General features: G+C 65.5%; 107 protein-coding genes and 5 pseudogenes (2 of these 112 only partly in view). 59 read left to right on the top strand and 53 right to left on the bottom strand.

Annotation, left to right across the window (positions count from 1 at the left end):
• Positions 1-1352, top strand: partial view of a thiamine pyrophosphate-binding protein gene (locus BLV94_RS43935; RefSeq protein ID WP_072941341.1) — the 3' portion only. The gene continues 265 nt to the left of window position 1, outside the view; only the last 1352 of its 1617 coding nucleotides appear in the window; its start codon lies off the left edge, out of view; it ends in the stop codon at positions 1350-1352.
• Between the two features lie 187 nt (positions 1353-1539).
• Here BLV94_RS43935 and BLV94_RS43930 read toward each other — a convergent pair whose 3' ends face one another.
• From BLV94_RS43930 to BLV94_RS43870, 12 genes are all read right to left on the bottom strand, one after another.
• Positions 1540-2532 (bottom strand): alpha/beta hydrolase, encoded by a 993-nt coding sequence (locus BLV94_RS43930; protein ID WP_072941344.1) that lies wholly within the window; start codon positions 2530-2532, stop codon positions 1540-1542.
• A 3-nt stretch (positions 2533-2535) separates the two neighbouring features.
• Complete coding sequence (locus BLV94_RS43925; RefSeq protein ID WP_072941347.1) at positions 2536-3375, bottom strand: IclR family transcriptional regulator; 840 nt, start codon at positions 3373-3375, stop codon at positions 2536-2538.
• Entirely contained in the window at positions 3372-4547 is a 1176-nt protein-coding gene (locus tag BLV94_RS43920; RefSeq protein WP_072941349.1) for a CaiB/BaiF CoA transferase family protein, read from the bottom strand. Before BLV94_RS43920 ends, BLV94_RS43925 begins: the two co-directional genes overlap by 4 nt.
• Positions 4548-4648: 101 nt before the next feature.
• Positions 4649-5413, bottom strand: a complete 765-nt coding sequence (locus BLV94_RS43915; RefSeq protein WP_072941352.1) for an SDR family NAD(P)-dependent oxidoreductase — start codon at positions 5411-5413, stop codon at positions 4649-4651.
• Positions 5410-7356 carry a flavin-containing monooxygenase gene (locus BLV94_RS43910; RefSeq protein WP_244163782.1) on the bottom strand — a complete coding sequence of 649 codons (1947 nt, stop codon included), beginning with the start codon at positions 7354-7356 and terminating at the stop codon, positions 5410-5412. The genes BLV94_RS43915 and BLV94_RS43910 overlap by 4 nt, the downstream gene beginning before the upstream one ends.
• Positions 7353-8996, bottom strand: a complete 1644-nt coding sequence (locus BLV94_RS43905) for a class I adenylate-forming enzyme family protein (protein WP_072941354.1) — start codon at positions 8994-8996, stop codon at positions 7353-7355. The genes BLV94_RS43910 and BLV94_RS43905 overlap by 4 nt, the downstream gene beginning before the upstream one ends.
• A complete protein-coding gene (gene lpdA / locus BLV94_RS43900) occupies positions 8993-10384 on the bottom strand; it encodes a dihydrolipoyl dehydrogenase (RefSeq protein WP_072941357.1) in 1392 nt (463 codons plus the stop codon). Before lpdA ends, BLV94_RS43905 begins: the two co-directional genes overlap by 4 nt.
• A 1-nt stretch (position 10385) precedes the next feature.
• A complete protein-coding gene (locus BLV94_RS43895; protein WP_167372221.1) occupies positions 10386-11645 on the bottom strand; it encodes a dihydrolipoamide acetyltransferase family protein in 1260 nt (419 codons plus the stop codon).
• Between the two features lie 28 nt (positions 11646-11673).
• Complete coding sequence (locus BLV94_RS43890; protein ID WP_072941363.1) at positions 11674-12651, bottom strand: alpha-ketoacid dehydrogenase subunit beta; 978 nt, start codon at positions 12649-12651, stop codon at positions 11674-11676.
• Complete coding sequence (locus BLV94_RS43885; RefSeq protein ID WP_167372220.1) at positions 12648-13664, bottom strand: thiamine pyrophosphate-dependent enzyme; 1017 nt, start codon at positions 13662-13664, stop codon at positions 12648-12650. The genes BLV94_RS43890 and BLV94_RS43885 overlap by 4 nt, the downstream gene beginning before the upstream one ends.
• A 611-nt stretch (positions 13665-14275) precedes the next feature.
• Positions 14276-15142: a sugar phosphate isomerase/epimerase family protein gene (locus tag BLV94_RS43875; protein ID WP_072941371.1), complete on the bottom strand. Its 867-nt coding sequence runs from the start codon at positions 15140-15142 to the stop codon at positions 14276-14278.
• Between the two features lie 10 nt (positions 15143-15152).
• Complete coding sequence (locus BLV94_RS43870) at positions 15153-16472, bottom strand: metal-dependent hydrolase family protein (protein WP_143051468.1); 1320 nt, start codon at positions 16470-16472, stop codon at positions 15153-15155.
• A 696-nt stretch (positions 16473-17168) separates the two neighbouring features.
• On the opposite strand from BLV94_RS43870, the gene BLV94_RS43865 reads away from it, so the two are divergent.
• The 13 genes from BLV94_RS43865 (at position 17169) to BLV94_RS43805 (ending at position 29651) form a co-directional block, all read left to right on the top strand.
• Entirely contained in the window at positions 17169-18044 is an 876-nt protein-coding gene (locus BLV94_RS43865) for a cyclase family protein (protein WP_072941374.1), read from the top strand.
• Positions 18041-19258 (top strand): acetyl-CoA hydrolase/transferase family protein, encoded by a 1218-nt coding sequence (locus BLV94_RS43860; protein WP_072941377.1) that lies wholly within the window; start codon positions 18041-18043, stop codon positions 19256-19258. Before BLV94_RS43865 ends, BLV94_RS43860 begins: the two co-directional genes overlap by 4 nt.
• Positions 19259-19377: 119 nt before the next feature.
• Positions 19378-20262 (top strand): phosphotransferase family protein, encoded by an 885-nt coding sequence (locus tag BLV94_RS43855; protein WP_244163781.1) that lies wholly within the window; start codon positions 19378-19380, stop codon positions 20260-20262.
• Positions 20259-20636 (top strand): hypothetical protein, encoded by a 378-nt coding sequence (locus tag BLV94_RS43850; protein WP_072941382.1) that lies wholly within the window; start codon positions 20259-20261, stop codon positions 20634-20636. Before BLV94_RS43855 ends, BLV94_RS43850 begins: the two co-directional genes overlap by 4 nt.
• Before the next feature lie 20 nt (positions 20637-20656).
• Positions 20657-21802: an Rv3169 family protein gene (locus tag BLV94_RS43845; protein ID WP_244163780.1), complete on the top strand. Its 1146-nt coding sequence runs from the start codon at positions 20657-20659 to the stop codon at positions 21800-21802.
• A gap of 305 nt (positions 21803-22107) precedes the next feature.
• On the top strand, positions 22108-23235 hold the full coding sequence (locus BLV94_RS43840) for a substrate-binding domain-containing protein (RefSeq protein WP_072941384.1): 1128 nt from the start codon (positions 22108-22110) through the stop codon (positions 23233-23235).
• Positions 23232-24041, top strand: a complete 810-nt coding sequence (locus BLV94_RS43835) for an ABC transporter ATP-binding protein (protein ID WP_083395847.1) — start codon at positions 23232-23234, stop codon at positions 24039-24041. The genes BLV94_RS43840 and BLV94_RS43835 overlap by 4 nt, the downstream gene beginning before the upstream one ends.
• Positions 24041-24793 carry an ABC transporter ATP-binding protein gene (locus BLV94_RS43830; protein ID WP_072941386.1) on the top strand — a complete coding sequence of 251 codons (753 nt, stop codon included), beginning with the start codon at positions 24041-24043 and terminating at the stop codon, positions 24791-24793. Before BLV94_RS43835 ends, BLV94_RS43830 begins: the two co-directional genes overlap by 1 nt.
• The gene (locus BLV94_RS43825) at positions 24790-25680 is read left to right on the top strand and encodes a branched-chain amino acid ABC transporter permease (RefSeq protein WP_072941388.1); all 891 of its coding nucleotides are present in this window, start codon (positions 24790-24792) and stop codon (positions 25678-25680) included. The genes BLV94_RS43830 and BLV94_RS43825 overlap by 4 nt, the downstream gene beginning before the upstream one ends.
• 86 nt (positions 25681-25766) lie before the next feature.
• Entirely contained in the window at positions 25767-26852 is a 1086-nt protein-coding gene (locus BLV94_RS43820) for a branched-chain amino acid ABC transporter permease (RefSeq protein ID WP_072941391.1), read from the top strand.
• A 65-nt stretch (positions 26853-26917) separates the two neighbouring features.
• Positions 26918-27400 (top strand): VOC family protein, encoded by a 483-nt coding sequence (locus tag BLV94_RS43815; protein WP_072941394.1) that lies wholly within the window; start codon positions 26918-26920, stop codon positions 27398-27400.
• A gap of 781 nt (positions 27401-28181) precedes the next feature.
• Positions 28182-28940 carry an SDR family oxidoreductase gene (locus BLV94_RS43810; protein WP_072941524.1) on the top strand — a complete coding sequence of 253 codons (759 nt, stop codon included), beginning with the start codon at positions 28182-28184 and terminating at the stop codon, positions 28938-28940.
• Between the two features lie 75 nt (positions 28941-29015).
• On the top strand, positions 29016-29651 hold the full coding sequence (locus BLV94_RS43805; protein WP_072941396.1) for a VOC family protein: 636 nt from the start codon (positions 29016-29018) through the stop codon (positions 29649-29651).
• A 29-nt stretch (positions 29652-29680) separates the two neighbouring features.
• Here the strand turns inward: BLV94_RS43805 and BLV94_RS43800 are convergent, their stop codons facing one another.
• Positions 29681-30319: a carboxymuconolactone decarboxylase family protein gene (locus tag BLV94_RS43800; RefSeq protein WP_072941399.1), complete on the bottom strand. Its 639-nt coding sequence runs from the start codon at positions 30317-30319 to the stop codon at positions 29681-29683.
• A gap of 25 nt (positions 30320-30344) precedes the next feature.
• Positions 30345-30911: a VOC family protein gene (locus BLV94_RS43795; RefSeq protein WP_072941402.1), complete on the bottom strand. Its 567-nt coding sequence runs from the start codon at positions 30909-30911 to the stop codon at positions 30345-30347.
• Positions 30912-30997: 86 nt separating this feature from the next.
• Here BLV94_RS43795 and BLV94_RS43790 point away from each other — a divergent pair, with 86 nt between their 5' ends.
• The 6 genes from BLV94_RS43790 to BLV94_RS43765 all read left to right on the top strand — a co-directional run bounded on the left by BLV94_RS43790 (position 30998) and on the right by BLV94_RS43765 (position 36981).
• Positions 30998-31633: a TetR/AcrR family transcriptional regulator gene (locus tag BLV94_RS43790; RefSeq protein ID WP_072941404.1), complete on the top strand. Its 636-nt coding sequence runs from the start codon at positions 30998-31000 to the stop codon at positions 31631-31633.
• Positions 31634-31781: 148 nt separating this feature from the next.
• Positions 31782-33047, top strand: coding sequence for a CaiB/BaiF CoA transferase family protein (locus BLV94_RS43785; RefSeq protein WP_072941527.1), 1266 nt, complete (start codon positions 31782-31784; stop codon positions 33045-33047).
• Positions 33044-33967: a hydroxymethylglutaryl-CoA lyase gene (locus tag BLV94_RS43780; RefSeq protein ID WP_072941406.1), complete on the top strand. Its 924-nt coding sequence runs from the start codon at positions 33044-33046 to the stop codon at positions 33965-33967. Before BLV94_RS43785 ends, BLV94_RS43780 begins: the two co-directional genes overlap by 4 nt.
• Positions 33968-34044: 77 nt before the next feature.
• The gene (locus tag BLV94_RS43775) at positions 34045-34431 is read left to right on the top strand and encodes a nuclear transport factor 2 family protein (RefSeq protein ID WP_072941407.1); all 387 of its coding nucleotides are present in this window, start codon (positions 34045-34047) and stop codon (positions 34429-34431) included.
• Between the two features lies 1 nt (position 34432).
• The gene (locus BLV94_RS43770) at positions 34433-35617 is read left to right on the top strand and encodes an acyl-CoA dehydrogenase family protein (protein WP_072941408.1); all 1185 of its coding nucleotides are present in this window, start codon (positions 34433-34435) and stop codon (positions 35615-35617) included.
• Positions 35608-36981 (top strand): phosphotransferase family protein, encoded by a 1374-nt coding sequence (locus tag BLV94_RS43765; protein ID WP_307718311.1) that lies wholly within the window; start codon positions 35608-35610, stop codon positions 36979-36981. Before BLV94_RS43770 ends, BLV94_RS43765 begins: the two co-directional genes overlap by 10 nt.
• A gap of 71 nt (positions 36982-37052) precedes the next feature.
• On the opposite strand, the gene BLV94_RS43760 is transcribed toward BLV94_RS43765, so the two are convergent.
• The 7 genes and pseudogenes from BLV94_RS43760 to BLV94_RS43730 all read right to left on the bottom strand — a co-directional run bounded on the left by BLV94_RS43760 (position 37053) and on the right by BLV94_RS43730 (position 44347).
• Complete coding sequence (locus tag BLV94_RS43760) at positions 37053-38117, bottom strand: branched-chain amino acid ABC transporter permease (RefSeq protein ID WP_072941410.1); 1065 nt, start codon at positions 38115-38117, stop codon at positions 37053-37055.
• Positions 38114-38952, bottom strand: a pseudogene (locus BLV94_RS43755) (branched-chain amino acid ABC transporter permease). The gene BLV94_RS43760 and the pseudogene BLV94_RS43755 overlap by 4 nt, the downstream one beginning before the upstream one ends.
• A 52-nt stretch (positions 38953-39004) precedes the next feature.
• The gene (locus BLV94_RS43750; protein ID WP_072941411.1) at positions 39005-39712 is read right to left on the bottom strand and encodes an ABC transporter ATP-binding protein; all 708 of its coding nucleotides are present in this window, start codon (positions 39710-39712) and stop codon (positions 39005-39007) included.
• Positions 39709-40494, bottom strand: a complete 786-nt coding sequence (locus BLV94_RS43745) for an ABC transporter ATP-binding protein (protein ID WP_072941413.1) — start codon at positions 40492-40494, stop codon at positions 39709-39711. Before BLV94_RS43745 ends, BLV94_RS43750 begins: the two co-directional genes overlap by 4 nt.
• Positions 40491-41729, bottom strand: coding sequence for an ABC transporter substrate-binding protein (locus BLV94_RS43740; RefSeq protein ID WP_072941414.1), 1239 nt, complete (start codon positions 41727-41729; stop codon positions 40491-40493). The genes BLV94_RS43745 and BLV94_RS43740 overlap by 4 nt, the downstream gene beginning before the upstream one ends.
• 114 nt (positions 41730-41843) lie before the next feature.
• Positions 41844-43376 (bottom strand): long-chain-fatty-acid--CoA ligase, encoded by a 1533-nt coding sequence (locus BLV94_RS43735; protein WP_072941416.1) that lies wholly within the window; start codon positions 43374-43376, stop codon positions 41844-41846.
• A 44-nt stretch (positions 43377-43420) separates the two neighbouring features.
• Positions 43421-44347: a cyclase family protein gene (locus BLV94_RS43730; protein ID WP_072941417.1), complete on the bottom strand. Its 927-nt coding sequence runs from the start codon at positions 44345-44347 to the stop codon at positions 43421-43423.
• Between the two features lie 152 nt (positions 44348-44499).
• Here BLV94_RS43730 and BLV94_RS43725 point away from each other — a divergent pair.
• A pseudogene (locus BLV94_RS43725) lies at positions 44500-45415 on the top strand (GlxA family transcriptional regulator).
• A gap of 134 nt (positions 45416-45549) precedes the next feature.
• Complete coding sequence (locus tag BLV94_RS43720; protein ID WP_072941419.1) at positions 45550-46008, top strand: HD domain-containing protein; 459 nt, start codon at positions 45550-45552, stop codon at positions 46006-46008.
• A 16-nt stretch (positions 46009-46024) separates the two neighbouring features.
• On the opposite strand, the gene BLV94_RS43715 is transcribed toward BLV94_RS43720, so the two are convergent.
• Positions 46025-47248: an MmgE/PrpD family protein gene (locus BLV94_RS43715; protein ID WP_072941422.1), complete on the bottom strand. Its 1224-nt coding sequence runs from the start codon at positions 47246-47248 to the stop codon at positions 46025-46027.
• A gap of 457 nt (positions 47249-47705) precedes the next feature.
• Here BLV94_RS43715 and BLV94_RS43710 point away from each other — a divergent pair, with 457 nt between their 5' ends.
• The gene (locus BLV94_RS43710; RefSeq protein ID WP_072941425.1) at positions 47706-49010 is read left to right on the top strand and encodes an MFS transporter; all 1305 of its coding nucleotides are present in this window, start codon (positions 47706-47708) and stop codon (positions 49008-49010) included.
• Between the two features lie 68 nt (positions 49011-49078).
• Here the strand turns inward: BLV94_RS43710 and BLV94_RS43705 are convergent, their stop codons facing one another.
• Positions 49079-49819 (bottom strand): GntR family transcriptional regulator, encoded by a 741-nt coding sequence (locus BLV94_RS43705; protein WP_072941427.1) that lies wholly within the window; start codon positions 49817-49819, stop codon positions 49079-49081.
• A gap of 372 nt (positions 49820-50191) precedes the next feature.
• On the opposite strand from BLV94_RS43705, the gene BLV94_RS43700 reads away from it, so the two are divergent.
• The 8 genes and pseudogenes from BLV94_RS43700 (at position 50192) to BLV94_RS51200 (ending at position 57683) form a co-directional block, all read left to right on the top strand.
• Entirely contained in the window at positions 50192-51382 is a 1191-nt protein-coding gene (locus BLV94_RS43700) for an acyl-CoA dehydrogenase family protein (protein WP_072941429.1), read from the top strand.
• Positions 51379-52590: a CaiB/BaiF CoA transferase family protein gene (locus tag BLV94_RS43695; protein WP_072941431.1), complete on the top strand. Its 1212-nt coding sequence runs from the start codon at positions 51379-51381 to the stop codon at positions 52588-52590. Before BLV94_RS43700 ends, BLV94_RS43695 begins: the two co-directional genes overlap by 4 nt.
• Before the next feature lie 7 nt (positions 52591-52597).
• Positions 52598-53575 (top strand): HpcH/HpaI aldolase/citrate lyase family protein, encoded by a 978-nt coding sequence (locus BLV94_RS43690; RefSeq protein WP_072941433.1) that lies wholly within the window; start codon positions 52598-52600, stop codon positions 53573-53575.
• A gap of 2 nt (positions 53576-53577) precedes the next feature.
• Positions 53578-54108, top strand: coding sequence for a MaoC family dehydratase (locus BLV94_RS43685; RefSeq protein ID WP_072941436.1), 531 nt, complete (start codon positions 53578-53580; stop codon positions 54106-54108).
• A gap of 328 nt (positions 54109-54436) precedes the next feature.
• Positions 54437-55873 carry an aldehyde dehydrogenase family protein gene (locus BLV94_RS43680; protein WP_072941439.1) on the top strand — a complete coding sequence of 479 codons (1437 nt, stop codon included), beginning with the start codon at positions 54437-54439 and terminating at the stop codon, positions 55871-55873.
• A 112-nt stretch (positions 55874-55985) separates the two neighbouring features.
• A complete protein-coding gene (locus tag BLV94_RS43675; protein ID WP_072941441.1) occupies positions 55986-56342 on the top strand; it encodes a GNAT family N-acetyltransferase in 357 nt (118 codons plus the stop codon).
• A 73-nt stretch (positions 56343-56415) separates the two neighbouring features.
• Positions 56416-56624, top strand: a pseudogene (locus tag BLV94_RS51210) (ABC transporter substrate-binding protein); the annotation flags it as partial.
• Between the two features lie 549 nt (positions 56625-57173).
• On the top strand, positions 57174-57683 hold the full coding sequence (locus BLV94_RS51200) for a helix-turn-helix transcriptional regulator (RefSeq protein WP_072941444.1): 510 nt from the start codon (positions 57174-57176) through the stop codon (positions 57681-57683).
• 6 nt (positions 57684-57689) lie between these two features.
• Here BLV94_RS51200 and BLV94_RS43665 read toward each other — a convergent pair whose 3' ends face one another.
• A complete protein-coding gene (locus tag BLV94_RS43665) occupies positions 57690-58817 on the bottom strand; it encodes an MFS transporter (RefSeq protein WP_244163779.1) in 1128 nt (375 codons plus the stop codon).
• A gap of 512 nt (positions 58818-59329) precedes the next feature.
• Positions 59330-59563, bottom strand: coding sequence for a hypothetical protein (locus BLV94_RS48975; RefSeq protein ID WP_143051466.1), 234 nt, complete (start codon positions 59561-59563; stop codon positions 59330-59332).
• Between the two features lie 228 nt (positions 59564-59791).
• On the opposite strand from BLV94_RS48975, the gene BLV94_RS43660 reads away from it, so the two are divergent.
• Genes BLV94_RS43660 through BLV94_RS43625 form a run of 8 tightly spaced genes read left to right on the top strand, consistent with a single transcriptional unit; the run spans position 59792 to position 67256 of the window.
• Complete coding sequence (locus BLV94_RS43660) at positions 59792-60316, top strand: MSMEG_0572/Sll0783 family nitrogen starvation response protein (protein WP_072941449.1); 525 nt, start codon at positions 59792-59794, stop codon at positions 60314-60316.
• A gap of 11 nt (positions 60317-60327) precedes the next feature.
• On the top strand, positions 60328-61389 hold the full coding sequence (locus BLV94_RS43655) for an MSMEG_0568 family radical SAM protein (protein WP_072941452.1): 1062 nt from the start codon (positions 60328-60330) through the stop codon (positions 61387-61389).
• Position 61390: 1 nt separating this feature from the next.
• The gene (locus tag BLV94_RS43650) at positions 61391-62839 is read left to right on the top strand and encodes an MSMEG_0567/sll0787 family protein (RefSeq protein ID WP_244163778.1); all 1449 of its coding nucleotides are present in this window, start codon (positions 61391-61393) and stop codon (positions 62837-62839) included.
• Positions 62836-63777, top strand: a complete 942-nt coding sequence (locus tag BLV94_RS43645) for a carbon-nitrogen hydrolase family protein (RefSeq protein ID WP_072941458.1) — start codon at positions 62836-62838, stop codon at positions 63775-63777. The genes BLV94_RS43650 and BLV94_RS43645 overlap by 4 nt, the downstream gene beginning before the upstream one ends.
• A complete protein-coding gene (locus BLV94_RS43640; RefSeq protein ID WP_072941461.1) occupies positions 63770-64075 on the top strand; it encodes an MSMEG_0570 family nitrogen starvation response protein in 306 nt (101 codons plus the stop codon). The genes BLV94_RS43645 and BLV94_RS43640 overlap by 8 nt, the downstream gene beginning before the upstream one ends.
• Positions 64072-65328: an MSMEG_0569 family flavin-dependent oxidoreductase gene (locus BLV94_RS43635; protein ID WP_072941463.1), complete on the top strand. Its 1257-nt coding sequence runs from the start codon at positions 64072-64074 to the stop codon at positions 65326-65328. The genes BLV94_RS43640 and BLV94_RS43635 overlap by 4 nt, the downstream gene beginning before the upstream one ends.
• A gap of 4 nt (positions 65329-65332) precedes the next feature.
• Entirely contained in the window at positions 65333-66181 is an 849-nt protein-coding gene (locus tag BLV94_RS43630; RefSeq protein ID WP_072941465.1) for a carbon-nitrogen hydrolase family protein, read from the top strand.
• Between the two features lies 1 nt (position 66182).
• A complete protein-coding gene (locus BLV94_RS43625) occupies positions 66183-67256 on the top strand; it encodes an MSMEG_0565 family glycosyltransferase (protein WP_072941468.1) in 1074 nt (357 codons plus the stop codon).
• On the opposite strand, the pseudogene BLV94_RS51195 reads toward BLV94_RS43625, so the two are convergent.
• Positions 67244-67493: pseudogene (locus BLV94_RS51195) on the bottom strand (MFS transporter); the annotation flags it as partial. The gene BLV94_RS43625 and the pseudogene BLV94_RS51195 overlap by 13 nt on opposite strands.
• Positions 67490-67939 (bottom strand): hypothetical protein, encoded by a 450-nt coding sequence (locus tag BLV94_RS43620; protein WP_072941470.1) that lies wholly within the window; start codon positions 67937-67939, stop codon positions 67490-67492. The pseudogene BLV94_RS51195 and the gene BLV94_RS43620, both read right to left, overlap by 4 nt.
• 284 nt (positions 67940-68223) lie before the next feature.
• On the opposite strand from BLV94_RS43620, the gene BLV94_RS43615 reads away from it, so the two are divergent.
• Positions 68224-68598, top strand: coding sequence for an ArsR/SmtB family transcription factor (locus tag BLV94_RS43615; protein WP_072941472.1), 375 nt, complete (start codon positions 68224-68226; stop codon positions 68596-68598).
• Positions 68574-68939: pseudogene (locus BLV94_RS51890) on the top strand (aldehyde dehydrogenase family protein); the annotation flags it as partial. The gene BLV94_RS43615 and the pseudogene BLV94_RS51890, both read left to right, overlap by 25 nt.
• A gap of 299 nt (positions 68940-69238) precedes the next feature.
• Here the strand turns inward: BLV94_RS51890 and BLV94_RS43605 are convergent.
• The 4 genes from BLV94_RS43605 to BLV94_RS43590 all read right to left on the bottom strand — a co-directional run bounded on the left by BLV94_RS43605 (position 69239) and on the right by BLV94_RS43590 (position 72011).
• Positions 69239-69976, bottom strand: coding sequence for an IclR family transcriptional regulator (locus BLV94_RS43605; RefSeq protein ID WP_072941478.1), 738 nt, complete (start codon positions 69974-69976; stop codon positions 69239-69241).
• A 110-nt stretch (positions 69977-70086) separates the two neighbouring features.
• Positions 70087-70533 carry a PaaI family thioesterase gene (locus BLV94_RS43600; RefSeq protein ID WP_244163777.1) on the bottom strand — a complete coding sequence of 149 codons (447 nt, stop codon included), beginning with the start codon at positions 70531-70533 and terminating at the stop codon, positions 70087-70089.
• Between the two features lie 189 nt (positions 70534-70722).
• Positions 70723-71607, bottom strand: coding sequence for an alpha/beta fold hydrolase (locus tag BLV94_RS43595; protein WP_072941532.1), 885 nt, complete (start codon positions 71605-71607; stop codon positions 70723-70725).
• Positions 71604-72011, bottom strand: a complete 408-nt coding sequence (locus BLV94_RS43590) for a hypothetical protein (protein WP_009472885.1) — start codon at positions 72009-72011, stop codon at positions 71604-71606. Before BLV94_RS43590 ends, BLV94_RS43595 begins: the two co-directional genes overlap by 4 nt.
• Before the next feature lie 418 nt (positions 72012-72429).
• Here BLV94_RS43590 and BLV94_RS43585 point away from each other — a divergent pair, with 418 nt between their 5' ends.
• Positions 72430-73446, top strand: a complete 1017-nt coding sequence (locus BLV94_RS43585) for a 3-isopropylmalate dehydrogenase (protein ID WP_072941535.1) — start codon at positions 72430-72432, stop codon at positions 73444-73446.
• Positions 73447-73450: 4 nt separating this feature from the next.
• On the opposite strand, the gene BLV94_RS43580 is transcribed toward BLV94_RS43585, so the two are convergent.
• Entirely contained in the window at positions 73451-73834 is a 384-nt protein-coding gene (locus BLV94_RS43580; RefSeq protein ID WP_009472887.1) for an ArsR/SmtB family transcription factor, read from the bottom strand.
• A gap of 103 nt (positions 73835-73937) precedes the next feature.
• Here BLV94_RS43580 and BLV94_RS43575 point away from each other — a divergent pair, with 103 nt between their 5' ends.
• Together BLV94_RS43575 and BLV94_RS43570 are read left to right on the top strand one after the other, a co-directional pair.
• The gene (locus BLV94_RS43575) at positions 73938-75224 is read left to right on the top strand and encodes an MFS transporter (RefSeq protein WP_072941538.1); all 1287 of its coding nucleotides are present in this window, start codon (positions 73938-73940) and stop codon (positions 75222-75224) included.
• Between the two features lie 144 nt (positions 75225-75368).
• A complete protein-coding gene (locus tag BLV94_RS43570) occupies positions 75369-76382 on the top strand; it encodes an alcohol dehydrogenase catalytic domain-containing protein (RefSeq protein WP_072941910.1) in 1014 nt (337 codons plus the stop codon).
• A gap of 25 nt (positions 76383-76407) precedes the next feature.
• On the opposite strand, the gene BLV94_RS43565 is transcribed toward BLV94_RS43570, so the two are convergent.
• The 4 genes from BLV94_RS43565 to BLV94_RS43550 all read right to left on the bottom strand — a co-directional run bounded on the left by BLV94_RS43565 (position 76408) and on the right by BLV94_RS43550 (position 78966).
• On the bottom strand, positions 76408-76839 hold the full coding sequence (locus BLV94_RS43565; protein WP_072941541.1) for a DUF5313 family protein: 432 nt from the start codon (positions 76837-76839) through the stop codon (positions 76408-76410).
• 50 nt (positions 76840-76889) lie between these two features.
• Entirely contained in the window at positions 76890-77366 is a 477-nt protein-coding gene (locus tag BLV94_RS43560; RefSeq protein ID WP_072941543.1) for a MarR family winged helix-turn-helix transcriptional regulator, read from the bottom strand.
• Positions 77367-77439: 73 nt separating this feature from the next.
• Positions 77440-78087 (bottom strand): hydrogen peroxide-dependent heme synthase, encoded by a 648-nt coding sequence (gene hemQ / locus BLV94_RS43555; protein ID WP_072941912.1) that lies wholly within the window; start codon positions 78085-78087, stop codon positions 77440-77442.
• Between the two features lie 51 nt (positions 78088-78138).
• The gene (locus BLV94_RS43550; RefSeq protein ID WP_072941546.1) at positions 78139-78966 is read right to left on the bottom strand and encodes a sulfurtransferase; all 828 of its coding nucleotides are present in this window, start codon (positions 78964-78966) and stop codon (positions 78139-78141) included.
• A gap of 107 nt (positions 78967-79073) precedes the next feature.
• Here BLV94_RS43550 and BLV94_RS43545 point away from each other — a divergent pair, with 107 nt between their 5' ends.
• Together BLV94_RS43545 and BLV94_RS43540 are read left to right on the top strand one after the other, a co-directional pair.
• Entirely contained in the window at positions 79074-80756 is a 1683-nt protein-coding gene (locus BLV94_RS43545; RefSeq protein ID WP_072941548.1) for a nitrite/sulfite reductase, read from the top strand.
• Positions 80753-81856 (top strand): aminotransferase class I/II-fold pyridoxal phosphate-dependent enzyme, encoded by a 1104-nt coding sequence (locus BLV94_RS43540; RefSeq protein ID WP_072941551.1) that lies wholly within the window; start codon positions 80753-80755, stop codon positions 81854-81856. Before BLV94_RS43545 ends, BLV94_RS43540 begins: the two co-directional genes overlap by 4 nt.
• An 8-nt stretch (positions 81857-81864) precedes the next feature.
• On the opposite strand, the gene BLV94_RS43535 is transcribed toward BLV94_RS43540, so the two are convergent.
• The 9 genes from BLV94_RS43535 to hglS form a co-directional block, all read right to left on the bottom strand.
• Entirely contained in the window at positions 81865-82542 is a 678-nt protein-coding gene (locus tag BLV94_RS43535) for a hypothetical protein (RefSeq protein ID WP_083395845.1), read from the bottom strand.
• A 65-nt stretch (positions 82543-82607) separates the two neighbouring features.
• Positions 82608-82844: a hypothetical protein gene (locus tag BLV94_RS43530; protein ID WP_244163776.1), complete on the bottom strand. Its 237-nt coding sequence runs from the start codon at positions 82842-82844 to the stop codon at positions 82608-82610.
• Entirely contained in the window at positions 82841-83170 is a 330-nt protein-coding gene (locus tag BLV94_RS43525; protein WP_072941556.1) for an ANTAR domain-containing protein, read from the bottom strand. Before BLV94_RS43525 ends, BLV94_RS43530 begins: the two co-directional genes overlap by 4 nt.
• A 328-nt stretch (positions 83171-83498) precedes the next feature.
• On the bottom strand, positions 83499-84362 hold the full coding sequence (locus BLV94_RS43520; protein WP_072941558.1) for a class I SAM-dependent methyltransferase: 864 nt from the start codon (positions 84360-84362) through the stop codon (positions 83499-83501).
• Positions 84363-85010: 648 nt separating this feature from the next.
• Positions 85011-87554, bottom strand: coding sequence for an excinuclease ABC subunit UvrA (locus tag BLV94_RS43515; RefSeq protein ID WP_072941561.1), 2544 nt, complete (start codon positions 87552-87554; stop codon positions 85011-85013).
• Positions 87555-87642: 88 nt separating this feature from the next.
• Complete coding sequence (locus tag BLV94_RS43510) at positions 87643-88809, bottom strand: NAD(P)/FAD-dependent oxidoreductase (RefSeq protein WP_072941564.1); 1167 nt, start codon at positions 88807-88809, stop codon at positions 87643-87645.
• A 48-nt stretch (positions 88810-88857) separates the two neighbouring features.
• Positions 88858-90006, bottom strand: a complete 1149-nt coding sequence (locus tag BLV94_RS43505) for a Glu/Leu/Phe/Val family dehydrogenase (protein WP_072941567.1) — start codon at positions 90004-90006, stop codon at positions 88858-88860.
• A 32-nt stretch (positions 90007-90038) separates the two neighbouring features.
• Positions 90039-91595 (bottom strand): L-piperidine-6-carboxylate dehydrogenase, encoded by a 1557-nt coding sequence (amaB, locus tag BLV94_RS43500; RefSeq protein ID WP_072941569.1) that lies wholly within the window; start codon positions 91593-91595, stop codon positions 90039-90041.
• The gene (gene hglS / locus BLV94_RS43495) at positions 91596-93059 is read right to left on the bottom strand and encodes a 2-oxoadipate dioxygenase/decarboxylase (RefSeq protein ID WP_072941572.1); all 1464 of its coding nucleotides are present in this window, start codon (positions 93057-93059) and stop codon (positions 91596-91598) included.
• A 168-nt stretch (positions 93060-93227) separates the two neighbouring features.
• Here hglS and BLV94_RS43490 point away from each other — a divergent pair, with 168 nt between their 5' ends.
• A complete protein-coding gene (locus tag BLV94_RS43490; RefSeq protein WP_072941575.1) occupies positions 93228-94145 on the top strand; it encodes a LysR family transcriptional regulator in 918 nt (305 codons plus the stop codon).
• 19 nt (positions 94146-94164) lie between these two features.
• On the opposite strand, the gene BLV94_RS43485 is transcribed toward BLV94_RS43490, so the two are convergent.
• A complete protein-coding gene (locus BLV94_RS43485; protein ID WP_072941578.1) occupies positions 94165-95295 on the bottom strand; it encodes a PucR family transcriptional regulator in 1131 nt (376 codons plus the stop codon).
• 271 nt (positions 95296-95566) lie between these two features.
• Here BLV94_RS43485 and BLV94_RS43480 point away from each other — a divergent pair, with 271 nt between their 5' ends.
• Entirely contained in the window at positions 95567-96958 is a 1392-nt protein-coding gene (locus tag BLV94_RS43480) for an amino acid permease (RefSeq protein ID WP_072941580.1), read from the top strand.
• 69 nt (positions 96959-97027) lie between these two features.
• On the opposite strand, the gene BLV94_RS43475 is transcribed toward BLV94_RS43480, so the two are convergent.
• Positions 97028-99877, bottom strand: a complete 2850-nt coding sequence (locus tag BLV94_RS43475; protein WP_083395844.1) for an FAD-binding and (Fe-S)-binding domain-containing protein — start codon at positions 99875-99877, stop codon at positions 97028-97030.
• A gap of 52 nt (positions 99878-99929) precedes the next feature.
• Between BLV94_RS43475 and BLV94_RS43470 the strand changes: the two genes are divergently transcribed.
• Positions 99930-100655 carry a GntR family transcriptional regulator gene (locus BLV94_RS43470; RefSeq protein WP_072941586.1) on the top strand — a complete coding sequence of 242 codons (726 nt, stop codon included), beginning with the start codon at positions 99930-99932 and terminating at the stop codon, positions 100653-100655.
• A 63-nt stretch (positions 100656-100718) separates the two neighbouring features.
• On the opposite strand, the gene BLV94_RS43465 is transcribed toward BLV94_RS43470, so the two are convergent.
• Positions 100719-100907, bottom strand: a complete 189-nt coding sequence (locus tag BLV94_RS43465; RefSeq protein ID WP_072941588.1) for a ChaB family protein — start codon at positions 100905-100907, stop codon at positions 100719-100721.
• A gap of 271 nt (positions 100908-101178) precedes the next feature.
• Here BLV94_RS43465 and BLV94_RS43460 point away from each other — a divergent pair, with 271 nt between their 5' ends.
• Positions 101179-101433 carry a hypothetical protein gene (locus BLV94_RS43460; protein ID WP_174705489.1) on the top strand — a complete coding sequence of 85 codons (255 nt, stop codon included), beginning with the start codon at positions 101179-101181 and terminating at the stop codon, positions 101431-101433.
• Positions 101430-101636, top strand: a complete 207-nt coding sequence (locus BLV94_RS43455) for a hypothetical protein (protein ID WP_072941917.1) — start codon at positions 101430-101432, stop codon at positions 101634-101636. Before BLV94_RS43460 ends, BLV94_RS43455 begins: the two co-directional genes overlap by 4 nt.
• A gap of 274 nt (positions 101637-101910) precedes the next feature.
• Here BLV94_RS43455 and BLV94_RS51650 read toward each other — a convergent pair whose 3' ends face one another.
• The gene (locus BLV94_RS51650) at positions 101911-102036 is read right to left on the bottom strand and encodes a hypothetical protein (RefSeq protein WP_255314973.1); all 126 of its coding nucleotides are present in this window, start codon (positions 102034-102036) and stop codon (positions 101911-101913) included.
• A 235-nt stretch (positions 102037-102271) separates the two neighbouring features.
• On the opposite strand from BLV94_RS51650, the gene BLV94_RS43445 reads away from it, so the two are divergent.
• On the top strand, positions 102272-103708 hold the full coding sequence (locus BLV94_RS43445) for a 3' terminal RNA ribose 2'-O-methyltransferase Hen1 (RefSeq protein WP_072941590.1): 1437 nt from the start codon (positions 102272-102274) through the stop codon (positions 103706-103708).
• The gene (locus tag BLV94_RS43440) at positions 103701-106238 is read left to right on the top strand and encodes a polynucleotide kinase-phosphatase (protein ID WP_072941922.1); all 2538 of its coding nucleotides are present in this window, start codon (positions 103701-103703) and stop codon (positions 106236-106238) included. The genes BLV94_RS43445 and BLV94_RS43440 overlap by 8 nt, the downstream gene beginning before the upstream one ends.
• Positions 106239-106241: 3 nt before the next feature.
• On the opposite strand, the gene BLV94_RS43435 is transcribed toward BLV94_RS43440, so the two are convergent.
• On the bottom strand, positions 106242-106868 hold the full coding sequence (locus tag BLV94_RS43435; RefSeq protein ID WP_143051465.1) for a class I SAM-dependent methyltransferase: 627 nt from the start codon (positions 106866-106868) through the stop codon (positions 106242-106244).
• 199 nt (positions 106869-107067) lie between these two features.
• Between BLV94_RS43435 and BLV94_RS43430 the strand changes: the two genes are divergently transcribed.
• Together BLV94_RS43430 and BLV94_RS43425 are read left to right on the top strand one after the other, a co-directional pair.
• Positions 107068-107658, top strand: coding sequence for a dihydrofolate reductase family protein (locus tag BLV94_RS43430; RefSeq protein ID WP_072941926.1), 591 nt, complete (start codon positions 107068-107070; stop codon positions 107656-107658).
• Between the two features lie 41 nt (positions 107659-107699).
• Complete coding sequence (locus BLV94_RS43425; protein WP_072941929.1) at positions 107700-108170, top strand: MTB12 C-terminal domain-containing protein; 471 nt, start codon at positions 107700-107702, stop codon at positions 108168-108170.
• 41 nt (positions 108171-108211) lie between these two features.
• Here BLV94_RS43425 and BLV94_RS43420 read toward each other — a convergent pair whose 3' ends face one another.
• Positions 108212-108739, bottom strand: coding sequence for an Rv2253 family sensor-like surface protein (locus BLV94_RS43420; protein WP_072941593.1), 528 nt, complete (start codon positions 108737-108739; stop codon positions 108212-108214).
• A 410-nt stretch (positions 108740-109149) separates the two neighbouring features.
• On the opposite strand from BLV94_RS43420, the gene BLV94_RS43410 reads away from it, so the two are divergent.
• The 4 genes from BLV94_RS43410 (at position 109150) to BLV94_RS43395 (ending at position 112192) form a co-directional block, all read left to right on the top strand.
• On the top strand, positions 109150-109728 hold the full coding sequence (locus tag BLV94_RS43410; protein ID WP_072941597.1) for a dihydrofolate reductase family protein: 579 nt from the start codon (positions 109150-109152) through the stop codon (positions 109726-109728).
• 78 nt (positions 109729-109806) lie between these two features.
• Positions 109807-110802 (top strand): SMI1/KNR4 family protein, encoded by a 996-nt coding sequence (locus tag BLV94_RS43405; RefSeq protein WP_072941599.1) that lies wholly within the window; start codon positions 109807-109809, stop codon positions 110800-110802.
• A gap of 123 nt (positions 110803-110925) precedes the next feature.
• Positions 110926-111366 (top strand): VOC family protein, encoded by a 441-nt coding sequence (locus BLV94_RS43400; protein ID WP_072941602.1) that lies wholly within the window; start codon positions 110926-110928, stop codon positions 111364-111366.
• Positions 111367-111430: 64 nt separating this feature from the next.
• On the top strand, positions 111431-112192 hold the full coding sequence (locus BLV94_RS43395; RefSeq protein ID WP_072941603.1) for a class I SAM-dependent methyltransferase: 762 nt from the start codon (positions 111431-111433) through the stop codon (positions 112190-112192).
• A 1-nt stretch (position 112193) separates the two neighbouring features.
• Here BLV94_RS43395 and BLV94_RS43390 read toward each other — a convergent pair whose 3' ends face one another.
• Both BLV94_RS43390 and BLV94_RS43385 read right to left on the bottom strand, forming a co-directional pair.
• Positions 112194-113699 (bottom strand): aminobutyraldehyde dehydrogenase, encoded by a 1506-nt coding sequence (locus BLV94_RS43390; RefSeq protein WP_072941932.1) that lies wholly within the window; start codon positions 113697-113699, stop codon positions 112194-112196.
• A gap of 163 nt (positions 113700-113862) precedes the next feature.
• Positions 113863-114415: the 3' portion of an alanine/glycine:cation symporter family protein gene (locus BLV94_RS43385; RefSeq protein WP_072941933.1), read on the bottom strand. It continues 881 nt past the right edge of the window; 553 of the gene's 1434 nt are visible here — the last part of the coding sequence; its start codon lies beyond the right edge, outside the window; the stop codon is at positions 113863-113865.

The following is a 114415-nucleotide window of genomic DNA, read 5'->3' as shown; positions in this document are numbered from 1 at the left end:
GCCGGATGCCGATAGTGTTGATCTGCGGCGACACCGCAGACGGTGACCGAAACACCTTGCAGGACATCGCACAAAGAGAACTGGTTCTTCCGACAGGCGCCGGTTTCGAACAGGTACGGCGCCCCGAGACCGCTGTTCAGGATTTGCGCGAGGCACTGTGGCGGGCGACCGCAGAACGCAGACCGATCGTACTCAACGTGCCGGTCGATTACATGTGGAAAGAGGTTGAGTACCAACATGACCCTCTGCCGCCTGCGGACCGGAACACGACACTGGACCCTGACGCGATGGACCGAGCGGTCGGCATTGTTGCTGCCGCCGAGCGACCGATCGTCCTGGCCGGCCGCGGGGCAGCGACGCCGAGCGCTCGGGCAGCCATCTGCCGGCTCGCCGAGCGTCTCGGCGCGCCGGTCGCAACCACCTTGCGAGGAATGTCGCTGTTCTCGGCGGACCCAGGGGCGATGGGAGTATTCGGCACACTCTCCACCTCCGCCGCTCTGGACCAGATCGGCAAGAGCGATTGCGTCATCGCGTTCGGTGCGAGCCTGAATTCCTGGACCACGGATTCAGGGGCCCTCCTGGACGGCAAACGCGTCGTGCAGTGCGATACCGATCCACAGGCGATCAGGCGACACATCGATGTCGATGCTGCCGTACTGGGCGACGCTGCGACGATCGCGGACGCGATCCTCGGGTATCTCGACGAGGCAGAGGTCCCTGCCCGCCGGTTTCGGGAAGACTGGATCGAGAAGTCAGTTGATCGCGAGGACTACGAGATCCCACCGGCTTCCACTTCTCTCGTGGGCAGTATCCCATTCCGTGAGACCGTGCGAGCAATCGACCGGTTGATTCCCGAAGACCGAGTGGTCGTAGTCGATGCCGGTCGCTTCATGTTTGCAGGCTATAAGCTGCTCCACGTTCCTGACCCCCATTCACTCGTGCATACCTGCAACTTCGGCGCGATCGGCCTCGGCATGGGGAACGCGATCGGAGCCGCGCTCGCCGCGCACGGCAGGCCCGTATTCCTGGTCTGCGGAGACGGCGGCTTCATGCTCGGTGGAATCACTGAATTCGTCAGCGCCGTGCAAAACGGGATCGACTTGATTGTCATGGTCCTGAACGACTCGTCGTATGGCGCCGAGCACATTCAGTTTCGTAACCGGGACATGGACCCCGCCCGGACACTGTTCCGGTGGCCGGATCTTTCGGCGCTTGCAATTGCCCTCGGGGGCGAGGGAGTCACAATGCGAGTTCCGGACGATCTCACAACGGTGGAGAAAGCTATCGTCAATCGCGCACGACCGCTCCTGATCGAGGTCGAGCTCGACCCCGACGACGTGCCCATCGAGTGATCGGAGTCATGAGCCGGTCGATGCTCGACTCATTGGGAATGACCTACCCGAAGTGCCCAGTGCTGCTGTTGTTCTGAGACTCGGCCGTCGGCGCCCGCGTCGGCATCGGCGCCACGGACGGTGGCGGATTCGATCTCGCGGTCACCCTCGCGAGGTCGCGAGGGTCTGATGCGGACCCGGGGCGATGTCAGGGCGAGGCCGGATCGCTCTGAAGGGCGCGGCGCAGCGCCTCGATTCGTTGCGCCCATGCCTGACGGGTGCGCTCCGCCCCGGGCGCCAGCTGGTCGAATCCGTGGTAGGCGCCGGGGTGGACGTGCAGCTCCAGGGATACCCCCGCTGTCGCCAATGCCTGTGCGAAACGCAGATTTTCGGAGAGGAAGAGATCGAGCGAGCCGACGTCGAGGAAGGTCGGCGGCATGCCTGTCAGATCCGTCGCGCGGCCCGCGGCGGCGTCGGCGGGGACGTCGGTCCCTCCTGCCCTGTCACCGAGGATGTGACACCACGCTTCGATGTTGTGTTCGCTGTCCCAGACGCCGAGTGCCGGCTGAGCGCCTTGCTCACCGGTGCGGTCGTCGAGCATGGGCGCCGCCAGTGCGAGGAGTGCGATGCGCGGGTCTCTGCGGTGGCGCCAACGCAGGGCGAGCGCCGCTGCAAGCCCTCCGCCGCCGCTGACGCCGTAGACGGCAACTCTGGCAGGGTCGATCCCCAGTGTGTGGCCCGAATTCATCATCCAGGTCAGTGCTGCCGTGCAATCGTCGATTGCAGCCGGGTAGGGGTGCTCGGGGGCCAACCGGTAGTCGATGGAGACCGTGGTGGCCCCAGTGCCCGCGGCGAGTTGCGCCGCATATGCGTCCTCGGCCTCGATGCTGCCCATGACCATTCCTCCGCCATGGATGTAGAGCAGTCCGCCGTCGCAGCGATCTTCGGCAGGTTGGTAGATCCGCGCCCGAACCGTTGAACCGGCCTCCAGAACGACGTCGCTCCGGACGACTGCAGGCTGCTCGCCAGGGGCTGTGACGCTCATGCCCAGCCGGTCGTACAGTCGACGCCTTTCTTTCAGGTCGGCGACGCTGAGGAAACCGCGTGGTCCGAGAGAATCACGCAGCGTCGCCAGCTGTCGACGCATCTGCGGGTCTATCCGGTGTGCCTCCGGGATGTCGGTGTCGCTGAGTGCCCTCATGTTTCAGCGCCGCGCCGCTCGTGCAGCAGACTTCGTGGCAGTCGCGCCGGCCGCCCCGCTACCGGGGGCCGCGGTGCCAGGCGCAACCAGCTTGGTGAGGTCGTTGACGCCGAGATCGTCTTGGATGTCCGCCGCGGTCCGCTGGCTCTGCTCGATCAGCTCGTCTTCCCGGGCGGTGTCGAGGCCTGCACTGAGCGCAGAAACGTGGATCGCAGCCACCATCGTCCCCGCGGCGTCGCGAACCGGAACAGCGATTCCAAAGATTCCCGGATAGCCCTCCTCTCGGCTGACGGACAGACCACTCTGCCGGATCCGATCGAACTCGGCTTCCAGCAATTCCGGTTCGGTGATCGTCGTGGACGTCAACCGGCGTTGCGGACGCGCAAGCACCCGTTCGCGCAAGTCGTCCTCAAATGCGGCATACAGTTTTCCGACCGCGGTGGCATGCAGCGCCAGGGAATCGCCGATCCTGATGTTGACCGACACGGGCTGCGTCCCGCGAAATCGATCCACGTACACGATCCGGTCGCCGACCCGTACCGCCAGGTACACGTCGTTGCCCAGCGTCTTGGCAAGTTGCTCGAGATGCCGCCGCCCGAGCGTACGCACTTCGAGCGAATTCATGATCTTGATGCCGACTCGAACAGCTCGCGGGCCGACCGTGTAGTGGAGATCATCTGTCGCCGCGACAATTTCGGCGGCGAGCATCGTCTGCAGCAGGTTGTGGGTGCTGCTGACCGGCGCACCGACCGCCTGGCTGATCTCGGTGAGCCGCAACCCGTCAGGTGCATCGGCGAGTGCGTCGAGGACATCGAATGTCCTCAAGAATCGATCCGGGTTCATGCCGTGACCTCCTGATCCGTTGATGCGATCGAGCCGGATGCGAGCAGCGCGTCGATCCTTGCTTCATCCATACCCGCTTCGCGGAGCACCTCCACCGAGTGCTGTCCCGGTACCGCCACGCCGCGTCGCACCTGTGTGGGCGTGCGACTGAATCGGGGAGCCGGTGCCGGCTGGGTGATGTCGTCAACCGTGATGAACGCATTCCTCGATACGTTGTGACGATGACTGGGCGCTTCCAGCATGGACAGGACCGGAGTGACGCACGAGTCGGTGTTCTCCAGCAGCGCCGTCCACGCGTCGCGGGTCCGCGTCCGGAAGACCTCTGCGAACACTTCGCGTAGCGCCGGCCATTGACTACGGTCCCACTGATCGGGAAGATCGCGCCCCTCGAGCCCGAGCGCCGAGAGTAGGTTTGCGTAGAACTTCGGTTCCATGGCGGCCACGGCGACATACTTGTCGTCGGCGGTGGCGTACACGCTGTAGAAGTGGGCGCCGCCGTCGTTCATGTTCGACTCCCTGTCGTGGTCCCACATGCCACGCCCGGACAGCTCGTACATCATGGTCATCAGCAGCGCCGAGCCCTCGGCCATCGACGCATCCACCACCTGGCCCCGACCCGAGTTCTTTGCTTCGAGCATCGCTGCGACCATGCCGAACGCGAGGAGCAGGCCTCCACCGCCGAAGTCGCCGATGAGGTTCAACGGCACCGTGGGCGCCTGATCCCGGCCGCCGATGTGGTGCAGCACGCCGGCGACCGCAATGTAGTTCAGGTCGTGACCGGCACTCTGGGCCAGGTCGCCATCCTGGCCCCATCCGGTCATTCTCCCGAAGACCAGGCGCGGGTTTCGAGCCAGACACACCTCCGGCCCCAAGCCCAGGCGTTCCATGACTCCGGGCCGGTATCCCTCGATCAGTCCGTCCGCGTTCTTCAGCAGTTCGAGCACCGTATCGATCCCACCGGGGGACTTGAGGTCGACTGCCACGGAGCGGCGCCCCCGGCCGAGCCCCCCGGTGGTCATTCTGACCAAGTCGTCTGGTGTACCGCCATCCGCGGAAGGTACCCGGTCGATGGTGATCACATCGGCTCCCAGGTCACTCAGTAGGAGAGCGACGAAGGGTGTCGGTCCGATGCCTGCAAACTCGACCACATTGATCCCCGCCAACGGACCCATACTTGTACTCCCATCATTCAATTCTTCATTTTACTACACAAAAACGGATTCGAATTCGATATCTCGAAAGGATGGATCCTCGGGGCGATCTCGAGGCAGGCTCACCGCGGCCCCATCCTGATCGCGCCGTCGAGCCGGATCACCTCACCATTGAGCATCGAATTCTCGATCACGTGCTGCACGAGACCTGCATACTCATCGGGATTGCCGAGCCGACTCGGGTGCGGAACCTGCGCCCCCACCGAGGCGCGCACCTCATCCGCGACTCCCGCGAACATCGGAGTTTCGAACAAACCGGGGGCAATGGTGACGACGCGGATCTGGTGCCGGGCGAGTTCCCTCGCAGCCGGCAGCGTCATTCCTGCGACTCCGCTCTTGGAGGCCGCGTACGCCACCTGCCCGACCTGCCCCTCGTATGCAGCGATCGAAGCAGTGCAGACCACCACTCCTCTCTCTCCGTCGGTCTGCGCCTGCTCACTCATCGCGGAAGCAGCTTGCGCGATGAGGGCATAGGTTCCGCCGAGATTCACAGCCACCGTCTTCGCGAACAGCGCCCCCCTGTCACTGCGCGGACCCACAAGACTCCCGCTGGTCGCAATTCCAGCGGCGGCCACCGCGATCCGCAGCGGAGCAAGCTCCCGTGCCGTCTGCATGGCAACGCCCACGTCATCCCAGTTCGTCACATCCCCGGGCACGAAAACGGCGCCGCCGCCCAACTCTGCGGCGAGTGCCGCGCCTGCGTCCTCCGCCCGGGGGAGGTCGAGTAGCACTACGCTCGCGCCGGCTCGGGCCAACCGGCGAGCGGCAGCCGCGCCGAGCCCCGACGCTCCCCCGCTGATCACTGCGGAGCAACCTGCAATCTTCATTCCATGTCTCCTGAGGTACGTTCGGTGGTCCGGAAGTCGCCCAGATCGGCTCGGCGGATCATGTCCCAGAAGTCGACCACCTTGAATGGGTTGTTGACCACGACCCGTCCCTTGGAGTTGCGGTAGTAGACGTCCATCCCGGGGTGGGACCACACCATCCGAGAGTGCGCGTCGTCCACTTTGCGGTTGTAGTCGTCATAGACGTCCTGGCTGCACTCCACGGAGTCCAAGTCCTTGGTGATCATCTGGTTCATCAGATCGGCGATGTAATTCATCTGGAGCTCCATCATGGAGATGAGACTTCCACCGTGTCCGAACTGGGTGTTGGGACCGTACAGACAAAAGAAGTTGGGGAAGTCCGGAACCGCGACGCCGAGATAGGCACGCGCGTCGTCACCGTCCCAGGCCGCTTCGAGTGTGCGGCCGCTGCGCCCCGTGATCCGCATAGGAGCGAGGAATCTGACGACATCGAAACCCGTTGCGAACACCAGAACATCGACCGGATGGGTGAGGCCGTCCGTGGTGAGGACGCACTGATCCTGGATCTCGGCAACCGGTGTCGTCTGCAAGTGGACGTCGTCGCGGGCCAGCGTGGCGAACCAGCGGTTGTCGAGCAGCATTCGCTTTCCGAAGGGCGGATAGGTCGGCAACACATCGCCGAGCATCTCCAACCGCCCGTCGAGCTCCTTGACCAGGTATCGGGTGAGGAAACGCCGGTGGCCGTCGTTCATCGCATTGATCGACCGATGCTGGTGCGGCCATTGAACATCTCTCTGCAATCCGTCGTGGCCGCGGTCGTTGAAGATCCAGGTCAGCCGGAGCCGATACCACGACCGGTACAGCGGGACCTCGGCCATGAGGTAGCGGATCGGCTCTGGAACATCGACCTTGAATTTTTCGAACGGGGCGGCCCACTGTGGCGACCGCTGGAATACCGTGACCGACTCGGCGGCATCGGCGATCGCGGGAACCAGCTGCATCGCGCTCGCTCCATTGCCGATCACTCCTACTCGCCGGCCTGCGATGTCCAGGTCCTCGGGCCACCGTGCTGTGTGGACCACCGGCCCGGTGAACGAATCGGTGCCCGTGATCGTGGGGATCTTCGGCTTGTTGAAGGCGCCGACTGCGCTGATCACGATCGCGGCAGTGGTGGTCGATCGGTGACCGTCCTGGTCGATCAGATCCAGTGTCCACCGCCGGGTGTCGTCATCCCAGGTGGCGCCCTCGACCTCGATGCCGAACCTGATGTTCGGGCGAATTCCGAACCGGTCGGCAATCTGTTGGAAGTAGCCGTGCAACTCGTCCCGCGAGGCGAACCAGCGGGACCAGTCGTGCCGCGCGAACGAGAACGAGTACAGGTGACTCGGTGTGTCGACACCGCATCCCGGGTAGCGGTTCTCCAGCCATGTTCCGCCGACTTCGTCGTTCCGCTCGAGCACGGTGTAGGAAATGCCCATCTCGCCCAGCCGGAATGCGGCACAGAGGCCCGACGCGCCGGCACCGATGACGACGGTGTCGAAGCCCGGCGGCGGGACCATCGGGGGAGCCGCGCTCGTCTCGCCCGCGCCGACCTGCAATTCGTGGGTGGCCATGTCGGCGTACTGGTCGGGCACGTGCTCCCCGACCGAGACGCGCAACATCTCGATCAGCTGGTCGGGTGACAGGTGCGCAACCGCGAGGGTGCCGCTCCTGCCCCAATTCAGGATCGCCTCTGCCGCGGCGTGTCGAATCTCGTCCTGGAGCGACTCTTCAAGCCCGGCTGTGTCGTTGTCGCTGAGGCCCCGGACAGGGGTCGGCAGGTAGGGCTCGGCCAACCAACGCTGCTCCCCTGTCATCTGGAACAACACCATCAGCAAGGTCGGCACGTTGGCCACCGCGACAGCCTCGCGAATCTTTCGTTCGTCCAGCCGCGAGGTCTCCGCCTCGACATCGGTGTTCGTCACTCTGTGTACTCCTTCGTGTTATCGGACGACGCCCACACTTCCTTGGCTTCGTCCAGCAAAGCGTTTCGAATGAGCTTCCCCGTCAAGGTTCGAGGTAACTCGTTATGTTTCATCACGATTCGGACGGGAACTTTGTAGGAGGCGATGTGATGGCGGCAGTAGTCGACCAGCGCGGCCTCGTCTGCGATGGCGGAGCCGTCGACGCGGACGAACCCGATGGGGACCTGATCCTTGTCGCTGTCGTCGATCCCCACGACCGCTGCTTCCAAGACCTCGTCGTGAGTGAGCAAGAAGTCCTCCACCTCGAGTGGGGAGACGTTGATGCCACCGGTCCGGATCATCTCAGAGGCACGGCCGGCGAAGTGCAGCCTGCCTTCGTCGTCGAGTTGCCCGAGGTCACCGGTGCGGAACGCGCCGACTTCGGTGAACGCGGCGGCGGTCTCATCCGGCTGGTCGAGATAGCCGGATGAGACGAAGCCGGACACTGTGATCTCGCCGACCTTCCCTGCGGGCAGTTCGGCGCCGGTCTCCGGGTCGATGATCGACACCAGGTTTCCAGCCAGCGGTGGCCCCTGGGTCGAGCACTTCATTTCGAGTGGCCAGTCATGCGGGGTGACCGTGGCGCCGCCGTACATTTCCGTCGACCCGTATGCGTTGCAGATGTCGGTCACACCGAGTTCTTCTGCGGCGGCACGGACATCGGTGTCCGGGCCGATCGTCATCCCTCGTCGCAGACTCGCGGTGCGGGCACGGGAGAACCCCGGGTTCGCCAGCAGGCTACGGGTGATCGAGGGCAACGTGTAGATGGCAGTGCACTGGTACCGCTCGATCTGCTCGAGGACTCCGACCGCATCGAAGGTGTCCTGGAGGACGATCGTGCAACCGGTGACGAGGGCGACCATCAGTGCGTTGGCCCCGCCGTAGCTCCAGAAGAGCGGGATGGGCACCACGATTCGATCCTCCGGTGTGATCCCCATCCGCTCGGCGACCTCGCGAGCATGGTCGATGGCATCGTGTTGTCCGAGCCGGACAGCTTTCGGCCTCGATGTCGAACCCGATGTGTAGAGGACCAGAGCGGTGCCTTCGGTGTCGGTCTCGATGTGGGAAGCGGCGCTGCCGCGACGATGTTCGCCGAGGTCTCGGAACGCGTACGCCCCCGCTGGGACCCGGTTTCCGATGATCACCACACCACGCAGTGCGGGGTAGGCCACGGAACGCCAACCTGGCCCGGCGGCACTCCACGCTTCGGGGACGAGTTCGCGGATCGTGGGCATCAGGTCGGTCGGGCCGAATCCATCTACTGTGATGAGAACCTCGCAGCGCGAGTGGGTGAGTAGATGATCGAGATCCCACCGCCGCGACCAGGTCGCGAAGGCGGCCACGGTCGCTCCGACCGTTATCGCGGCATAGGTGGCGACGAGCCACTCTCTGCGGTTCGTGCACAACAGACCGACCCGGGTTCCCGGGCCGACTCCGATCGCGCGCAGCCCAGCCGCAGTCGCCGCCACGGACTCCGCGAGCTGACCGTGGCTGAGCTCTCCTTGTTCGTCGATGACGGCGGGCTGGGAGCGGCGTTGTCGTGAGGTGTCCTGAATGATCTCGGAGATCGACGCGGGCAGCGGCGTGTCGGCGGCCGTCATCGTTTCCTCCTGCGTGCAGCGCGACGGCGCGCGGCCACTGCGGCCGCATGCACCGTCTCCACCAGAGACGGATGTGGGTGGATCGTTGCCACTAAATCCTCGGCGCGGCAGCCGGTCTCGACTGCGATTGCGGCCTGAGCGATGAGATCACACGCGCTGGGGCCGACCATGTGTACCCCGAGCACCACGTCCGTCTCCGCGTCGACGACGATCTTCACCATCCCGTCGGCTTCGCCGAGCACCACAGCCCGACCGGAGGTGGCGAACGAGCTACGGCCCACTACTACCTCGTACCCTTGCTCCTCGGCCTGCTCCGCCGTCAGCCCCACGGCAGCGATTTCAGGGTCGGTGAACGCGATGAGCGGCACCTGCGTGTCGAAGGCGCTCGGCAGCCCGGAGATCGCCTCGGCGGCCACGACTCCCTCAGCCATCGCCTTGTGGGCGAGCGCGGGTCCTTCGGTGATGTCTCCGATGGCGTATACGTGGGGCAGCGCAGTCCTGCCCTGCCCGTCCACGGGGATGTGTCCGGTCGCAGTCACTGCGAGTCCCAGCCTGTCGAGCTGCAGGTCGTCGGTGACCGGGCCGCGGCCCACGGCGACCAGGATCGCATGCGCGGGCACCTGGTCGTCGGTGTCGTCTGTGCGGACCAGCAAGTTGTCGGCCTGGACTCCGATGGCGGTCGTGCCGAGGCGGATGTCGATCCCCAGCTCGCCCGCGCGCTCGGTGACCACCTGCACCAGGTCGGGGTCGAATCCCGCAAGCAACCGGTCGGTGGCCTCGACAACGGTGACGCGAGTGCCGAAACGGGCGAACGCCATTCCCAGTTCCATCCCGACATAGCCACCTCCCACAACCACGAGCGAGGGCGGCACCTCGTCGAAGGCGAGCACTCCCGTCGAGTCGAACACCCGGATCCCGTCGACGGGCAGAGCCGCGAGCTCCACAGGTTGGGAGCCGGTGGCCAGGATCGCCTGCTCGAACCGAAAGTGCTGGACGTGATCACCGCTCTCGACCGAGATCCGGTGATCGTCGAGAAAGAACGCGGTGCCGGACACCACCCGCACCCGGCCCAGGGTGGCGCTGACGCCCCCGACCAGCCGGTCGACGACCTGCTTTCGCCAGGCCTGCAGACCGGAAAGGTCGATTTTGGACTGTAGCTGTGGTCCCTGGACGGGAAGTCGTGCGCTACGGGCAAGGTCGTGCGCGGCGGTCGTGAAGACCTTCGAGGGGATGCATCCGACATTCAGACACACCCCACCGAGATCGCTCCGCTCGACGAGCAGAACCTCTTTGCCCAGCTCCGCGGCCCGGGCGGCGGCCGTGTACCCTCCGGGGCCGCCTCCCACCACCAGCAACTCGATGGGCTCGGCCATCTCTCCTACAACCATGTCATCCTTCCTCGACGAGAAGCTGCACCGGCGCCTCTAGCAGCGTGATAAGTGCCTGGCAGAAACCGATCACGACGTCGCCGTCGACCAGCCTGTGGTCGGCGGAGTACGAGATCGGCAGCAACGTACGTGCGACAATTTCGCCGTCGCGGACGACGGCCTGCGGCGTAGCGCGCCCGAAGCCCAGGATGCCGCCCTCGGGTGCGCGGATGATGGGCGTACCGAAGTTCCCGCCGAGCGGCCCGTGATTGCTGATGGTGAACGTGCCCTCCTGCATCTGCTCGATCGCCACCGTTCGGGTCCGTGCCGCGGCGGTGAGGGCCTCCACCTCGCGTGCGACGGCCAACAGCGGCTTCCGATCGGCATCCTTGACCACCGGAATGACAAGGCCGTCAGGGGTATTGACGGCAAACCCGACATTTCGCCGTGCCCGCACGATGATTTCCTGGGCTGCGTCATCGAAACTGGCGTTGGCCATGGGGAACTGGGCCAGCGCGAGCGCCGTGGCCTTCACCAGGAACGGGGTCAGTGTGAGGCCGATTCCCTTGGCCTCGGCTCCGGGCAGCAGCGTCTTGCGCAGGGCGAGCAGATCCCCCACGTCCGCGTGGTGCATCGCGACAGTGTGCGGAATGTCGCGGAGTGCACGGACCATCGCCTCCGCGGTACGCCGGCGCAACCCCCGGACCGGTATTCGCTGGTCTTCTGTGAGACGAGCCGGCTGGTGGGATCCGGACTCCGGAAGCGAGCGCTCGGTGGCTGCCGCCCCAGCCGCGCTGGAATTCTCCTGCGGCGCTCCGCGAACGGCAGCGCGAACGTCGTCGTCACTGATGCGTCCCGCGGGCCCCGTGCCCACCAGGCCCTCGAGGGTCACGCCGACCTCTCTGGCGAGCCGCCGGGTCGCCGGTGTTGCCAGTGGCCGCTTCTGCGCACCGGATCCGTTTGCACTCTGGGGAGTGTGATCGGCCGAGCCGGCCGGCGGCGCGCCTGCCTCGCCGTCAACGGACTGCGCCGGCTCGGCCGGCGTGGGGGCCGCGCCATCGTCACCATCGTCGATGACGATGAGACGTTCTCCGACCCGGACCATGGCACCCTCAGGTGCACAGAGCTCGGCGACCTGACCGGTCGCCGGGGAGGGCATTTCTACCAGCGCTTTATCGGTTTCGATCTCGGCGACGGGCTGGTCCTCTACGACCTGGTCTCCTGGGCCGACGAGCCATCGGATTATTTCCGCCTCTGCGATGCCTTCGCCGATGTCGGGCAAGTGAAATGTGTAAGACATGTATCGATCCTCAGAAATGGACGGCAGCGCGGATCGCGCGCAAGATTCGCCTCGCGTCGGGGATGTAGTGATCCTCGAGCTGGGGCATGGGAAACGGGATGTCATATCCGCCGACGCGGGTGACCGGGGCTTCGAGGTGCAGAAAAGCCTCTTCAGCGACGGTAGCGGCGACCTCGCCGGCAAACCCGCCGGTGTAGGGAGCCTCCTGAACCACGATCGCTCGGCCGGTGCGCGCCACAGCCTCACGTATGGTGTCGCAATCGAGCGGGACAAGTGAGCGCAGATCGATGACCTGCACGTCGATCCCCTGCTCAGCGGCAGCAGCCGCGGCCTCCATTGCGACCTGGACCATCGCGCTCCACGCGATGACGGTGACGTCGGTCCCCTCACGTGCGATGCGCGCCTTACCGAACGGGACGAGGTGGTCACCGTCGGGAACGTCGTCCCGCACAAGCCGGTAGCCACGGAGCGGCTCGAGGACGAAGATCGGATCCGGATCCCGAATTGCTGTGGCCAGCAACCCCTTCATGTCCGCTGCCGTCGCGGGGGCGACCAACCGCATCCCGGGGTTGTGGGCAAAGAGCGCTTCGAAGGCGTCGGAATGGAGTTCTGGGGTGCGTACGCCACCGCCGAAGGGCGCGCGAATGGTCACCGGCATTGTCAGAGCACCGTTTGTGCGATAGCGCATCCGGGCGAGCTGATTGCCGAGCTGATGGAACCCCTGCTGAGTGAAGCCGAGAAACTGCATTTCGACGACGGGCACCAGGCCCGAGCCGGCGAGCCCGACGGCGGCCCCGATTATCCCCGCCTCACTGGTCGGCATGTCGAAGACGCGGTCAGCCCCGAACTCCGTCTGCAACCGGTCCGTCGCCCGGAAGACGCCGCCCGACTTCCCGACATCCTCGCCGAGCAGGACAACCCGTTCGTCGCGGCGCATCTCTGCCTCGAGCGTGCTGCGCACCGCTTCCACCATGTTCATGCCGGTCATTGGTTCTCCTCGATACTGTTACGCAGTTCTTCCTGCTGGCGACGCAGTCGCACATCGGGCTCTGCGTAGAGGTGCTGCAGCATCTGCCCGGGGTCGGGCGGCGGCGTGGCATCGAATTCGGCAACTGCCGTGGCGATCTGGTCGTCGCACCAGTCGATCGTGTCGGCGTCAGCGGTGTCGTCCCACTGTCCGAGGCGGACGAGGTAGGTCCGGAACCGGTGGATCGGATCAACCTCGGCTGCCCGCTCGTCGAAGTCGGCGGGTCGGTAGCGCTTGGGGTCGTCGGCTGTCGAATGGGCGCCGAGCCGATGGCATCGCGCCTCGATCAGTGTCGGGCCGTCGCCGGCCTCGGCACGGGTCCGCGCATCCGCGACGGCTGTGTAGACCGCGAGCACATCATTACCGTCGACTGCGATCCCCGGAAACCCGTAACCTGCTGCGCGCGACGCCACGGACTCTGCGGCCGACTGCTCATGCCACGGGATCGAGATGGCCCAGCCATTGTTCTGGCACACCATGACGAGTGGCGCACGTTTGACGCCTGCGATATTGCACGCCTCGTGAAAGTCGCCCTCATTGGAGGCGCCGTCGCCGAACTGGGTCAGTACCACGCCCGGCTTGCCCTGCAGTCGCATTCCCCATGCGAGCCCGACCGCGTGAGGCAGGTGCGCACCCAGCGCGACCTGCTGCGGCCACAACCGGCCGTGGGACGGCAGGGCCGAGCCCGCGGGGTGCCCCATCCGCTGCAGAAGATAGGTAGACAGCGGCAATCCCCAGTGCAGCATCGTGAGTTGTTCACGGTACTGGGGCACGAAGTGGTCTACTTCGGCATCCATCGCGTATGCCGTGCCGACCGCGGCGGCCTCCTGCCCGGACAGCGGCGGGTAGGTGCCGAGTTTCCCCCTGCGCTGCAAAGAAATTGCCTTCTGGTCCAGGCGGCGTCCAAGCATCATCAGGCGCAGCATCGCACGCAGGCGCTCCGGCTCGATCTGCGGCGGCTCCCCTACCAGCATTCCGTTCTCGTCGAGTATCCGCGCAGGCGTCAGCACGTGCGCTGACGCACTGGCATTCGCCGTATTTGTACCGTTCATGACGTCCTTTTCTGCCGTCGGGGAAGGGTGTCCGCGATAGCGCGGTCAGCACTCGCCCCATCCGCGTCCTGGTCGGCCGCGTCTCGCTGGCGGCACCGCTTCCCTAGGAGCAGACCGCGGCGATCGTCTTCGTAAATTCGAAATCGAATTCCTAACATCGAATACTTGTCGCTCGGGTACGCCATGTCAACCCTCATTTCTTCCGCGGCCCCCCACTTCGGTCTCGTGTAGCACCACATGCCGGCGAGCCGGAGGCCCGTGGGCCGCCGGCTTACCGGCTAGCTATTGATCTGCGTGCCTGAATGATTCCGCCCGAACGATAAGGGCCGTATGCATCCCGGCGCCACGAAGAGCGTGGAGACCGAACCCTGTGAAAAGGCATGACCGTGTGTTCATGTCGATCAGACTCACAATCACGCGGCGAGTGTGACGGCGGTGATCTACCTGCTTCACTACCTGCATTTCCTACACAGGTATGCCTGTGGACCCAGCGATGTACGCCCTGGGTTCATTCTGGCCCGGCGCGCACGAACCTATTTACCTGCCAGCGCGTCGATCGCGCCGTCGTAGCAGCGGCGTGCTGCGTCGGCTGGTTCGAGTCGGGCGAGTTCGTCCGAAATCACCTCGACGGACACCGATGCGGTCACACCACCCTCGGTCACGGCGTCGACGAAACCGTCGAGGTCGAAGTCGCCGGTGCCCGGCACCGCCCGATAGTGAAGGGTCTCCACCAAGAAGTCAGGATCGGCGGGATCCTTCGGACCGTCGTTGATCTGGATCATCGTGACTCGTCGAGACGGAACCGACCGCAGCATCTCCAGGTCGTTCGCTCCGCGTGTGTGGTGCCACGAATCGACGCAAAGGCCGGCATTGTCCCGGCCGGACTGCTCGATGATCGAGAGAGCCGTGGCGGCGTCCGGGATATTGGTCGTGGGCACGAACTCGAGAGCGATCTCCAGCCCGACGTCGGCTGCACGGTCGCAGAGCGATGCGAATCGCTCCACGACGTCGGGTTCCAGATCTGTTCGATCGAATGCCCCGACAGCTTGCAGGTGCCGTGCGCCGAACAGTTCGGCCATGGCCCAAAACTCGTTCAGGTCGTCCGGGCTGGTGTAGACGAGCCCACCGCCGAACGGCACGCCGGTCTCGGCCGTGGGAACGGCAAACCCGAATACTGCTTCGAGCTCGACGATCTCCAGACCGTTGGCTACCACGACGGCCTGGATCTCCGTCGGGCTCATCTCCTCCGCGACGACCCGACGGTACGTGTCCAGGCTGATGCCCAGCGCATCGAAACCGGCGGCCGCCGCCACCTCGACGCGTTCTCGAAAGCTGGCCGTCGTCACAGTGGTCATGTTGGCCAGCACCACATACTGCTGGCGACCATTCACCTCGATCATTCCCTTACCCCTACCGAAGAACCGGTTCGGGGGCGCCCGCCGCGGACCCGCTGATCGACCATCTCGCCACATCACCGCTGCGAGAAAGCGGCGGTTCCTTATGCCAGACACCATCCTTCATGATGCCGGTGAACGTCGACTGATTCTGCAGGATAGCGATGTCCTCCAATGGGTCACCATCGAGAACCAGCAGGTCAGCGAGGTAGCCGGCCTTGATGCAACCCAAGTCGTCCGGTTGGAGCATCAGCTCGCCGCCGAGGCGGGTCGCGGACTCGATGGCCTCCATCGGGCTGAACTCGAGGAAGTTGACGAAATGCTCCAGGTCCCGGGCGTTGTTGCCCATCGGGTTCCAGGGCACGAAGTAGTCACCGCCAGGCAGCACTCGAACTCCTCGCTCCTTGAGCTCGATCATGTTCGCGATCAGGCTCTCCAACTGTTCGTCGAGACCCATGGAAGCAGTGACTTCCGGGGTCAGCCCCCAGTCGCCGGCCTCGTACCTCGACGTGTGGAGAAAGCCGAAGGCCGGGGCCACGAAGTGTTTGTCCTTGTTCTCGGCCACCAGGTCGAGACCTTCCTCGTCGGTGAAATCGGCATGGAAGATGATCTCGATGCCGTGGCGGACGCACATCTTCACCGATTCCGCGCTTCGGGCGTGTGCCGCCACGCGTTTTCCGCGAGCGTGGGCCACCTGGCACGTGGCGGCAACCTCCTCGTCGGTCATGGTGGTCATGCGACCTTTGGCATAGGGAATGAACTCGTCACCAGAGATGTCGAGCTTCATATGGTCGACGCCTTCACGCATGTACCACCGCGTCGTCTGGCGGAATTGATCCACGCCATCGCAGACGTGTTCGACGGATTGCCGATGCATGTGCGGCAGCCGGACATCGCCGACTCCTCCGGTGACGGTCAGCTCGGGGGACGCGACCAGCATGCGCGGTCCGATCAGGTTGCCCGCGTTGATCTCGTTCCGGACGACCAGGTCCAGTCGTGGCTTCGCCGATGCGGCGCACAGAATGCTGGTGAACCCCTGATCCAGCATCAGCCGCGCGTTGCGAGCGGTGAGCAACGTGTGCTCCTCGACCGGCAAATTGCCCATTTTGGCAAGGTCGATCTCGGGAAGGAAGCTCGGATGCGAGTGAGCATCGATCAGTCCCGGCATGACCGTGGCGCCCCCCACGTCCACGACTGTGGCGTCGGAGTCCTGCCGCTCGCCGGTCCCCTCGGCAGCGACACTTACGATCCTCTGCCCTTCGATCACGATTTCGGCGAGATACGGCTCTGTCCCCGTCCCATCGATCAGCCGTGCGTTGCGAAGCTTGATCGTCACGATTTTCTCCTTCTCAGCCTCGGGGAATCCAGGATTGGTGAAGCGCAGCGGCAAGGCCCGAACAGGATTGTCCGTTCCACTTCCAGGGGCATAAGGCGCCCTTCGAGCGTCGCTTCGGTGAGCGGAATGCGACCCCTGCGCAGTCTTCCTAAATTCGGAATCATTTTCCTAGTTGTGAAATCTGTCACCGGACCGTGGGGCTTGTCAAGAGAAATCCCGCATTGGCCGGATAGTCGCGATGAGGCAAGTCGGCAGACTTGACACCGGCACGGCCTGCTTCCGTATCACTGCCGTCGCGCAGTAGACGGGTCCGACGTCCTGGGCCGTGCTCGCATGCAATTGACTTCTCCCGCTTCGCTTATCGCGCCGTTGCGCTGAAGTCGCCGGGCGGGGGCAATTCACGCACGCGGGGCGCAGGCGACCCCGAGCGGTCCGAAGACGCCCACCGCCCAGACCCTTGACGTCGCCGTGCGCGGATCGCTAGCATTCGAATACGCGAAACGAATTTCGAAAACCCGAGAGATTGAGGGTTGCCGGTTCACCGTCGCGGGCTCGCGGAGCGGAACCCCAAGAGGAGATAGATCGCAATGTGCCATCACGGCTCGACGTCGTGACCGGATAACTGGTGCGTCGAGGTCTTGGCGAACACGCGCCGGCACTGGCGCCGGCACAACTGATACAGGATCGGAGTTGCGCATGAGCAACAACTGGGGACGATGGGGCGCCGACGACGAAGCCGGTGCGCTCAATCTCGTCACAACCGGCGTGACGCGCAGAGCCGCGGGCTTGGTCGCCACCGGACAGACGCTGTCACTGGCCCAACCTCTCGGCCCGAAGACACCTGCGCCCGGCCACCGGCAGCAGCCGTCGCGGTTCATGAACCGCGACGCCGGCGACTACGCGCTCGGCGCACGCACGCCGGGAGGATTCAAATTCGCCGAGGACACAGTGCAATTCGCGACACACAGTGGTACTCACGTCGACGCGCTGTCCCATGCGTGGTCGGGTGACGAACTCTACAACGGGCATTCGTCGGCCCTCACCAGAAGTACGCAGGGCGCACAGCGGTGCGGCGCCGAGAAGCTCGCACCGGTCGCCACCCGTGGCATTCTCGTCGACTTGGTACGCGCATCCGGTCAGCCGCTCGCCCCGCAGACCGCGGTCGGCCCGGAAGACCTCGAGCGTGGCATTTCCGAAGCCGGCGTGTCGGTTGAGCCGGGCGACGCTGTACTGATCCGGACCGGGTGGTGGGAATCGAAGGGATCGAGCGACTCCTACTTCGCGGACGAACCCGGCATAACCGAAGAGGCCGCCCGCTGGCTCGCAAGCCGTGACGTGGCGCTGGTCGGTGCGGACAATTACGCGGTCGAACAGCAATCGGCTGAACCCGGCTTTCCGGCGCATCTGGTGCTCCTCCACCAGTTCGGCGTGCCGCTGATCGAGAACCTGGATCTCGCGGAACTCGCGGAGGCGCTGTCAGTCCTCGACCGTTCGACGTTCTTCCTGCTATTCGCTCCGATCCTCCTCGTCGGCTCTACCGGAACTCCGGTAACGCCCGTGGCGGTCCTGTGAACATCAACTGGCCTGCCGATCTCGTGCGGCCCGGAGACCTGGTTGTGGTGGCGCAAGGCGTCGGGGAGCCGACGCCACTGCTCAATCAGCTTCTCGCGGCCTGCCCACGCGACGTCGAGATCTTCGTCGGACTCAGCCACAGCGATGCGCTCATAGGATCCGCGCCGCAGCGTCCGCTCGTGTCCTTCGGCGCCATGGGGCCGCTCGGCAAGCTCGCGGCCACCGGCCACGCCGAGGTAATCCCCTGCAATTTCGACGACCTGCCACGCCTGTTGCCTTTGCGTGCCCGGAGCAACCTCGTGCTCCTGATGCAAGTGTCCCCCGCTGATTCGCAGGGATGCCACGGCTTGGGAATGGCGATGGACTACACCTACGAACTGATCTCGCAAGCACGAACCGTGGTGGCCGAGGTCAATGCCGCGATGCCGACCACGTCCGCGCCTACACTCCCGGCCTCCACGTTCGGTGCCGTTATCCACACGTCCCGGCCTCTTCCGATTGTGCCCACACCAGCAGTGGATGAAGATCACCACGGAATCGCCAGGCATATCCTGCCGCTGATCCCTGACGGCGGGACCATCCAACTCGGCATCGGCGCGGTCCCCTCAGCCATCGGGAAGGCGCTGACCGCACGCCGCGGATTGCGTGTTCGATCGACCCTCGCCGGCGACTGGCTGCTGGATCTGCATCGCGCTGGATCACTCTGCGAAGAGCCCGGTTCGGTCATCATCAGTGAGGCCGCGGGCTCCGAGGAACTGTACGAACACATCGCCACGTCGACAGCGTGGGTACGGCCGGTCGCCGAGGTAATCGGTCCGGCAGCCGCAGCGTCGATCCCGCGACTGTTCGCAGTGAACTCGGCACTGCAGGTAGACCTCACCGGTCAAGTCAATGCCGAAGAGATCGACAGCAGATATCTGGGAGCGACCGGTGGGCAAGCAGAATTCCTGCGGGCCGCTCAGCGCTCGCCCGGCGGGGCATCGATCGTCGCGCTCGCTGCGACGGCAAACGGCGGACGAACCTCCCGGATCGTTCGACAACTGCAGCCCCCGACCGTTACGACGCCGCGAACGAGCATCGACTTTGTGGCCACCGAGTTCGGCGTCGTCGATCTCAGAGGGCGGACTCTGCGCGAACGCGCCGACGCCATGATCGCGATCGCGGCGCCTCAGCACCGATCGAGCCTTCACGAACAGAACGGACAACAACGATGACACCACCATCCGAAATCGACGACCGTCTCACCAGATTCCTGTCCGACCAACTGAATGGGGCCGGTGCTCGAGTAGTAGGCCTGAACCGCATCGGTGTCGGCAGGTCCCGGGACAATTGGGTGTTCGACCTGGTGACCGACCACAATGGCACCGAGCATTGCGAGCCTTTGATCCTGCGCAGCGACCCGGACGGAGGCCTGGTCGACACAGACCGCAACGTGGAGTTCGCTTTGCTCGGAATACTGGAGAACAGCGATCTGCCAACCCCGGGTGCCCGCTGGCTCGACGCCGACGGGCGATGGCTCGGCCGGCCCTCGCTGATCATGCAGCGGTGCCCGGGGGACTGCGATTACCGGGTGCTTTCGGACTCGCAACGCTCGATCACTCAGCGGCGGGCCCTTGCCGAAAGCTTCTGCGACCTCATGGCGCAAGTCCACAGCACCGATTGGCAGGCACTCGGGTTGTCAGCGGTACTCGATGGTTCCGGCCAGCTCGGTGCGCCTGCCGAACTCGACGCCTGGGAGAAGGTTCTGCGTCAAAACCAGCTGGAGCCATTGCCCGAGTTGGATTTTGCGATTGCGGGACTACGAGCGTCAGCACCCGAACCGGCGCGCACCGCTCTGGTCCACGCCGATTTCAAGCCCGGCAACATTCTGTTGGACGGTGATCGGATTACCGCACTGCTCGATTGGGAGTTGGCTCATCTCGGCGATCCGCTCGAGGACCTCGGCTGGGTGACGCAGCCCCTGCGCAGGGCGGAGCACCTGATCGACGGAGCGTGGGATGCCGACGACCTGATCGCGCATTACGAGCAAGCCACAGGATTCGACGTCGACCGCAGCAGCCTCCGATGGTGGCAGGCCTTTTCGACGTTCAAGACCGCGGTGATGCAGGTCAGCGGCCTGCGATCGTTTATCGACGGCCGTAGCGACGAGCCGTTTCGTCCCACCCGCCGGGTGCTTTCCACACTGCTTGATTTCGTAGTCAAGGAGGACTTCCGGTGAGACCGACCATTCACGAGCAATTGTCCGGAGTTGATCGGCTTCTCGATCTCGCTGACGAATCCCATTCGCTTCCGGCCGAAACGTCCGAATTGCTGAGCAACGCGCGCCGACTGATCAAGCGGGTTGCCACATCATGGGACACGGCATTGCCTTTCCTCCTGGACGACAACGCGCGGCTCACCGAACTCCTGAACGGCGCCGAGGCGCAGGAACCTGTCCCGACCGACATCACAGCTGTCGCCGCGCGAAACGAGGAGCTACGAGGATCGTTGGCTCAGCTCATCTCCACCATTCCCAGAGACCCCGAGTTTCGACAGCGTCGGGCCGAGATCGGACAGTACCTGCAGTGGCGGGTTGCCACCGATCCCGCCTGACAGCCAGAAAGGCGACAAACGTGAACGCACTATCACCAGAATCGATCTCCGGCGACAATCACTTGGCCGAGCAGTTTCCGCTGTCACCGATAGATGACTATTTCGTCCACCAAACCCCGGATCCGGTGCGGGTCATGTGGACAGGGGACCCCCGGGCGTATGAGCGCCACTGGGTGGTGATCCACGACGACACCGGCGAGTTACTGATCGCCACGGGCGGCAGCCTCTATCCGAACCTCGACCGGGCCGAGGCCTACGCGATCGTCAACTCGAAAGGCCGACATACCACGGTCCGAAGTTTCCGCTCGATCGGAGCGGATCGCACCGACCTGCGCGTGGGACCGATCGTGCCCACGATTGTTCGCGGTCTGCGGGAGTGGCGCTACGTCCTCGAGCCGAACGAGTGGGGGGTCAGCTACGATCTGACGTTCCACGACACCACCCGGCAAGTTTTTCGCGAGCCGTTGTCGGACTCTGCGCACGGCTTTCCGACTGGCCGCCGCAACGACGTCACCAGCGGATTCGAATGCTTCGGATCGGTGACCGGATGGGTCGACATCGAGGGCGAGCGAACCACTTTGGGTCCGAATGCCGCAGGCACGAGGGATCGCCACTGGGGCACCGGCCGCGGTGTCGGTGGACCGGAGTTGTCTCTGGGAGGTCGCCTGCACGTAGGGACCAACGGCAACGCGTTCGTGGCATTTCCGGACTGGGCGCTGTGGGGCGACCGACTGTTCTACCCATTCGGCGACCCGGCATCGGGTTCGACACGAGTTTTCAAGCCCACCCGCCGGCTCCGGTTCGAGCCGGACACGGACATCTTCGTCGAAGCCATCGTCGACTACGAGTTCGACAACGGCAAGCAAGTCCAACTCCACTACGAGCGGGTAGGTCAGCAGACGGCCTATCTGCGATGCGGAATGTACGGCGGCACACCGGATCGCGACATCCACCAAGGTGGTTATGCCGGCCCCGACCTGACCGAGGGGGAAACGTATGATCTGAGCCGACCGGAGACCCGGATCGGCATCCGCGGCCTCGACGAGCATCTCTGCCGTGTCACACGTGATGACGGTCAGACCGCTCTCGGAATATACCAGACTATCGACCCCGTGGCCTATGAAGTATGCGTGTCGGGCAGGAAGGGCTGGAACCTCCTCGTCTGAGAAGCGCCGGGCCAGGACGGTATGGACCGTACAGCGAAACTTTCTGAAATCCTTGACTTCAGTCATTACGCGCGACATTCCGATAATCGGAACGCATTTCGAGTCCATGAATTCTAAATCTCCTGTGACCATGGCGAACCAATCAAAATTCGGTCGAAGACCACGAGATTGACCACTTCTGACGCAGCATGGAGCGATTTCGGCCAGTCGCATTCCTCAGATGCAGGCATTTCGTGCAACGAAAAATCTTCCTGAAGGGGCAAATTGTGGTGATTTTACGGAGTGCACGGCGAGGCGCGTGTGTTATGTCCGCAGCGTTGCTGGCGTCGGTCGGGTTGGTCGCTTGCAGTTCGACGGGTTCCGGCACATCGGGAGATGCGATACGAGTGGGCGTGACAACGTCGCTCACCGGATCGTTCGGTACCTACGGAAACATGATCAAGGACGGGCTGGAGGCCGGCCTGTACTGCAGCACCGAAGGCACCAACGAAGTCGACGGCAAGCCAATCGAATTCGTCTACGCCGATGACGGCGGCGATCCCGAGCAGACACTCGCCGCGGCCACCAGGATGGTTGGTGACGGGATCAACATCCTCACCGGCACCACATCGTCCGCCGCCGCGATGCAACTCGGCCACTTCGCCGAACAGCAGAATCTCCTGTACATCTCCGGTGCCGCGGGGATCGATGATGTCACCGGTCTGAACGCCAACACTTTCCGCGCCTCGCGACAGGCGTATCAGGAAGCGGCTGCCCTGAGCAGCGTCCTCGAGAAGAACAATAACAAGACGGTAGTACTTGCCCAGGACTACGCATTCGGACAGAAGTACGCCTCTACGATCACCGGCATCCTCGAATCGAGCGGATCTGAAGTAGAGAAAGTGCTTGTGCCTTTGGACACGAATGAGTTCACGCCCTACGCGCGGCGAATCAGCGAGTTGAAGCCCGATCTACTGATTGTCGTCTATTACGGCGATGGGGCTCCGTCCATGTGGCAAGCGATGTCGCAACAAGGAATCTTGGACACGACCACGGTGGCGAGCGTGCTGGTCGAGAAGCCGCACTGGTCAATCTATGGTGACGCTGCCGAGAAGATCAACTTCGTGACGCACTATTACCCGGGCGCACCTGGCGGCGAAATGAACGAATGCCTGACTGAGCGAGTACCAAATGCCGACCTGTCCACCCACGACGGATTCGTCGCCGCGCAGCAGATCGTGCACGCACTCTCCACTGCGGGCCCCGACGACGTCGAAGGCATGATCGAGGCACTCGACGGGTGGTCATTCGAGGCACCGAAAGGACCTATGACAATCCGCTCGGGTGACCACGCCCTACTTCAGGACATGTACCTCGTCTCGCTCAGTGACAGCGATGGCGAATTGGTCGCCCACACAGTAGGAAACGTCGGCAGTGAGGTAGCGAAACCATGAACGATACTGCAGCACTTGCCCGGACGCTGCCGTCCTCACAGGAACTGGGACCCGCGATCGAATATGCGCTCGAGACAGTCGATCTCTCCTGGAGTGTTGGCGGATTCGCCATCGTCAGCAATGTCGGACTCCGTGTCCGGCGTGGCGAGTTTCTCACCGTTATCGGGCCCAACGGGGCCGGCAAGAGCACGTTGATGAATCTCCTGTCAGGGGTGTATCGCCCCTCATCGGGTTCAGTCCACTTCGATGGTCAGGACATCACCAAGATGGGAGCCGCACACCGTGTCCGGCGCGGCCTGGGACGGACGTTCCAGACATCGAGCCTGTTTGCGGGATTGACGGTCCTCGAGAACGCACGGTTGGCAGCCCAGGCTGCGCTGGGCGGCAGCATGAACCTCTGGGGCAGGCCATCGGCCCACGATCGAGCCACAGAGCGTGCGCGAGAGCACCTCGAAGAGGTCGGCCTGCACGACATGGGCGGAAACATCGTGTCCGACCTACCGTACGGAGACAAGCGGAAGCTCGAGATAGCCCTCGCGTTGTGCGCGCGCCCCCGCGTCCTGCTCTTGGATGAACCGACGGCCGGCGTCTCGGCCGAGGATGTCCACGCGCTGATCGACGTAGTACGGGCAGTGCACGACTCGGGCCGTACGGTGGTGATGGTCGAGCATCGAATGGATCTGGTTCTCGACGCGTCAGATCGTATTGCCGTCATGCAAGACGGCGGTCTTCTCCTGTGCGATGATCCGAACGCAGTGATGTCCGATCCGCGGGTCCAAGCCGCCTACCTCGGGCCGGAGTTCTGATGTCCGCCGGCGACGCGGCCCTGTCCGTGCGAGACCTTCAGGTACACCGCGGCGAAGCACATGTTCTGGAAGGTGTGTCATTCGAGGTACGTCCACGTCGTGTCACCGCATTGCTCGGTCGCAACGGTGCGGGGAAGACGACAACCTTGATGACAATTCTCGGTTTGCTGGAGGGCAGCGGCAGCATCAGGCTCTATGGTGAAGAGATCTTGGGCGTGCCGACCCACCACCTGGTCCGCCGAGGTATCGGATACGTGCCCGAGGACCGCGAGGTATTCGGCACGTTGACTGTCGCCGAGAATCTTCGATTGGCTGCGCGGACACCGGAGGCGACCCAACGACTGGACCTCGTACACGAACTGTTTCCAGACTTGCTGCGCAGGAGCGCTCAGCGGGCGGGAGCGCTGTCCGGCGGCCAGCAGCAGATGGTGGCGATCGCGCGTGCCATCCTGAACCCGAACCGCTTGCTCCTCATCGACGAGCCGAGCAAGGGATTGGCGCCCATCGTGGTCGGCCAGGTAGTCGAGGCTCTGGCGAAGGCCGCCAGCGCCACCACAATCTTGCTGGTCGACCAGAACATCCGAGTCGCGCAGCGCTTGGCCACCGATGCCATCGTGCTGGACCACGGCGCAGTTGTATTCACCGGTTCGATGGAGGACTTGGCTGCGGATGCGGATCTCACGCAGCGCTACCTCGGTGTCGCGCCGTCTTCCCGCGACAGCAACACGATCGGGAAGGGGTCTGCACGATGACAACCCTCATCGTCCTCACTGCTACAAGCCTCGGTCTCGCGGGCCTGTATTTCCTCCTGTCTTCAGGGCTTTCCCTGATATTCGGTTTGATGGACGTCCTGAATGTTGCGCATGCCGCGATCTTCGGGCTGGGCGGATATGCGGCCTGGGTCGTCATGGACCGGTTCGACTTGATAGATTCCCTCGCTGCGCGTTTCGCGGTCGCCACAGTTGTGGCGGTCATATTCGGATGCGTTCTAGGATATTTCGTAGAGCGGACGCTGATAGCGCGCAACTACGGTGATCACCTCACACAGATCCTCATCACGTTGGGGCTCGCATTCGTCATGGAGGGGCTCATCGGCGGTATTTTCTCGTATTCGCCGCAATCGATCGCACAGCCGGCCTGGTTCACCGACGTCACGGTGATCCTCGGTGGACGCATTCCCAACAGTAGAATCCTTATCTTCGGTATATCAGCCTTGGTGCTGGTGAGCTTGCTGTTCTTCATGAAGAAGAGCAAGTATGGGTTGATCATCCGCGCAGGTGTGGAGAACAGGCGGATGGTTCAGGCGCTGGGCATTGACGTCGCGCGGAGCTTCACCTTCGTGTTCGTACTGGGCGCAGCCTTGGCCTGCCTGGGTGGCGCGCTGGGCGCGGTCTACTTCACGGGAATTACTCCTGCTCTCGGTCCGAATCTGTTGATCTTCGCTTTCATCGTGGTGATTATCGGTGGACTCGGATCAATCGGCGGCACTGCCATCGCTGCCGCTCTCGTCGCCTTCACTCAGCAAATCGTGAACTTCTACGTGAGCACCGGACTGGGCGACATCGCCGTCGTCGGTCTGCTTGCGGCTGTGCTCTTACTGCGCCCACAGGGCTTGCTCGGAAGGGTTGCATCAGCATGATTCCGTTATCCAGTACCCAGACACGGTTGCCCGTCGACCGGAGTCCGGGAAAGCTGCACCCGAGGCGGATTTCCGTCGGGGCGCGAGTGGGCCTCACGGTCATTCTCGTTTTGGCTGCTCTACCGATGTTGGATGTTCCGATTCCGATCCTTCTCCCCGGACAGTTGTCGAGTTCCGGTTCTCTGCTCATCTTGTCGATCGGCCTTGTATTCGCTGGTGTCGCGATATCTTTCGATGTCGTATTCGGATACACCGGCCTGCTGAGCGCTGGTCATGCCCTGGTTTTCGCTCTGGGAATCTACGCAACCAACCTGCTGATGCACGCAGGCCTGGGGTATTTTTCCGCTGCAGCGCTTGCCATCGCGCTGTCCGGGCTGGTCAATACCGCGCTGGGAGCGATCGCCCTTCGCGTGAAGGCGGTCGCCTTCACGATGGTCACGCTGGCGTTCGGCGAGGCCTTCTACATTTTGCTCCTGGTTGATCCTGCGGGGATTTTCGGCGGCGAGGAGGGCCTGCCTGTTGCCTTCGAGCAGATCCCCGACCTGCTCGCCAGCGCCCGCGACGTCCGCTGGCTCTACTGGCTATCGCTCGCATTCGCCGTGGTCGCCTACCTTCTGGCGTGGATGGCGACGCGGTCTCGTTGTGGCCAGGTTTGGCAAGCGATCCGCGAGAACGAGGATCGGGTCGAAAGTCTCGGGTTGTTCTCGTACAGCTACAAGCTGGTTGCATATGCTTTCGGCGGCGTGATCGCGGCGGCGGGCGGGGCGGTGTATCTCTTGGTTGCGCGGGGCGCCAATCCGTCCAGCGCATCAGTGCACTTCAGTCTTGCATTGATCGTCATGGTGGTATTGGGCGGACGCGGCCGGATCTGGGGTGCAGCGATCGGTGGCCTCATATACGGAATCCTCACTTTGAGGCTGCCCGAGCTTTCTACGTCCGGCGTCCTCGACGGGCTACCTGAATGGGCAAGTCGCACAGTGTCCGAACCGCTCGTCGTCCTAGGATTTCTGTTCATCCTGATTGTGCTGTTTTTTCCAGATGGCATAGTCGGTCTTGTCGACCGTGCCAACTCCCGGCTCCGGACAATGCGACCTCGGAGCATGAACGAAAATACACTCATTCTTCCTCCGGATGAACCGATTGGGGTGGATGAGATCAGGACGAAGCATTAGGAGAAGGCAGGTTTCGCACCGCCCTCCCGCCGCCCAATTTAATCGCAGTCCCGAAAGGAACGCACATGGAATCACCGAACGTCTATCACTACGGAATTCTCGTCAGCGACATCGATAGCGCAATCACGCTGTACGGGAAGCTTTTTGGGCTTACCTTCCATGAGCCGACCGAAGTGCATCTCAATAGACTGGTCGATCCCGACGAGCACGAGTTCGACCTGCGAGTCACGTATTCTCAGCAAGGACCCCCCTATATGGAACTGCTCGAAGCCAAGGGTGACGGAGTTTATTCCGCTGGTCACGGGGAGGGCGTGCATCACATCGGCATGTGGGACCCGAAAATCGATGACAACAAGAAGCGGTATCTCGATTCCGGAGTGGAATCGGATGGCGAGGTTTTGAACCCCGATGGAACCACGTTTGCGTGGTACACGAACCCGAAGACTACCGGCGGGGTTCGCTTCGAGTTCGTCGATGAATCCGCACGGGAAGATCTCGAGAAATGGATTCAAACCGGGATGATGGGACCGGGGGGATTCGTCGTCTGAGGCCAATGACCTCCCGGGGTCGTGACGTAAACACGCTGGCTGGTCGAGCGCCGCCGAGTTGGCCGACGCTCGACCAGGTCCGCACGGGCTCTCGGGTCCCGAGACCGGGGTCGTGGACCACGAGTTCTCCGTCCGCATCGGCCCGGACTCCTCCTGGCTCACTTCGGATCGCCCTCAACTGCTTTCCGTTGCCGGCGCGCGTCAGGTAGCCACGATGATGAGGACCGCAACTCGCCTCACGTGGCCTTGGCCAATATGCAGGGTCGCACGGAGAATCTTCCGTCGGACCGCTGAGAGTGGCGATGCGGTCCGGTGCCAATTGGACACGTGATCCTCGCGCTCGATTGCCGCGATGGGACGACAACCTGATGGCGATCCAAGTCGGGCGCGTGCGATGTTCGTACCCGTCCCAGCGCGCTGGGTCGCAGCGGACGTGATCGTCGCCATGTTCGGCCCCAAGACCACCGGCGCGCCGCTGGAACAGACTGACGACCTTCACGCCCATCCGGTAGCGGCGGCTGGGAAACCAGACCCACGTCCCGATGGTTGATCCCACCCTGGTGTCGCCGAGATCAATCGACGGCGATTGGTGCCGCCCCTTGCCCGGCCACGACGACTGTAGAAACATTTCCATAGGCGGACACCGACCCGCGACTCGAGGTCGCGCGGTGCCGGACTGCGAGGTGCTCTCCCCGACTGCGCCGACATGGTCGATCGGCGTGAGAGCGCCACGCGTGCGAATCCCGGTGATCGATGGCCGACGATACCGATCGGAGAAATCGTGACCAGCGAAACCACACCAGTCTCCATCCAACGCGAACCGGAACTGGCCGGACAGACCGTCGTCCTCATCGGCGGCAGCGCAGGCATCGGGCTCGAGACAGCGCGACGCGCCCGGATGGAGGGTGCCGACGTCATCCTCACCGGGCGCAACCCCGACCGGCTCGAGGCCGCAGCGGCAGACGTCGGCACACAGCGCACCGCAGCGTTCGACGCCACCGACCCGGCAGCATTGCGGAGGTTCTTCGAGGACCTGCCGACACCCATCGACCATGTGCTGGTGACGGCAGGCGGCCCGCGTTACGCTCCCCTGCTCGAGATGGACGCGGACGAGGTGCGCCGGCAGCTCACCGAGCACATAGTGCTGGGGCTCGAGGTCGCGCGCAATGCGGCGAACAAGATGCGGCCCGGGGGCACGCTGCTGTTCATGGGCGGCACCGGCGGCCGGCGCATCGGTCACGGCCTGGGGATTGCCTCCGCCGCCACGGCCGCACTGCCCCCGTTCACGGCGGCCCTCGCTCTCGAGCTCGCGCCGGTTCGCGTCAACCTCATCGCCGCCGGCTTCGTCGACACCCCACTGTCGGCATCGCTGCTCGGTGATCGGCTCGACGAACGGCGGAACGAGTTGCGGACGAAGCTTCCGATCGGCCGGGTCGTCGGCCCTGCCGACGTCGCAGCCCTCGCCGTCCACATCATGAGCAACACGGCACTCACCGGCGCGACGTACGACATCGACGGCGGCCAGCAATTCGTCTTCTGACGACCGCACGACGACAGACGCAGCGATTCGCACGACCTGTTCGATCGATCCCCGACACATCGCGAGAGGAAACCCATGAGCACCAACGAAGTTCACACCGACGAGGCAACCAGCACCACGAATGTCCCGACCGTCGACATGAAGCTGGAGGTCGTCGTCCTCCCCGTCTCGGACGTCGACCGCGCCACCGAGTTCTACACCAGACTCGGCTGGAGACAGGACGTCACACCGCCCGACTCCGGCGTCGTCCAGTTCACTCCGCCCGGCTCCGACGCCTCGATTCACTTCGGCGCAGACCTCACCACGGCCGCACCCGGTTCGGCCAAGGGATATCTCATCGTCTCCGACATCGAGGTCGCCCGTGACCAGCTGGTCGCTGCCGGCGTCGCGGTCAGCGTGTTCCACCGCGGCGCGGACGGGCCTGCAGACGGGCCGGACCCCGACCGCCGCAGCTACTCCTCCCTGGCGTCGTTCAGCGACCCCGACGGCAATTCCTGGCTGCTGCAGGAGGTCACCACCAGGCTTCCCGGGCGGATCGACACGGCCACCACGTCGTTCGGCTCCGCACGCGACCTGGCGACCGCGCTCCGCCGGGCGGCGGCCGCCCACGGCCGGCACGAAGAGCGCACCGGCGAGGAGGACCCGAACTGGCCCGACTGGTACGCCGAGTACATGGCCGCCGAGCAGTCCGGGGCGGAGCTACCCACGTGAGGAGCGGCGATGGGTAGCGGAGCGAGTCGTCATTCTCCGGACAGGTCGGCTGAAAGGTCGCGGACCTCGACGCCGGCGGGAATCTCGACCTCGGCGATCAACTCGGGCCGGTCGTCGAATTCGAGGCGGAGGGCCCGGCACATCGTGGCGTGCATGTCGTAGAGGGTGGTGATGTACGTCAGCTGTAGAATTTCGGGATCCGTCAGGTGGGCTTTCAGGACCGCGAACACCTCGTCCGGCACCCGGCCGCCGTCGTAGACGAGGCCGTCGGTGTAGGCCAGGACCGCCCGCTCGAGTGCGGAGAAGCAGTCGCTGACCTGCCAGTGCGGAAGGGCCGCGATCTTTTCCTCCGGCGCCCCGAGGGATCGCATCTGCTTGCAGTGCTGGGAGAAGACGAACTGGCTCCCGCGTGCGTACCCGGCCCTGGCCTGCCCCAGTTCACGCAACAGGGGGTCCAGGGTGACGTTCCGGTAGAGCGAGAATCCGCGGACGGCGTGCCGGAACACGTCCGGTGACTGGGCGAACACGGTCCACCAGTCGCCGGGGGTGGCGTGGATGGTGCCGTGATCGACGGCGGGATCCTTGTCGGGTCCGAACAGTCGATCGTAGAAGAAGAGGATCTTCTCGTCGGTGACTTCGGCGCGGGGTACCTGACGGAGACGGGGCACGGCTTTTCCTTTCGGACGGTGGCGGTCAGGATGCGGTGGGTACGCGCCGGTCGGCTGCGGTCTTCGGTTTGTGCGCGACGTCGGCTTCGGTGAAGGTTCGCGTCCAGCAGGCGAATTCGAGCAGTACGCCGTCCGGGTCCTGGAAGTAGAACGAGCGCACGAAGGTGCCCGGGTGCACGTGCCGGGACACGCCGGCGGAGCTGTCGTCGTGGTTGAGGACCCGACTGACCTTGATTCCCTCGGCCTGCATGCGGGTGTAGTACTCGTCGAACTGTTCCGGGGGCACCGCGAACGCGACGTGATTCATCGACCCGACCGCACTCGCGAGTTCACCCTCGTCGGGGAGCCCCTTGGGGGCGGCGAGACCGGGCGCGGCCTCGGGGGAATCGGCCAGCCAGAAGAAGGCGATGGTGTTGCCGTTGCCGCAGTCGAAGAAGAAGTGCTGGCCCAGATCCCCCGGCAGCTCGATGGTCTTGATCAGGGGCATGCCCAGGACGCCCGAGTAGAAATCGATGGTGCGTTGCATGTCCGAGCACACCAGCGCAAGGTGGTTGATACCCCGAAGTTCGTACTTGGAGTTCGGATTGCTCATGGCGGTCCTTCCGATGTGGTGAAGTCGTCGCGAGAAGCGAACAAAAATGACTTGACAGTCATGTCATCTATTGGGAGAGTTTGTCTGTGAGCAAGTCATCTGTCAATACCCCGTCCACGCCGGCCACTGTCGACACCCTGACCGCGCGTGGCCGCAAGACACGCGACGCACTGCTCGACGCCGCCCGGAAGGTGTTCGAGACGGTCGGATTCCCCGACACCCGGGTCGAACACATCGCCCAGGAGGCGAACGTCTCCTACGGCACCTTCTACCGCTACTTCGAGTCGAAGGAAGAAGTGTTCCGGGAGCTGAGCACTCGATTGTTCGAGGACATGCACCGCCGCGAGCCGACCGAAGGCGACTTGTCTCCGGCGGAGAAACTGGTCGCGTCGAACCGCTCGTACTATCAGTCCTATCGCCGGAACGCCCCGCTGATGGCGATCGTCGAACAGGTCGCGACGTTCAACGACGAATTCCGCGAACTCCGTCACGAGCACCGCCGTCAGCTGATCGACCGGACCTCTCGCGCGATCGCACGCTGGCAGCAGGACGGACTGGTCACCGCCACTCTCGACCCGGTGCTGGCGGCCCGCGCGATGGCCGCCATGGTCGACCACACCCTGTACCTGTGGTTGATCCAGGGTGACGACGCCGACGAGGCGGCCCTGCTCGACACCCTCGACCAGATGTGCCTCGGCGCACTCGGTCTCGACCGGAACTGAGCGCCGCGCGCTCCCCCACCGAGAACCGTGCCGGGTCACGATCCCGACGGTGCGCTTCCTGCACACCCCTCACCATCGACTGAGCAACGGCCGACCGATCGATCTCGTCGACTCGGCCGTTGTTCCGATCTCCCCGAAGGCACGCACAATGACAACGCACCCACCGTTCGCGTCCGCTACCACCGACACACCGCCGGGAGCGCTCGACGGCCTGCGGGTACTCGAACTGGGCACCCTCATCGCAGGCCCGTACTGCGGACGCCTCCTCGGTGACATGGGCGCCGACGTCATCAAGATCGAAGCCCCCGATCGTCCCGACCCCCTGCGGGACTGGGGCCAGGCCGAGGGCGGTCACCAATACTTCTGGTCGGTGCACGCCCGCAACAAACGGTGCGTGAACCTCGACCTGCGCACCGAGGCCGGCCGGCGGATCTTCCTCGACCTCGTCGCCACCGCCGATGTCGTCGTCGAGAGCTTCCGGCCCGGCACCCTCGAGCGCTGGGGCGTCGGCTACGACGTCCTCCGGGAAATTTCCCCGCGGCTGGTCCTGGCCCGGGTCTCCGGATACGGCCAGACCGGTCCGTACGCCGCGCGTCCCGGATACGCGTCGGTGGCCGAGGGCATCAGCGGCTTGCGGCACCTCAACGGATTTCCCGGCCAGGCGCCCCCGCGGATCGCGCTCTCGCTCGGCGACAGCCTCGCCGGGATGTTCGCCTTCCAGGGTGTCCTCGCCGCGCTCATCGCGCGCGGACGCACCGGACGGGGACAGATCGTCGATGCCGCGCTCACCGAGGCCGCACTCGCCATCCAGGAGTCCACCGTTCCCGACTACCACAAGACCGGTCACGTCCGGCAACCCTCCGGCACCCGCCTCGACCGCGTCGCACCGTCCAATCTGTATCGCACGCAGGACGGACTGTGGGTGATCATCGCGGCCAACCAGGACACGCTGTTCGCGCGTCTGTCCGCTGCGATGGGCCGCCCCGACCTCGCCACCGATCCGCGCTACGCCACCCACACCGCGCGCGGTGATCACCAGGACGAGCTCGACACCCTGATCGCCGAGTGGGCGGCCGGCTTCCCCGCGGCGGAGCTGATCGAGCTGCTGACCAAGTTCGAGGTGGTCACGGGCCCGGTCAACACGGTCGCCGAGGTGATGGCCGATCCCCAGTTCAACGCCCGCGAGATCTTCGTCGACCACGTCGACCCCTCCCTCGGGCCCGGCGACACCGGATTCGATCCGGAGCCGGTGAAGGGAGTCGGGGTGATCCCGAAACTCAGCGAGACCGCGGGCGGGGTCCGCTGGGGTGGGCCCAGCCGCCCGGGCACCCACACCGACGAGGTGCTCACCGAAATCCTCGGCTACGACGCCGACCGACTCACCGCACTGCGCGAGCAGGGCACGATCTCGTGACCGCGATTCCACCGGAGGTCGACATCCGGGAGGTCGGGCCCCGCGACGGACTGCAGATCGAGAAGCCCATTCCCACCGCCGCCAAGCTGGAGCTGATCGACGCGCTCGCCGCGACCGGTGTCCGGCGCATCGAGGTCACGTCCTTCGTCTCCCCGCGGGCCGTCCCGGCGCTGGCCGACGCCGAGGCCGTCGCCGCCCAACTCGGCCGCTGGCCACACGTCACCTTCTCGGCGCTGGTTGCCGGACTCGGCGGCGTCAAGCGAGCACTCGCAGCGGGTCTGACCCGCCTCGAGTACGTCGTCTCCGCGTCCGACGGGCACAGCCGGGCCAACGTCGGCCGCAGCAGCGAGGAGTCGATCGCGCTGATCACCCCCGTCGCCGAACTGATTCACCAGGCGGGCGGCACACTCGAAGTGATCGTCGCCATCGCGTTCGACTGCCCATTCGACGGACCCACCCCACCGGAGCGCGTGGCCGACATCGCGCGGCGTGCAGTTCTTTCGGGTGCCGATGCGGTGTCGGTCGCCGACACCATCGGGACCGCGACGCCGGTGCGCACCACAGACGTGCTCGCCCGGGTGCGCGCCGCCGCCCCGGGCGTCGACCTCGGCCTGCACTTGCACGACACCCGCGGCCAAGGCCTGGCGAACGCGTGGGCCGCATACACCTCGGGCATCCGCCAGTTCGACGCCTCCGTCGGCGGGCTCGGTGGGTGCCCCTTCGCGCCGGGCGCGAGCGGCAACATCGCCACCGAGGAACTGGCCTACATGTTCGAGGACGGCGGCATCACCACCGGCATCGACATCGACATCGAACTCGACGCCGCTCGACTGGCCGGGCGCCTGCTCGGCAAATCCCTCGCAGGCAGACTGCTCGCGGCCGGGGGTCGACCGGTCCCCGCCGACACCGCCTGCAATTGACCACCTCGCTGCCGACACCGCGACGGAACACTCCGCTGCGCCGCGGGCAGCACCACACGGAAGAGACGGATTTTCGCATGAACGAGCTGGCTGATCGCTTCTTCGCCGCCGTCGGTGACGGCGACGAGACGACACTGACCGCGCTGTACGCACCGGACGCGCGGATCTGGCACAACGACGACGGACGCGAGCAGACGGTCACCGAGAACCTGAGGGTGCTGCACTGGCTCTCGCGCACACTCGAGGACCTGCGCTACGAGGACATCCGCCGCCACGAGTTGCCAAACGGCTTTGCCCAGCAGCACGTCCTGCGCGCCACGCTGCCCGGCCACGGACCGCTGGAGGTGCCTGCGTGCCTGTTTGTCCGCGTCGACGACGGCCGGATCACCCGTATCGACGAATACGTCGACTCCGCCGCCACCTCGCCCCTGCGCGCGCAGGCCGGCCGGCGACGGGAGCGCTGACATGTCCGAAACCCGTTCCGCCGTCCCGCTCCCCGAACTGTGCGCGCGGATGCGCTCGTTCATCGACGACGCCGTCATCCCCGCCGAACCCATCCTGGTGAACGAGGACGGCCCCGCTCACGTGGCCATCGACGAATTACGTTCGAGGGCCAAGGAACTCGGTTTGTGGGCGCTCGGCCATCCCGCCGAACTCGGCGGTGGCGGTGTCCCGTTCCTCGACTTCGTGCATCTCAACGAGATCATCGGACGCTCGGAGTTCGGCCAGTTGGCCGTCGGCTCGGTGTCCATGCAGGACACCCTGATGCTGCACAAACACGGCACTCCCGAGCAACGGCAGCGATGGATTCCCCCGCTGGTCGCCGGGGAATTCCTGCCGTCCGTCGGGTTGACCGAACCGGACGCGGCGGGATCCGATCCCACCCTCATCGAGACACGCGCCGACCTCGACGGCGACACCTGGATCATCAACGGACACAAATGGTTCACCACCGGCGTAAAGGACGCCGGCTACTGCTCGGTCTTCGCCCGGACCGAACCCGACACCGCCCCGAGGCACGAGCGCATCAGCGCGATCATCGTGCCGACCGACACCCCCGGATTCCAGATCGTCCGGTCGATCCCGACGATGGGGCACGACCCGAGTGATCACTACGAGGTCCGGCTCACCGATGTGCACGTCCCCGCCGCCAATCTCCTCGGCGAACGCGGCAAGGGCTTCGCGGTGGCCCAGGACCGGCTCGGCCCCGGCCGGATATTCCATTGCATGCGGTGGCTCGGGCAGGCTCAGCGCGCATACGAGTTGATGTGTGCCCGCGCGAACACCCGCTACGCCCACGGCTCACTGCTCGCGGAGAAGGGCGAAGTGCACCGCTACATCGCCGAATCCGCCGCCCAGATCCACGCCGCCCGGCTCATGACTCTCGATGCCGCTCGCGCGATGGACGCCGGGGAGGACGCCAGGGTGCGCATCGGGCTGGTGAAATTCTGGGGCGCCCGCATGCTCCACGACGTCGTGGACCGGGCCATCCAGATTCACGGGGCGCTCGGCCTGACCGCCGATACCCCACTCGAGCGGATGTACCGGCAGGCGCGGTACGCCCGCATCTACGACGGTCCCGACGAAGTTCACCGCATGTCGACCGCCCGCCGGTTGCTGCGCGATCCCGAGGCTGCACCATGGCGATGACCGACGCTCCCGTAGCCCTCGCGGACGGCATCCGCGCCGTCCTGACCGCCGCCTACGGCATGGACGCCACGGTCGGGGAACCCCGGCAGCTGACCGGCGGCGCCAGCCGGCAGGTGTGGGCCGTCGACGCCGACGGCCCGGACGGGCAACCCCTGCCCGTCGTGTTGCGCCGCGACCCGCCCGGGCACGGCGACGCCGCCCGGATGCGCGCGGAGGTGGCGTGCCTGCGGGCCACCGCCGCCGCGGGCGTGCCGGTGCCCACCGTCCTCGCTTCCGGGGACACCGCACCCGGCATCGACGCCCCGTACCTGATCATGAACAAGGTGGAGGGCGAATCACTCCCCCGGAAACTGCAGCGGGACCCCGCCTTCGACGAGGTGCGCAGCCGTCTCGCCGAGGACATGGGTTTCGTCCTCGGCCTGATCCACCGCACTCCCCTGGACTCTCTCGCCGTCCTCGACACCACCGACCCGGTGGACGCGCTCGAGGCCACCTACCGCGACCTCGGCGAACCCCGGCCCGCGGTCGAGGTGGGTCTGCGATGGTTGCGTGACCACCGTCCACCGTCGCGACCGCAGGCTTTGGTACACGGCGACTTCCGGATCGGAAACCTTCTCGTCGACGGAACCGGCATCCGCGGAGTGCTCGATTGGGAACTCGCCCACCTCGGTAACCCCGTCGAGGACCTCGGCTGGCTGTGCGTGCGGGCGTGGCGGTTCGGCGCGGATGAGCCCGTCGCCGGAATCGGCGCCCGCGACCAGCTCCTGGACGGCTACGAGAAGGCCACCGGGACGAGGCCGTCGTTGCCCGAACTGCACTGGTGGGAAACGTTCGGAACCGTGAGATGGTTGGTGCTGAGCAGGTTTCAGGCCGAACGTCACCTCGGCGGGGCCGAGCGGTCCCTCGAACTGGCGGCCATCGGACGCCGGGTCTGCGAATCCGAGTACGACCTGCTCGACGTCCTCGGACTGCTCGACGACGCCGCAACCGCTCCCCCGCCGGCGCCACCCGGGCGCACCGTGCACGACAGGCCCAGTGTCCCGGAGATCCTCGACCTCGTGGCCGGCACTGTGGCCGACGACCTCGGACCGGCCCTCGACGGAACGCACGAGCGGGAGCGGTATCTCCTGCGGATCTGCGTCAACCTGTTGCGCACCGCGGGGCGTGAACTCGATGCCGGGAACGGCGCCGATTCCCTGCTCGACGGCGCCCTCGGTGCACTCGGATGCGCGTCCGAGGCCGAGCTTGCCGCACGGATTCGCGCGGGGGCTCTCGACTACCTCGACGACAGCGTGCTCCGGGCGATCTCGATCGCCGTTGTGGCCCGCCTGCGGGTGGCCAATCCCCGGCACATGAACGCATAGCTGCGAAAAGCGGGAAGTGCCCGGCGGATTCGTCCGCCGGGCACTTCCCGTTTCGAGCCCACCACAGATCGTCAGTGGGAGGCGACCAGCTCCAGCGGATCCTCGTCGACCGAAGACACAGCCCGCCTGTGTCGGCGAGCGCCGGGTATCTTGCTCACCAGCGGCCCCAGCACCCACCGGATCACACTGATCAGCCCGTACGGGATCACGAAGATGAAGACGATCAACGCCGCACCGTACGTGATGCCCGCCGCCGACTGATTGATCTCCGCTGTCCACTGCGGCACGTACTGCACGAAGAACGCCCCGAACACCACACCGGGGACGGTGCCGAGGCCACCGATGACGATCATGGTGATGAAGGCGATCGCCAACGGGAGCCCGAATGCCTCGGGGCCGACGTACTGGACCACGAAGCTGTAGAGCACGCCGCCGATGCCGGCGAAGGCCGCGCTGAGCGCGAACACCGTCGTCTTCGTGCGGGTGGCCGGGACGCCGAGCGTGGTGGCGACGGCCTCGTAGTCCCGGATCCCGATCAGTGATCGACCGATCCGGCCGGTGGAGAGTCGCCGGACCACGAAGAAGGCGATCAGCGCCACCACCAGGCACAGGTAGTACACCCACTGGTCGCGTTCGAGTCCGCTGAATGCCGGGGGTTCGGCGCCGGCGATGTTAATTCCCGCCTGGCCGTCGGTGACGTGCTCGAACCGTTTGATCACCGCCGGGGTGACCAGTGCCAGCCCTAGAGTGGCGAGCGCCAACTGAAGTCCGTGGAGGCGCAGGGCGGGCAGGCCGAACAGGTACCCGATCACGAAACAGACCGCGAACGCGACCGGAAGGAGCAGCAGGTACGGGACGTCGTGATTCTCGACCAGCACGGCACTGAGGTACGCACCGACGGCGAAGAAGAAGCCGTGGCCGAGAGAGATCTGACCGGTGTTGCCGGTCAGCAGGTTCAGTCCCAGCCCGACCACCACGTACACCAGCACCATGGATCGATCGAAGTTGACGTACGGCGCCGACACCAACGGCGCCACGGCCGTCACGAGGAGCACCACCGCGACCGTCGCTCTCGCCAGCCACCGTGGTGGATCGAGTTCGGCGCGGGGACGGCGAAGCAGTTCGACGATTCTCATACTCGGGCCACCTTCCGTGCACCGAACAGACCCTCGGGTTTGAGGAGCAACACACCGAGGATCAGGGCCAACGCCACGGCCTGTTTGAAGTCGTGGCCGATCCAGGAAATGTAGGTGCCGGCAAGGTTTTCCGCGACACCCACGCACAATCCGCCGACGAGTGCACCGACCGGGCTGTCGAGGCCGCCGAGGACGGCGGCGGCGAAGGCGTAGATCAGCGAGGCGACGAGCATGTTCGGTTGCAGGAACAGCTGCGGCGCCGCGAGGGAGGCGGCGAGGGCTCCGATGGTCGCGGCGAGGCCCCAGCCGATCATGAGCATCCGGCCGACGGGCACGCCGATCAGCTGCGCCGAGTCCGGGTTGTCTGCCGCCGCCGCATCGCCAGCCCGACTTTCGTCCGCTGGAACAGGACGAACAGCAGCGCCGCGACCACGACGACGATGACCAGCGACTGCTGGGAAACCGCAACCGGACCGAGCGTGAGCACCGGCCCGGACACGATCGCCGGGAACTCCTTGCTCTGCACGCCCCAGATCCAGCCGGCGGCGCTGTTGAGCACCAGCATCAGGCCGAGGGTGATGATGACCAGCGGCATGTGGTTCGGCGACGATGCCAGCGGCCGGATCAGTACCCGTTCGGTGGCGGCTCCGCCGACGAAGGCGACCGCCATCGCGCCGAGGACGGCGAGGTACAGCGGCACACCCCATGCGTGGAACTGCCAGGCGAAGAACGCCGAGAACATCGCCATCTCGCCCTGCGCGAAGTTGACGATTCCCGATGCGCGGTAGACCAGGACGATGCTCAGCGCGAACGCGCCGTACAGGGCGCCCCACATGAGCCCGTCCACCAATTGTTGGAGAAATACATCCATGACCACTCTCCTGTGCTCAGTAGCCGAGGTAGGCGCGTCGCACCGACTCGTCGTGCGCCAATCCGGCGGCGGGGCGTTGGGCGACGACTCGGCCCGCGTCGACGAGAACCGCGGACGTGCCGATCTCGAGGGCGAGGTGCGCGTTCTGTTCGACCACGAGGATCGTGGTCTCGGTCTCCTGGCTGATCCGGCCGAGCGCACGGAAAACCTCCTGCGTGATGCGCGGGGCCAGGCCGAGGGACGGTTCGTCGAGCAGCAGCAGACGCGGCCCGGCCACCAGCGCGCGGGCGATCGCGAGCATCTGCTGTTCACCGCCGCTGAGCCCGCCCGCCTGCTGGTTACGTCGCTCGCGTAGTCGCGGGAAGAAGTCGTACCAGTGCTCGACGGCCCGGTCGGTGATCGCCGCCGACGTCGTGAATCCCCCGACGCGAAGGTTCTCCTCCACCGTCAGGGTGCCGAAGGTGCCGCGGCCCTGCGGAACATGGGCCACACCGAGCCGGGCGATCCGGTCGGTGCGCATGCCGGTGATGTCGCGGCCGTCGAGCCTGATGCACCCGCTGGTGCGGACCATCTGGCAGATCGATCGGAGGATGGTGGTCTTGCCTGCGCCGTTCGCGCCGAGTACCACGGTCACCTCCCCTGCCGGTACCTGGAAGTCGATGCCGTGCAGCACTTCCGCACGGCCGTATCGGGCATGCAGGTTTTCCACGGTGAGCAGGTTCATGCCGCACCGCCCAGGTACGCCTCGATGACCTCGGGGTGAGCAGCGACCTCTGCCGGTTCGCCCTCGGTGACCTTCTGCCCGAAGTTCAGTACCACCACCCGGTCGGAGATCGACATCACCATGGCCATGTGATGCTCGACGAGCAGCACCGAGAATCCGCGCTCGTCGCGCAACCGGCGGACCGTCTCGGCGAGTTCGAGGACCTCCTCGTGGATCAGTCCGTTCGCCGGTTCGTCGAGCATCAGCAGGCGAGGTCGTTGCATCAGTGCCCGTGCGAGCTCGACCCGTTTCAGGGTGCCGTAGGGCAGGTTGCCTGCCGGTTCGCGGCCGACGTGCGCGAGATTCATCGACTCGAGCAGAGCCCAGGCCTCGTCCCGTTCGCCTGCCTCCTCCCTGCGGGTGCGCGGCAGTCCGAGAGCGGTGGCGACGAAGCCCGCCCGGGTGCGCGAGTAGGCCCCGGTGAGGATGTTGTCGAGCACCGAAATCGTCGGGAACAAGCCGATGTTCTGGAAGGTGCGCGCGATCCCGGCGTCGGCGACCCCGTCCGCCGACAGCGCGAGCAGGTCGGTGCCCCCGAACGCGATCTGTCCCGAATCCGGTTCGTAGAGCCTGCTGATGCAGTTGAACAAGGTAGTCTTCCCGGCGCCGTTCGGGCCGATCAGCCCGACGATCTGTCCGGGCTCGATCGTGAACGACGGTCCGTCGAGGGCGACGACTCCTCCGAACCGCAACCGGACGTCGCTGACTTTCAGCGTGGGCACATCCGGTGGCCGGGCGGTCATCGTTCGGCGCTGCGCGTGACCACAGCGTCGTAGTGCCAGCTGCCGTCGCGGAACGTCATCGGCGCCATCGACGTGATTGCGTACGGGTAGTCCGCGCTCGTGTCGAACGTGACGCCGTCGATGGACAGGTCGGTGGTGACCGCGTGCAGATTCCGGACGGAATCGAGCAGATCGGCGCGGGTGCACCCCTTCATCTGTTCGAGTGCGGCCACCAGCAGCTGAGCGGTGTTGTAACCGGTGGCGGCGATGGTGTCGGAGGACTTGAACGCGCCGGCGTGCCGATCGGCGAAAGCGCGCCATTCCTGCACGCCCGGCACCTGGTCGTGGTCGGTGCTGCTGACGTCGTAGATCCAGTAGAACGAATGCACGCCCTCGGCGGCGTCGAGGCCCGCCGGTGCGAGGACGAAGTTGGTGTCGGTGGCGCCGGAGTAGATGTAGGTCTCCGGCTTCCAGCTCAACTCGTGGGCCTTCTTCAGAGACTGCGTCACGAAGCCGGCGGTGGCGAAGTTGACGAACACGTCGGCCCCGGAGTTCGCGAGGTTGACCACCTGCGAGTCCACGGACGGTGTGGTCTGTTCGTACGACTGCTCGGCGACGATCTGTGTGCCGCTCCCGTCGAGGGCGGACTTCAGGGCGTCGAGACTGCCGTTGCCCAGACTGTCGTTCGAGTACAACACCGCGACCTTGCCTTGCGGGTGATCGCGAAGGATCTGTTTCGCCCGCTCGGCGACCTCCCAGCCGGTCTGCGGGTTCACCGCGCCGGCGACCACGGGCCGTTCGTCGGGGGTGGTGAGCAGTTCGTCGGTGCCGGTCATGGGGAACACCAGCGGGACGTTCTTCTGGGCGAGGTAGTCGACGACCGCGAGGGTCGAGGCGGTGCCGATCAGGTTCTGGATCGCGAAGACGTGTTGCTGTTCGACCAGCGATCGGACGTTGCCGACCGTGCGCGCCGGGTCGTATCCGTCGTCGAGTGCGGTGTAGACGATCTTGCGAGACTTGCCATCACCCATCGCGACGCCGCCGGCGGCGTTGATCTCGTCGAACAGGGCGGACGCCGCGGTCGCCTGGGGTCCTGCGATCGACTGGACCAGGCTGGTGCCGAAGTGGATCTCGGTGTCGGTGATGCCGGGGTCGCAGCCGCCTGCGGCGGTCGCGGTGTCATCTCGGCCAGAACATGCGGTCAGGGCCGCGGTGGCGCACAGGGCTGTCAGGCCCGTGGCGAGGATACGTTTCATGGTTGCTCCGTTAGAGGGAAGTCACAGGGACGGAAGACGTTCCAGCGGGGTTGTTTTCGGCAGCGCGCAGCGGGCGGCGACGAGAATCGTCGCCGCCGTGCGCGGTGAGAGGGACTAGACCGTGGTGTGGGAGAAGCGTTCGCGCAGATCGCGTTTGAGGATCTTCCCGGTGACATTCCGGGGCAGGGTGTCGACGAACTCGACCCGGCGGGGCACCTGGAATCCGCCGAGCTGTTCCCGGCAAGCGGTGATGATGTCGTCCGCGGTGGCCGTGGCGCCGTCGCGGAGAACGACGACCGCACAAACCAGTTCGCCCCAGGTGTCGTCCTCGACGCCGATCGCCGCGGCCTCGGCGACCGCGGGGTGACGGTAGAGGGCCTGCTCGACGGTCAGAGAGGCGACATTCTCGCCGCCACTGATGATCAGGTCCTTCTTCCGGTCGACGATGTAGACGAAGCCCTCGTCGTCGCGTCGGACCAGGTCACCGGTGTGGAACCAGCCGTCGGTGAACGCGGCCGCGGTCGCGTCCGGATCGCGCCAGTAGCCGGTCATCACCTGGTCGCCGCGGACCACCATCTCCCCCACGTGCCCGGTGGGCACGTCGCGCATGGCGTCGTCGACGATGCGGATGTCGACCAGGCGCATGGGTTTTCCTGCGGCGGCAAGTAATCTGCTCTCACCGCCGGCAGCGCGCCGATGCGCGTCGTAGTCGAGGTGGAGCACGTTGCCTGCGAGTTCCGTCATTCCCATGCCCTGATAGAAGTCGCAGCGGAGACGTTCGAGTCCCTGCCGCAGCACCTGCGCCGGGATCGCCGACGATCCGTACCCGATCGCTTGCAGGGTGCTGAGATCGTGGTCGGCAAGGGCCCGATCCTGGAGCAGGAAGTTGATCATCGTGGGTGCCAGCCCGGTCTGTGTGACCTGCCATTGCTCCACGAGACGCAGGAACGTCGCATTGTCGTAGGCGCGGACGATGCCGACGGTGCTCCCCATCAGGTGGTTGAGCAACGTCACGTACCCGCCGACATGGCACAGCGGGAAACAGAACAAGAAGACCGTGTCCTCCGGCAGAGCCCACTGCAGCGCCGAGGACGTGATCCCGCTGACCAGGTTGCGGTGGCTGATCATCACACCCTTCGGTGTCCCGGTCGTGCCGGACGTGTAGACCAGCCACGCGATGTCGTCCGGTGCCGGCCGAACCGTCGGCGCCTGCGCGGGTCCGGCACCGACGAACTCGTCCCAGCCGACGGTTCCCGGCGCGGCCCCGATCGAGACGATCGTGTGCACCGACGGGATAGAACCGCGAATCTGGTCGACAGCGCCGGCGAACTCTTCGGCCACGATGAGCACGGTGGCACCCGAATGCTCGATCAACGCGGCAATCTGGTCGGGATGCAGACGGAAGTTGAGGATGGTCAAGGCCATCCCGGCCATCGGCACACCGTAGTAGCAGTCGAAATACTCGGTGCAGTTGGTGGACAGGATCGCGACCCGGTCCCCCGGCGCGGCAACACCGAGCAGTGCACCCGCGAGCCGTCGGCTGCGATCACGCAGCTCGGCGTAGGTCACTGCCTCGTCCTCGAATCGCAGCGCGATCCGGTCGGGATGCTTGCGCGCGCCGTACTCGACGATGTCGCTGACCAGCATTCAGTTTCTCCTTGGAACGGATGAGGTGGTGGTGGACTTGGTGCTCACCGGATCGCGAGCGGGTTGATCGGCGACCCCACCCCGCGGGTGAACTGCAGAGGCGGTCCGGCATAGAAGAAGTCGTACAGGCCGTCGGCGGCGCAGGCTGCGGAAAGCTCCTCGAAGTCGAGCAACTCGGCAAGGGTCATACCCATGTCGCGGATCAGCACCATGTGAAGCTCGAACAACGCCCCCGGATTCTCGCCGGGCATCACCTCGACCGCCCAGTTGTCCGAGCCCACGACCGCGACGTCGCGCTCCCGCAGCCACGTGGCGCACGACAGACTCAAACCCGGCTCACCCGCCATGAATCCTGCTGGATCGTGGTCGGCGAGAAACTTTGCGCGCCAACCGGTGCGGATCAGCACGATGTCGCCCGGACCGACCTCGACGTCCTGTGCGGCGACGACGGCGTCGAGTTCGTCCGGAGTGATCGCCGTCCCGGCCTCGAGCCACTCCACACCGCGCGTCCTCGCGACGTCGAGCAGCACGCCGCGACCGGCGATCCCCTTCGCCTGAGTGTGGATCCCGCACTTGTCGGCACCCTTGACGGTGACCCCCGTACCGGGATGACCGTTGTAGAGCTGATCGTCGTAGTGCACATGGGACAGGGAGTCGTACTGCGAGCCCGCCTGCAGCGGCATGAAGACGTAGTCGTCGGCCCATTTGAAGCCTCCGGGGAGCACCTGCTCCTGCCCGTTCTCGGCCATCAGCCTGATCGGGTTGATCCGATTGCCTCCCGGCTGGGGCCCGTCCCCGTCGAGTGGGATGCCCAATTCGAATATCGTGCCGGTCCGAATCAGCGCAGCGGCAGCCGCCACACGCTCGGGCGTGATGAGGTTCGTGGTTCCACGCTCGTCGCCGGCGCCCCAGCGCCCCCAGTTGCTCAACCGCCGGCCCAGTTCTCGCATGTCGGATATGGACGTGGTCATCCTGCCTCCTCGGGCAATCGAACAAAGTATGACGTGACAGTCATGTCAACTTCGTGAATTGTGACCCCCGGCACCCCCGGTGTCAATACCGGGACTACGGAAACGTCCGAGCCCGCAGACCATTGAAACCGTGATGCGAGGAGGATGAGCTCATGGATGTGCCCCACCGTGTCGGCGTGCTCGTGTTCGACGGCGTGAAGATGCTCGACGTCGCCGGTCCATCCGAGGTCTTCACGGAGGCCAATCGAATCGGCGCCACATACGAGTTGGTCCTGTGCCCGGTCGGGGCGGTCGACGTGACCGCGTCCACCGGGATGCGGATCTCGGTCGACGTCGACGTCGACGTCGACGTCGACGCCGCGGACACGGGCCGCCTGTCCACCGCGCTAGTGATGGGCGGCGACGTATTTCCGTACACGCCGGTGAGCCCGGAACGCGCCGGTGCAGCCACCGTGCTGGCCGGCAACGCCGACCGGATGGCCCCGATCTGCACCCGTGCGTTCATCCTGGGCTCCTCGACGGCCGGCGCGCGACCACCCACTGGCAGCACGCGGATACCCTCTCGCGCGGATATCCCCGGATCGCCGTCGAACCCGACGCGATCTTCGTCGAGGAGGGCACCATCTTCTCCTCGGCGGGTGTCACCGCCGGCATCGACTTGGCCCTGGCACTCGTCGAACGCGATCACGGTGCCGAACTGGCACGAGCGGTAGCCCAGTCCCTCGTGGTTTTCCTGCAGCGACCAGGAGGTCAGTCGCAGTTCTCCCCCAGCATGCGCGGACCGCGGATGACCACCACTCCATCACCCGGCTCGCCGAACGCGCCAACGTCAGTCCCCGGCATCTGACCCGTCTGTTCCAGGACGAGCTGGGCACCACCCCGGCCAAGTACGTAGAGCTGAGCCGATTCGACACCGCCAAAGCCACGCTCGATGCAGGACACGCCGTGACTTCCGCGGCGCAGCACAGCGGATTCGGCAGCCCGGAGACCTTACGACGCAGTTTCATCCAGCACCTCGGGGTGTCGCCCCGGGCGTATCGGCAGCGATTCCACTCCTCCCAGCGCTGAGAGCACTCGGCAGGACACGTCCCGATCTGTGCGGAAGTAGGCCGGAATGCCGGTTTCCGCCGCGGTTGACCAGGACACCGTGAAGTAGAGCAGCCGCAACCCACGGACCACTACTTTCGAAAAGCGAGCACCGCATGGCCGACACCGTCGCAGGCATCGACATTCCCGACACCGCCCTCGTCGCCGAAGCAACCGAACTGGTGCGGGAGGCAGCGAACCCGTTGATCTACCACCACTCCCGCCGCGTGTTCCTAGTCGGTTCCCTCCGAGCCCGTCACCAGAAGCTCACGTTCGATCCCGAACCGCTGTACGTCGGGGCAATGTTCCACGACCTCGGCCTCACGACGAAATACCGCCGCACGGATCAGCGATTCGAGGTCGACGGCGCCGACGAGGAACGCGGCGCCGTCGTCGCCTCCCACCCGCGGCCGAACTTCAAGAACGAGATCCTCGCTGCCTTCACGAACGGACTCGAAGACCGACCGGACACCACATTCGGCAACGTGAAGGCCGATGTGCTGGCACACTTCGTGCCCGGCTTCGTCCCGGGCGACTTCGTCGGTGTGATCGTGAATTCCGCTTGGTCCGAGTGATTTCCGACCCGATTCTTCAGTTGACACCGCCCGGCAGATGACGTTGCAACAACGCCGCCGCCGAAATCCAGTCCAGGTTGACTATCTCGGCCGCCCGTTCATCACCGACACACCCTCGAACCTTGGCTTCGAAATCGGCGACGGATGCAGGCCGGCGCGGATGCCCCACAGGCAGGTCGACCACGGCCTCGAGTTGTGATCCGTCGCGGAGTTCGACAACTACCGTGCAGTCTCCATCGAGCACCCCCTCGCCCACGGGCTCGGCGACCAGACTGACGCGGTCGAGATTGCTCCGCACTTCCGGCCGCTGCACAGCAGCGTCGGTGAAGCTCCCGATATCGGGGAACCCGTCCAGCAGGGCTGCCACGATGCCATAGTTCAGCGAGAACTTACCTTCCAGACCCGAACTCGGAAAGTTGTATATCAACGGCAAAACCGCGCTGCGCGGAGTGTGCACCCGTATGCGGGCGATGTCGTCGATCGATAACGAACCAAGCGACCGAACCGCCGCGATTGGACGCTGGAGCGCGTAGCAACATGGGTGAAGCTTCAGCCCGAGACCATCCGGAATGATGGGACCTTCGACCTGCGGGGATCTCCGCCCGCCGACGAGCCGGAACCATTCACCGACAGCACGAGGGTCGGCGGTCGCCCCGGCAGCGGCGAGTCTGGCCGCACGCACACCAGCCTGAGCCGCGAATCCGACCTGCATCGACTTGCCTGCGGTGCCGAATGCTTGGCGGACGCCACCTGCGGCGGGGACGGCGTGCGCCATCGCAGTAGTGATACCGTGAGAATCGAGTCCGAGCGACAGCCCGGCTGCGACAGCAGCCGAGATGGCACCGACCGTCGCGGTGGTGTGCCACCCCTGTGTGTAGTGGTTCCAACCGAGCGCGGTACCCAGACGTGCCATCACACCCGCCGCAGCCAGGTACTCCCGCCCACCGCCGCCCGCCGCCAACGTGGCGGGAACGCACACCACACTGATGTGGGTTGTGGAGGGTATGTGCAGATCGTCGAAATCGAGCACGTGGCCGACCGCTGCCCAGCGCAGCGCAGCCGGCAGACCATCCGTCCACGCATCTGCCGGATCATCCAGTGCAGCAAGGGTCACTGCAACGGTGTCGACCAGAGCACGTCGAGCGAGATCGAGATCCGCGGCCCCTGACTCGATACCGACGGCCCACCCTGCGAGATCATGCGCGATGGCATCAGTTGATTCGTGCGGCGCAATCGTCATAGCCCACTCCTTCACCCACCGGTGCGCTCGGTGCGCCCAGCTAGACTAATGGCACACCATACCGTCCAACGGCACAGCCTTCAAGAAGGCACCCACGAGTTCACTCGGGAAGTCCCCTGTGCGTGCACTACTCGCGCTGGCCTATCTGATTTGCAGATCAACACACTTCACCCGCAGATGAAACCGGTGAGCCGTTCTTGACAGAATGTGATCCGAAGCACGATACTCACTATTCGATACACCGTGCCGCTCTTCAGCACGACGATGTCAGCTTCACTGCCTACGCCCATGCGACGGGCTCGCGCCGATCGCAAAGTTTCCCGATGCGCTGATCGAAGCCACGGGTCCGGGTGGTCAGTCCCCCAAGACTCTCCCACGAATGGAACGTCATCGGGCCACAGGCAGCCAAGAGCCTTCCAGAATCACGAGCAACGCCTTCACAGAAAGACGCTTCGCAATGAAGATAGAAACATCCGATACAGCGGCCATCTCGAACCCGAGGCGACAGTTGATCGCGGGTACTATCGGACACTCGGTCGAGTTCTTCGATTTCCTCGCGTACTCCTACCTCGCGGTCTATTTCGCATCTTCCTTCTTTCCTTCCTCCGAGTCGGGGCTGGTGCCGCTCCTGAGCGCATTCGGCGTCTTTGCCGTCGGGTTCCTCGCACGTCCGCTGGCGGGGCTCTTCATCGGACTATTTGCAGATCGGTACGGCAGGCGGCGAGCGTTGAGCCTCACCATCAGCCTCATGGCCGGCGGCAGCCTACTTGTCGCCGTCTGCCCCACGTACAGCCAGATCGGTGTCGCCGCGCCCATAATCCTCACTGTTGCCCGCATCCTGCAGGGATTGTCCGCTGGAGGGGAATACACGACGGCCGGTGCCTTCATCGTCGAATCCGCACCCGCCGGCCGACGTGGTTTCTACTCGAGCTTCATGTTCGTCGCGTCGGGCATAGGAAAGTTGACATGTCTCGCCTTCATCACCGTGTTCGTCGCACTCATCGGTGAAGATGCGATGCGGGACTACGGTTGGCGAATCCCCTTCGCTGTCGGCGCCCTGGCTGCGATCGTGGCCTGGTACATTCGCCGCGGGACGCAGGAAACCCTCGGGTCCACCGTCTCCGACGAGGGCGGCGCGCCACCCGTCAGCCGCAACCCGCTCAATGCTCTGCAGCGTTACCCCAGACAGTCCCTGATCGTGTTTGCAATCGCCACCGGAATGGGTGTTGGACAATATTTTTGGGCGACGTACCTGACTACGTACTTCCAGATCCAGAACGGCGCCTCTGCCACCACCGCGATGACGGTCGGCATCATCACGCTGATCCTCTACACACTCGCACAGCCGGTGGCCGGGCTGATCTCCGACAGATATGGACGTAAGCCGTGCATGTACGCATTCGGCGTCGGCACCGTCATCGTGACGCCTTTCCTGCTCTCGATAACAAGTTCGAACTTTTCGGTTCTGCTATGCATTCAGCTCATCGGGCTACTGTTGTTGAGCCTCTGCACATCGATCACGTCAGCTGTGATGGTCGAAAACTTCCCACCACACGTACGAGTGAGCGGCCTAGGTTTTCCCTACTCGCTTTCGGTGGCAATCTTCGGCGGAACGGTCCCGCTTGTTGCAACTAGCCTGGCCAATGCCGGTCATTCCCAGTATTTTCCGTGGTACATCGTGGCCACCGCGATTATCACGCTCCTGGGCGCCATAGCGGTGCCGGAAACGTTCCGCAGCGACATTTCAGGCGAAGAATCCTGATCGGTATTTCTCCCCTGTTCACGGGGTTCGCTCCTTCTCGGGCCGCCCCCCGGCCCGAGAAGGACCCCTCAACTTCTGCCTATGGTGTTTCGGTAGGTGTAGTGCTCGGGTAGGTAGTAGCTGACCGCCAACTCGACTGCCCGACTGTCCGAATCGAGATACACGCGATCGGCGCGCAACAGCGGATGTCCGACGGGGCAGTCGAGGTGATGGGCGGTCTCCTCGGACGCCGGCGCCACGGTGATCGACTGCACGAGTTCGACAACGGGAGACGCCAGGTGGGGTTCCAGTAGACCGATGATCGTGTGCGCTCCGATCGCGCCTGGCTCCGTCCCCGCGCTGCCACACAGATGCTGCGCGTGCAGATCCGGCAGATGGGCGGTCGTCATCGCGAACACGATCCCCGCGTAACGGCGTACATACGCGATCGTGGAGACGAAGTCATTGTCGAGGCGTAAACGGCTTGCGGCTTCGATATCGGCCCTACGTCGCAGAGGCGCGACAATTTCCGTGGTGGTACCAGCGGGGAGATTGGTCAGTTCTTCTATCGCTCCGAGCCGCCGGAGACGCCTACTCCCCAGTTCGGAGACGAACGTGCCCCTCCCCGGAACGCGATACACCAGGCCATCCGCCACGAGATCGTAGAATGCTCGCCGCACCGTCTGCCGACTCAATCCATAATGTTCGGCAAGTTCGAGTTCCGTGGGAAGCTGGCGACCACCGCGGAAGCGGCCTGCGGCGATTTGCTCGCGCAACGCGTGGGACAACCGCCGATGCGCCAGCGCTTGTTCGTTGTCACGGTCACCCATGAGCCCACACCGATCCGTTCCTGTCGCCCTTCGGCATCATCCATCGCCGCGAGGTGCTGTCTTCGCAGGCCGATCCATCTGGATCGGACGCGAACCACGGTAGTCGATATCGGCACGGTATTCCAGATAACGGCACACTATCTCGCGTCACTGTGCACCCGGCGACCCCGCTCACAGCGCGAGTCCTGGCCGATATCGGAGAACACGGACCGGGACTGACATCGGTTGCAATGCGCCTTAACCTGCATTGACAGCATCGTCGCTACCACTGGCACCAGAGGGAGGGGTTGACCAATACGGCTTCGGTGAGGCATCCTGGCTCATATCGGAACACTGTGCCGTTTAGAGGCACGGATGAAGGGTTGAAGTCTCATGACTGCTGTAGTTGACGACGTCGGTTCGTCAGGAGCCGGGTATCTCACCGACGAGCGCCTCGCGATCCAGGCGATGGCGCGGGAGTTCGCCGCCAAGGAAGTACTGCCCGTGGCGAACGAACTCGATCCGGTCAAGGGCGAGATTCCGATGGAACTGCGCCAGAAGATGGCCGAGCTAGGCTTTTTCGGTGTTCTGATTCCCGAGCAATACGGCGGGCTGGGCCTCGGGGTCTTCGAGTACGCCCTGATCGTCGAGGAACTTGCCCGCGCGTGGATGAGCGTGTCGAGCCTGATCGCTCGCGGACAACAATTCACCGCTGGTTTCACCGAGGAACAGCGCCGCGAGTACCTGCCGCGGATGGCTGCGGGCGATTTCCTCAGCGCCTTTGCCTTGTCCGAGCCCGATGCAGGATCCGATGTGGCAGCGCTGTCGACTCGGGCCCGCAGAGAAGCCGACGGGTGGCGGATCAGCGGCCAGAAGATGTGGTGCACATTCGCCGACGGAGCCGACTACCTTCAGGTATTCGCTCGTACGTCACCCATCGACCGCGACCACCGATCGCGCGGTATCAGCTGTTTTATCATGCCGAAGCCTCGCGGTGAGCTGCCCTCCGGAGTGACGGGCACGCCGGTACGCAAGATCGGATATCACGGATGGAAGACGTGGGAGCTGTCCTTCGACAACGCCTACGCCGCTGGTGACTCCATGGTCGGCCCCGAAGGCGAGGGCTTCAAGGTCGCCATGGGCGATCTCGAGACCGCCCGGATTCATACCGCTGCCCGCGCCATCGGCGTGGCACGCGGAGCGCTCGAGGACTCCGTTGCGTACGCGCGGCAACGCGTCCAGTTCGGCCGTCCGATCGGGGATAACCAGGCGATCCGGTTCAAGATCGCGCACATGGCCACCGAGGTGGAGGCGGCCCGATCGCTGATGTACCGGGTGTGCACCGAGGTCGACGCCGGCCGGCGCAACACCGTTGAGGCGTCGATGGTCAAGTACCTCGCCACCGAGATGGCCGAACGAGTGACCAGTGAGGCCCTGCAGATTCACGGCGGTGCCGGATACACCACCGATTTCGCCGTCGAACGGTACTGGCGGGACGCCAAGCTCACCAAAATCTTCGAAGGCACGTCGGAAATCCAGCTGAAGATCATCTCGGATTCGATCCTCGGAAGGCAGGCACGATGACATCGCCGGTCGCCGGGCCACTGAACGATGTCGTGGTGATCGACCTGACCACGATGCTCGCGGGGCCGTTCGCCACCATGGTCCTCGGAGATCTGGGTGCCGACGTGATCAAGATCGAACCGCCGCATGGTGACTTCATCCGAGAGCAGGGACCGTTCGCACCGGATGACGAACTACGAGCATTCGGTGGGTATTTCCAGAGCGTCAACCGCAACAAACGCAGCGTAGTTCTCGACCTCACCACCGACGAGGGACGCATGACGCTGCTCGAACTGGTCGCGCACGCCGATGTCGTCGTGGAGAACTTCCGCCACGGGGTCATGGACCGGCTCGGGCTGTCCTACGAGCGACTTCAGGAGAAGAATCCCCACCTGGTGTACGCAGCGATCCGCGGATTCGGTGACGAACGCACCGGTAGCAGTCCGATGCGGGACTGGCCGGCGTACGACATCACCGTCCAGGCGCTCAGCGGCTTGATGGAGATCACCGGCGAGCCCGACCGCCCCCCGATCAAGACCGGACCCGGTCTCGGCGACACCGTGCCGGCGCTCTTCGCGGTGATCGGCCTGCTGTCGGCCGTGCACCGCGCTCGCCGCGACGGAGTCGGCGGTTTCGTCGACGTGTCGATGTACGACGCCATGCTGGCAATGTGCGAACGCACCGTGTACCAGCACTCCTACAACGGCGACGTGCCGACCCGGCAAGCAAACAGCCATCCCCTGCTCTGTCCCTTCGATGTCGTGCCCGCAGCAGACGGGTGGGTCAGTATCGCCGCGCCCGCGAACAAACATTGGCAGAAACTCTGCACGGTAATCGGACGCCCCGAGTTGGCGGCGGACGAACGCACACGGGACAACGAAAGCCGACTGGCCAATCGTGACTTCACCATGTCTGCGGTGACCGCATGGACAACCACGCGAACCAAGGATCAGATCCTGGAAACGCTCGGCGGCAAGGTCCCGGTGGCACCGGTCAATACCATCGAGGACATCTATGCGGATCCCCATGTGCGCGCCCGCAACATGCTGGTCGAGGTCGATCATCCCGGTGTGCCCCAACCCTTGACGATCGCCAACACGCCGATCAAGTTCGCGGATGCGCCCCCGACCCACCTCCGGCGAGCACCGCTACTCGGCGAACACACCGACGAAGTGTTGTCCCAGTTCGAAAACACCACAGCTACATTCGAACTCGAAGAAACAAGATAGGGAGATCATGTCCAGAACACAACGACCGCGGCGTTCCTGCCTCGCGGTTCCCGGTTCGAATCCGAAGATGATCGAGAAGGCGAAAGGCCTCGATTCCGACCAAGTCTTCCTCGACCTCGAGGACGCGTGTGCTCCACTCGCGAAACCTGGTGCGCGCAAGACCATCGTCTCGGCACTCAACGAAGGCGGGTGGGGATCGAAGATCCGTGTGGTGCGGGTCAACGATCTCACCACCCACTGGACCTACCGCGATGTGGTCGAGGTCGTCGAAGGTGCCGGTGAGAATCTCGACTGCATCATGCTTCCGAAGGTGCAGTCGGCCGCCCAGATCGCCTGGCTCGACTTCACCCTGACCCAGATCGAGAAGACCATGGGTTTCGAGGTGGGCCGAATCGGAATCGAGGCGCAGATCGAAGACGCAGCCGGATTGATCAACGTCGACGAGATCGCAGCCGCGTCGCCGCGTACCGAAACGATCATCTTCGGTCCCGGCGACTTCATGGCGAGCATCAACATGAAGTCGCTCGTGATCGGTGAGCAGCCGCCGGGCTATGGGGTCGGTGACGCATTCCACTACCCGCTGATGCGGATCCTGATGGCAGCCCGAGCGAACGGGCTGCAGGCAATCGACGGACCGTACGTGCAGGTCCGTAACGTCGAGGGCTTCCGCCGGGTTGCCGGTCAGGCCGCCGCACTCGGCTACGACGGGAAATGGGTGCTGCATCCGGCCCAGATCGAAGCCGCCAACGACACCTTCAGTCCGGCCCAAGCCGACTACGATCACGCCGAGAACATCCTCGCCGCGTACGAGTGGTTCACCTCCGACCAGGGCGGCCGTAAGGGCGCCGTCATGCTCGGCGACGAAATGATCGACGAAGCGTCCCGCAAAATGGCGCTGGTCATCGCGGGCCAGGGCCGCGCCGCAGGCATGGAACGCCTCGACGTGTGGAAGCCGGAGACCGAAACCGTAGAGAGCGGTGTGTAACGATGACGACCACGGAAAAAGTACAGGACAGGCAGTTCGGACGGTACTTCGAGGATTTCGAAGTCGGAGCAATCTACAGGCATTGGCCGGGCAAGACCGTCACCGAATACGACGATCACCTGTTCTGCCTGCTGACGATGAACCACCACCCGTTGCACATAAACTCCCACTTCGCCGAGGAGACAACAGAATTCGGGCGCAACGTGGTCGTGGGCAACTACGTCTACTCGCTTCTGCTCGGCATGTCCGTACAGGACGTGTCCGGCAAGGCGATCGCCAACCTCGAGATCGAATCGTTGCGTCACGTCAAGCCGACATTCCACGGTGACACGATCTATGGCGAAACCGAGGTCTTGGACGTGACTCCTTCGAAGTCCAAGAGCGACCGAGGCGTCGTGTACGTCGAGACCCGCGGCTACAAGCAGGACGGGCAGATCGTCTGCATCTTCCGTCGCAAAGTTCTCGTACCCAAGCAAAGCTACGGCGACACGCACGGCGGCGACCAACCCGCTCGACCGCTGCCACACGCGTAGTCGACTCCGGCGAAGGCGTTTACGCCCTTGTCGCCCGCGGTCGATCGCACACGAAGACCGGATGAGATCTGCTGTGCAGCCGCGTGATACGCGGATCAAGGATTTCGAATAGCCGATCTCCGGTGCGGGCTGGGTTTACTCCACTGAAGGAAAGGCACCCAGCCCGCACGCCGGGTATTCGGGGCACGAAGACCGGGTACCGCGGTCCGACGGGCCTTGACAGGAATTGCGGCAACGATCCAAGCTATCAAGAGAAACACTGTGCCGATTATCGGCACAGACGCGGTGCGGCCGGCCCCCGGGTGCACCACTCGGAAAAGGAAGCACAATGCGAGAGCGTTACGAAACGTTCGTCGGCGGACACGACGAACGCAGTAAGAGTGGGAAGTACTTTTCCACCCGCGATCCCGCCACGGGCGACGTCATCGCCGAAGTCGCCCTCGGCGGGGCGGAGGACATCGAGGCAGCAGTTGCCGTAGCGCAGAGCGCCTTCGGCTCGTGGCGTGACACCCCGGCCGCCACTCGCGGCCGTATCCTCCTCGAGGTCGCACGCACACTGCGTGAACACGCGGACGAACTGGCCCGAATCGAAACACTGGACACGGGTCAGACACTGTCGCAGTCGAAGGTGGATATCGAGACCGCCGCACGATACTTCGAGTACTACGGCGGTGCGGCAGACAAGGTGCACGGCGAGACAATTCCGCTGGGTCCCGACTACCTCTCGTATACCCGCAACGAACCGTTCGGCGTCATCGGTGTCGTCACTCCCTGGAACGCGCCGATCAACCAAGCCGCGCGGGCGATTGCGCCGGCATTGGCGATGGGTAACGTGGTGGTCCTCAAACCCGCCGAGGACACACCGTTGTCGGCACTCGAAATGAGCCGTCTCGCCGTCGAAGCGGGACTGCCCGCGGGGGTTCTCAACGTCGTCCCCGGATTCGGTGCCGATGCGGGAGCCGCGCTGACGGGCCACGACAAGGTCCGCAAGATCGTCTTCACCGGCTCGGTGGAAACCGGCCGGGCGATCATGCGGGCGGCCGCCCAACGACTGATTCCGCTGACTCTCGAGTTGGGCGGCAAGTCCCCCAACATCGTTTTCGACGACGCCGATCTCGACGCGGCCGCCGCGGGCGCGTGGACCGCGTTTACCACCAAGGCAGGCCAGGTGTGTTCGGCCGGCAGCCGATTGCTGGTGCATTCGTCGGTGCACGACGAGCTGGTCGACAGGCTCGTCCAGCATGCCAAGACCACGGTCATCGCACCGGGCATCGAGGACCCCGACATCGGTTCCCTCGCCACGCGAGGACAATTCGACAAGGTCCGCTCGTATCTCGAACTCGGCCCCCGCGAGGGTGCACGTGTCGCCACAGGTGGACACGTCGCCGACACCGGCCGGTTGGGACGCGGACTGTTCATCGAGCCGACCATCTTCGTCGACGTCGACAACACGATGCGCGTGGCTCGTGAGGAGATCTTCGGCCCGGTGCTGACGGTGCTCCGATTCGACACCGATGAGGAGGCGGTCGAGATCGCCAACGACAGCGACTACGGACTCGTCGCGGGGGTCTGGACCCGAGACCACAGCCGGGCCCATCGCGTCGCCGGCGCCATCGAGGCGGGGCAGGTCTTCATCAACCAGTACTTCGCCGGTGGTGTCGAAACCCCGTTCGGTGGCTACAAGTTGAGCGGATTCGGCAGGGAGAAAGGCTTCGAGGCGCTCAAGCACTACTGCCAGCTCAAGACAATTACCGCACGGTTATGAGGCCCGCAGATCACGTCTCTCCATGACTACAAACGCCGACGACACAATCAACGTGATAGATCGCGGCACCCGTAAGCGGTGCAGTAGCTGGGGCCGTCGACAGGAGTGCGCAATGACCAAACCCGAGGATGCCCGAGTCGTCCACAATGCCGATCGGTATCGATTCGAACTCTGGTTTCGAGGAGAACTGGTCGGCATTCTGGGGTACTTCGATCTGCGACACCTCACTGAATCGCTCAGGATCCAGGGCAATATCGGGCCCAAGCCCGAGGACGTCGTGATGTCCTTCTTGCACACGATTATCGTGGAGGAGTTCGAAAACCGCGCATGTGCTGCCCTATTCGTGCAACGGGCGCTCGACCTCGCCCGCGACTACCGATGGAAAGTGCGACCGGTCTGCACGTATGTTCGGAGGTTCCTTGGTGATCGTCCGGAATACCGCGATCTCATTGTTCGCCTAAACGCGTAGGCGTGCGCGCCAGGCACCTCAGACAACGCCCCCATGCAGAGCACAGCTCAGCACGGGGGCGTTCTCCGTCGCTGACGTTGCGCATTTGTTGATGCCCATGGCCATTCAACTGCGATACCAGGCGCGAAGTGCCTTTCGCGCGCTCGGCTGGAATCACACAAATGGCTCCGAGCTCGAGGTCGTCACCCAATCTTGAACAGGTTGCAGGGCAACAGGTTGCAGGTCCATTCTGGTGGCCCAATCCACAACATCATCGTTCAACAGATACAGTTGATTGAAGGTTCGTCCGCCTTCACTCCGCGCTATCGGTTTCCGTAGGCGGGCTGATCGTGACCGGATTCCTGATTGCGATCACTCTTGGAGCTGGACTCGGTGGCGTGGTTGCCAACGGACGGCCGAGGTGGCCGCTGTGGGCGGTCGAGGAATTTTCTCAGACGGTTACGGAGTTGCACAAGGGTGTTCAAATTACCAGAGAATGCGCCTCGGCAGATGGGGGCCTTAGATCGTGCGTTGGCCTCGCTGGACTGGCCCGTTCAGGCTGCACAGCGTGAGTTACTGGCGGCGGGTGAACGAGTTGCGCGGGTACATGACTCTGCCGGGTTCTCCTACATTTCTGCAGGAACTGCTGCACTCCAAATAGGTCAAGAACGAACTGAGCTTTCCGCCGGCGACCTACTCATTTACCCCCGGGCACACCGAGCTGAGATCCGCGCTAGGCGTGAGTCCAACGTCATCAACGCATGGTTTCTGCCGTCCGGCGGCTCAGCTCGGACTCTCGGCACTTTCCCCAGCACTCTGTTGGTGAGGGAGTTCTCTGTACGTGAACCGAATATGGCGATGCTCATTGAGGGTATGCTCACCGGACAAGCCAACGCATCCGATTTCAGTCGGGCAGGTGATGCGGTGGTGTGCAGCCTCATTTCCACCACCATCGTCGCAGCCGCGATCCGGCTTTGGGCGGAGCTTGGTTGCGCTCCCGAGCGGTGGCTGCACCAGGTGTCGGACCCGTTCATTGCTCGCGCGCTCGATGCGATCCATGAGAGTCCCGGGGATGCCTGGACCGTGCGAACCCTGGCGCAGGTGGCAACCATGTCTCGATCAGCCTTCGCGGAGCGCTTCACCACTCTGGTAGGTCAAACCCCGGCATCATATTTGACCGAAGTTCGGATGGAGACCAGTAAAACGCTCTTGATCCGTGACGGGCTGAGCATTGCAGAAACCGCCCACCGCCTCGGGTACGAATCTGAGGCCGGCTTCAGGCGCGCCTTTCGACGGCACACCGGGTCCGCGCCCGCTATCTGGCGCGGACAACAACGGTCCCTCTCACTTTCTGCCGTATAGGTCCGGTTATGCCTTCGAGATTCCTGCTGTTGTCGTCCTGGCCATTCGGAACAGGGTTCCCCCAACGAGAGCAGCAATTGCGGCGGCAATCAAAGTCACCTGGACTCCGGCGTTATCGGCAACCACGCCACCGAGTCCAGCTCCAAGAGTGATCGCAATCTGGAATCCGGTCACGATCAGCCCGCCTACGGATTCCATCCGATCCCGAGCGAGCCGCCCGATCCACGTACTGACCACCAGCAACCAAGCCCCGAATCCAATTCCCCATGCTGTCGCACCTACCCCCACGGCCCAGAAATGTCCAGGGAAGAGCGCGACTGTAACGATGCCAAAGCCGATGAGTGCAGGCACAACCATACGCATCAGGTTCAGGTGCTTATCCACGAGCAGCCCGACGACGACGTTTCCGGTAAGGCCTCCAATGCCAAACGCCGCCAACAACCCAGCGATTCCGCCCGCGCCGATGCCGGGCACTTGCTCGAATGCCAACCGTATATAGGTGAACGCGGCAAAGTGGCCAAGGACGGTGAACACATGCCCTATCAGACCCAACGACAGGCCAGGCACTTTGAGGGTGTCCGCCAACTCACGGAATCCCGTGGTGGTGGCAGGAGCGATCGCAGGCAACATGGCCCGCAACGAGATAGCGACCAGCACCGACACCACGGCCACACCGACAAACACCACGCGCCAATCGAAGACGGAGCCAAGGTAGACACCCAGGGGCACTCCGCCCACCGTGGCCACGGTAGTGCCACCGTTCACGAGCATCAGGCCACGGCCCAGGCGTGCCGGTGCCACCAGCTGGGAAACGATCGCCAGCGACATTGCCCAGAATCCGCTAATTGCGGCCCCAAGGATCAACCGGGCGACGAGTAATAGCACGAGATTCGGTGCGATGGCTACCAGAATGTTGGACACCGCATCGGTCAGAGCAACCCCAGCCAGAAGCGTTCGCCGGTCCAGCCGGGGAAACATCATGCCAACAACGGGGGCCACCAAGAAACCCATGAACGCGGTCGCGGTGACCGTCTGTCCCGCCTGCCCCTCAGTGATGTCCAGTGAGGCTGCCATCTGGGTCAGCAGACTGGGCGGAAAAAATTCGGCGAGCACCAGCGTAAAACTGGTGGCCATGAGGATAAGCACCCCCGCCCACCCAGCGCGCTCAGAGCGGCGTGGGGGGAGGATTCTAGGCGCGGTGTTTGTTGTCATCCGTTGATTGTTCCGAGAATGCGCTACCCGATACGGGACCAATCGTCCACACAACAAAGCCAAACGTCCACGCAATTTTCGTGCGGTTCACTGCAAGTATGAGTGGAAAGATTAGTGCTACCTACTTGACTCGGTCCCTCCCCCCGGACCGGCCGCGGTGTGACGACCGCATCCACTGCGACGCACACCCTCGGCCTTCCCGACGCACCCTTCCCACCGGTCGTGCTGCTCCGCGCCGCCATGGGATGACGGGCGACTTCTCGCACATATCGTTGATCTCGGCTTCCGGGGATTGGTGATCGAAGCCGCCGGCGGCTCCACACCACCGTCCTTGGCGCAGTCACTCGAACAGATCGCCCGAGAATTCCCCTTGCTCTACGCCGCGCGCCCCGGCACCGGACCGGCCCTGCGGTCTGCAGTTCCCGACAGGGAGATCAGCCCAAGTGGTCCGGAGACTGGTAGGCCGGCACCGACCACCCGTACTCGCGGGAGCGCCTGTTGCGCTTGGCAATCATTATCTCCACCCGTGTCCACGCGTGATGGATGATCATCTCGAAGTGGATCGTGGAGTTGCCGGCGTCGATCATCGCCGTGACCCGGTCCGGGGACTTGACGTGGGGCGACGTGACTCTCCGTGCGGGACGGTGCCGAGCCGGATGCAACGGCAATGTCAGCGACGGTAGGAGTCTCGCGATACCGATCACAACGCTCTGACCGATTGATCTTGCTTTGCTTCGGACATGTTACGCAGATCGTTCGGAGGTGAGGGCTCGGAAACGTGGAGTTATTCCCCGCGGAACCAAATCGAAATAGCCGGTGCGTGTACTGGTTTCAGGCAAGCGAACGGGATTTCCCGCTCCGCCGATCGAGACCACCAAACGCCCGAGGAGTAGCCCGTGTCCGATATCGACCAGACCATCGCGGAAAACATCGAGAAGTCACTCGGTGAGATCCCGCATCCGGCGCTGCCCAAGGGCACCAACATCTACGGCTCTACCAAGATCTTCCCAGACTACAAGGCCGAGAACGGCGAAAGCTACTTCACCCTGGTCCACGGCATCGCCCATGAGTCGTCGGTGAGTTTCGTGGCGGTTCTCCAGGCCACCCGCGCCCTTCGCAAGGGCTTCGAGTCCGCCATCTACTTCTACGGCCCCGGCGCGATCAACTGCCTCGCCACTCGCGGGTTCCCCACGACCGGTGACAACGGATTCCCGGGCGAACAGAACATCAACGACGCCTTGGCGACGTTCATCCAGGAAGGCGGCCGGGTCTTCGCGTGCCGCTTCGGCCTCGCCCTGCACGGTGGCCGGGAAGAGGACCTCATCGAGGGGGTGATCCCTGCGCATCCGCTCGACGTGCAGGACGCGATCATCCACTACTCCCGCAAGGGCGCGATCATCAATTCCACCTACATGGTCTGAGGTGAAACGACATGACTGCCCTGTCCACTCGAGCTGACCTCGCGGTCCGCGGGATCCGCGGCCTGGACGCACCGGTGCGCCGGCGGTCCGGAGCAGGCCCCAGCGACGACGGCCACGTGCTGATCGGCGGATTCGGGGGTGCCATCCCCGTCCGGTCGGACAGTCCGTACGAGGTCAGCGGCAACCGCCTGTTGATGAACGGCACCGACTTAGGCATCGATATCGAGCCCGTTCGGCGGCCGAAGTTCTACGATCTGCAGACCGCGGAAGGGGTCTCCTACGAGAAGATCGCCCGCCTGCACGGCTCGAATGTGTTGGCCACGACCGTCGTCCAGACATGCATTCGATACGACGCGGATCAGCGGTGCCGGTTCTGCTCGATCGAGGCGTCACTGGCCGCAGGTTCGACGGTCGCGGTGAAGCGGCCGGAGCAGCTCGCCGAGGTCGCCGAGGCGGCGGTCCGGCTCGACGGGGTCAGTCAGATGATCATGACAACGGGCACGTCGGCCGCAAAGGATCGTGGCGCCCGGCACCTGGTGCGGTGCGTTGCGGCGGTGAAGGCCGCCGTGTCGGACTTGACGATCCAGGTGCAGTGCGAACCGCCTGGCGACTTGTCGTCCATCACCGAACTTTTTGCGGCGGGGGCGGAGTCGATCGGGATTCACGTCGAATCGCTGGATGACGAGGTGCGCTCGCGGTGGATGCCGGGCAAGTCGACGGTGCCGCTGGGCGAGTACCGTGCGGCGTGGCGGGAAGCCGTCCGGGTGTTCGGCCGCAACCAGGTGTCGACGTATCTGCTGGTGGGCCTCGGTGAGGACCCGAACGAGCTGGTCGCCGGCGCCGAGGAGTTGATCGGCATGGGCGTGTACCCGTTCGTGGTCCCGTTCCGCCCACTCGCGGGCACCCTCGCGGTCGATGAAGACGGTGCACAAGCCCCGAGCGCGGCCCTGCTCGAGGACGTCACGTCACGAGTGGCGAAGGCGCTGTGGGCCGCCGGGATGCGCGGCGCGGATCAGAAGGCCGGCTGCGCGGCGTGCGGTGCCTGCAGCGTACTCCAGAATGCGGGAGGCTGACATGCTCGATATGGGTTCACTCTACGGGCTCACCACGGCGGGGCCGCCAGATCTGGCGGTCCTCACCGGCCCGGATCCCGGCCCGGCCGAGCAGACGTTCCTGATTCACCGGGCCGACACCGCCTCGGACCTCGCCACCTATCACGGCCTGCGCCGCGAGACGTTCGTCGCCGAGCAGGGGTTGTTCCAGGGCACCGACTTCGATGACGTCGACGACGACCCCAGATCGGTCGTGCTGGTCGCCGCCGGTCCGGACGGCACCGTGCTGGGCGGCGTTCGCCTGGCACCGGTCACCGACGGCGTCGACCTGGGCTGGTGGACCGGGGGCCGCCTCGTCGTGGATCGCCATGCCCGGAAAGGACACGGGATCGGCAAGGCTCTGGTCCGTGCGGCGTGTGCGTACGCCGAGACACACGGGGTGCTGCGGTTCGACGCCACCGTGCAGTCCCGGAACGAGCCGATGTTCGTCCGGCTCGGCTGGGAACGGGTCACCGACATCACGGTCGCGGGACAACCGCACGTGCTGATGCGCTGGCCGATCGACCGGATCGAGCGACTCGCCCGGTCCACGAAGGCGATCCTCGCGGAGGCGTTGGCGCCGCTCGAGTCGGCTCCGTCGGCGCTGGGTGGGTCGGGGTTCCGCGGCGATGACGGTGCACCGGTGCCCGGCACCGACCTGATCGCCGCGTGCGATGCGATAGTCCCGTCGATGGTCGAGCGAGACCCCGAGTGGGCCGGCTGGTGCGCGGCCTTGGTGAACCTCAATGACCTGTCCGCGATGGGCGCCGACCCGGTCGGCCTGCTCGACGCGGTGGGCGCTCCCAACCGGTCGATCCTGACCAGGGTGATCCGCGGGCTGAGCCGGGCGAGCGCGGCGTGGGGGGTGCCCGTCCTCGGAGGACACACCCAGGTGGGTGTCCCGGGCGCGCTGTCGGTGACCGCGCTCGGCCGCACCACGGATCCGGTACCGGCCGGCGGCGGCCGGACCGGGGACGAACTCCGGCTCACCGCTGACCTTTCCGGCTCCTGGCGGACCGGATATGGGACCCAGCAATGGGATTCGAGCTCCGAACGGACCCGCGACGATCTGACACTGCTGGGGTCGTATGTGCGGCGGACGCGACCGGCCGCGGCGAAGGACGTCAGCATGGCTGGAATCGCCGGAACCACGGGCATGCTCGCCGAGGCCTGCGGCACCGGTGCCGTGCTCGACGTCGCGGCGATCCCGGCGCCGGCCGGCGCGACTATGGGTGACTGGATCACCTGCTTTCCGGGGTTCGCGATGATCAGCGCTGATCGACCGGGTCGCCCACACGACGTGGATACCGGACCCGCCACCTCCGCGGTGTGCGGGCAACTGACTACCGAACCGGGGGTCGGCCTGCGCTGGCCCGACGGTGTGATCACACGTGCGGTGCACTCCACCGTCACGGGATTGGGAACAGCATGACAGAAATCGGAATCTCTGTCGCGGCCGCAGAATTCGGCCGAGACATGGAACAGGCATATGCCACGATCGGCGATCTGATCGAGCGGGCGAGCGCAGCGGGTAGTGCGTTGCTCGTGCTGCCGGAGGCGTGCCTGGGCGGCTACCTGCCGAGCCTCGGCGGCGACGACGAGACCGAGGAGGAACGCGGTCGTCGTCTGCGCAGGCTGCCTCCGGCACTCGAACTGGATGGCCCGGAACTGCGCCGGGTCATCGAGATGGCCGGGGACTTGGTGATCACTCTGGGCTTCTGCGAGGCGGACGGCCTCACCCGATACAACGCTGCCGTGACCCTGCACGGTGACGGGATCCTCGGGTCGTACCGCAAGGTGCACCAGCCGCTCGGCGAGAACCTCTGCTACGCAGCAGGAGATGCCTACAACGCGTTCGACACTCCCGTCGGCCGGATGGGCATGCAGATCTGCTACGACAAGGCGTTTCCCGAAGCCGCCCGGACCCTCGCCCTCGACGGCGCGGAGATCATCACCTCGCTGTCCGCGTGGCCGACCGCCCGCACGGCCCCGGCGGAGAACATGGCGAGCGACCGCTGGAAGCAGCGCTTCGACATCTACGACCGGGCCCGGGCCACCGAAAACCAGGTGGTCTGGGTCGCGTCCAACCAGGCCGGCACCTTCGGGTCGCTCCGATTCGTGTGCAGCGCCAAGATCGTCGGCCCCGGCGGAGACATCCTCGCCGACACCGGCATCCGCGCGGGGCTGGCGTCCGCACGCCTCGACGTGCAGGAGGAGATCGCGGCCATCCGCAGCGGCGGGATGTACAACCTCCGCGACCGGCGCCCCGAGGTCTACGGCGACGTCGTCGCCGAGAACCACGTGACAGGAACACTACTTTCCCCCGAACAGCGACCCTCCGCCACCCGGAAGGTACCCTCCCATGCCTGAGATGACGTTCCGAGTGCAGTGGCCGGACGGACATGAACAGTCCTGCTACTCACCCTCATTGGTGATGCACGATTACCTGACCGTCGGCGAGGAGTACAGCGTCGCCGATTTCCTGCGGCGGTCGCGGGCCGCACTCACCGAAGCCAGTGAACGGGTCAGGGCAAAGTTCGGCATGTACTGCACGTCCGCGGCCGAACAACTCCACGAGCTGGAGAAGGTCGCCTCCGCGCACACCCCCACCTCCCTCGTCCGGGTCCTCGACATGCACCCGGCGACCGTCTCTGAAGGAACGCGATGACGACGCATCATGACGTGGTGGTGATCGGCGGCGGCCAGGCCGGTCTGTCGATCAGCTGGCACCTGGCGCACCGCAGCATCGACCATGTGGTCCTCGAGCGGGACTCGCTCGCCCATGAATGGCGCGACAGCCGCTGGGACAACTTCACCCTGGTCACCCCCAACTGGCAGTGCGCCCTCCCCGGATACAGCTACGCCGGCGGCGACCCGGACGGGTTCATGACGCGGGAGCAGACCTACGACTTCGTCCGCGGCTACGCCGACACCTTCCCGGCGCCCGTCCGCGAGGGTGTGACGGTCACCTCGTTGCACCAGTCCGCCGATGGCGGATTCGACGTCGACACCACGCAGGGACCTCTGCACGCCGGCCAGGTGGTGGTCGCGACCGGCGGCTACCACACCCCGGTGATTCCCCGGTTCGCCGAGCGCCTGCCGGCATCGATCGAGCAGATCCACTCCTCGCAGTACCGGTCCGCCGAAGCCCTTCCGGACGGGGAGGTGCTCGTCGTCGGCAACGGCCAGTCGGGGGCGCAGATCGCCGAAGACCTCATGCTCTCGGGACGGACCGTGCACCTGGTCACCGGTGGCGCGCCCCGGGTCGCCCGCTTCTACCGGGGCCGCGACTGTGTCGCCTGGCTACACGACATGGGCACCTACGACGTGTCGATCGCCGACCACCCCGGTGGCCTCGCCAAGCGGGAGAACACCAACCACTACGTCACCGGCCGGGACGGTGGCCGCGACATCGACCTGCGCGCCTTCGCCCTGCAGGGCATGAATCTGTACGGGCGGCTGCTCGAGGTCGTCGACGGCACCCTGCAGTTCGCGCCGACGCTCGCGTCGTCGCTCGACGCCGCCGACGTTGTCGCGGAGAGCATCAAGGATTCCATCGACGCCTACATCGAGCGTGCCGGGATCGTTGCTCCCACCGAGGCTCGGTACGTTCCGGTGTGGCGGCCGGAGCGGGAGGCGACGTCGCTCGACCTGGCGTCGTCGGGGATCACGTCGGTGGTGTGGTCCATCGGTTTCCGCACCGACTACCGATGGCTGCATGCCGGGGTGTTCGACGGCGAGGGCCATCCCTGCCACAACCGGGGGGTCACCGCGGTGCCGGGCCTGTTCTTCCTCGGCCTGCCGTGGCAGCACACCTGGGGTTCCGGGCGGTTTGCCGGGGTGGCCCGCGACGCCGAGTACCTGGCCGAACGAATCGAGTGCGAAGTGCATGTGCGTCCGTCCGTATCGTCACTAGCCTGAACCCATGGGGACAACCAGACTGGCCGCTCTCGCCGGCCACTTCGGCCGGGACGTCGAGCGGGCGCTGCTCAAGCTCGACGCACTGATCGCCAAGGCCCGCGACGACGGCATCGACCTGCTCGTCCTCCCCGACGCGTGCCTGGGCGGCTATATCTCCGACCTGCGCAGCCCCGACCCGGACGAACTCCCGCCCGCGCTCGCGGCGGACGGGTCGGAACTGCAGGCGATCGCGCGGATGGCGGGATCGATGACCGTGTGCATCGGCTACACCGAATTGTGCGACGGCGTCCGGTACAACACCGCCGCGTGCGTCACCGGTGACGGGATCCTCGGCAGCCACCGCAAGGTCCACCAACCGGCCGGGGAATCGCTCGCCTACGCCGCGGGCGATGCGTTCACCGCATTCGACACCCCGGTCGGGCGGATGGGAATGCTCATCGACTACGACAAGACCTTCCCCGAGGCCGCCCGCACGCTGGCGCTCGACGGGGCCCGGATCATCTCGGTCCTCTCCGCCTGGCCCGCCAGCGTCACCGACCGGGCCGAACGGCTGGCGCAGGACCGGCAGTCCCGGCTGTTCGACCTCTACGACTCCGCGCGGGCAGCCGAAAACCAGGTGGTGCTGGTGTCGTCGAACCAGACCGGCATCCAGGGCGGGCTGCGTTTCCTCGGGCAGGCGAAGGTGGTCGGCCCCGGCGGCGACGTCCTCGCCCGCACCGGCGTCAAAGGCGGCCTCGCCGTCGCCGACCTCGACGTCGACTACGAGATCGACCGGGCCCGGAAGGTGCTGCGGCACCTGGAGGAACGAAGGCTCGACACCTACCGGTCACTGCTCGAGGAAGGTCGCCCCTGACATGCGCATCGCGCTGCTGACGTACTCCACCAAGCCTCGCGGCGGCGTCGTTCACACCCTCGCGCTGGCCGAAGCCCTGGCACGGCAGGGCGCCGACGTCACCGTGTGGTCGTTGGGACGCGGCGGGGACGACGCCTTCTTCCGGAAGGTCGACCACGCCGTGACCGTCCGCATCGTGCCGTTCGCCGCGCGGGACGGTGAAGATGTGGGCAACCGGATCCTGCGGTCCATCACCGTCCTCGCCGAGGCGTTCACCCCCGACGCCTACGAGATCGTGCACGCCCAGGACTGCATCAGCGCGAACGCCGTCGATCGATGCATCCGCACCATCCATCACCTGGATCAGTTCACCACTCCCGCGCTCGCCGCCTGCCACGAACGCGCGATCGTCGAGCCGTACGCCCGGACCTGCGTGTCCGAGGCCGTGGCCGCCGAAGTGCGCGCCGGGTGGGGGCTCGAACCCACCGTCATCCCGAACGGCGTCGACTCGGCCCGCTTCGAGAAAGCCGCCGCCGACGAGGCGGGGAGGCGCCGCTGGGCCGGCGAACTCGGCGACTACGTCCTTGCCGTCGGTGGCATCGAACCGCGCAAGGGCAGTATCGACCTCGTCGAGGCCTACGCTCTCCTTCGCCGCGACCAGCCGGACCTCCGACTGGTGATCGCCGGCGGCGAAACGCTGTTCGACTACCGCCGCTACCGGGACGACTTCGACACCCGCTGCACACAACTCGGGGTGCAGCCGAACATTCTCGGCACGGTCGACGACGACGCCCTCCCCACCCTGGTGGCGCAGGCCACCGTCTTCGCGTTCCTCTCCACCAAGGAGGGCTTCGGTCTGGCCGCCATGGAGGCGCTCGCCGCGGGCGTGCCCGTAATCGCCCGAGACCTTCCCGTCCTGCGCGAGGTCTTCGGCAGCACCGTCCGGTTCGCGTCCACCCACCAGCAGATGGCAGACGCCCTCCGGCGCCCGGGCGACGCCGACCAAGTCGACCGTGGCCGCTCACTGGCACGCGCGCACAGCTGGGACGACGCCGCCGGCGCGCATCTCGACTTCTACGCCGAGATGGGACGCTGAGAAGAGCGGGCCATCAGCGCTGCCGTGAACGGCGAGGTCAACCCGTACAGCACCCGGTCGATGGACACGGCCGACGTGATGCTCGCCCGCGACCAGCCGAGGTCCTCGTGCAGGGGGTCGATCAGGATCGAGGGCGAGGAACGCGACGGCCGCGACGAGCCAGGCGTGGTGCGGTCGTGGTGGCGCGGAGCGGGCCGGGTTCGACGGGGGCTGCGGTGGTGCGATCTGCGATGTCACGACCGCAACTCTCCTTCGGTGATGGATTCGGCAGCCCGGTGTGGCGTAGCTCGCGGCGGTTCTCCCGCGGCCGACGGCAGGGCCAGCAGGCGGGCCGTACCGGGCGAGAAGGAACGCTTCATCGGAAGCATGGTCGCCACGATGAGAGCGGCGACCTCGACAAACAGCACAACGGTGAACACGAGCGTCTGGGGAGAGGACGAGTCGGACGCGGCCAGGCCACCGGCCAGCAGCGGGCCGAGACCGGCTCCGAAGACCATCGAGACGGAGGCGATGAGCGAACCGGTGCGCTTGTGGCGGTCGGGGGCGAGGTCGACCCCCGCGGCCATGCCGGCTGTGACCGCCGCGATCACCGCCGCCGCCAGGCCCGGAATGAGCACCGCCTTCCGACCGAACCGGTCTGCCAGGCGGCCTGCGACAACCAGCGCTGCGATCAGACCGACCATGTAGGTGGCGAAGATGACCGTCAGCAGACCCGAGTCGAAGCCCCATTCGGCCTGCCAGCGCGCCTACAGCGGCGTTGCCGAGTGCGAGAGCAGGAAGATCGCCGTCACCGTTCCAGCTGCGGCGATGGACCACCCCGGGCCACCCTCTGTCTTGTCGCGAAGTTGTCGCGGCACAACGCCGCTGAGATCGCCCTCCGATCGATGTTCGACTAAAATCGTACTGGTTCGCATGAATACGAACGTAACCTCCAGTACGAGAAAAGTCGAACATGGAAAGTCACGTCATGAACACGCTCGCCCCGACGTACACCGACCCGTCCACCGGGCTGGAATCGCCGCCACGCCTGCCCGAGCCAGACCCCCATCAGATTCGGCTCGAGAAGGTCTTCGCCGTCCTGTCCGAGCCGTTGCGGCTCACGATCGTGCAACGGTTGTTGACCTCCTCGGACGAGTTCGACCACACCTGCGGCTGGTTCGGATTCGATCGCCCGAAGTCCACACTGACGCATCACTTCAAGGCGTTGCGTGAGGCAGGTGTCATCACCCAGCGGCAGTACGGGATGGAGCGCCGCAGTCGGGTTCGACTCGACGACCTCAGTGAGCGATTTCCTGGCCTCGTCGGACTCATCCTGTCGTGGGAGCCTGCGCCGTCGACGTAATAACACGATGCGGATTTCGGGATACCGGCTGCGCCGGTCCAGAGGGCACAGGGCACTCGGCCCCCGCGAGGGTGCCCGTGTCGCCACAGGTGGACACGTCGCCGACACCGGCCGGTTTGGGACGCGGACTGTTCATCGAGCCGACCATCTTCGTCGACGTCGACGTCGCGATGCGCGTGGCTCGCGAGGAGATCTTCGGCCCAGTGCTGACGGTGCTCCGATTCGTCACCGATGAGGAGGCGGTCGAGATCGCCAACGACAGCGACTACGGACTCGTCGCAGGGGTCTGGACCCGAGACCACAGCCAGGCCCATCGCGTCGCCGCCACCATCGAGGCGGGACAGGTCTTCATCAACCAGGACTTCGCCGGTGGTGTCGAAACCCCGTTCGGTGGCTACAAGTTTGAGCGGATTCGGCAGGGAGAAAGGCTTTGGGGCGCTCGAGCACTACTGCCGGCTCGAGACGATCACCGCCCGCCTGTGGCGATGAAGCGCCCCCGTGCCGGATCTGAGGCATGGGGGCGGGCGCTTTCCACGCTCAGTCCCGCACGAGAAGACATGCAGCCAGGCCGCTCCCCCACCGCGATCCGCGAAATGGGGAAGCCGACGCCATGGACGGCGTCCCGAGCGCATACGCGGGATCAGAGCAATGAACTCACGTTCGCTGCAGTGTCGGAGACCTGCTTTCCCCACCAGGGCACACGATGCTCGTCGAAACGGGTCTCCGGCATCGAGATCCCGATGCCACCTACGGGGCATCCCCCCTCCCCCAGCACAGCTGCCCCGACGGCACACACGCCCATCCGGTTCTGATTGACGTTCACCGCATATCCGACGCGGCGGATCTCCTCGATCTTCTTTCGGATCGATTCGGGATCGGTGTCGGTCTGCGGCGTCAGTTGCTGGATGGGATTGGAAAGAATTCTGTCGACCTCGTCGTCCGGTAGGCGCGCCATGATCGCCATCCCCCCCGACGTGTGAGGCAGCTGCCAAGTGCTGCCGACCTTGATGAACGTGCGAACCGCCTGATGGGAATCCATGCGTTCGATCTGAACCACCCGCTCCACGCCATCGCGAATCTGGAGGGTGATGGTCTCGTTCGTCAGATCCCGCAGCTCACGCATCGGCTCGAGTGCGACCGTTCGCAAGTCTCCCTTGTCCCAGCCGCGCCGGCCCACAGCCAGTGCACGCGACGTGAGCTTCCATCTGGTGTACTCGCTCCCATCGCTGCGGATCCAGCCGGCGGACGCGAGCGCCTGAAGAGTCCGCTGCACGGTCGATTTCGGCAACTGAAGGGTGCGTGACAGTTCGCCTACTCCGACCGGCTGATTCTCCGCCACAGCTTCGAGTACGCGCAAACCTCGTTCGATGCCTTGCACCTACTGTTCCTCTCCTTCGACCGCCGCTCCGCCGCGGTGCAACATTTCCCTACTGTGCCGATTATCGGCACAGTATGTCGAAATGTCCAGCCTTGACGTCCGCTACGGACTCACCGAAGGCGACTCTCGGCGGCCGCGCCGACGCCGACAGGCGCCGAACTGTCCGCGAGGATCTTGAAGACGCCCGTCGCCGTGGCCACCACCGAGTCGTTCACCCGCAGGTCGGAGTCCGCGAAGACGATCGATGCCGTGCGTCGCACGATACGGGGTGAGCTCGTCAAGAGGTCGCCCACCCGGACGATACCGAGGAAACTGACATTCAGCTGCACGGTCGCCATATTCTGGGTGCCGGTTTCGGCGAGCGCGGTCGATCCGAGGGCACGGTCGGCGAAGGCCATGATCAGTCCCCCTTGCACGACCCCTCGAAGATTTCGATGTTTGGGCTCGCACCGCAGTCCGTACTCCCGTGCACCGCATTCGGTGTGACGCAGCAGCAACGGACCGATCAGCCCGATGAACCCGCCGTCGTGCACCTCGTCCCATGCGACTTCGCTCACGCCGATCCTCTACTTCCATTCTGGCTTCGATCTCTCACACCCACCGAGGCGGCTCGTGAGCTGATGGGCGGCGCGGAGCCGCCGACGGCGAGGTTGGAGGAACTCGCTCGCCGGCGGCCCCGCGAGGTTGCGTCGGCCTCGTGCGTCGTGACCACCACGAGCACTGCGGCCGCGCAACCGGTCAGGGGGTTACTGGGTAGCCGAGAGCACCTTCGACGGCACAGCCGAGTCACGGATTTCCCACAGCACCGGCTTGATGCACCGGAAGAACTGGGCTGCGTCCTCGCTCATCGGGAAGTGTCCGAGTCCCGCCATCGGAACGACCTTCGCACCCTCGATCCGCGCACCGAGTTCCTCGGCCTCCTCCGGTCCTGTCGCGAAGTCGTATTCGCCGTTGAGGATGTACACGGCGGTCTTCGACGTATCGATGTTCTGTGCCGTTTCCCGAAGATCGTGCTCGACGCTGTAGTAGTGGAGATCACCCTTGAAGACCGGCGGGGACCCCTGGCTGTAGACCCAGGTCGTTTCCCTGCGGCCGACCTCGGGCGCCGTCGGCGAGGTGAGCGCGTACATCGCCGCGGGCTTGGAGTCGTTGCTGATCTCGGGGTGGAACCAGTAGTCGAGGTAGTAGCCGGGCGAATGCAGCGCCGCCTCGAGCGCGATCACGGCACGGAAGACGCCGGGGTAGTGCAGGGCCAGATCGGGGGCGAGGTTGCCGCCCATCGAACTGCCCATGTACACCGCGTCCTCGCAGTCGAGGGCCTCGGCCAGGGCAACGACGAACTTCATGAAGAAGTCCTGGGTCAGGTTGTACTCCTGCTCCCACCATCGCACCGAGAGCGGCGGCAGCGACCGCCCGTGATACGGCAGATCCCACGTGATCACGCGGAAGTGCGAGGTGATCTCCTCGTCCTCGAGGAGATGACGATACTGGCGGCCGTCACAGCCGGCGGTGTGCTGGAGAAGTAGCGGGATTCCGGACCCGCTCTCCTCGTAGTAGACCCGGTACTCGACGTCGTCGATCGTGAGATGGACGTACCGTCCGACCGCCTTGTCGAACTTCGTCGTGGTCATTTCGCCTCCTCGGCAACGTTGGTGTACGAACGCATGAAATCGAACACTCGTCTGAGCGCGGCGTAGTAGGCGAAGAACATCTTCATGTCTCCCCCATAGCGGAAGTTGTGCCGGGTGACCGCCGAGAAGAGGTCCTGATAGAACGGGCGAGGCACCCGCTGGAAGAACTTGCTCCATTCTTCGATCGGCGCCGAGATCTCGATGTCGTAGTTCCGCGCAACCGTCATGAGGTTGTTGCCCTCGGGCGGTGTCATGGAGTCGAGTCGACCGTCACGAATCACCAGCACGTAGGTTTCATCGCCGATCTCCAACCGGACGATGGCGTTCCAGAAGCGCGCCGCAATCTTGAATTCGGGATCCAAGTTGAGCGCCTCTGTGAACCTCTCCGTGTCCACAAATGGCATGGCCTTTCCCTTTCTAGGAAGTCGCTATTCGACCTGCGATCACACGCGGGCGGCGTGGGGTTCGCGCGACATGGCGGCCGCGAGCCGCCCCTACCGGGACTGTGCCGTTCAGCGGTACGCCGTGTCAGTTTCGAGTATGTGTACTGCCTCACAATTTGTCAATACGCTGACGTGGACCTCCGATGCCCGAGCTCGCCACACCCCACCCAGCACCGAACGGCATCGCTCGGAGACGCGAATGCCCCCTGGGGTTCGACAGCTGGCCTGAATCTCACTATCTGGCACCGCTATTCCAGCATTTGGCTAGGCGCGATAGCTTCTGTGTACCGCCGCCAATTCCGCCTGCTGCACCCCTGCACTCGGGCTGGGCGACTCGTCACGCGCGGAAACAGTCCCGCGTTCGCAGTTCGGAGATCTGATGAAAATTGCAGTCATTCCCGGGGACGGAATCGGTCCCGAAGTCATCGACCAGGCGGTCAGGACCTTGCACGAGGTTGCCCCCGCCATCGACACCAGCTACTTCGACCTGGGCGCCCGAAACTTCCGGGAAACAGGTCGCCTGCTCGCCCCGGAAACACTCGACGAGATCCGGCATCACGATGCGATCCTGCTCGGTGCCATCGGCGACCCCACCGTCCCCGCCGGCACGCTGGAACGTGGCATCCTGCTCGAAATGCGCTTCGCGCTAGATCATCACATCAACCTACGCCCGACGAAGACGATGCCCGGCGCGCCGCGAGTGCTTGCCGGAGACGTGAATGTCGACCTGTTGGTGGTCCGGGAGGGAACCGAGGGCCCGTACACCGGCAACGGGGGCGCGCTCCGCGTCGGAACGCCGCATGAAGTCGCTACGGAAGTCAGTGTCAACACACGCTTCGGAGTCGATCGACTTCTCCGGGAAGCGTTCGAGCGCGCCGCGGTCAGGCGGCAGAGGTTGACGATCGTGCACAAACCGAACGTTCTCGCCTTCGCCGGCTCCTTGTGGACGCGCGCTGCCGACGACCTGTCAGCGCTGTATCCGGACGTCGAGGTCGATCACATGCTCGTCGATGCGGCCATGCTGCACCTCGTCACAACCCCTGCCCGATTCGACGTCATCGCCACCGACAACCTCTTCGGCGACCTCATCACCGACCTCACGTCCGCTCTGGGCGGGGGTGTCGGGCTGGCGGCAAGCGCGAACATCGACGGCTCACGGAGGAATCCCGGCATGTTCGAACCGGTTCACGGGAGCGCCCCGGATATCGCAGGTCGAGGCGTCGCCGATCCCACGGCCGCGATCCTCTCAGTCGTGTTGATGCTGCATCACCTCGGGCTGTCACGTGAGGCGAACGCCATCGACCAGGCCGTTCAGGACCACATCGCATCCCGCGGACCGGAATCCTGCTCCACCGAGGAAATCGGTGAGCGGATCAGGAGCCGAGTGGGCTCCTGATCACTCACACTGCTTCGCCATCGGCCGGCTGCCAGTTCGCAATGAGTTCCACGAGGCCGGGAAAGCGCTCATCGAGGTCTTCGATGCGGACTCGGCTTCGTCGCTCGAGCCCGTGCTGCCGCTGTCGGATGACACCTGCCTCCCTGAGCGCTTTGAAGTGGTGAGTGAGGCTCGACTTCGGCCGGTCGAATCCGAACCAACCGCAGGTGTGGTCGTATTCCTCAGAGCTGGTCAACAGCCGATTGACGATTGTGAGTCTCAGCGGGTCGGCGAGGACGCCCATGACGCGCTCCAGACGGATCTCCGATGCCGCGGGTTCGGGTAGCGGCGTCGGCAGAGAAGGCTCTTCGCTGTCGCTCATGCGATAGGTCGGCGCAAGGTCGGTCATAGATCCAGCATAGCGGTAGTACGAATTTTGTCGTACCATCTCTGTACGAATAATCTCGTACTAGTACGACCGGTATCGAACCCGGGAGGAAGAGGAGACAGCGATGGCGAAGAGTTCGGCCGGCCCGAAGGAACTGAGGTGGTCCCTGGCCGCCGCCAGCACGGTGACAGCCGTATTCGTGCTGTCCAACGCGCCCACACCGCTGTACACGCGCTGGCAAGCGGAATGGGAATTCAGTTCCGGAACCTTGACGATCGTGTTCGGGGCCTACATGGTCGGGCTGATCGGGACCCTTCTCGTCGCCGGGAAACTCGCCGATCGATACGGGCGGAAGATCGTGCTCGTCCCAGGCCTGATCGCCGCGGTCACCGCGGCGGGGCTCTTCCTGTCGGCCACGAACGTAGTGTGGTTGCTGGCGGCCAGGCTGCTGGCCGGCGCCGCGGTCGGCGCGGCCGTCACCGCGGGAATGTCTGCGACGATCGATCTCGCCCCCGACCACCGGCGCCGGACCGGATCCATGATCGCCTCCGCTGCAATGGTATTCGGCGCCGGACTGGGCCCCCTCCTGTCCGGGGCGCTCTCCCAGCTCATCGACGCACCACAGTCCTGGATATTCGGAATCGTGCTCACGATAACGACGCTGACGCTGGTCGTCGCGATACGGTTGCCACTCCAGCGCGGATTCGCAGAGGACGGACCGGTCGGACCTCTCTGGTCATGGCCTTCCGTTCCTCGTCCGAATCGCCGTGAACTCGCTTGGGGAGCAGCAGCATTCGCTCCAGGCATTACCTCGACCTCCTTCTTCCTCTCCCTCGGGCCCACAGTCCTCGCCACCGGCATCGACGCCCCCAGCCCGCTACTTGCGGGCGCGGCGGCATGCGGCATGTTTCTGGTAGCGACCGGAATCCAGTTCGCCCTGGCGCATCTGCGTACCAGAACCCATCTCGCCCTGAGTTCCACTGCCGCGTTCGTCTCGATGGCGACACTGACGGCGAGCGTCACCCTCCCCCCGACGCCGGCGTTGTTCGTCATCGCGGCACTTCTTGCCGGCGCCGCACAGGGCCTCGGCCAACTTGCGGCATTGACGCTGATCGGCACCCGCATCCCCTCGAACCATCGCGCCGAAGCGAACGCGACATTGAACATCACCGGCTACATTCCTGCGGCTCTGCTCCCCGTGGGAACGGGCTACCTGATCCAATTCCTCCCCTTCGGCGCGGCCATCGTCACGTTCGCGGCAGCCGTCATGGCATTCTCCCTCGCCGCCCTGATCACCGTACGAATCAGCACGGCCGAACATCTGCGTCCCCGCGCCTCGGACGAGCACGTGATCCGCGGGGAGACGGATGCCACCGCCGAGGAAGCACTGATGGAAGGGGCGCGGCCATGACACCCGGACGGTCGCGTCGCCGGACGCCTTTCGTCTCCCGGTCGACGGGGCGGACCCCGTCAACCCTTGTCAGGAGCTCCGCCGAGGGTCTTGACTGAAACGTGGGTCTCGATCGCCCAGGATGAACAGACAGGAATGATGCACATGCCAACCCATCAGGCAGTTCACGTCCAGGCCCCCGGCGAGCCGCTGACACTCGTCGACGTCGAAACGGAATCGCCACCGCGCGACCACGTTCGCATAGCCGTCTCCGCGTGCGGCGTGTGCGGCACCGACCACGCGTTCGTCAGCGGTGCGTTCCCCGAGATGTCGTGGCCGTTGACACTGGGACACGAAATCGCCGGAACCATAGCCGAACTCGGCGCCGGCGTCGACAACTACGCCGTCGGCGACCGCGTCGGGGTGGGCTGGTTCGGTGGGCACTGCAACCAGTGCATTCCGTGCCGCAAGGGCACCTTCATCTATTGCGAGAAATTGCAGGTGCCGAGCTGGCAGTACCCCGGCGGATACGCCGAATCCGTTACGGTTCCCGCCAACGCGCTCGCCCGGATTCCGAGCGAACTGTCCTTCACCGAGGCCGCACCCCTGGGCTGCGCCGGGGTCACCACGTTCGACGCGCTGCGGAAGACACGAGCAGTTCCGGGCGACCGCGTCGCCATCCTGGGCATCGGCGGGCTCGGCCACCTCGGGGTGCAGTTCGCCCGGGCGATGGGCTTCGAGACGATCGCCATCGCTCGTGGCGCCGACAAAGCCGACGACGCTCGCCAGCTGGGCGCCCATCACTACATCGACTCCACCGCCGGCGACGTCAGCGAAGCATTACGTGCACTCGGTGGCGTGTCGGTGGTTCTGGGTACCGCGGCGAATTCGAAGGCGATGGGTGCAGTGGTCGGCGGGCTGCTTCCGCTCGGTGAGCTCACCGTCGTCGGTGTCACGCCCGACCCACTGCCGATCAGTCCCCTGCAGCTGATCACTCCCGGCGTCAACGTCACCGGCCACCCCTCCGGCACCGCCCGCGACGTCGAGGAGACGATGCAATTCGCGGTCCTGTCCGGCGTGCGCGCCCGGATCGAGGAGCGGCCCCTGAGCGAAGCCGCGGAGGCCTACGCCGCGATGGAGGAAGGGCGGGCACGCTATCGCATGGTCCTCACCATGTGACCGTTCTCGGGCTGATCGACCGGCTTCAGCGGAGTTCGTTGCCGCCCCGCCGCTCGACGCCCCAGGTGACGGAAGGTCCGTGAAGCTTCTCGTACGCCGCCTTTTCGGCGTCATGACGGGACGCCTTCTTCGGGTTCTCCAGATCGGGCGGCAGCCCGTGCCTCTCGAGGCGTCGAGATCGGTTCTGCGCCATATACGACACCGCATAGAACACGGCGAGTAGCACTCCGAGCAGGACCATGGAGGCTCGCAGCCCGAGCGGACCCGGGAACAGAAAGAACGCGGCGAAGACCGGAACGAACGGGACCATGCTGCGAACGAGGTGCCGGGGAACGGCCCAGTCACCGACCAGGTCGTTGCGGACCCAGTCCCGCATGGAGTCGGGAAGTGTGCGGCCCACCGCGTAGCCCAGCCACTGCAGGGGGCCGGGCCGGGTTCGTTGCGTCTTTCGCGACATGACAACAACCTGTTCATGTTGTGCTGGAATCGAATTCGACATGTTTTCCCTCATTGATCGAGCGCGCCCGCTCTGAGCGCAGCCTGATTGACGCGGGTGAGAACGTCGTGAAGTTCCTCGAGTTCGGCCAGGCTGACACCGAGCTTTTCGATCACGGCGGGCGGAATCTTCACTGCTTCCGCCCGCAGCGCAGCACCGGCTTCGGTCAGCTCGACATCCAATTGCCGCTCATCGGCCCGGCTGCGGGTGCGCGTGATCAGTCCAGACGCCTCGAGGCGCTTGAGGAGCGGCGAGAGGGTGGGTGAATCGAGTTGCAGCGCGGTCCCGATCTCCTTGACCGCCATCGGGGCCTTTCCCCAGAGAGCGAGCATCACCAGATACTGCGGATGAGTCAGCCCCATCGGTTCGAGCAAGGGGCGGTAGACGGCGAGCACCGCCCGGTTCGCGATCGCGAGTGCGAAACACACCTGCCGGTCAAGAGCAAGTAGATCGTCGCCGGCCTCACTCTGCTGCACGTCTGCGGTCATGCGACCAGGCTACCAGATTAATTCGTGCAATAACTAATATTGCACGAATCAATCTGGAGGCGCTCGACGATCGTCAAGGCAGACGCGCAACGAGGGTATCGAGGCCGGTTCGCGGGCCGGAGAAAAAGGGCGTTTCCAGCCGAACGTGCCGGCGCGCGTCGGTGGCGCGAAGGTCTCGCATCATGTCGACTATCCGGCTCGGGTCCGGAGCCTCGAAGGCGAGGATCCACTCGTAGTCGCTCAATCCGAAGGAACTCACGGTGTTGGCACGCACATCCGGGTAGGCACGAGCCGCTCGGCCGTGCTCGGCGAGCTGCCGTCGCCGTTCGACGTCCGGCAGCAGATACCACTCGAGCGATCGGTTGAACGGGTACACGCACACGAACTGCCCCGGCTCCTCATCGGCCACGTATGCAGCGATATGGCTGCGATTGAATTCGGCCGGCCGGTGGAGCGCGGCCGCACTCCAGACCGTGGTACACGCTCGCCCGAGTCGGCAGCGCCGAAAGCCCGAGTAGGCCGCCTGCAACCCTTCGACGGTGTCGGCATGCGTCCAGATCATGAAGTCGGCGTCTGCACGCAGTCCTGCGACGTCGTAAATTCCGCGGAGCACGACACCGGACTCGGCGACTCCCTCGAAGTAGGCACGTGCATCCTCCACGACCTCGGCGCGCACACCGGGAAGCACGCCGGGGACCACCTGGAACACGGTGAACATCATGAACCGCACGCGTTGATTGAGTTCGACGAAGCGAGAGCCGATCAAGGCAGGTCACCTCTCGACCGGGACGCCGACCAACGAGCCGTACTCCACCCAGGAGCCGTCGTAGTTCCGGACCTCGGGGTAGCCGAGCAGTTCGTGGAGCACGAACCAACTGTGCGCGGATCGCTCGCCGATTCGGCAATAGACGATGATGTCCTTCGTGTCGTCGAGACCGGCATCGGCATACAGGGCGCGGAGTTCGCCCTCGCCGAGGAAGGTGCCGTCGTCAGCGGCAGCCTTGGACCACGGCACGTTGACAGCGGTCGGGACGTGCCCCGGAACCTGGGGTTGTTCCTGCGGGAACTGCGCCGGAGCGAGGATCTTGCCGGAGAATTCATCGGGCGACCGGACGTCGACGATGCTCTTCGTTCCTATCTGCTCGATCACCTCGTCGCGGTGCGCGCGGATACCCGACACGGGCTCGGACGCCACGTAGTCGGTAGCCGGTCGGGCGACAGTATCGCTCGACAACGGCCGGCCGTCGAGCTCCCACTTCTTGCGTCCGCCGTCGAGCAGCCGGACGTCGCGGTGACCGTAGAGCTTGAAGTACCAGTACGCGTAGGCCGCGAACCAATTGTTGTTCCCGCCGTACAGGATCACCGTGTCGCCGTTGGCGATTCCCCGCTCGGACAGGAGTTTCTCGAACGATCGCCGGTCGATGAAGTCGCGGCGTACGGGATCTTGAAGGTCGCGTTTCCAGTCGATGCGGACGGCACCGTCGATGTGGTTCTTCTCGTACTGGGTGGTGTCCTCATCCACCTCGACGAGGACGACGTCGGGGTCCTTCCCGTGTTCGACGACCCAGTCTGCGTCGACCAGAAAATTGCTTCTGCTCATGGTTCATCCTTCACTTCGCGAAAAATCGGGGCGTGCACATATTATTAATGCACGATCTATTCGCCTACGCTACAGTTTGGCCCACACAGTTTCGACAGGAGCACCGGATGACGACACCGACGACCCGTCCTGCCCGAGCGAAGTCCCAGCGCCCAGAGGGGCAATGGGCACAGGGCGATCGCGAGCCACTCAACGTGAACGAGAAAGTCAAGCAGGATGATGACGGCCTCAACGTGCGCAAACGGATCGAAGAGGTGTACTGCCGCACCGGTGTCGCCGGCATCGACCCCACCGATCGTCGAAGCCGGTTCCGCTGGTGGGGGCTCTACACCCAGCGCGCACCCGGCATCGACGGCGGCCGAACCGCCACGTTGCCACCGGAAGAGCTCGAGGACGAGCACTTCATGCTCCGCATCCGCATCGATGGAGGAGCACTGACCACCGAACAGCTGCGCGTCGTCGGCGAAGTCTCCCGGCAGTTCGCCCGCGACACCGCGGACCTCACCGACCGCCAGAACATTCAGCTGCACTGGATCAGGGTCGAGGACCTACCCGACATCTGGCGGAGGCTCGAGGGGGTAGGCCTCACCACAGCCGAATCCGCAGGTGACACCCCGCGCGTGGTCCTCGGCTCGCCGATGGCAGGCATCGCCGTCGACGAGGTCCTCGACGCCACGCCCGCACTGCGCGAGATCACCCGCAGATTGATCGCGAACCCCGAATACTCCAACCTGCCGCGCAAGTTCAAGACCGCCATCTCCGGACTCCAGGACGTCGTCCACGAAATCAACGATGTCGCATTCATCGGCGTCGAACACCCGGAACACGGTCCAGGACTGGATGTCTGGGTAGGCGGCGGCCTGTCGACCAATCCTCGCATCGGCGAACGATTGGGCGCATGGGTTCCGCTCGAGGACGTGCCCGACGTGTGGATCGGCATCGTCTCCCTCTTCCGTGACCACGGTTATCGACGCCTGCGGGCGAAGGCACGCCTGAAGTTCCTGGTCGCGGACTGGGGTGTCGAGAAGTTCCGCGACGTGCTCGAGAAGGAGTACCTCGGACACCCGATGATCGATGGTCCCGCGCCCGAGCCGCTCGACGAACCACGCGACCACGTCGGAATCCAGCGGCAGAAAAACGGTCTCAACGCCGTGGGAATCGCACCTGTCGTCGGCAGAGTCGGAGGCACCATGCTCATCGACCTGGCGAGCGTTGCCGAGTCCTCCGGATCCCGACGGGTCCGCATCACCCCGATGCAGAAGCTGGTCGTCCTCGACGTGCCCGACGAACAGATCGACCCACTCCAATCCAGTCTCCACAGTCTCGGATTCCCGTCGCGTCCGTCACCCTGGCGACGGAGCACCATGGCATGCACCGGCATCGAATTCTGCAAATTCGGGATCGTCGAGACCAAGGCGCGGGCCGCCACCGTCATCTCCGAGATCGAGGACCGACTCGCCGACGTCCAGGATCGACTCGAGCACCCGATCACGTTGCACCTCAACGGGTGCCCCAACTCGTGCGCACGCATTCAGGTCGCCGACATCGGCCTCAAGGGCATGATCGTGACCAACGCCGACTCCGAACAGGTCGAGGGATTCCAGGTTCATCTCGGCGGCAGCCTCGGCCTGGACACGAGCTTCGGGCGCAAACTGCGCGGCCACAAACTACCCGCCACAGACGTGGCCGACTACGTCGAACGCATAGTTCGACGCTATCTGGCCGACCGTGCTCGCTCCGAGAAGTTCGCGAACTGGGTCCACCGCGCCACCGACGCCGACCTCACATGATCCGACACCGCCCCGGCATCCTCGAGATCGACAGCTACGTTCCCGGCGACTCCGGATCGTCCATGAGACCAGCAGCGCGGCTCGCTTCGAACGAGTCGCCCTTCCCGCCGGACGACAGGGTGGCGGCGGCGATCCGCGCGAGCATCACCCGGGCCAATCGGTACCCGGACTTCGACAGCAGGGAACTGACCGAGGCCCTCGCCAGTCGGTGGCACCTGTCCCCCGATCAGGTGAGCGTCGACAGCGGATCCAGCAGTCTCCTGCGCAACATCGTCACGGCATGCGCCGGCCCGGGAACTGAAATCGTCTACGGATGGCCTTCGTTCTCGAGCTACGAGCACACCACGCTGCTTGCGGGAGCGACACCGATTCGCGTCGCGCTCACGCCCGACCACTGCCTCGATCTCGCTCGCATCCTCGCCGCAATCAACGACCGCACTCGGGTGGTACTTCTATGCCTGCCGAACAACCCGACCGGCACCACTGTCGACCACACCGCGCTCGAGGCCTTCATGGAGGCGGTACCCGAAGACCTGCTGATCGTCCTCGACGAGTGCTATCGCGAGTTCGTCACCGATCCCGACGCTGCGAGCGGCCCCAGACTCCTCGGACGATTCCCGAACGTCGTCGTGCTCGCGTCGCTGTCGAAGTCCGCGGGATTGGCGGGACTGCGGATCGGTTATGCCCTGTCGTCCCCCGATGTCGGCTCCTTGCTGCGCGCCGTACGCATCCCCTTCTCCGTCTCCACGGTGGCTCAGGCGGCAGCCCTCGCGTGTCTCGAACCCGCGGTGACGGCTGCCCTCGAATCTCGCATCACTGCAACGGTGTCCGAGAGGAGGCGTGTATACGACACTCTGACAGGTGCGGGGATCGAGGTAGTCCCCAGCCAGGCGAACTTCCTGTTCCTTCCCCACCAACACGCCGCACCGGAGAAGGTACGACTCCTGGCGCAGCTCGGTGCACTTGTCCGGCTGGCGGGACCCCGGGAAATCAGAATCTCGATAGGCAACAGGAGGGAGAACGATCACCTACTCTCGTGCATCGACCCCCTGACCGTAGGGATACGGAAGTCGTCACGCTCCGAAGCCCACCTCACATGATCGGCTCGTCACGCCATCTCGGGGACGTGCAGATGAGCGATCGCCAATTCGAACTCCCCCACCTCGAGGAGCCGAGCGCCGGACTCGCACATTTCCGACGTTCCGACATTCTCGGCCACTTCACTGGTACCACCGCCCGCAGGCGGGGCCTTGTCGAAGGTCATCGACGACACCACACGACCGGCGGCCGGATCGACGAGCAGACTCGAGCTGCAGAATCCCTCGAGGTCGTGCATGGCGGGCAGCGAGGACATCTTGTACACGTCGATCACACGGTCCAGGTGCCCCGGCTCGACCTCGAGCCACGCGACCCGCACCCAGGCGCCTTGATGTGAGCGGTGGTCACGGTGCAGGGCCGCGATGTCCCACCGCGACACGGTCGCGGTGGCGTGGAAAACCTCGGCCATGCGGTCACGCAGCTGTCGAACAGGTGCTTCGCTCGCGCGCAGAGCCTCGTCGTCCGTCCAGGAGCTCGTGGCGATGCACAGGCCGGAGCCTCGATCGACCAGCAAGGACATTCCGGCGGACCCTGCGATGTCGGCGAGCGCGGGCATCACGGTGTCGCGCACGTGCTTGATCCCCTCGTCGATGAACGACGGGTGCGCATCAAAGGTGGAAGAGCGTGCATACACGATGGCATCCTTCTCCTCGGGCGGCGCCCCGCGGCGCCGACGGCCAATCCCCATCTCCCACACTCCTCCCCCTACGCGGGCGAGACAATGATCGACAGCGAAAGAAGAATCTCGGACGCCTACTCGTGCCGCGTGGAGGGTTCGCCCTCGGCGTATACGGAGGGTTCACCCTCGGCGAGCGCGGTCGCGTGGTCGATGACCACACGCTTCCACCACGAATCGAGCGGGCTCGGGTCCGGCCATACGACCGCGTCGGGGGTGAGCGACGACGTGGTTTCGCGGAAGTGGCCCGATTCCGTTCCGCTGATCTCGTCGGGATCGGCCTGAATGCCGCCCACCGCCCCCTGTTGCGTCAACTTGCCTGAGCGTGTCGGCGGGGAGGGAGCTGGGCGACCAACTGCTCCCACTCGTCGAATCGGGCGGTGTCGGCCCTGCGCGGCCGGGAGGAGGGGCCGGCTGCCAGCTCGACCAGGCTCCGGGCGGCGCCGAGGACGGTCAGGTGATGGCGTCGTGCGACGTCGAGAAGTTCGTCGAACGCCTGGGCGTCAGAGCAGCCGCGGCCTGCAATCAGAATGCCCTTCGCCGTGCCGAGCAGTTCTCGGCCATCGGGGCGCCTGCGCGGAACCAGGCGCGTCGGGCTGGGGACTGGAGTGAGGGATGGTTCGGTGCTGTCCTCGATCATTCCGCAGTACTCCTTCGCTCTCGTGCATCTGCCGCCGGTGTGCCGGCGATCCCGTCCGGACGCAAAATGTGAGTCACGTCACTGTCGATGCACGATCAGTTGTAGCGGACCGAGCCGCACCTGTCATCTAGACACATGTCCAGCTCCACGGCTGTTTGCCCTGGTGACGCGGCACGCGGCGCGATTCCCGGCTAACATCGCGATACCAACTTGTGACCTGTACCACACAGTAGCGTTATCGCGAGGCGAGACTGCACCGGCTTGGACACCATGTCGACCCACGATCACGACACGGTCACGCGACCGGGGACGGCGTTAACGGACGCCATCAGATAGTGGCCACCAACAGGTCCTCGCCGCTCGACGGCCGCAGGCCGTCGGTGCGGTCGGCGAAGTAGCGTTCGGCGAGCGAGGCCCCCGACACGTGCCGGGGGCTGTCGAAGCCGGAGTCGCGGGCCAGTGCCAGCATCTCCTGCGGGGTGTAGAAGCTGACGAACGGCGTTCCGGACGCCCGCGCGCCGTTCTCGGACACCTGGAGTCCGGCGCGATCGGCGACGTCGACGAGATCGGTGGGCAGCAAGAACGTCATCGCCAGCGTCGAACCGGGAGCGAGACCGGCGAGCTGGCGCAGGGTGGCGGCGGTGGCTCCTTTCGTGAGGTACATGGTGACGCCGGTGGAGACGACGACCGCGGGCCTGCCAGGATCGAAGCCCGCCGCGACAAGCCGCTCCGACCACGACTCGTTCGCCTCGAAATCCACCGGCACCATCCGAAGCCATTCCGGGACACCGAAACCCACGTCGGTCAGCCGTTGCCGCTTCCACGCCTGAGGGCTCGGCTGGTCGACCTCGAAGACCCGCATGCGGGCGGCGATCTCCGTCCTGCGCTGGGCAAACGTGTCCAGGCCCGCCCCCAGGACGACGTACTGGACGACGCCGCGGCCTGCCTGCTCGGCGACCAGATCCTCGATGAAGCGAGCACGGGCGACGATGGCCGCCCGAAACCCGCTGGTGCCGGTCGGATCCATGTCCGGGCGATCCCGCCAGCCCTCGTCCGGGGCCGCCAGCTGCAGGCCGATCTCGTCGACGAAAACGTGCGGCGGCGGGTCGACCAGCACGTGCATCGCCCGCCACAGGGCGACTCGAACCGCCGTGCTGTCCGGTGTCCCGGCCTGCTCGTCTGCCGTCGCCATGACGTTCTCACTCCTTCGCCGTCCGTTCTGATCCGGGGCGCACGGCCCGATCTCCGTCGTAAGGCCCAGAAACAGACAAACCTTCACCCGAAATGGCGTCCATCCCTCGAACCATTGTTCAGATCAAAATGGACGGTTGTCAAATTTCAATATGTGAGAAAATTCCGGTTTGGTGAAACGCCCCGAGATCGCGAACGCGATAAATGAAGTAAGCGGCGATCGACGATCCCGTGGATTTTCATCACCAACAGAGGAGTGAATTCTGATGGGTTCTGCAGGAATCGACTTCAACGTCGCATTCGAGGCGTTCCTGAAGTGGCTCAGCCTCACGTTCGGCGGCGGAATCGGACTCGGCTGACCAGCGGAGAGATCCGACACGCGATGGCCAGGCTCACCTGGGGCCAGCCTGGCCATCACTCTGATCTGTACGTATGAATACCTCGGCGGCGGAACACGCCGTCGAAGAACTCGGGCGGAATAATCCGAAATGCACCATTACTGCGCATCGGAAAATTCGACCGTGACGGTTAGCGACTTCGAGCGCGATCGCTGGGTATTCCGGCGCCACCAAAAGCTGTCTGTTCTTTTCATTTCTCCGCGAAAGGGGACCTCGCCCGTGGCGTGACGCTAGCGGGCCCTCCCCCGGACCTACACCGCCGACGGTGCGAAGTGCCGGCCGAGATATGCGGCGGTGGCGGAGTCGGCCGTCTCCGCGACAATCGCCGGCTGACCCGAGGCGATGATGCGGCCGCCGTTGTCTCCGCCGCCGGGCCCGAGATCGATCATCCAGTCCGCTGAGGCGATCACCGACATGTCGTGTTCGACCAGGACGACGCTGTTCTCCGCCGCGACGAGACGGCGCAGCACCACCATGAGTCGGTCCACATCGGCGGGGTGTAATCCGGTCGTGGGTTCGTCGAGCACGTAGAGCGTGTGCCCGGATCGGACGCGCTGCAGTTCGCTGGCCAGCTTGACGCGTTGCGCCTCCCCACCCGACAGCGTAGTGGCGGATTGGCCGAGCCGCAGATATCCGAGACCCACCTCTACCAGCATGTCGAGGCTCTTCTTGGCGGCCGGGACATGGTTCAGGAAGTCCCGGGCGTCGTCGACGGTCATCGCGAGGACGTCGGCGATCGATCGGCCGTCGACCAGGATCTCGAGAGTCTCGGAGTTGTAGCGTGCGCCGGCGCAGGCCGGGCACGGCGCGGAGGCCTCGGGGAGAAACAGCATGCCGATGGTGATCGCGCCGGCACCCTCGCACTCGTCGCATCGGCCACCGGTGACGTTGAACGAGAAACGGCCGGGACTGTATCCGCGTTCGCGGGCGGTGGGGTGTGCAGCGAAGAGTTTCCGGATCACGTCGAACAGTCCGGTGTAGGTCGCGAGATTCGAGCGCGGCGTCCGCCCGATCGGGGTCTGGTCCACACGCACCAGCCGGTCGATGTGTCCGAGCCCGTGGGACGACACCACGGTCGGTTCGGCGATGTCCCGGCCGTCGGCCAGGACAGCCGTGGAGTCGTCGGCGTCGTCGCCCACGGTGTCGGGGCCGGGTTCGTCGTCGACGCCGAGGTGCCGGCCGACGACGTCCGTGAGCACACGGCTGACGAGTGTGGATTTGCCGGAGCCGGACACGCCGGTGACCGCGGTGAGCACCCCGAGCGGGATCCGCACACTCAGATCCTGCAGATTGTGCATCGTGATGCCGGAGAGTTCGATCCACCTGCTCGGCTGTGCGGGCTCGGGGCAACTCTCCAGTGGTTCGAAAAGGTATCGGCGGGTGACGGATTCGGGAATCTTCGCGAGACCGTCCACCGTGCCGCTGTAGAGGACCCTCCCACCGTGCTCCCCGGCATCGGGGCCGACGTCGACGATCCAGTCCGCCGCCCGGACGACGTCGAGGTTGTGTTCGATGACGAAGACGGAGTTGCCTGCGGCGCGAAGCCGCCGCACGGCGGCGACCAGCGCCTCGGTGTCGGCGGGGTGCAGGCCCGCGGACGGCTCGTCCAGGACGTACAGCACGCCGAACAGGCCCGACTGCAGCTGGGTGGCCAACCGAAGGCGCTGAAGCTCTCCCGGCGACAGGGTGGTGGTCGATCGGCCGAGACTCAGGTATCCCAGCCCGAGCTCGGACAACCCTCGGAGGCGTCCGAGTAGGTTGTCCACCAACGCCTCCGATGCTCGAACGGTGGCGTCGTCTGCGGAGGCATCGTGTGAGGCGACCGCGGTTTCGAGAACCGTGGCCAGCTCGGCCAGTGGCAGTTCGGTCGCGTCGGCGATGTCGAGGCCGGCGAACCGCACCGCCAGTGCCTCGGGTCGCAGCCGCTTGCCGTCGCATGCGCCGCAGGGGCGGGAGACCAGATATCGCGACACCTTCGCCCGCTGGGTTGCGCTCTTCGTCGTCGCGAAGGTGTGCAAGACGTAGGTGCGGGCGCTCGAGAACGTTCCCTGGTAGTCGCGCACCATCTTGCCCGGGTCGCGGATCGGTGACACCGTGACGGTGGGCTGCTCATCGGTGGTGAGGATCCACTCACGTTGATCTGCAGGGAGTTCCGACCATGGGCGGTCCACATCGATGCCGAGGGTGTCGAGGATGTCGCGGTAGTTCTTCCCCAGCCAGGCGCCGGGCCAGGCGGCGACGGCGCCGTCGCGGATACTGCGGTTCGGGTCCGGCACCAGGGCGTCGACGTCGACGTCGTGGGTGCGTCCGAGTCCGTGGCAGGTCGGGCATCCTCCTTCCGGTGTGTTGGGCGAGAAGGCGTTCGAGTCGAGGATGGGGGCGTCCGGCGGGTAGGTGCCGGCCCGGGAGAACAGCATGCGCAGCACGTTGGAGATGTGGGTGAGGGTGCCGACCGACGATCTGGCGGAGGTGTGACCGCGGGCCTGCTGCAACGCGACCGCGGGTGGAAGCCCCGTGATGTCCCCCACCCTGGGTGCTCCGACCTGATCCATCAATCGGCGCGCGTACGGGGTGACGGACTCGAGAAAGCGTCGTTGCGCTTCGGCGTAGATGGTACCGAAGGCCAACGACGACTTGCCCGATCCCGACACCCCCGTGAACGCGACGATGCAGTCCCGGGGAATGAACACATCGACGTGGGCGAGGTTGTGTTCGCTGGCATCGACCACTTCGATGCCGGCGAATTCCCGGGCGGGTGGTAGTGCGGCCGGCGGTCCGGGATCGAAGGTCGGCACAACTGCTCCAGGTGTCGGTTCGTGCTCGGACAGGTCGGGCCCCAGTCTTCCTCGAGGGATGGAACCGCAGTCCCGGTGGTGCGTCCGGTCAGACGATGTTCGTCTCGCCTGCGCCGATGCCGGTCTTCGCGAAGCGGCGCAGAGCAAACGAACTGATGTCGTAACCGGGCTCCCTGCTGTGGTAGAGGTCGCGCACGATCTCACCGGTCGCCGGTCCCATCAGGAAGCCGTGGCCGGAGTAACCGGTGGCGATGAGCAGGCCTTCCACCTCGGTGGATCGGTCGATGATCTGGTTGCGGTCGGGAGTGACCTCGTAGAGTCCGGCCCAGCCGGTGCTGATGCCGTAGTCCAGAACGGCAGGCACCCGGGTCTCGGCGATCGCGCCGAGACCCATCAACCAGTCCTCGAGCTCGAACCTGAGGTTGAATCCCTCGGGCTCGTTCGGGTCGGACCAGCCGAGCAACAGGCCCTTGCCTTCGGGATGGAAGTAGAAGTTCGAGGGAAAGTCGATGGTCAGCGACGGCGAGAACTCGGGCAACTCGGACAGCGGCTCGGTGAACGCGATCTGACGGCGGACGGGGACCACGGGGATGTTCACCCCGACCATGGTGCCGATCTCCGCCGACCACGCCCCGGCGGCGCAGACCACGGTGCTCGTCGTGATACGTCCGTGTTCGGTGACGACGGCGGTGATGGTGCCGCCCGTACTCTCGATGTCGGTGACCGCGCAGTGCCGGATGATGCGGGCGCCGCGGCGACGGGCGGCCGCGGCGTACCCCATCACCACCGATTCCGGTGTCGCCTTGCCGTCCTGGGGGGACCAGGAGGCAGCGAGGAGTCCGTCGGTACTGATGAGCGGCGAGATCTTCTTCGCCTCGTCGGGAGTGATCATCCGGCTCGGAACACCGTGCCGGTTCTGCAGCGCCACGCTTTCGGTGAAGATGTCGACGTTGGTCTGATCCGAGAGAAGGTAGAGGTAGCCGTCGCGGCTGAAGTCGATCTCCTGACCGTAGTCCTGGGCGAACCGCGAATACACCTCGAGGCCGCGCAGACCGATCGCGATGTTGGCCTCGTTGCTGAACGACGCACGGACGCCGCCTGCGGCCTTACAGGTCGAGCCGCAGGCCAACTCGTCCTTTTCCAGGAGGACGACATCGGCGACCCCGGATTCGGCGAGGTGGAACGCGATACTGGCGCCGATGACGCCACCGCCGATCACGACGACGGACGCCTGCTCGGGGAGTTCCTTGCTCATGTCGCTTCTTCTTTCCTGAAGAGTGATTATGTTATGCCGAACCGTCTTCTAGAACGCTGCGTTCCGCGGAGCCCGTCCACGCAACACCATGGCTTCGCGCACGCGGTCCTGGGCGGTGCTGCGCGCCACCTCGTGGGTGGTACGACCCTGAGCCTTCGACGCATCGAGGGTGTCGATGGTGCTGGCGCGCAGCTTGTTCGAGATGTTGGCGAACACCGCGGCGGGTTCCGGACGGATACCGGAGTAGCGCGCGTCCATGGCCACCGCTGCGGCCACCACGCCGCCGGCGTTGGCGATGAAGTCCGGGACGACGGTCACGCCGCGGCCGTGCAGCACCGACTGTGCCTCGGGGCTGCTCGGCAGGTTCGCGCCTTCGACGACGATCCTGGCGGGCAACGTCCGGGCGAGATCGGCGTCGATGACGTCCTGCAATGCTGCCGGGATCAGGACGTCCGCCGTCACCGAGAGTTCTTCCCCGGCGGCGAGCGGCTTGGCGTCGGAGTACTCGTCGACCAGTCCGTCACCGTATCGTTCGCGCAGGTCGAGCAGGGTGGCGACGTCGAGGCCGTCCGGGTTGTGGATGCCACCTCGCGACGTCGAGACCGCGACGACGGTCGCGCCCAGTTCGGCAAGGCGTTTCGCGCTCGCCGCGCCGACCGCTCCGAAGCCCTGGATGGACACGCTCAGCGAACCGGTGGACAGGCCGATCGCCTGCGCGGCGGCGTCGGCCGACTCCGCGACTCCGTGGCCGGTGACGCCGAGTTGGTCGTACGGGAGTCCGCCGAGCGCGTGTGGGGTGCCGACGGCGCCGCCGCGGCCACCGACCTCGTCGAGCATGATCGCGGCGTCCTTCTCGGTCAGTCCGACGTCGAGCCCGAATACGTATTCCTCGGGGACCTCGTTGCGCAGGGCTCGCACGAACGCCCGCAGGACCGCTTCCTTCGACTCGGCGTTCGGGTCGGCCCAGATCCCGGCCTTGGCGCCGCCGTAGAAGAGGTCGACCCCGGCCCATTTCCAGGTCATGTTCCGGGCCAGCCGGGCGACCTCGCCGACACTGACGGTGGTGGACATGCGGGTGCCGCCCTTGCCCATTCCGCGGGCGGTGTTGTCGATGACCAGAACGCCGCGCATGCCGGTGCGTGCGTCGGAGACACACACGACCTTCTCCGGGCCCCATTCGTCGATCAATTCGAACATCGTCGTTGCTCCTCGTGCGATTCGAAGGGGTTTCAGGCGAAGTTGACGCCCTGAGCCAGGGGCAGCTCACGGGAGTAGTTGACGGTGTTCGTGGCGCGGCGCATGTAGGCGCGCCAGGCGTCGGAGCCGGATTCGCGGCCGCCGCCGGTGGTCTTCTCGCCGCCGAACGCGCCGCCGATCTCGGCGCCGGACGTGCCGATGTTGACGTTGACGATGCCGCAGTCCGAACCGTCGGCGGCGATGAATCGCTCGGCCTCACGCTGGTCGGTGGTGAAGATCGACGACGACAGACCCTGCGGGACGTCGTTGTGCAGGGCGATCGCCTCCTCGAACGTGTCGTAGGTCAGCACGTAGAGGATCGGTGCGAAGGTTTCGTCCTTGACGATCTCGCTCTGGGTCGGCATCCGCACGATCGCGGGCTCGACGTAGTACGAATTGTCGCTGCTCGGCCGGCGCTGACCACCGGCGAGGATCTGCCCGCCCTGCGCGACGGCTTGGTCGAGGGCTTCGGTCATGTTGGCGTGGGACTTGCCGTCTATCAGCGGGCCCACCAGGGTGCCGTCGGCGAACGGGTCGCCGATCGGGAGGCGCCGGTAGACCTCGGTGATGCGGTCGAGGAGTTCGTCGGCGATGTCCCGGTGAACGATGATGCGGCGCATCGAGGTGCACCGCTGACCTGCGGTGCCGGCGGCGGCGAAGACGATGCCGCGGGTGGCGAGGTCGAGGTCCGCGGACGGGGTGACGATCGCGGCATTGTTTCCGCCGAGTTCGAGGATCGCCCGGCCGAAGCGGGCGGCGACGCGGGGAGCGATCTGCTCCCCCATTCGCTCGGAACCGGTGGCGGAGATCAGCGGCACCTTCGGGCTGTCGATCAGGGCCTGCGTGTCGGCCGCACTCGCCGAGACGAGGACGTTCAGGTTGGCCGGTGCGCCCGATTCCGCTGCGGCGCGGTCGAACAGCGCCGAGCATGCGGCGGCGGTCAGGGTGGTCAGCTGTGCCGGCTTCCAGATCACCGCATCACCGCAGACGATGGCCAGGGCGAGGTTCCAGGACCACACCGCGGCCGGGAAGTTGAACGCGGAGACGACACCGACGACACCGAGCGGGTGCCAGGTCTCCATCAGGCGGTGGCCGGGGCGCTCCGAGGGCATGGTGCGGCCGTCGAGCTGGCGGGACAGACCGACCGCGAAGTCACAGATGTCGATCATTTCCTGGACCTCGCCGAGGGCCTCCGAGCGGATCTTGCCGACCTCGATGCTGATCAGGTTGGCGACGTCTTCCTTGTGCGCGGTGAGCAGTTCGCCGAGGCGCTTGATCAGGAATCCGCGGACCGGGCCGGGAACGGTACGCCACTGCAGGAACGCGTCGTGGGCGGCGTCGATCGCGGCCTCGACGTCGGCGGCGCCTGCAGCCGGGTAGTCGAACAGGCTCTCCCCGGTGACCGGGGTGCGGGCGGTGATGGTGTTCTTCACCCCGGCGGTGTCGAGGACCGCCGGGTCGACCCCACATCGTTGCAGGCTGGTGCGTGCGAGGGTGCGCAGTTCGTCGGTGGCGGGCAGGGTGATGGCGTCGGCGACAGCGGTGCTCATTTACTTGACTCCCTGGGTAGCGATGGGTGAGGTAGCGATGGGTGCAGGTACTTCGATGGGTCCGCGGATGTGCAGTTCGGTGGCCACACGATCGAGGGATGCGCGGCGGATCCCGTCATAGAGCGCGTACGGGTCGTGCAGGGGACGGCCCAGAACTCCCTCCATCCAGGCGGCGTCGACAGCGGCTGTCGACTGGGTGGTGTCCTTGCGACCGTCCGACGTCAGGTTCGACTGGAAGATCCCCGCAGCGGACTTCGGCAGGAAGTCCTCGTAGACGATCGGCTCGGGGCGGACCCAGCCCTGGTCGATCAGATCGGGCAGCGACCTGGATGGCGCGTGCCCGTTGGGCTGCTTGCCGGTGTTCACGGTGTAGGTGAAGTAGGCGAGGTCGTGCAGGGCCAATCCCTGCTCGGTGGCAGGCATCTGCTGATTCCACAGCTCCGCGGCGATCTGATTGCGTACCTCGGCCGACACCGGCGCGGCGGCGGCCGCCTCCCGGACCGCCTGCTCGGTCTCGACCGTCAACCGGTCGTAGACCTCCCGTCCGCGGACGGTGGCGGCGATGCCGCGGGCTTCGACCTCACCGAAACGCACTCGCAGCGAACCCTTCTCGACGCTGCCGTCGGCCTCGCGGAACACCCGCGGTTCGGCGAGGGCCCGGAACGAGGTCTGACGCAGCAGCAGATCCGGGCCGGCCCACCGGGGCGGTCCCTGGATCGTGTCGATCATGTCGATGCTGCGACGCTTCATGCGGGCGTAGAGATCGTCGATGTCCAGTACACGCGGGGTCAGGTGGTTGATGTGGGTGCTGGTGACGCCGCCGATGTCGGCGGCCACCGAGGACACCTGCTCGAGTTCGTGGTACCAGGCGCGGTCGACGGCCTCGGTGGAGAGCTTGAACGCCGCCGTCGCGAGGGTCAGGAACATCTCGGCGTCGCCGGAAGTCAGCCCCCGGTACTCGCTCGCCCGGTCGGCGAGGACCAGCAGTTCGGTGGTGAACAACGTGCGCCTGGCGAGGAAACTCTCGAGGCGCCGCTGCAGATCTGCGCTGAAGAAGCGGCGGTCCGCGGGCACGAGCATGGACGTGAACACCCGGAAGGGGTTGCGCGCCAGTTCCTCCGGGTCCGTGGGCCGGAAGGCGGTCGAGACGACCGGGACGGAACTGGCAGCCGCCTCGCGCAGGTCGTAGAACCCGACCGGGTGCATGCCCATGGCCGCGAACACACGTGCCACCTGCGCCATCTCCTGTGGGGTGCCCACGCGGATGGCTCCGTGGCGTTCGGCGGTGACGCGAGCGATCGAGCCCAGCCGTTCGGCGTCGGAGCCGGGGCGCGACAGCACGGCGTCGTTGACGGCCTGCGACACCTCGAGCAACGTGGTGTAAGCGGGAACTTCCTTCCCGTACATGTGCGAGAGGCGGCGAGCGAACTCGGCGCGAAGTTCCCACTGCGGGGTGATCGGCATGCGTGCAGCTCCAGGGTCGATGGGCTCGGGTGAGAGCGAAGTCGTGGTGTGCCGGAGGTTTTCGAACAGTGCGCCGGTTCGACGATTCGTTCCCGCTCGTTCATCGTGGTCTGCCGGATCGAATAGCACCAGCGAAGAAAACTAGCCGCAACCGTTTAGGATCCCTATATGAATATAAGTCTGGCCCACCTCGTCACGCTCCGGGAACTGGCCCGGCGCGGAACGATGGTCGCGGTCGCCGAAGAACTCGGCTACACCGCCGGCGCCGTATCGCAGCAGATCGCAGCGTTGGAGAAGGCCGTCGGCTCGCAACTCGTCACCAAGATGGGACGCAACGTCGTCCTCACCGATTCCGGCGTCGTCCTGGCCGAACACGCCGTGAAGATCCTGGGCGCGGAACAGACCGCCCTCGACGCGCTTCGCGCAGTCCACGACGACGTGGCCGCGCCCCTTCTGCTCGGCACCTTCGGCAGCACCGCCGCCGCGCTACTGCCGCCGGTCGTGGCCGCCGCGCAGCGCGAGTACCCGCTCCTCACCCTCAGCAGCCGGGAACTCGACGTCGACGAGGCCGCCCTGGCGGTCCAACGCGGACAGGTCGACGTCGCCTTCGGGCTGGACTATCCCAATTCGCCGATGCCCCGCACTCCGGATATCGAGATGATCACCCTGCGCAGCGAGCGATTCGGGCTCGCCGTCTCCTCGGGGGCCTACGGCATCCGCACCGAGTGCACGATCGATCTGCGCGAGACCGCGGAGTGGAACTGGATTCTGCCGCCCGCGGAAACCCAGTTCGGTCGCGCCATCCGAATCGCGTGCCGGCAGGAAGGTTTCGAGCCGATCGCACGACACGAAATCGTCGACACCGCCGTCTCCCTCGCACTGGCCGCGAAGGGGCTGGGCGCGGCTCCGGTCACGGACATGATGATCAGGCTCAACAGCTCGGTACCGATCATCCGGGTCGACCTCACCCAGGAGATCGGCAGGCGGATCGTGCTCCTGCGCCTCGCCGGCTCGGAGACCCGGCCCACCGTGCGCGCCGTCACCGAGATCGTGCGTGCCGTGGTGAACACGGCCGAGACGCGGTGAGGACTCCTCCGAGAGGAAGTCAGTTCTCCTGCCCGATGGAGGTGTCCCGTACACCCTGGTGCTCGAAGATGAAGCGTCCCAGCGTGAGACCGACGTGCAACTCGAGTCGCTGCGCGCCCACCGACAGGTCGAGGCCGGAGACCTCCTCGATCTTCGCGAGCCGGTAGTACAGGGTCTGACGGTGGATGCCGAGGATCGCGGCGGTGGCGGCGGTATCGCCCGCCCGGTCGAGATACGTCTGGGCGGTGGCGAGCAGGTCGACGTTGCGGTGGTCGAGCAGGGCCCGCACCGACGGCGTGAGGACCGCATCGGCGAGGGCGCCGGTGGGCCCGCACGACGCCAGCCGGTAGATGCCGAGTTCTTCCCAGTAGGCGATCGGTCCCGTCGACTCGTCGTGCCGGGCGATCCGGGCACCCAGCTTGGCTTGCTGCCAACTCCGCCGGGCCGAACGCAGTCCCCGATACGAACCTCCCACTCCGACCAGAGCACCGGCACCCGCACCGCTTTCGGCAACGGACCGGACAGGGTCGACGGCGCCTTCCGCCGCGGGCACCATGACGGCGGTCAGCGATCCGATCGGCGCCAGCAGACTGCGCGTGCCGGGGGCGGGCAGGAGCCCGTCGACGGCCAGCACGGTCAACGCGCCACCGTCCGGAAAGAGCCCGGAGTCTTCGATGCGAGTAATCGCACGGGCGAAAGCCTTTCGGTCGCCTTCGAGGAGGTCTGCGACGGCGACCGCCATATCGTCACGACCCCGGGCGGTGTGTGCGAGTTGCGCGCCGGCCTGGCCGGCCAGGGACATTGCGGCGGTGAGATCGCCGTCGGACACGGCGCTGTTCTCATCCGGCAGGACGAACAGATATCCGTACGCCGCGCCTGCGTAGCGAGCCGGAAGACAGATCCGCGACGACGCTTCAATATCCGGATTCTCTGGCGTGATCACCGGGCGTGCGGTATCGGCAATCCCGAAGCTTTCGTACCACGCGCGCGCTTCCGGCGGGCAACTCCGGGTGAGGATCGACTGCACCCGATCCCTGTCGACACCCGGCGACTGGGTGCTGTAAGCCATCAGCGAGAACGCCCGGTCGACCAGGACGACTGATGCCGACAGTCGTTCGGCCACCTCGGTAACCACTTCGTCGAGCGTCACTTCATCATCTCCGTGAACAGCGTGTTTCGTGGGCGATACGTACGGCGATCATCCCGCGTCGGCCATACAAGTGTCTGACTGACGGGGCGAAAAGTTCTGACACTTGTCCCTAGCATGCTACGTGTTGCGCCGTTACGTTGGTCACACACGAACGGAAGTTCGCCACCTCGCCAGGCCCCGCCCTCGGCACTTCCTCTGTCAGAGCGTCCCACCACCGCGGAACGGATCGCGCCTGACGCCCTCGTGTCCGACTCGACCTTTGGAGCGTGTGATGTCCACTCTCGAACAACCGCCCGAGACGTTGCAGAAGTCTCTGAAACAACGGCACCTCACCATGATCGCGATCGGAGGTGTCATCGGCGCCGGCCTCTTCGTCGGTTCGAGCGCCCTGCTGCACACCTCCGGCCCTGCGGCATTCGTGTCCTACGCCATCACCGGTGTCGTCATCGTCCTCGTGATGCGCATGCTCGGCGAAATGGCCACCACCAACCCGTCGACCGGATCGTTCGCCGGATATGCCCGCAAGGCCTTCGGGGGGTGGGCCGGCTTCACCACCGGCTGGCTGTACTGGTTCTTCTGGGTCGTCGCGGTCGGCGCCGAAGCCGTCATCGGCGGCAAACTGCTGCAACGCTGGATCGACCTGCCCTCCTGGGTGATGGCGGTCGTCCTGCTGTTGGCCATGGTCGCCACGAACCTCCGCTCCGTCCGCAACTTCGGCGAGTTCGAATACTGGTTCGCAGGCATCAAGGTCGCCGCGATCCTGCTGTTCCTCGCCCTCGGTGCCGCCTACGTCTTCGGCCTGTGGCCGAGCCATTCCGCCGACTTCTCCAACCTCACCGATCACGGCGGCTTCACCCCCAACGGCTGGACCGTCATCCTCTCCGGCGTCGTCGTCGCCGTCTTCTCCATGGTCGGACCCGAAATCGCCACCATCGCCGCCGCCGAATCCGCCGAGCCGGAGAAGGCCGTCGCCAAGGCCACCAACTCCGTGATCGCCCGCATCGGGTTCTTCTACATCGGCTCCGTGCTGCTGCTCGCCATCATCGTCCCCTGGACCGACGTCAAGGTCGGCCAGTCGCCGTTCGTCGACGCCCTCACCCACATGGGCATCCCCGGCGGACCCGACATCATGAACGCTGTGGTGCTCGTCGCCGTACTCTCCTGCCTGAACTCCGGCCTCTACACCTCCTCGCGGATGCTTTTCACTCTCGCGCACAAAGGCGATGCTCCACAGAGGATCGCAAAGCTGGACAAGCACGGCGTCCCCCGCAACTCGCTGCTCCTTGCAACCCTCGTCGGCTTCGCCTGCATCGGCCTCGACTACCTCTCCCCCGAAACCGTGTTCGCCTTCCTGCTCAACGCCTCCGGCGCCACCATCCTGATGGTCTACCTCATGATCGCGATGTCGCAGATCAAACTGCGCGGCCTGATGACCCGCGACGAAGTCGCCCAACTCCGCCTGAAGATGTGGCTGTTCCCCTACCTGTCCATCCTCGCCGCCGGCAGCATCCTCGCCGTGCTGGTGTCGATGTTCTACGTCGAATCGTCGCGCTCGCAGATCTCCCTGAGCGTCGGGGCCCTTGTCGCGACGTTGATCGCCTACCGACTCCGCCGACGCCTCAACCCACCCGTCACCACTCACCCCGCACCCGTCACGAACTAGCGCTCGGGGCGGCGGCAGGCGAGACACACCGTCTCCTGCCGCCGCCCCTTGTCGTACGCGCATCCGAGGTCAGTCCCGTCTGCGCGCACGGTCCGCGTCGAGCTGCGCGGCGAGCAGCTGCGCCAGGTGGTCACCGCGGCGATCGGTCAGATCAGCGAGCTGGGTTCGGCAGGAGTATCCGTCCGCGAGGATGGTGGTGTCGGCATCGGCTCCGGCCACGGCGGGGAGAAGCTGCTGTTCTGCGACGGCCACCGACACCTCATAGTGCCCCTTCTCGACGCCGAAGTTCCCGGCCAGGCCGCAGCATCCACCCAACCGCTGCACCTGCGCACCGGCCTTCTCGAGGAGCTGCGCGTCCGGACTCCACCCCATCACCGAATGGTGGTGGCAGTGCGGCTGCGCGACAATGGATTTGCCTTCGAGTGACGGCGGTTCCCACCCTCGGTCCGTCAACAGTTCCGCCAGGGTGCGGGTGGCCTCGGCGACCGGGTCAGCGGTCGCCCTGCCCAGCAGTTCCGCGGCGTCTGAACGCAGGACCCCGGTGCAGGACGGCTCCATGCCGACGATCGGGATTCCGGCCGCGGCGCTGCCGGACAGTGCGTCGACGGTGCGTCCGAGGATCTTCTTCGCCGCGGTGAGTTGACCGGTCGAGATCCAGGTCAGTCCGCAGCACTGCTGCGTGTCGGTCAACTGAGGTCGGTAACCGGCAGCCTCGAGCACCCGCACGGTGGCGTGCCCGACCTCGGGGGTGAAGTAGTTGGTGAACGAGTCCACGAACAGCAGCACCGGGTCACCGGTGGTGGCACGGTCGTTCTCGGTGGCCTTGAACCAGGATCGGAACGTCTGCTTCGCGAACGGGGGGATGGTGCGGCGCCTGTCCACTCCGGCCGACGACAACGCCATCGGTCCGATGCCGGGAACGCGCATCATGGCGTTGACCGGACCGGGGGCACGGCTGGCGATCTTCGCCCAGCGCGGAAGCCACCCCAGCGAGTAGTGGGAGGCAGGGCGGATGCGACCCTTGTAGCTCTGGTGCAGCACTTCGGATTTGAACGCGGCCATGTCGACCCCGGTCGGGCAGTCCGAGGAACATCCCTTGCAGGACAGGCACAGGTCGAGGGCGTCGTGGACCTCCGGCGAACGCCAGCCTCCGTCGACGGCGGTGCCGTTGATCATTTCCTGCAGGACGCGCGCGCGGCCGCGGGTGGAGTCCTTCTCCTCCCGTGTCGCCTGATACGACGGGCACATCACACCCCCGGTGGCGGTGTTGTCGGCCCGGCACTTTCCGACGCCGGTGCAGCGGTGCACGGCCTGGGTGAAGTCGCCGTCGTCGTGGTGATAGGCCATCGCGAGTTGGCGGCGCACGAGCGGGGCGGCGGGGATGCGCAGGTCCGCATCGACCGGGCGGGGGTCGACGACGACACCCGGGTTGAGGATGTTGTCCGGGTCGAAGACGTGCTTGACGGCGGCGAAGAGTGTCATCGCGTCCGGTGAGTACATCAGCGGGAGGAGTTCGCTGCGGGCGCGGCCGTCACCGTGCTCACCCGACAGCGAACCGCCGTAGCCGGCGACCAGTGTGCTTGCCGCCACCAGGAACTCCCGGAAGATGCCGCTGCCGCCGGGCTCGTCGAGCGGCCAGTCGATGCGCACGTGCAGGCAACCGTCGCCGAAATGCCCGTACGGCAGGCCGGTGACGTTGTATTCGTTCATCAGCGCATCGAAATCGCGGAGGTAGTTGCCCAGCATCGCTGGTGGCACTGCCGCGTCCTCCCACCCCGCGTGCGCGGGCAGTCCGGCGGGGCTGCGCCCGGCGAGCCCGGCCCCGTCGGCCCGGATCCGCCACAACTCGGCCGTGCGGGCGGCGTCGGTGACGACGAGGCTGTCGACGGCTCCGCAGTCGCGTCCGACCTGCTGGGCCCGGGCGATCGTCTCGTCGAGGTCTTCGCCGACCACCTCGACGAACAGCCAGGCCGCCCCCGTAGGCAGTGGCGGCACCGCGCCCTGGCCGCGGCGTTCACGGACGACGTCGACGATCCGGGAATCGATCCCCTCGCAGGCCGTCGGATCGAACTTCAGCACCAACGGGGTCGCGTCCCCCGCCGACGCGATGTCGGCGTATCCCAGAACGACCAGAACGCGGTGGGCGGGCTCGGACACCAGCCGAACCGTGGCCCGGGTCGCCACCGTGAGCGTGCCCTCGGTGCCGACCAGCATGCGGGTCACGTCGAACCGGTTCTCCGGCAAAAGATGTTCGAGGGCGTAGCCGGACACCTGACGGCCGAACTGGCCGAGTTCGGTGCGGATGGTCGCCAAGCCGCCGCGGGTGACCTGCTGCAATGCACTCAGCGCCGGGGATGCCGTCAGCTCGCCCGCCGCGCCCAGTTGCAGCGACTCCCCGGTTCCGGTGAGCACGTGTAGGCCCGTCACATTGTCCGAGGTCCGGCCGTATCCGAGGGTGCGGGACCCGCACGCGTTGTTGCCGATCATGCCGCCGATCGTGCAGCGGGTGGAGGTCGACGGATCGGGCCCGAATCGCAGGCCGTGCGGTGCCACGGCCTGCTGCAGCACCATCTGGATCGTGCCCGGCTCCACTGTCGCAGTCTGTGCGTCCGTGTCGATCGAGAGCACCCGGTTCATGTGCCGGCTGAAGTCCAGGATCAGTCCCGTCCCGACCGCGTTGCCGGCGACGGACGTGCCACCGCCGCGCGAAGTCAGGGGCACGCCCTCCCGGCGGCACACCGCGAGGGCCGCCGCGACCTCGTCGGCGTGTCGCGGCCGCGCGACGACCAGCGGTCGCACCCGGTACAGGGACGCGTCGGACGAATAGGCGGCGCGGGTCGTGCCGTCGGAGAGAACATCGCTCACTCCAGAACTGCGCAGCTCAGCGGCCAGTGATTCAGCGGTGATCATTCGTAGCATGCTACATGCTCCTAGCATGCTACGAACAGCCCTGTGTTGTTACAGTGATCGGGTGGCAGACGAAGCGCTCGAACTCGAACCGCTCACCCCGTTCGCAGGACGACGGATGGAGCAGGCCATCGCCGCCGTGCGGGCCGCCATCGACGACGGCCGCATGAAGCCGGGAGTGAAGTATTCGGTCTACCAACTCGCCGAGGGCCTCGGCATCTCCCGCACCCCCGTGCGCGACGCGCTGCTCCGTCTCGAAGAAGTGGGACTCATCAAGTTCGAGGCTCGGCAGGGGTTCCGCATTCTGCTCCCCCAGCCCAAGGAGATCGCCGAGATCTTCGCAGTCCGATTGGCGCTGGAACTTCCCGCCGTCCGCAAGGCCGCGACCGCATCCGACCCCACCCTGTCGGACGCATTACTACGCCAGCAACGCCTGATGCGGGACGCGGCCGCTGTCGGCGACGAACACCAGTTCGCCCACCATGACCTCGGGCTTCACGACATGATCCTCGACGCCGCCGACAACAGCCGGGCCCGGGCGATCGTCAAGACATTGCGCGAGACCACCCGACTGCTCGGGGCCAACACCGCCGACAAGACCAGAACGCTCACCGACATCGACGACGAGCACGCACCCGTCATCGACGCGATCATCGCAGGTGATTCCGACGAGGCAGAAGCCGCGATGCGTAGGCACCTGGAGAACACCGGACGCCTGCTCGTCGCACAGGCTCTCCGCACCGAGGCGTCCGATCGATCCGTCGACGAGATCTGGTCTGCCGTCGTCTGAGGCACACCCACCCGTGAGTACTTATCAACGTCCGGCGGTTAACAAGTACTCACGGGTGCGACATCAGTCCTGCTTGGGCACCCAGTGGTCCGTCACGAGCTCGAAAGATTGTTTGAGCTCGCCGTATGCCGCACGTTGAGCCTCCTCGCCCTCGCCGTACCGCCGAACGGCTGTCTCGTGCGCTGTGGCGAAAGCGGCCTGCACCTCCTTCGATGATCTCCGCAGTGTCTGTGGGAGGTCTGTCCGGTTCACGGCTCCACTCCTTCTCGGTCATGGGCTTGATCTCGTACCCATCGATTGTCCGCCCGGTACCACCGCGACGGAACCGGAGTTGGGCAAGTTTTCCGACGCCGATGGACTGATCAGCCATCGGCAGTCACGAGTCGGTCCGACTCCCGACTGTGGCGGCACAGACCGGGAAACACCAGCATCGGACACCTGCATAGGCAACAATGACTCGGGAAGCTCGCCGCCACGTGAAATTCATTCTCGCCGAAGGGAATTCCGTACCAGAGGAGACTCGATGCCCGTTTCGCCACACACTTTGTTGCAGCACGTCCAGGATCGCACTACCGACCTGCGCCGATGGTTGGATACCGGCGAGAACACCGCCACCCTGACTGCATATCTGCGCGACGAACCCGTCGACCACCGATGGCTCTCCACCTACCGACGACTCACCCACGACCTGCTGCGAGCGGTCGACCACGCCAGCCCGCCCAGGGAACCTCACGACACGCCGGCGCCCAGCGTCGACCGCCAATCGGACCTGCGATGAACGACGACCAACGCCGGGCACTCGAACACGTGCGCGACACGTGCGCGATGCTGCACTGCTTCCTGACCACACACCCGAGCGACCGACCCCCGGAACGGGTCCGCACCGCCACCTTCGAGCAACTCACCGACGACCTCCTCGACGCCGTCACCTCGGCACAGAACGCCGGCGTCCCGGAACAACGCATCTTCGACAGCATGTGACGGATGGTCTTCGTCGGAGTAGGCGCTGCCCAGGTCGATCTCGTTCAGGTCCTCGTCCTGCGATGACGACGCGGGTTGACGACTGACGACGACGATCTCCAGGCGCCGTTCCCCGGCGGCCGATGCCACGGTGACCACCTCGCAGACGCTGTCCTTGCCGAAGTCCGTCAACCGGAGTGGTCCGATCCGCCGATCCAGGGTGAGGCCCCTGCTACCCGGCAGTTCGCCCACCGCACTTCGAGCGCTCGGTCGAGCCGGGCCACCTTCTCACGGGTCAGCTCTGCCCGTTCCCATCGGTGACGGCTCCGCAGGACGGCATCAGCGGCACGGCCGGGATGAGCGACGCCGTCACCGTCAGGGGCGGGGTGGTGGCGATCGCGGTCAACTCGTCGAGGGCCAACGGGATGTTCCGCTGTGCCTGCCGCCTGCCCTCGCGTCGGTGTTGTCGGCGTCGCCGGCTGTAGCGACGATCCGGGTGCCTTCGGGACGGTAAGCGACGACACTGCGTTCGAGCGTGCGGACACCCTGTTGATCTCGAACCAGGTATCCACCGAATCGAGCACCGTACCGTCCGGACGGGTGCCCGACCGAAATCTGGGTGCGGCGGGCACCCTGCCTGCGGCAGACTGTGCCTGGTGATCCTGACGATTTCCACGACGGCGCGCCCGGCAACCGATCTCGGGTACCTGCTGCACAAGCACCCCCATCGGGTTCAGGAGTTCACCCAATCCTGCGGTGTCGCACGCGTGTTCTATCCCGAGGCGAACGAAAATCGTTGCACGGCGGCGCTGTTGCTCGATGTCGATGCGATCCGGCTCGCCCGCACGTCCGGCAGGTCCGCCGACTATGCGCTCGGACAGTATGTCAACGACCGGCCGTACGCCGTGTCATCGCTGCTGTCGGTGGCGTTGGCGGACGTCTTCCGCACTGCCCGTGCCGGACGGTGCACGCTCAAGCCGGAATTGGCCGCGACGCCGATCCCGCTGGAGATTTCGCTGCCCGCACTGCCGTGTCGCGGTGGACCGGAACTGGCCGAACAACTCTTCACGCCACTGGGGTGGACCGTCGAGGCGCGCCCCGTGCCACTCGACGATGCGTTTCCGGAATGGGGCGATTCCCGCTATGTGCGGCTCACCTTGCGCGGCGACATCCGGCTCGCCGACGCCCTGAATCACCTGTATGTACTGCTTCCGGTGCTCGACGACGCCAAGCACTATTGGGTCGCCTCCGACGAGGTCGACAAGCTGATCCGCGCCGGTGGATCCTGGCTCGCGGAGCACCCGGAGAGCACCCTCATCACCCGCCGCTACCTGCGGCATCAGTCCGCCCTGACGCGCTCGGCGTTCGAGCGGCTCGCCGAACTCGGCGACGACGTGGCGGAGCGGTTGGAACCACCGGTCGACGAGGAGCCCGGCAGCGACGCGGCGGGCATTGGGTGCGAGGCGGACACGGCGGCCGCCCCGCCGCTGAACCTGCTTCGGCGCGAGGCGGTCCTCGGAGCGCTCGGCGAACTCGAGGCCCGCACCGTCATCGACCTCGGATGCGGTTCCGGCCAACTCGTTTCCGCGCTGCTCGACGATCCCCGCCTCACCGAGATCGCCGCCGCGGACGTGTCGACCCGGGCGCTGACGATCGCAGCACACCGGCTGCGGCTCGATCGGATGCCGGAGCGCCGCCGCGAGCGTCTGCAACTGTTCCAGGCGGCCCTCACCTACACCGACAGCAGGTTCGCCGGCTACGACGCGGCCGTGTTGATGGAGGTCGTCGAACACATCGACCCGCCGCGGCTCACCGCACTCGAGCAGGTGATCTTCGGTACCGCGCGGCCCGGGCACGTGATCGTGACGACACCCAACTCCGAGTACAACGTGCGCTACCCCGAACTCGAGGGAATGCGTCACCGCGACCACCGCTTCGAGTGGTCCCGGTCCGAATTCCGTTCGTGGGCAAGCAACGTATGCCGGGTCCACGGATACACCGCCGACTTCCGGCCGGTCGGCGAGGACGACCCCGAGGTCGGTCCACCGACTCAGATGGCGGTTTTCGCGCGGGCGGGTGGTTCCGATGCCTGACATCTCTGTGCCGGCTCTGTCGCTGGTGGTTCTCGTGGGTGTGTCCGGCAGTGGCAAGTCCAGCTTCGCGGCGCGGCATTTCGCCCCGACCCAGGTGCTGTCGTCCGACTTCTGCCGGGGGCTGGTCGCCGACGACGAAAACGACCAGGCCGCAACCACGGACGCCTTCGACGTGCTGCTCTATATCGCCGGGACCCGGCTGCGGCGTGGTCTGCTCACGGTCGTCGATGCCACCAATGTGCAGCGCGAAGCACGCAAGGCATTGATCGATCTGGCCAAGTCCCACGACGTCCTGGTCGACGCAATCGTGGTCGACGTTCCCGACGACGTCGCGATCGCGCGCAACGCGACCCGACCGGACCGCGACTTCGGTGCACACGTGATCCGACGGCAGCACAAGGACCTTCGGCGGTCACTGCCGAGGATCGGCCGCGAAGGCTTCCGGCGCGTGCACGTGCTCACCGGAGTCGACGCCATCGACTCGGCGACGGTGTCGACCGAGAAGGCCTGGACCGACCAGCGGGATCTGACCGGTCCGTTCGACATCATCGGCGACGTGCACGGCTGCCGAAGCGAGCTGGAAACGCTGCTGCGCGAACTCGGCTGGCGGCTCCAGCCCGATGGCGCCGGCGCCCACCACCCCGAGGGGCGGACCGCAGTGTTCGTCGGCGACCTGGTCGATCGCGGACCGGACACCCCGGGAGTGCTGCGCCTGGTGATGGGTATGGTGGCGGCCGGAACGGCGCTGTGCGTCTCGGGCAATCACGAACAGAAGCTCGCCCGGGCGCTGCACGGCCGGAAGGTCGCCGCCTCGCACGGTCTGCAGGAGTCGCTCGATCAGCTCGCCGCGGAACCTGACGACTTCCGTAAGTCGGCGCACGCCTTCATCGACGGCCTGATCAGCCACTACGAACTCGACGGCGGCAATCTGGTGGTCGCGCACGCCGGGCTGAAGGAGGCCTACCACGGCCGCGCATCGGCGCGGGTGCGTTCGTTCGCCCTGTACGGCGACACCACCGGTGAGACCGACGAATACGGGCTGCCGGTGCGCTACCCGTGGGCCCAGGAGTACCGCGGACGGGCCGTCGTCGTCTACGGCCACACGCCTGTTCCCGAGACCGAGTGGATCAACAACACCATCTGCCTCGACACCGGAGTCGTCTTCGGCGGCAGACTGACCGCCCTGCGCTACCCCGGCAAGGACATCGTGTCCGTTCCGGCCGAGCAGGTGTGGTTCGAACCGGCGCGACCACTCGAGACGGGGCCGGCCACACCAGGGCGTCGGACACAGCGCGATCCGGCCCTGTTGTCCATCGACGACGTGCGCGGAACACGGCACATCGGCGTCCGGTACAACAAGGGACGCATCAAGGTGCGCGAGGAGAACTCCGCCGCCGCTCTCGAGATCATGAGCCGGTTCGCCGTCGACCCGCGCTGGCTGGTGTACCTGCCGCCGACCATGGCTCCACCCGCCACCTCGAAACTCGACGGCTACCTGGAACACCCCGCGCAGGCCTTCGCCGAGTTCGCGGCGAATGGGATCACCGAGATCGTGTGCGAGGAAAAGCACATGGGTTCCCGGGCGATCGCCGTGCTGGCCCGCGACGCCGCAGCCGCGGCGGAGCGGTTCGGTGTCACCGATGGAAGTTCGGGGATCGTCTGCACCCGCACCGGCCGACCGTTCTTCGACGACCCGGCCACGATGAGCGAACTGGTGGCCCGGCTCCGCACCGCGTGCAGGCCGCTGATGGACGACCTCGAGTCGTCGTGGCTGGCGCTCGATTGCGAGCTGCTGCCGTGGTCGGCGAAGGCCGGAGAACTGATCCGCAGCCAATACGCATCGGTCGGCGCCGCGGCGGGTGCGGCGCTGCCGGACGCGATCACCGCACTGGAACGGGCCGCGGCGCGAGGGTTGGACGTCGCAGACCTGTTGGCTCACACCCGGACCCGCGCGGCCAACGCCCGACGTTTCAGGGACGCGTACGCGCGGTACTGCTGGCCGGTGACCGGCCTGGACGGGGTGCGGCTCGCACCGTTCCACATCCTCGCCTGCGACGGCCGCGCAACCGCGGTCACCGAACCGCACTCATGGCACCTCGCGAAGCTGGCGACACTCGACGATCCCCTCATCGCCGAGACCAAGCACCAGTTCGTCGATCTCACCTCCGACGAGGCCCGGGATTCGGCGACCACCTGGTGGTCGCAACTGACCGATGCCGGCGGCGAGGGCATGGTGGTCAAGCCACTCGGCCTTACACCCACAGAACTGGCACAGAGAAGGATTCAGCCTGGCATCAAGGTGCGGGGACGGGAATACCTGCGAATCATCTACGGCCCCGATTACACCGAGAACCTCGACGTTCTCCGCGACCGCTCACTCGGTCGCAAACGATCGATGGCTCTGCGCGAACATGCCCTCGGTCTCGAGGCGCTGACCAGATTCACCGAAGGTGACCCGCTGTGGCGGGTGCACGAAACGGTGTTCGCGGTTCTCGCGCTCGAATCCGAGCCGGTGGACCCGAGGCTGTAGCCGTCACCGGATGCTCTGCCGGCGTGCGGTGATTGCGCCGTGAGGCCTGTAGCCGCTCCCGGTTCGGGTATGTGTCTCGATCACCTCGAAGCCGGCCTGGGCCAATTGCCGGCCGAGTTCGGCAACCGGCCAACGATGGGCAGTGGTCACGGCATGGTCGAAAGTCTCGACGGTTGCTCCTTCGAAGAAGCCGACCAGAAGCCCTCCGCCCGGTCGGATCACGCGCGCGAACTCGGCGAGCGGAATTTCGATGTCCTGTGGACCGTGATGAATGAGCGAGTACCAGGACAGCACACCACCCAGTGATTCTGTCGCGACGTCCAACGTCTCGAAGCTGCCGACGCCGAAGGAGAGGTCCGGATATTGCGCGCGAGCACGTTCGACGAACTCGGGAACGAGATCAATTCCGCTCACAGCGGCTCCGCACGCGGCCAAGAAGTCGGTCCACTGCCCCGGACCGCACCCGGCGTCGAGCACGGGACCCGTCAGGGCGGCGGCCCAGCTGCTCACCAGGGCCCGATCGGACGGGTGCGTCGAAGTCATGGAGCCGAAGAGATCCGTGTACTCCTGGGATCTGGCCGAGTACGACTCTCGGACGATGTCGCCCGGCTGGATTCTCGTGTTCGCCATGCCGTCAATGATCGTCGATCGGGTGCTGCGAGTGCCGATCCTCCCCGGGGCGAGTCGGCACCTGGCGTCGACAACCGCCGTACGATCGCGTGGACCGCCCACGACGATCCGTTGTCGTCTCGCGATCGGTTGCAGTGTGTGGCAGAGCAGCGTGCAGAAGGATGGAGAGCGGGATGTCCAGCTCAACGGTGACATTGCCATGTTGATCTACTCGATGAGCGTCTCGGTGGACGGCTTCATCGCCGACCGGGAGGGCGGATTCGGGTGGACGGTGCCCAACGACGAGCAGTTCCGTTTCCACGTCGAGCAGATACGCGAGCTCGGCGGCTATCTGTGCGGCCGCAGGCTTTACGAGACCATGCTGCCGTGGGACACGGATCCGTCGATGCGCGACAACGAGCTTCAGGCCGCGTTCGCCGACGTCTGGTGCACTATCCCGAAGGTCGTCTTCAGCCGCACGCTCGACAGCGTTCACGGCAACGCCCGGCTCGCCGAGGCGTCGGTGGCCGAGGAGGCCGCCGCAGCGCTCGACGCGACCGACAAGGACGTCGCGATCGGGGGCGCCGGTCTGGCCGCGGCAGCAATCGAGCTCGGTCTCGTCGACGAGCTGCGCATGTTCCGCAATCCGATCGTCGTCGGAGGCGGCACGCCGTTCCTGCCGCCGGTCACCGAAGACGTCCCGCTGGACCTCGTCGAGACCAGGACGTTCGGCTCGCGCGTGATCTATGAGCGCTACCGGTGCGCCCGCGACGAGTCCTACGGGCCGGAAGCGAGCATCGAACTGTCATAGTGGCACGAACAGTTGCATTCCTCACCACGAAGGATTCGTCGATGACGTTTCGGTTCAAGTCGATACCGATCGCCGGCGTCGTCGTCGCCACGTCGGTGCTGATGGCTGCGTGCAGTTCCCACGGCGGCGAGTCAGCACCCCCCTCGGTGGGAGTGGAAGCAACGTCATCCGTGCCGGCCACACCCGACATTCCGGGATTGCTCCCGACGGCGGACGAGCTGACCGCTCTGTACAACACTGCCCTCGACTACGACGTCCCGTTGTCCGACCGAGTGAATCTGATTCAGGGCGTCGATGACGCCGATCCACGGCTCGCCCAGAAGTTCGTTCAAGAGGGAATGACGGTCGAGTTCCACCTAGTGGTGGACCGTGGCGACGGATCCTTACTCGCCTTCGGCAACCCCGTCTTACAAGGGCAGGCACAGCCGGAAGGGTCTCCGATTCCGTTCGTCGCCGAAGACGGAGCATGGAAGATCGCCAGAAGCTGGGCATGCTCACAGGCCGGCTGCTAGGCAAGGGCTCAGCCGGTTCGCGGCCGCTGTGCGTCCGCGCCCTATGAACTGCTGCCGAATGGTCCGGGTGGCGGCTGGACGGGATAGGCGGCGACGTCCATGAGCACCGAGCCTTCGCACGGGCCGCTGTCGATGTCGGTACGCCAGGAACCGGTCAGCGTCCCGTCTGGCTGCGGTGTGTAGTACGCAACCGAGTGCGCCGGCGCCCACACCTTCGGCACACCCTCGCCCTGGTAGCAGTCCCACTCCCAGTCGTAGGTGTGGACCCAACTGGTCCCGTCCCAGGTGTATCGCGGCGGTAGCGGCAGTGTCGGATTGGCCGGCGTGGGTCCATCGGTCACGGTCGCAACGCAGGAGTCGTCCTTGCAACTCGTCTCGAATCGGTACGTATCGGAGAAGTCGGGCTCCCACTGCCGCGCGGCCAAACTCGTGCCGGTCTTCGTCGCGGCGAAGCGCTTCAGCGAATACTCCCCCGACCAGGACGGCTGCGTCGGTGCCGCCCCCGCAGGCACAGCCCCGGCAACCGACCAGGACGCGATCAACGCGACTATCAGCAGTGACTTGCGCATGACGCGATTGAATCACAGGCGTCGGCAGCGCGGTGGGTGTATGTGTCCCGCGGTGGTAACCGGGATCGCGGCGACCAAGCAGCCCCAGAATGATTGGAGTCGCCCGCTCTGCACAGAGAAACAGGTCGCCGCACGCCTGCCAATCCGCGGAACTCCGCAGATCAGGACCGTGATCAGATCACCGGTCTCGGCAGTGAGTGGCGACCTGTTGCTCGTCGCGATGGTAAGAGTAGTTCGCCCCTCTGACAGAGGGGATCTGATCCGCCCGCTACAGCGCGACCCCCGGCTGTCGACCCGCGAGCCACCTCACGGAACCCTGCGCAACGCTGCGCCTTGTCGACGACGATGAGTTTTGCAGTGGTTCCCAGTCTGTACCTACATCGATCAAAACGTGACTCGAGGAGAACGACATGACCGCGACCTACACCTTCGACGTCTTTTCCAGCCTCGACGGCTACGGCGGCGTCAGCGGCGGCGACTGGGGAGGATACTGGGGCAAGCAGGGCCCCGAGTTGCTCGACCACCGCCTTTCCTTGTACGAGTCGGAGCAGCGGATGGTCTTCGGGGCCAACACGTATCGGGCATTTGCGCAAATGCTGGCATCGAGCACCGAAGAGTCCGAAGTGCGTGACCCGTGGGTCACGCGGATGAGGAGTCTGCCTGCAACGGTGGTGTCGACGAGGTTGAAAGGACCTCTCGACTGGCCGGACGCGACCATCGTGAGCGGTGACGCCGTCGACATCGTCGCCCGGCTCAAGCAGGAGTCCGACGTGCCGCTGCGCTCCCACGGCAGCCTGTCGATGAACCGGGCGCTGTTGGCCGCCGGACTCGTCGACCGCCTGCAGGTGACGCTCTTCCCAGTGATCACCGGTCAGACCGGTGACGACCCGATCTTCCAGGGTGCGGCCGACTTCGACCTGGAACTGCTCGAGAACCGGACGCTCGACGGTCACATTCAGGAGCTCATCTACCGACCCACGCTCCATTGACCTACCGATTCCCGATGCGCGAGTAGAATTACCGCTCCGTCTTCGACGGATCGGCATACCGGATGACATCATCCGTGGATGGACACACGCCGAACGATCGATCTCGGGGTTCCTGTCCTCTTCGTCCAAACTCTGGAGGGCGGCGCCGGGATCCAGAACGGCGACCTGAGCTCCGATTCGTGTGGACGTCTCATCGTCATGGGCACCGACTTCGTCGTGGTCTACACGGGTGTGACATACGGCCCGGCGGAGGTCGGCATCAGCGTACGGACCACACCGCCGACGACCACGATGACCGAGTGGGAGACGATCGAGGAAGGCACGTTCGCGGTGACTGGCCCACACTCACTGATCCCGCATCCTGCAGGGACCGAGACCTCCATCGAGGACATCGCGGGAGTGACCACGGTGGACGACATCTCGCCCGGTTCATGGCACATCCGGGTCCACGCGCGAGGACGGGACGCCGACCGGGGCGACGTGGCTGTCTTGCTGCAGCTGTCGCCCACCGAGCACCCGTTGCCACTGACGACTGCGAAAGTCGGCGACTCCTACCTCCCCCGGATGCTCACCACAGTTCCGACCCGGCCGGCGCCCTCACCCGCCACAGACCCTGCCGGCACGATTCATCGTTCCGCTGTCCTGCAGGAAGACGCCGCCCACGCGGTCATCGAGCAGTGGACGCGGATCGCCCACTGGATCCGCACACACCTGACCCCCGCGCCGATCGCCGGTGCGGACCGGGCACAGATCACCCAGGCCGTCGACGCCACCGGCGTCGAGTGGCCATACGAGCTGACGGCATTCTTCGAGCAGATCAGCGGATTTCCGCACGAGAATTGGGTGGCGTTGTTGCCGGCCCACGAACTGTTCGACCTCGAACGCCTCGTCGAGGAGCGGCAGATGGAACTCGACACCTGGGGAGAGCTCGACGAAGAAATGGGCGGCGCACCCGCGGGTGGCAATTCCGCAGGCGAGACCGCGTTCACCTACCTGCCCGGGTTCATCCCGTTCGGCGGTGGATGGACGCCCGCTGTGACCGACGGGAAACTGAACTGGCAGTGCCGGCCCTGAAACCGCGCACCGATCAGGACTTGTCTGCTGGACTCTGTACACGGATGTCGAGAATGTGGCGCCGACTCCGTCCCAGGCACACCGGCGGCCACGAAAGGCCGCGCGACCACGAAGGAGAACCACATGGCGATTCAGCGGATGGACCACGTGAGCGTCGTCGTCGACGACCTCGAGGCTGCTATTGCGTTCTTTGTCGAACTCGGTATGGAGCGGGAGGGCGAGGCGCGGATCGAGGGACCTTGGGTGGACCGCATCAACGGGCTCGACGGCGTCCGAGTCGACATCACGATGATGCGGACCCCGGACGGCCACGGCCGGCTCGAGCTGACGAAGTTCCACAACCCGACGGCGGTCAGCGCCGAGCCGAAGAACGCACTGGGGAACACGCTGGGTCTACGGAGCATCATGTTCGCCGTCGACGATATCGACGACACTGTCGCCGGTCTGCGAGCCCACGGCGCGGAACTCGTGGGACAGATGGCGCAGTACCAGGACAGCTACCGGCTCTGCTACGTCCGCGGCCCCGCGGGGATCATCGTCGCGTTGGCCGAGGAGCTGAACTGACGGCACGTTGCCGACAGGAGATCGGTGACCAGGCCGGTCTGCACAGGAGCATAGACTTTCGAACGTGGTCGACCCGATGCACTTCGAGGCGCACGCCGACACCTACGGTGAGGCGCGGCCGCCGTATCCGCCGGCCCTGTGGGACGGTCTTCGCCGTCTCGGTGTTCTCCAGCCCGGCCGCCGCGCCCTGGACATCGGAGCGGGAACCGGGCAGGCGACCGGTCCCCTGCTCGCCGCGGGCCTGAACGTCACTGCGGTGGAGCCCGGCCCTCAACTCGCCGCACACCTTCGACGTGCATATCCGGACGCGGCCGTCATCGTCGAACGCGTCGAGGACGCCGAGCTTCCGGAGAATGGCTTCGATATCGCGATCGCGGCCACTTCCATTCACTGGATCGATCTCGCTGTCGCTCTTCCGAAGGTCCACCGCGCGCTGACCCACGAGGGGAGGTTCCTGGTGTGGCGGAACGTCTTCGGAGACCCCGATGCCGGGACCCCGTTCCGGGAGCAGGTCGCACGGATCGTGCAGGACCGCGGCACACCACCACGCCCCGGACGCGATCCGGAGGATGTTTCAGCGCTCACCGCGGAGTTGATTCGTTCGGGCCTGTTCACCGTCGACGTGGTCCGCACGTTCCGGTGGAACATCGAACTGAACGACCGGCAGGTGTTCCGGCTGTTCTCGACGTTCAGCGACTGGACCGCAGAGGAGGCCGACCGCGCTGCCGCCGCTGTCCGGGAACTCGGAGGCACCGTGGTCGAGCACTATATGACCTGGCTCGTCGCATCGACCCCCGCCAAGATTCCGTGCGCGGATCGGCGGTAGGTCAGCGCCCGTGGTTGTGCATGATGTGTTTGGTGCGGGAGTATTCGTCGAGTGCGTAGACCGACAGGTCACGTCCGTAGCCGGATCCTTTGAACCCGCCCCAGGGGACTTCGTTCGCGAGGACGAGATGGGAATTCACCCACACGGTTCCGGCGTCGATGCGTGCGGCGACATCGTGGCTGCGACGGGCGTTCTCGGTCCAGACCGATGCGGACAGCCCGAAGGGGACATCGTTGGCGCGGCGGATGGCGTCGTCCTCATCGGTGAAGGTTTCGACGGTGACGACGGGGCCGAAGATTTCCTCGCGTGCACATTCGGCGCCGTCGGGCACACCGACGAGCACGGTCGGTGCGACGAAGTAGCCGGGGCCGTCCAGTGGCGCTCCGCCGATGGCCGCGGTGATTCCCTGCTGCGCAGCGCGTTCGAGGTATCCGGCGACGCGGTCGTAATGCGCCTTCGACACGAGGGGTCCGATTTCGACGTCGCCGACGGCAGGTTCGCCGACGACGAAAGTGGCAACCTGCGCGACGAGTTTGTCGACGAAGGCGTCGGCGACCGATTCGTGGACAAGGATGCGGCAGGCGGCGCCGCATTCCTGGCCGGAGTTCCAGTAGCTCGCCGCGCGCAGGGAAACGGCGGCGTCGTCAAGGTCTGCGTCGGCGAAGATCACCACGGGTGCCTTGCCGCCCAGCTCGAGGTGAACGCGTTTGAGGGATTCCGCTGCGCCGCGTGCGACGGCTTTGCCGCTGCCGACCGATCCGGTGAGGGCGATCATGTCGAGGTCGGGATGTTCGGTGAGGCGTGCTCCGACCGAGGCACCGAGTCCGGTGACGACGTTCAGGACACCTGCAGGCAGTAGGTCACCGACGAGTTCGGCGAACTTGAGCGTCGTCAGTGGGGTCTGCTCGGAGGGTTTGATGACGACGGTGTTCCCGGCGGCGAGGATCGGTGCGAGTTTCCAGGCGGCCATCAGCAGGGGGTAGTTCCACGGAGTGACGACGCCGACGACGCCGAGGGGTTCACGCAAGATGAGCGAGAGGTGGTGCTCGGCGTAGTCGCCCGCGGAGAGGGAGGTGGTGGCGCGCAGTGCGCCTGCCATGAATCGGAAGGTGTCGATGGCGCCGGCGACGTCGTCGTTCGAGACCTCGAACGGTTTGCCGGTGTTAGCAGATTCGAGGCGGGCGAGGATCTCGGAGTTCTGCTCGAGTCGGTCTGCGATGCGGTGCAGTATTTCCGAGCGTTGTTTGGGGACCAGCCGCGCCCAGTCGGGCTTGGCGGCGACCGCGGCGACGACGGCTCGGTCGACATCTGCGGCGGTGCCTTCGGGGATTCGGGTGATGACGGTTTCGGTGGAGGGGTCGACGATGTCCGTGAACGAGTCGGTCTCGCCGTCGACGAATTCTCCGCCGATGTAATGCTGCAACGGCGGGAGATCATCGGAGACCTTCAGTGAACCGTCGGTGGGTCGACGGACCGACGTGTGTCCAGTATGAGTGGGGATGGACATCGGACGAACCTCCATGGTGTTCTATGAAAATCGAACTGGCGCGTCGGCGTGGTTCCGACGGGTAAGAACTCGCGAAGGAAGCGCGCCCCCATCACGCGGGTTCCGCGCGAAGGACCGCGCACAGCGTCACATCGACGCCGTGCACGGTCCTCGAACGAAGAGCTCAATCTTTGCGATCCGCTGTAACGGTCGTGGCGCTGCTTTCCTCCCAGAAGTCGGCTCCTTCGATGCCGAGCGACTTCGGGTCGAAGGTCGGGTCGAGTCCGCGCTTCTTCTGCTGCTCGAAGTCGCGGTAGACCTTGTAGACCATGGGGAACAGCAGGACCAGGCAGGCGAGGTTGATCCAGGCAATCATTCCGAGCCCGATATCGCCGATGGCCCAGACGATTCCGGCGTTCACCACGGAACCCACGAAGACGATCGTGAGCGTGCCGATCTTGAGAATCAGCTTGGGCACCGGTCCCTTTCGCCCGTTCAGCAGGAACAGGAGATTCGAGTTCGCCACGTAGTAGTACAGCAGCAGACAGGTGAAGCCGAACAGGAACACTGCTACGGCGATGAAGCCCGCACCCCACCCCGGCGCCAGTGTGTCGATGGACTTCTGGACCCAGTTCGGCCCTGCCTCGACGCCGGGAAGATTCTCGACGAGATGTCCGCCGGAGCCGTCCGAGACGTTGTACTGGCCGGACACCACCATCATCAAACCCGTTGCCATG

The sequence above is a fragment of the Rhodococcus koreensis genome, from assembly GCF_900105905.1.
GTDB classification, from domain to species: Bacteria; Actinomycetota; Actinomycetes; order Mycobacteriales; family Mycobacteriaceae; genus Rhodococcus_F; species Rhodococcus_F koreensis.
The sequence above is the reverse complement of the archived record's forward strand: the minus strand, read 5'-3'. Positions and strand labels throughout refer to the sequence as shown.

Excerpts from the sequence above, each read along its gene's own strand:
- BLV94_RS43930 (WP_072941344.1), bottom strand. The coding sequence starts at position 2,532 with ATGAGGGCACTCAGCGACACCGACATCCCGGAGGCACACCGGATAGAC.
- BLV94_RS43925 (WP_072941347.1), bottom strand. The coding sequence starts at position 3,375 with ATGAACCCGGATCGATTCTTGAGGACATTCGATGTCCTCGACGCACTC.
- BLV94_RS43920 (WP_072941349.1), bottom strand. The coding sequence starts at position 4,547 with ATGGGTCCGTTGGCGGGGATCAATGTGGTCGAGTTTGCAGGCATCGGA.
- BLV94_RS43915 (WP_072941352.1), bottom strand. The coding sequence starts at position 5,413 with ATGAAGATTGCAGGTTGCTCCGCAGTGATCAGCGGGGGAGCGTCGGGG.
- BLV94_RS43905 (WP_072941354.1), bottom strand. The coding sequence starts at position 8,996 with ATGACGGCCGCCGACACGCCGCTGCCCGCGTCGATCTCCGAGATCATT.
- lpdA (WP_072941357.1), bottom strand. The coding sequence starts at position 10,384 with ATGGTTGTAGGAGAGATGGCCGAGCCCATCGAGTTGCTGGTGGTGGGA.
- BLV94_RS43890 (WP_072941363.1), bottom strand. The coding sequence starts at position 12,651 with ATGACCGGCATGAACATGGTGGAAGCGGTGCGCAGCACGCTCGAGGCA.
- BLV94_RS43885 (WP_167372220.1), bottom strand. The coding sequence starts at position 13,664 with ATGCTGGTAGGGGAGCCGCCGCAGATCGAGCCGGAGCGCCTGCGTGCG.
- BLV94_RS43875 (WP_072941371.1), bottom strand. The coding sequence starts at position 15,142 with ATGATCGAGGTGAATGGTCGCCAGCAGTATGTGGTGCTGGCCAACATG.
- BLV94_RS43865 (WP_072941374.1), top strand. The coding sequence starts at position 17,169 with ATGAGCAACAACTGGGGACGATGGGGCGCCGACGACGAAGCCGGTGCG.
- BLV94_RS43840 (WP_072941384.1), top strand. The coding sequence starts at position 22,108 with ATGTCCGCAGCGTTGCTGGCGTCGGTCGGGTTGGTCGCTTGCAGTTCG.
- BLV94_RS43835 (WP_083395847.1), top strand. The coding sequence starts at position 23,232 with ATGAACGATACTGCAGCACTTGCCCGGACGCTGCCGTCCTCACAGGAA.
- BLV94_RS43830 (WP_072941386.1), top strand. The coding sequence starts at position 24,041 with ATGTCCGCCGGCGACGCGGCCCTGTCCGTGCGAGACCTTCAGGTACAC.
- BLV94_RS43825 (WP_072941388.1), top strand. The coding sequence starts at position 24,790 with ATGACAACCCTCATCGTCCTCACTGCTACAAGCCTCGGTCTCGCGGGC.
- BLV94_RS43815 (WP_072941394.1), top strand. The coding sequence starts at position 26,918 with ATGGAATCACCGAACGTCTATCACTACGGAATTCTCGTCAGCGACATC.
- BLV94_RS43805 (WP_072941396.1), top strand. The coding sequence starts at position 29,016 with ATGAGCACCAACGAAGTTCACACCGACGAGGCAACCAGCACCACGAAT.
- BLV94_RS43795 (WP_072941402.1), bottom strand. The coding sequence starts at position 30,911 with ATGAGCAATCCGAACTCCAAGTACGAACTTCGGGGTATCAACCACCTT.
- BLV94_RS43785 (WP_072941527.1), top strand. The coding sequence starts at position 31,782 with ATGACAACGCACCCACCGTTCGCGTCCGCTACCACCGACACACCGCCG.
- BLV94_RS43775 (WP_072941407.1), top strand. The coding sequence starts at position 34,045 with ATGAACGAGCTGGCTGATCGCTTCTTCGCCGCCGTCGGTGACGGCGAC.
- BLV94_RS43770 (WP_072941408.1), top strand. The coding sequence starts at position 34,433 with ATGTCCGAAACCCGTTCCGCCGTCCCGCTCCCCGAACTGTGCGCGCGG.
- BLV94_RS43765 (WP_307718311.1), top strand. The coding sequence starts at position 35,608 with ATGGCGATGACCGACGCTCCCGTAGCCCTCGCGGACGGCATCCGCGCC.
- BLV94_RS43760 (WP_072941410.1), bottom strand. The coding sequence starts at position 38,117 with ATGAGAATCGTCGAACTGCTTCGCCGTCCCCGCGCCGAACTCGATCCA.
- BLV94_RS43750 (WP_072941411.1), bottom strand. The coding sequence starts at position 39,712 with ATGAACCTGCTCACCGTGGAAAACCTGCATGCCCGATACGGCCGTGCG.
- BLV94_RS43745 (WP_072941413.1), bottom strand. The coding sequence starts at position 40,494 with ATGACCGCCCGGCCACCGGATGTGCCCACGCTGAAAGTCAGCGACGTC.
- BLV94_RS43740 (WP_072941414.1), bottom strand. The coding sequence starts at position 41,729 with ATGAAACGTATCCTCGCCACGGGCCTGACAGCCCTGTGCGCCACCGCG.
- BLV94_RS43735 (WP_072941416.1), bottom strand. The coding sequence starts at position 43,376 with ATGCTGGTCAGCGACATCGTCGAGTACGGCGCGCGCAAGCATCCCGAC.
- BLV94_RS43730 (WP_072941417.1), bottom strand. The coding sequence starts at position 44,347 with ATGACCACGTCCATATCCGACATGCGAGAACTGGGCCGGCGGTTGAGC.
- BLV94_RS43720 (WP_072941419.1), top strand. The coding sequence starts at position 45,550 with ATGGCCGACACCGTCGCAGGCATCGACATTCCCGACACCGCCCTCGTC.
- BLV94_RS43715 (WP_072941422.1), bottom strand. The coding sequence starts at position 47,248 with ATGACGATTGCGCCGCACGAATCAACTGATGCCATCGCGCATGATCTC.
- BLV94_RS43710 (WP_072941425.1), top strand. The coding sequence starts at position 47,706 with ATGAAGATAGAAACATCCGATACAGCGGCCATCTCGAACCCGAGGCGA.
- BLV94_RS43705 (WP_072941427.1), bottom strand. The coding sequence starts at position 49,819 with ATGGGTGACCGTGACAACGAACAAGCGCTGGCGCATCGGCGGTTGTCC.
- BLV94_RS43700 (WP_072941429.1), top strand. The coding sequence starts at position 50,192 with ATGACTGCTGTAGTTGACGACGTCGGTTCGTCAGGAGCCGGGTATCTC.
- BLV94_RS43695 (WP_072941431.1), top strand. The coding sequence starts at position 51,379 with ATGACATCGCCGGTCGCCGGGCCACTGAACGATGTCGTGGTGATCGAC.
- BLV94_RS43690 (WP_072941433.1), top strand. The coding sequence starts at position 52,598 with ATGTCCAGAACACAACGACCGCGGCGTTCCTGCCTCGCGGTTCCCGGT.
- BLV94_RS43685 (WP_072941436.1), top strand. The coding sequence starts at position 53,578 with ATGACGACCACGGAAAAAGTACAGGACAGGCAGTTCGGACGGTACTTC.
- BLV94_RS43680 (WP_072941439.1), top strand. The coding sequence starts at position 54,437 with ATGCGAGAGCGTTACGAAACGTTCGTCGGCGGACACGACGAACGCAGT.
- BLV94_RS43675 (WP_072941441.1), top strand. The coding sequence starts at position 55,986 with ATGACCAAACCCGAGGATGCCCGAGTCGTCCACAATGCCGATCGGTAT.
- BLV94_RS51200 (WP_072941444.1), top strand. The coding sequence starts at position 57,174 with ATGGCGATGCTCATTGAGGGTATGCTCACCGGACAAGCCAACGCATCC.
- BLV94_RS43665 (WP_244163779.1), bottom strand. The coding sequence starts at position 58,817 with ATGGCCACCAGTTTTACGCTGGTGCTCGCCGAATTTTTTCCGCCCAGT.
- BLV94_RS43655 (WP_072941452.1), top strand. The coding sequence starts at position 60,328 with ATGACTGCCCTGTCCACTCGAGCTGACCTCGCGGTCCGCGGGATCCGC.
- BLV94_RS43650 (WP_244163778.1), top strand. The coding sequence starts at position 61,391 with ATGCTCGATATGGGTTCACTCTACGGGCTCACCACGGCGGGGCCGCCA.
- BLV94_RS43645 (WP_072941458.1), top strand. The coding sequence starts at position 62,836 with ATGACAGAAATCGGAATCTCTGTCGCGGCCGCAGAATTCGGCCGAGAC.
- BLV94_RS43640 (WP_072941461.1), top strand. The coding sequence starts at position 63,770 with ATGCCTGAGATGACGTTCCGAGTGCAGTGGCCGGACGGACATGAACAG.
- BLV94_RS43635 (WP_072941463.1), top strand. The coding sequence starts at position 64,072 with ATGACGACGCATCATGACGTGGTGGTGATCGGCGGCGGCCAGGCCGGT.
- BLV94_RS43630 (WP_072941465.1), top strand. The coding sequence starts at position 65,333 with ATGGGGACAACCAGACTGGCCGCTCTCGCCGGCCACTTCGGCCGGGAC.
- BLV94_RS43625 (WP_072941468.1), top strand. The coding sequence starts at position 66,183 with ATGCGCATCGCGCTGCTGACGTACTCCACCAAGCCTCGCGGCGGCGTC.
- BLV94_RS43620 (WP_072941470.1), bottom strand. The coding sequence starts at position 67,939 with ATGGTCGGTCTGATCGCAGCGCTGGTTGTCGCAGGCCGCCTGGCAGAC.
- BLV94_RS43615 (WP_072941472.1), top strand. The coding sequence starts at position 68,224 with ATGAACACGCTCGCCCCGACGTACACCGACCCGTCCACCGGGCTGGAA.
- BLV94_RS43595 (WP_072941532.1), bottom strand. The coding sequence starts at position 71,607 with ATGACCACGACGAAGTTCGACAAGGCGGTCGGACGGTACGTCCATCTC.
- BLV94_RS43590 (WP_009472885.1), bottom strand. The coding sequence starts at position 72,011 with ATGCCATTTGTGGACACGGAGAGGTTCACAGAGGCGCTCAACTTGGAT.
- BLV94_RS43585 (WP_072941535.1), top strand. The coding sequence starts at position 72,430 with ATGAAAATTGCAGTCATTCCCGGGGACGGAATCGGTCCCGAAGTCATC.
- BLV94_RS43580 (WP_009472887.1), bottom strand. The coding sequence starts at position 73,834 with ATGACCGACCTTGCGCCGACCTATCGCATGAGCGACAGCGAAGAGCCT.
- BLV94_RS43575 (WP_072941538.1), top strand. The coding sequence starts at position 73,938 with ATGGCGAAGAGTTCGGCCGGCCCGAAGGAACTGAGGTGGTCCCTGGCC.
- BLV94_RS43570 (WP_072941910.1), top strand. The coding sequence starts at position 75,369 with ATGCCAACCCATCAGGCAGTTCACGTCCAGGCCCCCGGCGAGCCGCTG.
- BLV94_RS43565 (WP_072941541.1), bottom strand. The coding sequence starts at position 76,839 with ATGTCGCGAAAGACGCAACGAACCCGGCCCGGCCCCCTGCAGTGGCTG.
- BLV94_RS43560 (WP_072941543.1), bottom strand. The coding sequence starts at position 77,366 with ATGACCGCAGACGTGCAGCAGAGTGAGGCCGGCGACGATCTACTTGCT.
- hemQ (WP_072941912.1), bottom strand. The coding sequence starts at position 78,087 with ATGATGTTCACCGTGTTCCAGGTGGTCCCCGGCGTGCTTCCCGGTGTG.
- BLV94_RS43550 (WP_072941546.1), bottom strand. The coding sequence starts at position 78,966 with ATGAGCAGAAGCAATTTTCTGGTCGACGCAGACTGGGTCGTCGAACAC.
- BLV94_RS43545 (WP_072941548.1), top strand. The coding sequence starts at position 79,074 with ATGACGACACCGACGACCCGTCCTGCCCGAGCGAAGTCCCAGCGCCCA.
- BLV94_RS43540 (WP_072941551.1), top strand. The coding sequence starts at position 80,753 with ATGATCCGACACCGCCCCGGCATCCTCGAGATCGACAGCTACGTTCCC.
- BLV94_RS43535 (WP_083395845.1), bottom strand. The coding sequence starts at position 82,542 with ATGGGGATTGGCCGTCGGCGCCGCGGGGCGCCGCCCGAGGAGAAGGAT.
- BLV94_RS43525 (WP_072941556.1), bottom strand. The coding sequence starts at position 83,170 with ATGATCGAGGACAGCACCGAACCATCCCTCACTCCAGTCCCCAGCCCG.
- BLV94_RS43520 (WP_072941558.1), bottom strand. The coding sequence starts at position 84,362 with ATGGCGACGGCAGACGAGCAGGCCGGGACACCGGACAGCACGGCGGTT.
- BLV94_RS43510 (WP_072941564.1), bottom strand. The coding sequence starts at position 88,809 with ATGAGCAAGGAACTCCCCGAGCAGGCGTCCGTCGTCGTGATCGGCGGT.
- BLV94_RS43505 (WP_072941567.1), bottom strand. The coding sequence starts at position 90,006 with ATGTTCGAATTGATCGACGAATGGGGCCCGGAGAAGGTCGTGTGTGTC.
- amaB (WP_072941569.1), bottom strand. The coding sequence starts at position 91,595 with ATGAGCACCGCTGTCGCCGACGCCATCACCCTGCCCGCCACCGACGAA.
- hglS (WP_072941572.1), bottom strand. The coding sequence starts at position 93,059 with ATGCCGATCACCCCGCAGTGGGAACTTCGCGCCGAGTTCGCTCGCCGC.
- BLV94_RS43490 (WP_072941575.1), top strand. The coding sequence starts at position 93,228 with ATGAATATAAGTCTGGCCCACCTCGTCACGCTCCGGGAACTGGCCCGG.
- BLV94_RS43480 (WP_072941580.1), top strand. The coding sequence starts at position 95,567 with ATGTCCACTCTCGAACAACCGCCCGAGACGTTGCAGAAGTCTCTGAAA.
- BLV94_RS43475 (WP_083395844.1), bottom strand. The coding sequence starts at position 99,877 with ATGCTACGAATGATCACCGCTGAATCACTGGCCGCTGAGCTGCGCAGT.
- BLV94_RS43460 (WP_174705489.1), top strand. The coding sequence starts at position 101,179 with ATGCCCGTTTCGCCACACACTTTGTTGCAGCACGTCCAGGATCGCACT.
- BLV94_RS43455 (WP_072941917.1), top strand. The coding sequence starts at position 101,430 with ATGAACGACGACCAACGCCGGGCACTCGAACACGTGCGCGACACGTGC.
- BLV94_RS43440 (WP_072941922.1), top strand. The coding sequence starts at position 103,701 with ATGCCTGACATCTCTGTGCCGGCTCTGTCGCTGGTGGTTCTCGTGGGT.
- BLV94_RS43435 (WP_143051465.1), bottom strand. The coding sequence starts at position 106,868 with ATGGCGAACACGAGAATCCAGCCGGGCGACATCGTCCGAGAGTCGTAC.
- BLV94_RS43430 (WP_072941926.1), top strand. The coding sequence starts at position 107,068 with ATGTTGATCTACTCGATGAGCGTCTCGGTGGACGGCTTCATCGCCGAC.
- BLV94_RS43425 (WP_072941929.1), top strand. The coding sequence starts at position 107,700 with ATGACGTTTCGGTTCAAGTCGATACCGATCGCCGGCGTCGTCGTCGCC.
- BLV94_RS43420 (WP_072941593.1), bottom strand. The coding sequence starts at position 108,739 with ATGCGCAAGTCACTGCTGATAGTCGCGTTGATCGCGTCCTGGTCGGTT.
- BLV94_RS43410 (WP_072941597.1), top strand. The coding sequence starts at position 109,150 with ATGACCGCGACCTACACCTTCGACGTCTTTTCCAGCCTCGACGGCTAC.
- BLV94_RS43405 (WP_072941599.1), top strand. The coding sequence starts at position 109,807 with ATGGACACACGCCGAACGATCGATCTCGGGGTTCCTGTCCTCTTCGTC.
- BLV94_RS43400 (WP_072941602.1), top strand. The coding sequence starts at position 110,926 with ATGGCGATTCAGCGGATGGACCACGTGAGCGTCGTCGTCGACGACCTC.
- BLV94_RS43390 (WP_072941932.1), bottom strand. The coding sequence starts at position 113,699 with ATGTCCATCCCCACTCATACTGGACACACGTCGGTCCGTCGACCCACC.